Here is a 115,343-nt window from a genome sequence, read left to right on the forward strand (position 1 = left end):
AAGTATTATAAGATGTAAGAGAGCATAGGGAAAAACAATAATGGTACTTGCAAAATAGTGGGGATACAAGAAAGAACCTTTTTAGTATTTTTATTGAATTATTTACAAAAGCTACATTACGTAATATAATAAAACATATCATAGTTCAGCAATGGCAATTGTGTTTCTATGATAAGGGTCGTACCAAGTACGGCTCGTGGCGTTTGGGGATCGCCTGGCCCTCACGCAGGGTCTCTCCCCACCTTAACAAAGTAAATTATATACATAAAAGCAAAAGACCAAAGTGAATGCAACAACTAACTTTGGTCTTTTTATATATCTTTTTAGAAAGGGGAAAATTTATGAATAACATGGATTACCGGTTGGGACTAGATATTGGTACTAGCTCTATTGGTTGGGGATTAGTAGAAATGAAGTGGGATGAAGATGACGAACTTTATGATTTAGTGGGTATTCTTGATAAAGGGGTAAGAATGTTCGATCGTGCGGAGATTCCAAAGACTGGTGCCTCTTTAGCTCTTCCAAGAAGAATTGCTCGCTCTACACGTAGACGGTTAGGTAGAAAGTGTGACCGTAAGCAGAAAATCCGTCAATTGATCATAAAGAATGGATTAATATCAAAGGAACAAATGGAAAAACTCTATCCACTTGAACATGGCAGTATTGATGTCTGGGATTTAAGATTAGATGGATTAGAACGGCTATTAAGTGGAAAAGAGTGGACAAGGCTACTCATCCACTTATCACAAAAGCGTGGCTACAAGTCCAATCGAAAATCAGAGGAAAATAATAAAGAAACCGGAGTGGTTTTAAACAGTATTAAAGAGAATGAGATGAGGCTAAATATATACCGTACCGTGGGTGAAATGTGGATGAAGGATGAAGTATTCGCCTCACATGATAAAAGGAGAAACTCTGATGATTCATACTTATTCTCTATTTCCCGTTTTCAACTTGAACAAGAAATTCGAACATTATTTTCGTGTCAAAGAGAATTTGGGTCCACAATTGCTTCGATTGAACTAGAAGAAGATTACTTAAAGATATGGAACCATCAGCTTCCCTTTGCATCCAGTGATGATATTATTAAAAAAGTAGGACATTGTTCAATTTTTCATGAAGAAAAACGGATACCAAAAGCAACTTATACATTCCAATACTTTTCTGCATTAGATGCCTTAAATCGTGTACGTGTTGGAACAGAATATCGTAAACTTACTATTGACGAAAGAGATGAGGTACTTACTAAATTATTTAACCGAAAAGATTATTTTAACAAGAAAAGCTTGCCTGATATAAAGTATTCTGATGTAAGAAAGATGATTTCATTGAGCACAGAGGAAAAATTTAAAGGCCTTATTTATGATCCTAACGCAACGCTCAACCAAAATGAAAATCAAACCTTTCTGAACTTGAAAGATTATTATACTATCCATCAATGCCTATCTTGTTATGGTAAACAGACTGGTGTATCGTTTACCTTCGATGATTATGACATAGTTGCTCATGCTCTTACCATTTATAAGACGGATAATGATATTAGGAATTATCTATTAAGCAATCGCTTCAAAAATAAATTTACTACTGAATTAATAGATAGTTTTTTACATTTATCGTTTTCTAAATTTGGCCATCTCTCCTCGAAGGCAATAAAAATCTTGCTTCCTGAAATGACCAAAGGACTAACCTTTAAAGAAGCAGCAGATGTATTGGAAGTAGATACAACAGGATTAACGAAGAAGACTAAACAAAAGCTTTTACCTCCGATTCCCGATGAAATGGCAAATCCTATAGTCAAAAGAGCTTTATCACAAGCGAGAAAAGTAGTAAATGAAGTTATTAGGAAATACGGTTCACCATTATCAATTCATATAGAGTTAGCACGTGAATTATCTAAAAACCATGAGGAAAGAAAGAAAATTACAAAAGGCTATGATGAGAATCGTAATAAAAATAAGGCCGCTATTGCTTTCCTTTTGGAAAACGGTATCAAGCAGCCTACTGGGTTTGATATTACAAGGTATAAGCTTTGGGAGGAACAAAATCAAACTTGTGCCTACTCTATAAATAAGATTCCAATAGATGTATTTGTTAAAGAGCTTCAGAAGGATCGCTCTAGTGCGCCTTCGTTAGATGTCGATCATATTATTCCATATAGTCAGTCCTACATGGATGGATATCAGAATAAAGTACTAGTTTATAGTGACGAGAACCATAAAAAAGGAAATCGGCTCCCATATGAATATTTATCCACTATCCCTGGTCGTTGGGAAGCATTTGAGGAGTTTGTTGCGGTAACTTACAATACTAAAAATAACCAATTCAAAAAGAAACGAGATCTTTTGTTGAAAAAGGAGATTTCTGAAGAGGCACTTTTCGATTTAAAAGACCGACATTTAAATGACACAAGATATATTACTCGTTACTTTAAGAATTTTATTGAGCAAAATTTGTTATTTAAATCATCTATGGACAACCGTAAGAAAAAAGTTATAGCCGTGTCCGGGCAAATTACATCCTATTTACGTAAATGGTGGGGACTTAATAAAGACCGTAATGCAACATTCCTTCACCATGCTATGGATGCAATAGTAGTAGCATGTGCAGACGACCAAATGATTAAACGAATCAGTGACTATAATAAACAGAAAGAGAATGGATATAAAAAATTCCTAACTCGTTTTCCAGAGCCTTGGTATGGCTTCCGTGACGACATTTATACTATTTTAACGGAGCAACCAATCCCAGAAGAGTTGCTGAAAAAGATTCAGTTTAATTTGGATAAAGATTATCTCCTTGTATCGCGAGCACCACGCTATTCAATCACAGGGGAAGCGCATGAAATGACAGTAAGAAAAAAAGTCGGAGTAGATAAAAATGGTAAAATACTAACAACCAAACGGATTCACTTGCGAGACATTAAGTTTGATGCTAATGGAGATTTTGAAATGGTCGGAAAAGATACAGACTTAGCGACTTATAACACGATTAAAAATCATTACTTATCATTCAACAAAAATGTAAATGTAGCTTTTTCCGATGAAAATCTTCCTTTTAAACCAGTCAAGGAAGGGAAGGATCCTACCAAGGCAAATAAAATTAAAAAGATAACAGTAATGGACACCGCAAAATCGTATGTCCGGGAGATTAATGGCGGTATAACAGGTAATGGTTCATTAGTTCGTGTTGATATTTTTAAACGAGAAGAAAAATATATCATGATTCCAATTTATGTAGCAGATACTGTACTATCTCAATTGCCAAATAAATATGTAAAATCTGGCAAAGGATTTGAACATTGGCCAGAGTTAGATAGTCTTTGTGAATTCCAATTTAGCCTGTATCCATATGATATACTGTGTGTTGAAAGGGAGGCTTCTGTTGAGTTACTGCATTTTGTATCTGCGGATATTTCTGGTAACAAATTAGAATGTAAATTAATAAATTCACCATCTGATAAAACTGAGCATCGCTTTTCCATAGGGACAGCCAAGAAACTAGTGAAAATGAAGAGTGGTATACTTGGAGAACTATATATTGTTAAACAAGAAAAGAGACAAAGCTTTAACAGGAAAGAAAAAATAAAAATGCTGAATGAAAATTTTAATTAAACAACATGGGGTGGTAAAGAAAGATTTTCTTTACTGCTCTTTTTTTATTTTTTGTATTAAATTGGTATTTTTGGTAATTAATATAACAATAGATATGGGGAGGGTGAATTTGTGAGTTGGCGACATATCATAATATCTAATAACGGTAGACTATCGGTGAAAAGAAACCAGTTAGTTATTCAACAAAATGAAATGTATACAGTTCCTTTGCAAGACATAGCTTCAATTCTAATCGAAGCGGAAGCAACCACTATTACAACAAGATTATTGAGTGAATGTGCAAATCAAAAAGTTTCTATCATTTCTTGTGATGAAAAAAAGCTGCCAAACGGAATTTGGCTTAGCTTTAATCAACATTCAAGGCAACTTGCGGTTCTTCAAATGCAATTAGCATTATCAAAACCTTTTAAAAAAAGGATTTGGCAAGCGGTGGTGCAACAAAAAATTACTAATCAAGCATTATGTCTTGAATTTGTGAAGAAGGAAGGAATGAAAGACCTTAGGTCTATTGCAAAAACAGTAGAGTCGGGGGATAAAACTAATCGGGAGGCATACGCTGCGAAAAAATACTTTGAATATCTATTTGAAAAGGGGTTTACCCGCAGAGCTGACGACCCTATAAATAGGATGCTTAACTATGGTTATGCAATTATGAGGGGGGCAGTTGCCCGTGTGTTATCTGTTTATGGTTTTAATATGTGCCTCGGATTATTTCATGATAATCAATTAAATGCCTTTAATTTAGCTGATGATTTAATGGAGGTTTACAGACCGATGGTAGATTTGTATGTAAGTTATAATGTAACAGAATGTTGGGATATAAAAGTAAGAACGGGGTTAGTAAATCTGCTAAATCATGAAGTGTTAATCGCTGGGGAGCGATGTTCCATTACAACTTCCATAGATAGTATGGTCAAGAGTTTAGTTACTTCATTTCGGGAAAATGATTTAAAATATATGAAGCTACCAGAACTTTTGCCGTTAAAATTTTATCTCAATGAGTAAATGGATGAGAACAATTATTTTCTTTGATTTACCGGTGAAGACGAAATTACAACGGAAAAGTTATACTCAATTTAGGAACTTTCTTCTAGATGAGGGGTTTATGATGATGCAATATTCAGTATATTCTAGAATCTGTAATAATCATGAATCTGCAGAAAGATTAGTGGCTCGAATATCAAAAAATCTCCCGCAAACTGGCTCTATCCGCTCTCTAATTATAACTGAAAAACAATATGAGAGAATGACAATACTTTTAGGACAAAAGCTCCCTAATGAAATAAAGATTACAACTAATCAATTATCATTGTTTTGAATAAATTGTATCTTTTTTGGAGATTATAATTTAATTTGTATAATTTCTAAATTACTTGGAGAAACTAATTATATCAAGGGTTATTTTTTAGAAAAGTAAATAAATCAATAAAATATATCTGTTAATAACTTAGTTTTTTTACACAAAAAAGCCATTAATCCCTTGAGATTAAAGGCTTTTTTGCATACGTATCATAGCTCAGCAATGGCAGTTATGGAACTATGACACGAACACCCACAAAAAGGGTGTTTTGCCTTATCATAGCTCAGCAATGGCAGTTATGGAACTATGACTTATTTTGAAATGCCAACCAATGTAGTTGATCATAGCTCAGCAATGGCAGTTATGGAACTATGACGGGTTATGATGAGAATATGGTCGATGTTTTATCATAGCTCAGCAATGGCAGTTATGGAACTATGACTAGGTTATACGCTTACTGGTGACACAAGCGATCATAGCTCAGCAATGGCAGTTATGGAACTATGACAATATTTACAGAGATAAAATAATTAAAAGTATCATAGCTCAGCAATGGCAGTTATGGAACTATGACGTATTTTTCATTCACTAGCATTTTGTCAATATCATAGCTCAGCAATGGCAGTTATGGAACTATGACTTGAAAACGTAATGGAAGTTAAAGAAATTAATCATAGCTCAGCAATGGCAGTTATGGAACTATGACGACATTTGGTACGGCAAAAGGATTCTTAGAATCATAGCTCAGCAATGGCAGTTATGGAACTATGACGAATTATTCTGTCGATGCAAAAGGAAATGTATCATAGCTCAGCAATGGCAGTTATGGAACTATGACTCATTGTGAACTTACGGAAGAAAACAAAGCATCATAGCTCAGCAATGGCAGTTATGGAACTATGACATAAAATAATGAAGCTGTTTGTAGTAAATTATCATAGCTCAGCAATGGCAGTTATGGAACTATGACTGCTGAAACGGTCATGAAACATTATGTCAAATCATAGCTCAGCAATGGCAGTTATGGAACTATGACGGCTAATGTCATAATGTTAGACGCAAATCTATCATAGCTCAGCAATGGCAGTTATGGAACTATGACTTGTTCCGTGTTGCCTATCTAATTTTAAAAATCATAGCTCAGCAATGGCAGTTATGGAACTATGACTGGTATAGATGTGAACAGTAGTTATGCCAGATCATAGCTCAGCAATGGCAGTTATGGAACTATGACGTTAGGGGTAGTAGATGTAAATCATATTTTATCATAGCTCAGCAATGGCAGTTATGGAACTATGACGATTATTATGACTTATATAGCGTTTATTTTATCATAGCTCAGCAATGGCAGTTATGGAACTATGACCAAAACCCTTACTCTACGATTACAAGCGTAATCATAGCTCAGCAATGGCAGTTATGGAACTATGACTGCCCAATGATTGTACATCTAATATTCATCATCATAGCTCAGCAATGGCAGTTATGGAACTATGACTCATTCCCGCGGGAGAACGACCGAATAATTATCATAGCTCAGCAATGGCAGTTATGGAACTATGACTAGGTAGAACTCATGGAACGGTATTAACAAATCATAGCTCAGCAATGGCAGTTATGGAACTATGACAGATTATATTCATTAAATCTACTTTTTTAATATCATAGCTCAGCAATGGCAGTTATGGAACTATGACGAAACATTAGAAGAACAACTAGCGAAAGCTATCATAGCTCAGCAATGGCAGTTATGGAACTATGACTAATATTAAGGTCTTAAACTAAACCATACAATCATAGCTCAGCAATGGCAGTTATGGAACTATGACCACCTACACAGACAAATAGCAAACATTCTGTGATAAAATAATAGTAGCAAGTTGTATGTATTATAGAGAATTGGAGGGAATTAAAATGAATTGGCATGATGTTCAGGAAAAATATCCTGATCAATGGGTTGTTGTTGAAGCGTTAAAGGCATTTTCAGATGAAAAAAAAAGAACGATTGAAACAGTTTCGGTTATTGAAAACACATCTGACCAAGATTATGCATGGAAAGTATACAAAGAGCTTTCATTACAAAATCGAAATAGGGAACTTTACATGGTCCATACTTCTAATCCTTCCATTATAGTTTTAGAACAAAATTTCTATGGGGTACGAGCAAGACGATGAAATTTTATATTGAAGATCATTTGCCGTTTGTTACATTGACTGTCGAATAAATATAGGTAGGTGAAATACTATGGCTATCCGAAAAGAAGAACTTAATAAAATGTTTGATTCCTTAAGAAATGAGGATAAAAAAGCAGCTTATGATTTTATGCAATTTTTAATTGAACGTTCAAAAAAGAAACCTACACCATGGAAAAAAATAGATGAGTTAGAGCCAGATTGCGAGCCATTAACCGAAGATGAATTAGAACAAATGAATAGTAAAGAAGGCTATATTTCAGGGGAGGATGCAAAGCGTGAGTTCGGACTACAAATTGATTTACCATAAGTCCGCGGTTAAATTCATAGCTAAACAAGATAAAGCCTCCCAAGAAAGAATTGCTGCTGGATTGAAAGGTCTTCTGAATATCCCATCAGAAGGAGACATAAAAATCCTAAAAGGATATTCAGGATTATACAGACTAAGAATCGGAAATTATCGAATTATATTTGAAATAAATCATGATGAACAAGTTGTATATATTCAAGCAATAGGTAGTCGTGGAGATATTTACAAATAACATTTTATGGATTGATGTTTAAGTAACAAAAACCTTGCCAATATGTAATAATTTTACATGGGTATACCATGGTTAACTTTACCAAGCAACCTCCACAGCACTCTTATGTCCGCCTACAAAAACATCACCGATGAAAAATTCCGCTATTACATTTTAAAACAAAAATCAGACGTATATACCGCCATGCGCAGCTTTTTTCGAAAGGAAGATGCAAGTAAGGCATTTGCGTAAATCCCTGTTGAGGCAGGATTTTTTTTATTCCTTTCGAAAATAAGGTTTATAGCATAATTTTCTAACAACTGAAGAAAATACTCCTGTGACTATATAAGAAGGAGTAGATAATAATGGAACAAACACTTTATGAAAAAATTGGTGGAGAAGCTGCAATAGGAAAAGTAGTTGATTATTTTTACAATGAATTGGTCCTTAAGGATGATACTGTCAACCATTTTTTTGAAAATACTGATATGGATATGCAGCGTGAGCATCAAACAAAATTCATTAGCTTTGCGTTGGGCGGTCCGAATCAATATTCAGGTCAATCTATGTCCAAAGCACATGAAGGGATGAATTTGCAGCCAGAGCATTTTAATGCGATTGTAACACATTTGCATGATGCCCTTGCTCACTTCGGAGTCGAAGAAGAGGACATAGATCAAGCGTTAAGCAAGGTCGCCGCTCTAAGGGATGATATATTGTATCAATGAGCATATAGAATTATTTTTAACACACAATGGGCATCCAATAGTCGAAACTCGATTTGGACAACCCCTTGCGCTTTTTATTATTTCTACTTCTAAAAAGTATATTGAGGTTCAATTGATTTTTTTGGTATGCACTTGGGCTACCAAGTTTTCTTTTTTCATTAAGAGATAAAACAATTCGTAGGTAAAAAGTCATAGATATATACAAAAGTCATATGAAAAGTCATGAAAAAGTCATGAAAAAGCCATGATTTGTAAATATAAGGTTATTTTACGTTTATAATAAATTTATAAAATTGTTGGGGAAATAAGGTATAAAGGCAAAGGAAAGGGACTCTTTATAAATAGTGGAAAGGTTCAAGCTTGAAGGGGGGGTGTGAGAAATTTGCTAAGTATTGCAACAATAAAAGCGGAAAATGATGAAGCAGCATTTTTATTTGAAGTTTATGCAAGTTCAAGAATAGATGAAGTAGCTGCATGGGGTTGGGAGAAAGAGCAAATTCATCAGTTTTTACAAATGCAACATCTCTGTCAACAACGTTCCTACGAGCTGCAATATCCTCACATGGAAACCAAAATAATATTTTTTGAGAATGAAAAGGTAGGTCGTTTGTTGTTAGCAGATTTCAAAGACAAGCTAGTGCTAGTTGATATTACTTTGCTGTCAAACTATCAAAATAAAGGGATTGGTACAAAAGTTTTAACAGATTTATTGCAATATGCAGGCCAACAAAACAAAATAGTTCAGTTACATGTCTTTTCTAATAATGAAAAAGCAAAAAAATTATACGAACGATTAGGGTTTCAACAAGTTTCAATGAAGGATATGTATGTACAAATGGAATGGTCAGGTTATTGACAAGTTATCAAGATTCCTTCAAGTAAATAAAAAAAGGTTTACATCAAATTTTTTAAATCGTTTATTCACAAAAATATTATAGAGGTGATTTGTATGGGAGAAAGTTATGTAGGTGAAATTCGTATGTTTGGTGGAAATTACGCTCCAAGAGGATGGGCACTTTGCGATGGCTCGGTTCTTAATATTGCAGAAAATGAAATACTTTTTAGTTTAATAGGAACAACATATGGTGGGGATGGTGTAAATACTTTTAAATTACCCGATTTAAGGGGACGTATTCCAATTCATCGTAGTCAAACTCATCCATTAGGGCAATTAGGCGGTGTAGAAAAGGTTACATTAACAAGCGGTCAAATGCCAGTGCATACACATTCGGTAAATGCAGTTGCGGTTGAAGCTGATAATGAATCTCCAAAAAATATGCTTTGGGCAAAAAATAAGACTAGTGAGAGTACGACAGATTATAAAAACTATTCTAATGAAGCTCAAACGAAAGTTTCTATGAATGCTAGTGTTATTTCACACGAAGGTGGAGGGCAACCACATGACAACATGATGCCTTCATTAGCTATCTCTTTTATTATTTCGTTATCTGGGATTTATCCCACTCAGCCATAACAATTCTAAATTATAGTCAAAAAGGAGGATTTTAGATGGATCCATTTTTAGGAGAAATTCGTTTATTTGCGATAAATTTTGCACCAAAAGGTTGGCTGCCTTGTGAAGGTCAAATTTTACAGATTAATCAAAACCAAGCACTTTATTCATTATTAGGTGCTGTGTACGGCGGGGATGGTCGCACAACATTTGCCTTACCTGATTTACGTGGTCGTGTTCCTATCCATTTTAGTCTAACAAAACCACTAGGCACTTATAAGGGTGAGGAGGAGCATACATTGACTATTCCAGAAATTCCTATGCATACTCACACTGCATACGCTTCATCCACAACAGCTGACCAAAAATATCCTTTAAATAACGTATGGGCAAATGCAAACAACTTATATCACTCACCAACTGCGCTAGTGCAGATGAATCCGTCCGCGTTATCAAATGCTGGCGGTGGACAGGCGCATAATAATATGCAGCCATTTACAGTTTTAAATTTTCACATCGCTACAAGTGGAATTTTTCCATCAAGGAATTAAAAAGGAGCATTCCTGTTAGAAGGATTTTGGGGGACTTGAACAAAAAGAGCCCTCTTGGTATGATGCGGGGTGTCAAATCGTCGACGAAATGACCCCTAATTTGTTAACCAAGGAGGACTCCATAATGGATTTTAAACAAAACCAGAAAATAAATCAAGTCACTGAAAAAACACTCGTTGTAGGGATTGATATTGCCAAGCGCACACATTACGTTTGCTTTGTGGATGATCGAGGACGAGTGCTCCAAAAGTCATTCTCTGTTTCCCAATCGCATGATGGCTTTGAACATTTTTATCATCGAATTCTTACAGCAATGAAAGAGAACGGGAAAACTGAAGTCATTGTGGGTGTTGAGCCCACAGGACCCTATTGGCTCAATTTAGCCTATTTTCTTGATGAGCGAGGCATCCCCCTCGTTGTAGTAAATCCAATGCATGTGAAACGTTCAAAAGAGCTGGATGACAATTTACCAACCAAACATGACCGTAAGGATGCTTTAGTAATTGCGCGCCTTGTAAAAGATGGTCGATTCAGTTATCCACGAATTTTGAAAGAGATAGAAGCCGAGCTTCGCGTTGGTTCCACCTTTAGAAGCAAATTGACTGAGGAACTAGGTGCAGTCAAAAACAAAATGATTCGTTGGTTAGATCGCTATTTCCCTGAATTTACACAGGTGTTTCCGTCATTCGGAAAAATGGCTTTGGCTGCACTAAAATGTACTCCATTTCCAAGTGATCTTTATTTGAAACAGCCTGATGAATTACTTGAGGAATATCGCAAAGTTGAGGGGATGAAAGCTCCCCAAAGACCGAAAACAGTGCAACTTATTGATGTTGCGGCCAATTCTATTGGCATAACAGAAGGACTTGAGATGGCCCGTTTTGAAATTGCCACACTGGTCCGCCGTTATCACCAACTAGAACAGGAAATTCAAACACTTACAGAGCAATTAGTTGAACTTGTGAAAACGTCTGTAGAGTACGAATGGCTATCAACGGTTCCAGGACTTGGAGATATTACGATTGTAGACCTGTTAGCTGAAATCGGAAGTTTTTCACACTACGAGGATCCACGCCAATTAATCAAACTCGCGGGATTAACGTTACGTGAAAATTCCTCTGGCTTGCATAAGGGACAAAAACGCATCTCCAAACGGGGCAGAAGAAAGTTACGCGCCCTCTTGTTCCGGGTAATGATGCCGATGATTCGCCATAACGAGGCTTTCAGAAAGCTACATGAGTATTACACTAACCGTCAGGTTAATCCTTTACGCAAGAAGCAATCCATCGTGGTTTTATGCGGTAAGCTATTAAAAGTATTACATGGAATTAGTACGAAGCACAAAACGTTTGACGTACAGCGAATGATGAGGGATATTCCCAGTCTAGTGGAGGCTGCATAAGGCCCTATATCCCCTTTATTAAGACCTAGACAACAGGATGATACGGAGAAGCTGGCAATATATTCACCATTCGACTTAGAGTCCCTAAAGGAGCTTCGCTAGCCTCTGCCTTATGACTAGACCGAACGAAGGAATGTAGGCACTTAGATGCCCAGAGACATGGGAGGGTACGTCATCATAAGTTACGCAGAGATCCATTGTGCATCGCATAATTACCTATCACTACTTTCCACTATTATCCAGTAGTGACCGCGTAGCGTACCCATGTGTTGGAATAGTTTCACATAATATGAAAATAGTGTTAAGAGGCGTGTCGAAAAATATTTTTTTGACACCCCAACAACGGGTCAAACCGTTGATAAATCAATATTTATAGAGGGAGGATTAATAATTATGTCAGAAGCATATTTAGGTGAAATAAGAATATTTGCAGGTAATTTTCCTCCAAGAGGATGGGCATTTTGTAATGGTCAGCTCATGTCAATACAACAATTTCCTGCACTATTTTCAATTCTAAGTACACAATATGGTGGTGATGGAAGGACAACTTTTGCACTACCTAATTTAAGTGATAAGGCCCCAATGCATCAAGGTATAGGCCCAGGATTGACAGAACGAAAAGTGGGCAAGGCTGTTGGAAATGAGACAGTTACGCTTATCACATCACAGATGCCTATTCATTCGCATGCCCCAATGGCAATAAATAGCCCAGGATTATCTAATGATCCTAATAATGGGTATTGGGCTACCTCGGTTGGAGAAGGAAAACAGCTTATACCTAAGTATCCACTATTTAGCGGAAATAATGCAGATGTACAAATGAATGCACAGGCGATTAACCCAACTGGAGGCAGTCAGCCACATAATAACATGCAGCCATATTTGGCATTGAACTTTATTATTTGCATCGAATACGGGGAATTTCCTGCAAGAGATTAATATCTTTATAAGGAAAGGGTAATCATCTAATAGGGAGATGTTAAGCCTATGAATCTATTAAAGGAAAATAGGAAAAAAATAAAAAGGAATTTACAAAAAAAGGCTTATTATATGGCTCGTCTTGTAATCTTATTTATATTTGTTTTTGGAACATTTGCTCATGTTATTCCAAATACGATACATGCAGCTCCACCAAGTACAGGAACTAGTAATGGCACCTATGATTTTAGTGATGGATTTGGTGAAGCTGTTGGACCAGGTTTTATAAAACAGGGAGATAAATTTGTTGTTAGTGATATAGTACAACTTTATGATACTGCTTATGGAAAAGCCATATACAACCCAAGTCAAGTACCTTATGCAGAGGAAACCATTATTATTAAAGCTGAAAATGGGAGTGTATGTAAAACATTCACATTTAAAGACTTAGGTTTAAGTAGCAGTGTGGGTGCAGTTTATCTTGAAATTAAAGTGGTCTTAAAGAACATCAGTGGGGGTGAGATTGCGACACTCTCCAATTACGGAAATCCCTTTGAAACGACTTACCTGAATATTTTTAAGTTGAGTGAAATTCTTGGAAATGGAAGTGAATATAACTATAAAAATGTAGCATCAGTAAATATAACGTTTAAGTTTTCAAAAGTTCGTAATAGCGCTGCTGATGATTATTCTTATTGGCCAGAAAATTTAAATATCGAAAATATTACAATTGCAGATGTAAGTAATACGGTAAATACTGCCCCAACAGCAACGAATGTTGAGGTCGATGGTACACTTGAAGTTGGTAGCGTCTTAACAGGGAATTACGATTATGATGATGAAGATGATGACGAAGAAGGTACGTCAACGTATAAGTGGTATCGCTCGGATGATGGTAGTGGAACAGGAAAAACAGCAATAAGTGGAGCTACAGATAAAACATACACCTTAACATCAGCAGATAAGGGTAAATATATTAGTTTTGAAGTTACTCCAATAGCAAGCGGAGGCGATACAACGGGTACTCCAGAAGAAAGCCCTAAAGTGGGACCAATCGTAAATCCTAATATTGCTCCAACAGCAACGAATGTTGAGGTTGACGGTATTCATGAAGTAGGCAGCGTACTAACAGGGAAATACACGTATTATGATGAACATGATCCAGAAGGTACTTCGACTTTTAAGTGGTATCGTTCTAATGATGCTAGTGGAACAGGAAAAGCGGCCATAGTTGATGCAGAAAATAAAACATACACCCTTACATCAGATGATACAAATAAATTTATCAGTTTTGAAGTGACACCAATAGCAAGTGCAGGTGTAAATCCTGGGTCTTCAGTAGAAAGTCCTAAAGTGGGACCAATTATTCAACCAAATCGAGCACCAGTATTAAATAATACGAACCCTAGTCTACCTGCAACAGATGAAGATACGGAAACATCAGAAATTGTAGTTTCAAGCTTTCTAGATTCATCGGATCAAGATAGTGGTGCGCTAAAAGGAATTGCAGTGACTGGTGTTACAGGTAATGGCAAATGGCAATACTTTGATACGACATGGAAAGATATTTCTTCCGTTAGTGATTCGAGTGCATTGTTATTAAAAGATACGGATAAAATTAAGTACATCCCTGATTCGAAAAATGGAGAAACAGCAACTTTAACATTCCGTGCGTGGGATCAAACATATGGAAGTGTGTACTCAAAAGTAAATGCCACAACAAATGGAGGTTCAACGGCTTTTTCAACAGCTGTTGGCACAGCAAGCTTAACTGTTAATGATGTAAATGATGCACCGAAGCTAATTTCTGGACCATATACTTTTACGCCTGTTACTAAAAATGCGACAAGCGCTGAAGTTACTGTAGCTTCAATTGCAACGATGTCAGATGTTGATAACGGTGCGGCGTCAGGAATAGCAATTTATCATGCTACAGGAAATGGAACATGGGAATATTCACTGGATGGCACTACATGGCAAGCATTTGGAACAGTATCTGACTCAAGCTCTCTTTTACTCCGAGCAACAGATAAAGTTCGTTACAAATCTAGCAATCTAGGAGAAACAGCAAGCTTTTCCTTCCGTGGATGGGATCAAACATCAGGTACACAAGGAACAAAGGTGGATACAACTACAAATGGTGGAACGACAGCTTTTTCCGATAATACGCAAACAGCTTCAATAGAAGTTACGAAAAGTAATGAAGCAAATATTTTAAGTTTTAGCATTCCGGGCGAACTTAAACCAGCAACGATTGATGATGGAACAATTGTTGTATCGGTAGCTGGCGGTCAAAATGTAAGCAGTTTAGTCCCAACCTTCACAGTGTCAGACAATGCACAATTTGTAAAGGTTGGAACAATTGATCAAGTAAGCGGAACAACAGCAAATGATTTTAGTAGTCCAGTAACATATGTTGTAACAGCAGAAGATGGAACGACGAAAAATTGGATAGTAACTGTAACCCAAGCACCAAGCGATATATCACTGACTAATAACACAGTAGGAGAAAAGCTGCCTGCAGGAACTGAGGTAGGTATCTTAAGTGGAGCTGCCCAAGCTGGTGACACCCTTACTTATTCTATTCAATCAGGGGACAACGCAGCGTTTGAAATAGATAATAACCGTCTAATCACAAAAACTGCGCTGGACTATAATACAAATAAGCAATACATCTTAACCATTCGAGTAACGAATCAACATGGAGCGTATTTTGATAAAGATTTTACAATTGATGTATTGGATAAAACTCCACCTACAGCAAACGTAACGATGATATCAAATAATGGTCAAGATACTTCAAAAGCAAAAGTCGGCGACACTATTATGTTGGATATTGTAGCGAATGAGGATATAGCTGCACCAACTGTAAAAATTGCTGGAAATAACGCAGCTGTGACCCAAAAAGCTGATGCAAAAACATGGCAGGCAACGTATATCATGCAGACGGATGATACAGAAGGATTAATACCGTTTACATTAGACTTCAAAGATGTGAATAATAACCAAGCTGCACAAGTAACAGCAGTAACAACTGGAACAGCTGTAGTATTTGATAAAACAGCGCCGACAGCATCGACGGTAACGATACATTCTAATAATGCTGATCAAACAATAGCAAAAATCGGCGATACAATTACGTTGGATATAATAACAGATGAAGATATTCAACAACCAACTGTAACAATAGTCGGAAAACCGACTGCTATTTCTGACAAAGGTGATAGTGATGCCAAAACATGGCAAGCTAATTATACAGTCCAAAGTAGTGATTCAGGTGGTCCCGTTTCTTTCACAATTGATATTGCTGATTTAGCAGGAAACAAAACAACAACAATCACCTCTCCTACAGATGGTAGTTCAGTTACAGTACTATCTAGCAATGCTGATTTAGCCAACATAATCACTAGTAAAGGAAGTCTAACTCCTAATTTTGCACGAAATGAAATTAGTTATACTATGAGTGTTGGAAATGAAATAGAAGCTATAGATATAACGCCAACAGTGGCAGATCCATTAGCATCTGTACAGGTAAATGGTACACAGGTAACAAGCGGCGTTCCAGTTAATATCCCATTAGCTATGGGGCAAAACACAGTTACGATAGAAGTTATCGCACAAGATTTGACACCAAAGACATATACAATTGCGATTACCAGAATGTTATCCAATGATGCAAACTTAAGTAATTTGGTGTTGAGCCAAGGTACCTTAAATCCAACTTTCGACCCAAATGTAACAAATTATTCAGTTAATGTGGATACAGACGTTTCGGAATTGACTATTTCTGCAACTCCGAAACAACCAAGCGCTAGTGTTACAATGAATGGTAAGACAACGAACACGGATACCATTTCCCTTAGCTTTGGTCCTAACGAAGTTCCAATAGTAGTAACCGCACAAGATGGTCAAACAACCATGACTTACAATGTTACAATTAATCGTTTGAAATCAGGGAATGCAAATCTAGGTTCATTAGCTGTTGACAAAGGTACTTTAACACCAGCTTTTTCACCTAGTGTTGCTGCTTACCAAGTAAATGTTGATTATAATACACCACAAATTGCGGTAACAGCCCAAGCTGCAGATCAAGGTTCATCCTTAACCATGAACGGAAAAACAGTGTCTCCAACAATGGGCACCCAATCGATTACAACGCCGGATTCGATAGCTATTGTGACGACTGGAGATACAATCAAGGTATCGATGACAGAAACATTTAATTTAAAAGTTGGTGCTAATCCAATTCCAGTAATTGTAACTGCACAAGACGGTGGAACAAAAATCTATACAGTGACAGTAATCAGACAATCCGCACCATCAAGTGACGATGATAATGGCAGTGGTAATGGAGGAGGAAGCGGTGGCGGTGGTTCTTCATCAGGTTCAGGAAAAACTACTAATGAACCGACGAATGGACAGACAAGAACAGTAAATGTCAATCTTGGCAATGGAAATTCAATAATTGCTGAGGTAGAGGTTACTAGAACTACCACTGCAGACGGAAAACAGAGGGATACAATTGTTTTTGATCCTAAAAAGGCAGAGTCAGTCGTTGAAAGTGTACTTCAGAAAAGTCAATCTCATGTTCGAATTGTTATTGATGATTTACCAGACAATCCTGCTGATGAAGTAGCTGTTACCGTTCCGAAAGAATCACTCAATGAATTAGTGAATGGGAAGCTTTCTCTAGAAATCCAAACAGGGGACGTAAAAGTAACGATACCTCAGGAAGCTTTAACTGCCTTTAATCAATTAGGAATAGATCTTTACTTTAACATCGTTCCAATTCGTGATGAAAAAGAGAAAAAGAATGTAGGGGAACGGACCGTTAATGCAGCTGAGGTACGAAAGGTTGCAGGTAATAGTCAAGTTCAGGTACACGGCAAACCGATGACAATCGAAACGAACTTAAAGAACCACCCGACAAAGGTAGTCTTCCCGTTAAAACGTCTTCAATTGCCAAGTGATCCAAAAGAAAGAAAAGCATTATTAGATAGTCTAGCTATCTATATTGAACACAGTGATGGCGAAAAGAAAGTTCAGCAGGGAACAGTCATTTATGACGCACAAGGAAATCCTGAAGGACTTGAAATCGAGATTACTAAGTTTAGTACCTTCACGATTATTAGTATTGAACAAGAGGATGAATCAGTCCTTGAAAGCAACCTAAAGGATATCAAAGGACATTGGGCAGAAAAAGCAATTCGTCAATTAGTTTCAAAAGGTGCGGTGAATGGCTATCCAGATGGAACGTTTAAGCCAAACCAAACGGTGACGAGAGCAGAATTTGTAGCGATGGTTGTCAAGGCTTTAAACGTGAAGGAGGCAGGGGATGTTCAAACATTTACAGATCTTCAAAATCACTGGTCTAAACATGTCATTGAACAAGCGGCTGCAAACGGTATTGTGAATGGACTAAGCAAAGAACGATTTGGTCCAAATGAACAAATTACTCGTGAGCAAATGGCGGCGATGATTATCAATGCTGGGAAGCTTGGCATAGTTGATTCAAAATCAAACTTCCAAGATTATAGCGAGATTGCTAGTTGGGCGGAAAGCTCCGTCAACACAGCGGCTTATCATAAAATTGTTAACGGCCTGCCAAATCAAACCTTCAATCCAAAAGGAAAAGCAACAAGGGCTGAAGCAGCAACAGTGATTATGAATGTAGTAGACTTTAATTACTAATTAAAAAGCAAGGAACGCTATGTGCGCTCCTTGCTTTCTTCATTTAAAACATTCGCTAAATATTTTTCGCGTAATTCTCATTTGGTATTTTATTCAACATAACATAGAGGCTTACCGGATTCTCTCCGCTATTTTTGAACGCTAGTCTTTCCTCACTACCACAATGGACAACATCGTTTGCTGTAACAGCGGTTTCTTTTCCGTCAATAATAAAGGTGCCCTCACCTTCAAGAACGAGCAAATAGACCTCTGTACTTGGGTGCGTATGTTCAGGCAATTCTTGCCCTAGCATAAAGTTTAAAACAAAGACTGTGCTGTCACCTTTGTTAAAAATAATCCTCTTTGTAAATTTATCCTCACTATATTCTTTAAATGTTTGCAATGTTTGTTTTTCCATAATATTGAGGTCTCCTTTATCCATTTATAATATTTTTTCCGTAAAATATTTCATCCATTTCTATTTTGAGCTTCTTTTCAATCGATAGCTGTTCTTCTAAAGATAATGTTTCTTTCGCGCAGCCAAATAAGTAATTATCTAAATCAAATTGCTTCAGCTTACATTTAGTATGGAAAATATTTTCCTGATAGACGTTGACGTCAATCATATGATACAAGTCTTGTATTTCATCGGGTATATAATTTTGAATCGAGTTAATTTCATGGTCAATAAATAATTTGTGGCCGCTAATATCTCTTGTAAATCCACGCACACGATAGTCGATGGTCATGACGTCTGTTTCGAAAGAATGTATTAAATAGTTTAGGGCTTTTAGTGGCGAAATCTCTCCACAGGTTGAAACATCAACATCGGCGCGAAAGGTGCTGATTCCTTCATCTGGATGTGATTCTGGATATGTATGAACAGTGATATGGCTTTTATCGAGCTGGGCAATGACTGATCCTGGAATGGGCCCAGGTGATTCTTCAAAGGCTTCGATTGGAGATTCATCGACAGGCTCCTCGGATACTAATAGAACGACACTTGCCCCCTGTGGAACATAATCTTGCTTCGCAATATTTAATATATTGGCCCCAATAATTTCTGTAACATGGCTCAAAATTTTTGTAAGCCTCTCCGCATTGTATTGTTCATCAATATAATTTATATAAGCTTCACGCTCCTCTTTTGTTTTTGTATAGCAAATATCGTACATATTGAAGCTCAATGATTTTGTGAGATTATTAAAACCATGTAATTCAACAACTTGCTTAGGTGTAAGCTTCATTTTATAAAATCCCCTTTTTTCTTGTTCTTATTTTATGGTTGTTTAAATAGAACAATAATATACAGTTTTGCAGGGTGTTTTTGTGTACAGGTGTTCATTAATAATTTATAATGTGGTAAACAACACTAATGACTTAATTTAATATTATAGAAATTATTGAAAATACCTCTGAGGAGACTCTATATGAGTAGAAATACAGAAATTCGTACAACAATCATATTATTAATAGGAATAATTGTAGCTGTAGCTGCAGCATTTTTAAATCCGGTCTTCGATATCATTCTACCTGAAAAAGACTTTTTGATACATGTAATCTTAGAAATCATTAGTATCTCTGTTGCAATCGCAATAGCGATACAGTTATGGATGGTTTTTCCACATACGCTATCAAAACATCGTTTAATATTAGGTGCGCTATTTTTAACGGTTGGTTTATTTGATTTTTTTCATGTACTTGCATATAAAGAAATGCCTTATTCAGGCGGTATGTCTAGCCAAGATGAACACTGGTTTTGGTTGATTTCAAGACTAACATTGGCAATAGGGTCAGTTATTTTATTTAGTCAAAGTGATTCTCAAATGAAGAAGAACAGCCGTACCTATATTTTTCTCATTGTGGCTATTTATGTTGCTGTAGTCGCTTTTGTCATTTTCAATAGTTCCAATAATTTACCGATTTTAATAGATGCAAATGGTCAAACAACGCTAAAAATACTACTTGAATTCCTTATTATTAGCACATTTGTTGGGACAATCGCTATATTATTTAATCTATATCGGAAAACAAAGAATGAATCCCACTTAGTGCTGATTGTCGCTTTCAGCTTTACTTTATTATGTGAATTAGTTTTAACTTTGAATATAAATAGCAGTTTTCCACAGAGCGTGATTGGCCATCTTTTTAAAATATCAAGTTATTACTTTTGTATGAAAGGAATTTATGCTGCGGCAATTGAGGAACCATTTTCGAAGCAAAAAGAAGCGCAAATCGCACTGCAAGAAAGCGAAATTAAGCTGGAAGCATTTGTTAAGAAAATAAACTATCTTGCCTATCATGATGAGTTAACAGGATTACCGAATCGAAATTACCTTTTGAACTGTTTAGAGGAAAATATAAAAAAAATGGGGAGTTCAGGAGATAAATTCGCGCTTGTTTCGATTAACTTAAATCGCTTCAAAAATGTTAATGATACATTAGGAAATGAAATGGGCGATTTGTTTCTAAGGACGGCTGCAGAAAGATTAAAAGAATTTAAAACCAACAATGTGGTTGTATCGAGGATGGTTGCTGACGAATTCATCCTTTTTATTCCTAATAAGGAAAATATCGAAGAACTCATTCGCCTTGCATACTTAATCCATAAACGGATTGAAGAACCGATGATTGCAAAAGGTTTTAAATTTCATATTACCTCCTCAATCGGGATTACATTATTTAGCGAAAATATTGAAGATACGAGTCAAATTATTAAACAAGTGCAGCTAGCCATGCATGAAGCCAAGAAAAATGGTCAATCTGTGATGGTCTACCATCCTGATATGAATAAAGAGCTTTTTGATAATCTTCTTTTGGAAAATGATTTAAGGCAAGCACTAAATCGCAATGAATTAATTTTGCACTATCAGCCGCAAGTAAATATAGAAACTGGTGAAATTATTGGAGTAGAGGCGTTAATCCGCTGGAATCATCATAAAAAAGGAATGATTTCGCCTGGCAAGTTTATCCCGCTAGCTGAGGAAACAGGTTTAATTATCCCAATTGGCAATTGGGTGATTGAAGAGGCCTGCAAACAATTGAAAAGCTGGCTTGATAAAGGGCTCACTCCGTTTCGATTATCAGTGAATCTTTCCTTGCGACAGTTATTTCAAGAGGATTTAGTAGAGACTGTTACAAAAGCTTTACAAAAATCGAAAATTAAACCAGAGTTTTTAGAGCTTGAGGTAACTGAAAGTATGGCTGGAAATACCGATCGAGTCATCACGATTCTTCAAAGCCTTAAAAAGTTAGGTGTGCGCATATCTGTTGATGATTTTGGTACAGGTTATAGTTCATTAAGTTATCTTTATTCATTTCCGATTGATCAATTAAAAATAGACCGATCATTTATTATGAATTTATTTACAGAGGAAAATAATAAAGTAATTGTAAGTACGATTATTTCGATGGGGCAAAATCTTGGGTTAGAGCTAATAGCGGAGGGTGTTGAAACAATAGAACAAATTGAATTCCTTCGAGCAAACAGATGTGTTGGAGTTCAAGGATTCCTCATAAGTCGCCCATTGCCAGCAGTAGAGCTTGAAAATTTGCTATCCGAAAAAACAATATTATTAGATAGGTGTACTAGTTAAGTCAGCATATTGCTGGCTTTATTTGCTTTCAAATTTAAAAATTGTACATGATAAAAGCCGTTAGTTGAATAATATTATCGTAATAACAAAAAAGGGGAGATTTTATGTTTACACCATACAAACATGAAGCGCTGACAGATTTTTCTGTTGAAAAAAACCGTAAGGCATTTGAGGCAGCATTAGAAAAAGTAAACACATTAATGGGTAAGGATTATGACTTAGTTATTAACGGTGAAAGAATCTCAACTACAGAAAAAATCATTTCCATTAATCCCACAAATAAAGAAGAAGTTGTCGGCTTTGTTTCGAAAGCCGATCGAGAGTTAGCAGAGAAAGCGATGCAGGCAGCATCTGAAGCATTTAAAAGTTGGAAAAATTGGGGTGCTGAAGCAAGAGCTGGGATTTTGTTCCGTGCTGCTGCGATTACGCGCCGCCGCAAGCATGAATTTTCTGCATTATTAGTGAAGGAGGCGGGAAAGCCGTGGAAGGAAGCGGATGCTGATACGGCGGAAGCGATTGATTTCATGGAATATTACGCACGCCAAATGATTGAACTAGCGAAAGGCAAACCGGTATTAAGCCGCGAAGGTGAGCGCAACCAATACATTTATCAACCATCAGGTGTAACCATCGTTATTCCCCCTTGGAACTTCGCATTTGCAATCATGGCTGGTACGACTGTTGCACCAATCGTAACAGGAAATACGGTCCTCCTAAAGCCTGCTAGTAATTCACCTGTTGTTGCTTCATGGTTTGTTGAGGTTTTAGAACAAGCGGGATTGCCGAAAGGTGTTGTCAACTATATCCCTGGAAGCGGGTCTGAGGTTGGTGATTATTTAGTTGATCATCCGAAAACAGCGTTAATAACGTTCACAGGTTCCCGTGATGTAGGACTTCGTATTTTTCGCCGTGCTGCTGTCGTTCAGCTAGGTCAGAAGCATTTGAAACGGGTAATAGCCGAAATGGGTGGGAAAGATACTGTAGTCGTTGACAAGGATTGCGATCTTGAATTAGCGGCACAATCAATTTTTTCTTCTGCTTTCGGTTTTGCTGGTCAAAAATGTTCTGCAGGCTCCAGGGCGGTTGTTCATGAAGATATATATGACCAAGTATTAAATCGTGTCATTGAAATAACGGAGCAACAAGTAGTTGGTAACCCGGAAAATTATGAAACGTATATGGGACCTGTCATTGACCAAAATTCTTTTGACAAAATAATGGAATACATTGAAATTGGCAAAAAAGAAGGGCGAATTGTAAGTGGCGGCAAAGGCGATGCTTCAAAAGGATTTTTCATTGAGCCAACGATTATTGCTGACCTTGATCCAAAGAGTGTAATCCAACAAGAAGAAATTTTTGGGCCAGTCGTTGGCTTTTCTAAGTTCAAGACTTTTGATGAAGGCCTTGAAATAGCTAACAACACTGAATATGGACTAACAGGTGCGCTTATTTCCAATAATCGTGAGCATATTGAGCGTGCCAAACGTGAATTTCATGTAGGGAACCTCTATTTTAACCGCAATTGCACAGGTGCGATTGTCGGGTATCAGCCATTTGGTGGCTTTAATATGTCAGGTACAGATTCGAAAGCAGGTGGACCAGACTATTTAGCCCTTCATATGCAAGCGAAAACAATTAGTGAAATGCTGTAAAAACATAGAGAGGGTGTCCCCAAAATATAAAACTTTTGGGACACCCTCGTTTATTACTTCCTAGAACGACTAAATCCTAGTTGCTATGGTCAAACTTATGAATTAAATCTTGCAGCTCAACAGCTAATGATTTGAGATTTGTTGAAATAGTAGACATTTGCTTCAGAGCATCTACTTGTTCTCTTGTAGAATGGGCAATGCTTTGCGTGCTTTCTGCATTTGTCGCAGCGATTTGTGCAACTCCATCAACAGATGCGGTTACTTCTTCTGAGCTTGCTGACATTTGTTCAGCAATGGAAGACATCTCCTCAATTTGGATTGCAACGGTTTCTGATGCTACTACAATATTTCTAAAAGTTATACCTGTATTGTGGACAATTTCAATTCCATTCTCCACATCTTTTGCCCCTATTTTCATAGCTTCTACCGCTTTGTCTGTATCATTTTGAATTTCTCTAATTAATTCTGTAATTTCTTTTGCGGAAATTCTTGACTGTTCCGCTAATTTTCTTACTTCATCAGCGACAACAGCGAACCCTTTGCCATGTTCACCTGCTCTAGCTGCTTCAATTGCAGCGTTAAGGGCAAGTAAATTTGTTTGCTCTGATATCGTTGTAATAACTTGTAAAATTTCATCAATTTGTTGCGATTTATTTACTAATAGACTAATTGTTGAGGAAAGATTTTGAACAGAATTATTAATTAAATTCATTTGCTCAACAGCATCCTCAATTGATTTTTCGCCGTTTCTCGCTTCATTTACGGTTGCTTTTGATTGTTCTGAAACAACATTAGCTGACTCAGCGACCCTTTGAATGCCGACTGCCATTTCATCCATAGCTGTAGCACTTTCTTTTGAAGAAAGTGATTGTTGTTCTGTTCCTTTAGCTACTTCTTCCATCTTTTCGGTAATGTGGTCACTTGCCAGAATTGTTTGCTCAACATTTGTTGCAAGGTTTTTTGAGGTTTCAACAACATTGTTTGCTGTTAATTTTAAATTATTTAAAACCTCTACTAACTGCTGCTCGCGTTCAGCTTTTTCTTTTATTAGTTTACTTGTACTTCGTTTTTTCGCTACAATTTGAAGGATTGTTGCAGCACTTGTAAAGATTAAGTAAATGGCATGAATCATTAATAAGCCAAAGGAATAATCGCTTGTCCCGCAAAGAAGCTCAGGGGCTACGAAAAATCCAAGGAAATGTTGGACTGCAAAGATGATTGTACTAATGATGATGAGATTAACAGCTTCATAATAAGCGATAATGGCTAAAACCATAAAAATTGAAAAATGATACTCAACCATACCATTTCCACCAGCGATAATGGAAATACTACTAAATGTTAATGTGAGCATGTTTAATAGTGGCAAATGTTTTTGTAGTACAGGAACCTTTGCGTGAATGATAAAACTAATGGTTAATAAAATAATGGGAAGTAAAAATAAAATATTTAACAATAATACTAAATTAGCTGGGATTCCATTCATATTATTCAATACAAGATAATCTTCAAATATATTAAATGACCGATGGAGAACATGAGTAAGGATTGATAAAAGGACAATACCTAATGAAAAAAGCAGCATAAGTTGGTTTTTCTGCTTGTCAGCCATATTAAAACATCCTTCCTAATATTTTTTATGTGATGAAAGTATATCATAGATATAGTAATAGGATTTACAAGAATTAGCAATAATTTTGTACATTTCAGGGGGGTCAAATAGTTGTTTTTTTGTAATAAAAAGAAAATTGAAAAATTCAATCGATTCATGTAAAATTATTGATACACTTGGTTAAATTTGGTTTTGAATGGGGGGCCTTTATGACAATTCGAATCATTATTACGGATGACCATGCCATCGTTAGAACAGGTATAGAAATGATGGTGAACTTGCAGGAGGATATGGAGGTTATTGATACTGCGTGTGATGGGAGTGAAGCATTTCAAAAGGCAATTCAGTTGAAACCTGATATTGTGATTATGGATTTAAACATGGCGCCTGGGGAGAATGGTTTAATAGCAACGAAAAAATTAAAAGAAGCCAATCCTGATATTAAAGTATTAATTTTAACGATGCATGATGATCGGGAATACATATTCCGGGTTTTGCAGGCTGGTGCTTCAGGCTATATTTTAAAGAGTGCAGAGGATATGGATTTAATTAATGCTATTCGTACGGTACAAAGAGGAGAAGCATACCTTTATCCAAAGGCACAAAAGCTGTTAATTGAGGATTATATGGAACGAATTGCGAATGAGGGTGAAGATGATATTTTTCAGCAACTATCAATAAGAGAGCAAGAGGTTCTTGAATATATTGCGAAGGGGTATACAAATAAAGAAATCGCAGACATGCTGTACTTGTCAGTTAAAACTATCGAATCACATAAATCAAAAATCATGGAAAAATTACAATTAAGAACAAGGCCTGAGTTAGTTAGATATGCTCTGAAACAAGGCTTACTTGATTTTGAATAGTGGTGAGTCGAATGGGGTTGTTAAATAAATTCGAGATAAGAGCAATCATTAGTGTTTTTGTAGCGTTGCTTGTTTTCATTTTGACAAGGCTCTTGCATATGACGATTTCTTTCATATACGACCCTGCTTACTTTTTGATTTTTCATACCTTATTTGAGCTTTTTAGTATTTTTGTTTCCTACTCAATCTTTTTCTTTGGGTGGCTGACATTTCAGCATACCCGTTCCACTAAGGAATTGAATTTGAGTTTGATTTTTTTTGCTGTTGGGTCAATTGATTTACTACATACTTTAACATATAAAGGAATGCCCTTTTTCCAATCTGAACATACGATTGCAATTGCAACATGGTTTTGGATTACAGGTAGATTTATAGAAAGCATAGGATTAGGGTATTATCTCCTGAAAAATCATAGTGAAGGTATAGTTGAAAGACGAAAAAATATAAAAATAATTTTAACAATCGTTGTTGTATTACTGTTAATTTATGTGATTTTATCCTATGCACAAAATCTCCCTGTACTCCTCGAAGACGGGATTGGTGTAACGGGTACGAAAGTAATTTTAGAATATATTATAAGTATTATTCATTTTATTACTTTAATCATAATTACGAAGAAATATACAGTTGAGCGGAACCGAAACTATCTGACTATTTCTATTGGAATTATTTTTATTCTGATTGGGGAGCTAGTATTCACGCTATATCGCAATATATATGATGTCGATAATTTATTGGGCCATATATACAAAGTTTTAGGATATTTTTATTTGTTCAGAGGCATCTATTTGCCGCATTTCAAGGAAATTTTGGAAGGGAAAGAGAAAGCGGAACTTCAGAGGACTTTAGTTGAGGAGAGGTTACGGGAGCAAGAAAGTAAGGTAACCTCAAACATATTATTGGCTCAAGAAGAGGAACGAATGAGGGTTTCCCGACATCTTCATGATGGAGTAGGACAATTGCTGTATAGTGTTTTAGTATCGCTAAAAATGTTAAAACAATTAGGGTTAAATGAGAAAATCAATAGTCATATCGAAAATGTCGAAAAATTAACAAGTAATTCGATGGATGAAATTAAAACGATTGCTTTCGAACTTAGGCCTAGTTCACTTGATGACCTTGGGTTATTTTCTGCGATACGTGCCCATAATCAAAGATATGAAAAAACCTTTGGCATCAAAGTAGATTTGGACATTAACGGCAAGAAGCAAAGGTATTCTCGTGAAATAGAAACGGAGCTTTATCGTATATTTCAAGAAGCTTTAAACAATGCGGCGAAATATGCTGAAACAGATAAGATCATTGTAAGGATTATTAATAATGTTAATAGCGTTGAACTTCAAGTTATTGATGAGGGAAAAGGCTTTAAAGTTGAACAATATAAAAGGTCAAATGGTTCAAAAGGGATTGGCTTGTACAGCATGAAAGAACGTGCTGGCCTATTAAAAGGTACATTTGAAATTGAATCAGTCGAAGAAGTAGGTACAAAGATTAAAGTAGTTATACCGTTAAATTCCGATAATACTAATTAAAAAAACGATGAAAAAGGGTTATCCGAAACTGGATAGCCTTTTTTTGCTTTCAGGGATTTTCTCATTCTAGAATAGGGAATCTCCCGATAGATAATTTTTTGAAAAAAGTTAATAATTAACATGAATAAGTTTAATCATTAGCAAGGGGGGATGAGATGGAACAGTCGTTGTCTAACTTGGATGATATTGAAGATGGGGAACAACTAGAAACAAATCGGGAACTGGAATTAAAGTATCATACTTTAGAGAATTTGCTACGGAAACTAATGATTGATCAAGAACTTAAAAATAAAAATGTGTCGTGGGAACTATATCATGTTGTTGCCCAGACGTTATTTAGCATATTACTTGGGATTAGAATGACCATCAATGAGGACGTTGATGAAATATTAAAAAACTATTTAAAAAAGCTGGAAATATCAACTAGTGAAGTGTTAAATATAGTTAAAAGGCTATCTTCGGATCTTTATCCTCAGGTAATCGAGGAAATAGGGTTTGTAGCAGTATTAATAAGCTATATAAACTCCTTAAAAGAGGATGGTATAAATATAAAGTTGCAAATTAACGGAGAAAAAAAACAAGTTCACAGCGATAAGGACTTACTTTTTTATCGTATAGCCGAGGAAATAATCAGATTTGTCGTACATGAATTAAAAAAGGATCGTATGAAACTGATTCTTTCATTTGAAAATGGTACTGAAAATAAATTTTTGTTTTCTTTTCAATGTAGTCAAAATGAAATAGATCAGCAAACGATTGAAAATGGTTTAGAAATTACGAAGAAACGGTTAGAAGATGTGGATGGTTGGAGTTATATTCAAAGAAAAAAGGAAGAAATGGATAAGTGGTTGATTGAGATATACATTCCATAATAAAATTCAAAATCAGGTGGAGTCTTGGGACTCCACCTGATTTAAATGACTCACGAAATAGGTCTATAACGCATTAATGTGGTAAAAAGGCTAGTTGGAAGAAGAATAATACGGCGAAAATATATAACAACGGATGGACTTCACGCCATTTCCCTTTCACAATTTTCATTAATGGATGAGAAATAAAGCCTAAAGCAATCCCGGTAGCAATGCTTGATGTTAAAGGCATGCTCAAGATAATTAAAAAGGCTGGAAAGGCTTCATCTAGTTCATTCCATTTAATATTGGCGATGTTTCCCATCATTAAACTGCCAACAATGATTAATGCTGGTGCTGTAATCGCTGAAAGACCTGATACAGCTCCAACGAGTGGGCCGAAAAAAGCAGCTATAATAAACAACACTCCAACCGTTACTGATGTCAAACCAGTTCTTCCGCCAGCAGCAACCCCAGATGAGGATTCAATATAGGCACTAGTAGGGCTTGTCCCAAACATCGCCCCTGCTGTTGCAGCAACGGAATCAGCTAGTAAGGCTTGTCGCGCTCTTGGTAGTGTATTTCCTTTTATTAAACCAGCCTGCTCTGCAACCCCAATCATCGTTCCCGTTGTATCGAAAATGGTAACAAGCAAAAAGGAGAATACAACCGCATAAAGACCGTATTGAATGACATCAGAAATTGCAGTAAGAGGGTTTAAAATAATGATTCCTTCAGGTAATGCTGGCATTGATATTATTCCGTTTTCAAAGGAAAGCTGACCTGAAAAATAAGCGATGATTCCGGTACTAATCATTCCAAGGAATAGTGCCCCATTCACATTTAATGATAAAAGGATTAATGTTATCGCTAAACCAATTAATGCTAATAATGCTTGTGGTGAGTGCAAATCTCCAAGAGCTACAAGATTTGATGGGTGAGCTGTTATAATTCCTGTAAGCCTTAATCCAATAAAAGCAATGAATAGACCGATTCCAGCGGCGATACCTTGCTTTAGGTTTTCGGGAATCGCTTCAATTAATTTTTGTCGCAATGGTGTTAATGATAAGATGATAAAAAGTAAACCAGCCACAAAAACTGCTGCAAAAGCAGTTTGATAGGAGACTTCAGTATGTGTACCAACAACTGAGTATGCGAAATAGGCATTTAGGCCCATCCCAGGTGCAATGGCAATTGGATAATTGGCTGCTAAACCCATCCATAAAGTTCCGATAACAGTTGCGATAATCGTTGCCGTAAAGACTTGCTCAAAAGGCACCCCAGCATCTGATAAAATAATTGGATTGACAACAACAATATAGACCATCGTCAAAAAAGTAGTAATACCAGCAACGATTTCTGTTTTAATATTTGTTTGATTTTCTTTTAGTTTGAACAATTGTGTAACCTCCAAGATACGAACATTTAAACATACGTGATTAATAATATTCGTTTTTAATCAAAATCTCAACTTTTTTATTTTTTTAGTATAATGCTATTTTTCCCTTAAGACTTAAAATTAGAAATAAAGTTGAAAATAATATATGCTTTTCTTTATTGAACTGAAACGGGGGAAATGAATTGAAGGATAAAAAAGCATTATTGCTTCTATTTATAATTATGTTTTTAGTTATGGTTGGTTTTGGAATTATTATTCCAGTCCTTCCTTTCTTTGCTGAAGAAATTGGCGCGACACCAACGGAGTTAGGATTATTAATGGCTGTTTATTCCTTAATGCAGTTATTGTTTGCGCCGATGTGGGGACGAATTTCTGACCGCATCGGTAGAAAGCCTGTTTTACTAATTGGGATTTTCGGGCTTGCCCTGTCCTTTTTCTTATTTGCAATCTCAACGGAGCTATGGATGTTGTTTGCTGCAAGAATTATTGGCGGGATTTTGTCCTCAGCTAATATGCCAACATCAATGGCTTATGTTGCAGATATAACAACGCCAGAAGACCGGGGCAAAGGAATGGGAATCATCGGTGCTGCAGTTGGTCTAGGTTTTATTTTTGGGCCAGCTATTGGCGGCATATTTTCTAAAGTAAGTCTGAATACACCATTTTGGATTGCCGGTATTGTTTCTTTCGTTACATTTGTTTTTGTATTTATTTTTTTGAAGGAATCATTAGTTAAGGATAATGAAGAAAATGCGAGCCAAGGGGCAGGAACGCCATGGCAAACGGTTAGAGGAACGATGGGTATTCTTTATTTTCTATCGTTGTTTATTTCTTTTTCATTAGCAGGGCTAGAAGCAACATTTGCCTATTTCGCTGCCGCTCGCGCTGGAATTGATTCGGTAAACTTAGGTTATATTTTTATGATTATGGGTTTTGCCGGGGCCGCCGTACAAGGTGGCTTAGTTGGCCGCTTAATTAAAAAGCATGGTGAAGGAAAGGTCATCCAAGTCGGGATTATCGTTTCGGTAATTGGTTTTGCGTTAATTTTGCTAGTACATGACTTTTTCACAGCTGCACTCTTTTTGACGATTTTTGGAGTAGGAAACGGTGTTATTCGGCCAGCCGTCTCTTCTTTATTGACGAAAATAAATTCAGGGGGGTATGGTGGAGTAACAGGTGTACTTTCCTCCTTTGAATCATTGGGGCGGATACTAGGTCCGCCAATTGCAGGCGCATTGTATTCAATTTTGATTGATTTGCCATATATTACAGGGGCATTGATTTCTGTTGTCGCATTTATGCTATACCGAGTGTATGAACGCAAAGTTAAGGTTGGAGGCTCTCTTTGATTGAGAGCCTTCTGCTTTTTAATTCGGCCTAATTTGCACAGGCGTTCCAATCGGTACTATTCTTGAAAGCTCTTCTACATCATGATTGTACATGCGAATGCATCCTTTTGAAACGGCTTTACCGATTGAGCTTGGATTATTCGTACCATGAATGCCATAATGCTCCTTCGATAAACTCATCCACATTGTCCCAAATGGTCCTCCAGGGTTAGGTGCTTTATTAACGATAATATAGTCTCCAATTGGTGTAGCAGTTACCATTCTCCCAACAGCTATAGGGTATACCTTTATTAAACTACCATTCTTATATAAGGTTAACTTCCGCTTTGCGACTGAAATATAAATGTGATATGGCTGTGTTTCAATCGGTGGAAAGCCTGGAATTTCGATAAGCTGTCCGGGAAAAATAAAATTTGGGTTAATTGCTGGATTAGCTTGAATAATTTTGTGAAGTGAAACTCTGTAATCTTTGGCAATTGAACCCAAGGTTTCCCCTCGCTTTACAATATGTCTCATCAGTAAGTCCCCTTTTATTATTCTTTGTTCTACCTATTTGTCCATATAGTGAAAACATTAATTTTATGTTATCTTATTCATTAACAAATAGTACTGTTAACAAGGTCGTAACGTTTATTCAAGGGGTGAAACATTATGGGGGTTGATGTTCAAGCAAGCACATTAGGGACAATTACCGCATTAATTATCGCAATATTCCTAATAGTAAAAAGGGTTTCTCCACCTATTGCAATGATGGCGGGGGCGCTTAGCGGCGGCTTAGTAGGTGGATTGGCTTTTGGCGAAACCGTTGCTGTGATGATTGACGGTGCCAAGGGAATGTCTGGGATTGTACTTAGAGTTTTAACAGCAGGCGTTTTAGCAGGTGTTTTAATAGAGTCAGGAGCTGCAAAAACAATTGCAGAATCGATATTACATAAAATGGGGGAGAAAAAGGCGCTTCTAGCGATTACGATTGCAACTGCGATTTTAACAGGTGTTGGCGTATTTATCGGCGTAGCTGTCATTACGGTTGCACCAATTGCCTTGGCGATTGCAAAACGGGCGAATCTATCGAAATTTGCTGTCTTACTTGCAATCTCTGGCGGTGGGAAAGCGGGAAATATCATTTCACCCAATCCAAATACGATTGCGGCATCTGAGGCTTTTAGTGTTCCATTAACTTCAGTGATGGCAGCGGGGTTAATCCCAGCACTAATCGGCGTTCTCTGTACATATTTTATTGCTAGCAAACTTAAACAAACGGGAAGTGCAGTCGCCGATGCCGACTTGGATATTACCGAGGAAGGCAATTTGCCAAAACTAATGTCTTCCTTATCAGGGCCGATTGTAGCAATTATTCTATTATTATTGCAACCTGCTTTCGGAATATCAATTGACCCCTTAATAGCGTTGCCATTAGGCGGGATTGCCGGCGCATTTTTCATGAAAAAGCAAAGAGAATTAAATGTTTACATTACATCCGGTCTTGAAAAAATGTCTGGAATTGCTGTCTTGTTGCTTGGGACAGGGACGTTGGCGGGGTTAATCAAGCATTCAACTTTATCATCTGTAATCAGTCATTCTATTGAATCACTGGGTCTGCCAGCCGCCTTACTTGCACCAATTGCAGGGATTACAATGTCAGCGGCAACGGCATCAACTGCGGCAGCAACAGCAGTAGCAGGAAGTGCATTTGCACCAACAATCATGGACATCGGTGTTAGTGCTTTTGCAGGGGCAGCGATGGTTCACGCAGGGGCGATTGTGCTAGATCATATGCCTCATGGAACGTATTTTCATATTACCCGCCAAAGTGTCAATATGAATATGAGCGAAAGATTCAAGCTAATTCCATATGAAGCATTGATTGGCTTCGTTATTGCAGTTGTTTCTACTATTTTATTTGGAATGATATTAAGTTAAATGTAGAAATTGATATTTATGTAGTATGGGGCATCCAAAGGTTGAAATAATCAACTTATTGGTTAGCCTCATATCTTTTTAATTTACTTATAGTTTTACATGATGATATAATAATTCATCGATGATATTTCGCACACGAAATATTTACATACGAAATAAAAAGCGTAAGGCAGGGGTGTAAAATAAAAGAAATTCGGCGACTGATTAAAACGATTAATCAATATTATTTTGATTTATTTTCACATGAAATTAAAGGAACGGATTTAACGGTTCCACAGGTGCTTGTTCTGCGTTGCATGTCGCAAGAGCCACAAATGGTATCTTCGATAAGTGAAAAAGTTCTGCTTTCTAATAGCACTGTTTCAGGCATTATCGACCGCTTAGAGAAAAATGGCTATGTCAAAAGAGTGCGCGATCAAAACGATCGCAGAATTGTCTGGGTAACTGAAACAGATAAGCTCATTAAATTAAGGGAACAATCACCTGTACTAAATAAGGATTTTTCTGGATTTTTATTAGAAGATTTAGAATCAAATGAAATTGAACAGATTGTAGGCTCACTACAGTTATTGTCAGCACACATGCAAAAGAAACTAGAAAACTATAAAAATAACAGTTTTTAAGAAAATCATAGAATGGGTGGGAGTATGGAACGTAAAAAGTCATTAATAGTCATTCTTATATTAATCATCGGCTCTGGTATTGGAATAGGTGCTTATTATTGGTATCAAGGGGCACATTATGTCAAAACAGAGGATGCAAGAATTGCCGGTACTTTATACAAAGTTTCTCCACAAATTTCAGGGGAAATTGAAAATGTTTATGTTGAAGAAGGGGATGTTGTTCAAGAGAATCAAACATTGGCTGAACAAAATCCAGCAAACCTAGATCCAAGTATGATTAATAAGGCTATTATCAAATCACCAATCAATGGAACGGTTGTAAAAGTTTACTCTAAAAAGAAGGAAATTGCATCGCCTAGTCAGCCGCTTGCATTAGTAATGGATATGAATTCTTTGTATGTTTCCGCCAATATCGAGGAAACAGCTATTAATAAAATAAAAGAAGGCCAAGATGTTTTCGTTTCACTTGATTTATTAGGTGGGAAAAAATTAAAAGGGAAGGTTAGCAAAATTGGCAAGGCAACAAACTCAACATTTTCACTATTGCCAGCTATTAATACGAGCGGGAATTTCAATAAAGTTACCCAACGAATTCCGATTGAGGTCGTTATTTTTAAACCAGCTGATTTAGAACTTGTTCCTGGTACGAATGTAGTGTTGAAAATCGATATTAAATCATAAGGAGGGCCTACAATGAAACAAGAGTTAACGACTGAGTTGCCCCCTTCTGAGAATCAGCCTTCTTATTGGCTGCCATTAATCGCGATTATTATTGGAGCGTTTGTCGCGATATTAAATAATAGTTTAATAAATGTTGCACTTCCAAAGTTGATGAATGTTTTTGGGTCTACGCAAGATCGCATTCAATGGGTGTTGACAGGCTATATGCTTGCTTCTGGAATCATTATTCCGATTACCGGGTATGCAGGCGATCGGTTTGGTTATAAAAAGTTTTTCATTATTGCAATTTCTGTGTTTACAGGTGGCGCATTTCTCTGTGCCATTGCTTGGAGCGATATGTCACTTATAATTGCGAGAGTGATTTCAGGCTTGGGCGGCGGTGTTATTATGCCGTTGAGCATGGCAATCATTTATAAAATTGTGCCGAGAAATAAAATTGGGGCAGCGTTAGGATTATGGGGAATATCAGCAATGGTAGCTCCAGCTGTTGGGCCGACATTAAGCGGCTACCTAATTGAGTGGCTTAACTGGCGCTATCTTTTTATTATTAATATTCCAATCGGCCTTTTTGCGATTTTTATGGTTAGTATTTTATTAAAAGAAACGGAAGTGGATAAGACAAAGACATTTGATTTTATCGGCTTTTTATTAGTTGCTACATCAGCGGGGACATTACTATATGCTTTTAGTAATGGGAACTCTGTTGGTTGGACCTCTTTTGAAATCGTCTTTTTAATCTATATCTCTATTTCGACCTTGTTGTTACTCATTTGGTATGAGGGGAAAATTGCTAATCCAATCGTTGATTTAAGTCTTTTGAAAAACTTTCCGTTTACTCTCAGTGTCGTCACAGCGAGCCTTGTTACAGTTGGTCTTTTTGGTGGGATTTTTTTAATGCCAATTTTTCTGCAAAATATCCAACAAGTATCAGCGATTGATACGGGGCTGTTGTTAATGCCACAAGCGATTGCGATGGCGGTATTTATGCCTGTTGCAGGGAAGCTTTTTGATAAGATTGGTGTCATCCCCCTTGGACTGGGAGGCCTGACATTATTAAGTACTATGACATATGAGCTTCACAAATTAACGGTAGACACGCCGCATGATTGGATTATTACTGTGCTTGTCATTCGCGGAATTGGAATCAGTCTATGTATGATGCCGCTGTCAACAGCTGGGATGAATGCCGTTAGTCCACAGCAAGTTGGAAATGCGTCATCCCTTTCAAATTTAATACGGCAGGTTGCAGGCTCCTTGGCTATTGCAATCCTGACAATGATTATGCAGAAACGAGTGGCCTTCCACAGCGGTCATATTGCAGATACGATTTCATTATCGAATCCAGCCGTTTCAAGTTTGGGCAGTTCGCCGGTATTAAGCCTGGATACGATTGGCTCACTTATTCGACTAGAGGCCACAACTAGAGGGATTGCAGACGCATTTTGGGCTTCTTCTTTGCCGTTGTTTTTATGCATACCGCTCGTTTTATTTTTTATAAGGCCAAAGAAAAAGCCACAAGAAAATTAACCAATGAAAGGAGCTTTAGTTGAAATGAAAAATAAAGCATTGTATGCGGGAATTAGTCTTCTTTTACTATCTTCATTAGGTTTAACGGGATGCAGCTCTAATGTTATCACCGTTGCTAATGAAGATGTAACAGTCAATGTTAAAACAGCAGCAGCATTTGAAGGATATTTAAATAATGGCCCAATTTTTACTGGAACAGTCCAAGCAAATAAAGAAATTACAATTGACCCAAAGGTTTCGGGGAGAATTGCCAACATCCCAGTTGAAGTTGGGGCAACTATTACCAAAGGGGATGTTTTATTTACTTTAGAGGATGAGGATTTAAAAAATTCAACTCTTCAATCGGAGGCTGCTGTCGGAGTTGCGCAGTCTGGAATTGCCGCTGCGAAATCAGGCTATGAGTCAGGTGTTGTAGCTGCTGAAAACGGAGTGGAACAAGCTAGAACAACGGTTAATCAGCTGCAAAATAGCCTTGAAGACCTTGAGGCAAGTGCGAAAAAGGCAAGTCAAAGCTTAGTAGATGCTAAAAATAATTTTAACAGAACAAAAGAATTATTTGCGGCAGGGGCAGTGTCGAAAACACAAGTAGAACAAGCAGAGACAGCTCTTGTAGCTGCTGAGTCTGCTGTTACAAGCATCGAAGTGAATAAAAAAAATACTTTTGAAAAGCTGACAGCGGCAGAAACTACGTTGAAAAATGCCCAAAAACAATTGGGTATAGCAAGAAATAATCCGCAGGTGAAGGTCAGTGAAGAGCAATTGAAACAAGCGCAAGCAGCGGCAGCTATTGCTAATCACACTTTACGTGAGGCAACGGTCGTTTCACCGATTTCGGGAACAATTGGTGCTATTAATAGCGAAGCTGGTGAAATTGTCTCTTCACAAACACATGTGATGGTCATTGCTGATTTAAGTGAAGTTCGTATTTTGGTCTATGTACCTGCAGGTGAAGTTAATAATATAAATGTAGGAGATCCCGTTCAAGTGCGGACTGTTTCCACTACGATGACAACAGTTGGAACGGTCAATAACATTAGTCCGTTGGATCAAGATGGCAAGGGTTATCCGGTTGAAATAGTCGTTTCTAATCCGGAAGGAATTCTTAAACCAGGTATGATTAGCGAAGTGATGTTTGTTCATAAAGATGAAGGAAAAGGCGTTATTATCCCTAAAAGTGCTTTACTAGAAAAAAATAATAAACAGTATGTTTATAAAATCGAAGAAAACCACACCGTATTAACAGAGGTTACAGTCGGTGAAATGACAGATTCACAAGCGTTAATCAGTAGCGGTTTAACAGTAAAGGATAGAGTAGCAACAACAAAGATTAAAGTGCTTGCTGATCATGTGAAAATTGTAGAAGAATAATAGTAAAAAACCACTCCTGTCTTTTTTCGTAGAGTGGTTTTTTGCTATACTGATATTATTAAAGTTGGAATGGGGTAATAGAAATGAGTAATACTGACACGTTAGATAAACTCTCAACGAAATTTTATGAAGCTACAGTGCGTGCTTTTGAGTTATTAAATCAATCTATTAAAGTTCGGACTTTTTTTGTCGGGAGAACAACAGAGGATTCTTATACAACATTAAAGGTTTTTAGTAAAATAGATGGTTGCCAATTAACCGAAGGGAGGACAATCCCGCTTCAGGAGTCGTATTGTAACCTGATATTTAGTGGCAAGCGGGAGCCGCTAATGATTGAAGATACGTCAGTCCATCCGATTGTTTCAAAATTGGCTGCAACCTCTAGAGCTAACATCGGCTCTTATTTAGGGGTGCCAATTATATTAGAAGATCATACAATGTTTGGAACGTTATGTGCAGTTGACCCGTCCGCGCACAAGTTTACTAATGATGATATCGAGGTCATGCAGACGCTTGCAAACTTTATCAGCAATGCAATTGAACTAGGGGCTGCCTTTGAAAGAATTTTAATCGAAGAACAGCGGGTAAAAAAAGAGCTGAATTTTGCTAAAATAGTCCAAACGAGTGTATTATCTGAACCTGTTGATTTGGAAAATATTAATATTAGCGCCTACTATCAATCTTCTGATTCGTTGTCAGGTGATATGTACTCGTGGTTTGAAATAGCGCCTAATAAATACGGAATCATGCTTCTTGATGTGATGGGACATGGTGTTTCAGCGGCATTAATTAGCATGTCGATTCGTGCCGTGTTGCGTGGTTTTATAACAAACATTTCTGACCCAGTAGAAGTCATGAAGGAATTAAATCATCATATCTATTATTTATTTAACTCAAATGACCAGTCAACATATGCGACTGCTATATACATCGTTGTTGACACAAATTTAAAAACAATTGAATACGCAAACGCTGGTCATCCTTCTGGTCTTCTACTTTTAGATGGTGAAGCAATAACGAGAATGGAAGAAGGTTGCCTCATACTAGGGATTTTCCCAGAAATACAAGTAAATAAACAACAATTTATATATAAAGATCCTTCAACAGTATTACTGTATACAGATGGAATTATAGAATTAATCACTCCAGTTGTTAATGAAGGAATAAAGGAATTAGAAAATATATTGACTGCAAATCCAAATAATGGTGGGCTAATCGAAGAAATACAGAGGAAGTACGTCAATGGGAAAGCCCTGAAGGATGATGTTTGTTTGATTTCGATAAATGTAAAATAAATTGAGAAAAAGTCCCAAAAGGGGGACTTTTTCCAGTTAACTATTCTGATAATGTAATCGACACAGTTTCTTGTTTCTGATTAAATAGTAGTTTTTCAGCTGGCAGTTGGCTACCGTTGATCGAAATATTCATTATAGGATTTGCGTGGTGGATAACAAATGTCCATTGTTCCCAGCTTGGTTTATAAGTTGAAATGAGATTTTTGATTGAAATTTCCATGTTATTTTCGGAATAATGACAGCTGATTTCTTTTAGTAAATAAGCGTCATCTTGATAAGCAAATGTTTCCCCATCGTCATCATATAACGTGTATGTACTTTCACCTTTGTCGTGAGGATAGAGGTGAATTTGCATATTCGTTTCAGGTACCATCGTTGATTGCTTGATTGCACCATGGGCAATCATCGTGCCTCTTTTTATATAAATCGGCAATGTTTCAAGAGGTGCTTCTACTAAGATATGCTTTCTTCCTGAAGTAATTTCGTCAGTCCAGTAGTTGACCCAATTACCTTCTGGTAAATAAACAACACGATTGTTTGTGTCTGGTTTCATAATTGGAGCGATAAGAACATTTTCACCAATTAAAAATTGATCGAACAGGTTACTGACATTTGGGTCATCTGGATATTCCAAGAACAATGGCCGCATTACTGGTATTCCTGTTTTGCTTGCTTCCATAAATAGCGTATAGAAGTGAGGGAGCCATTGGTAACGCAAATCAATGTATTTTTTTATGATTTGTTCGTATTTTTCTCCAAAAGCCCATGGCTCTTGATCAACTGAATCTAGGGCATTATGGTTGCGGAAAAAAGGTGTAAAAGCACCAACCTGCATCCATCGTGTTAATAACTGGCCATTCGCATCGTGAGCGAAACCACCAACATCTGGCCCGCAAAATGGGATTCCGGATACACCAAGATTCATACACATCGGCAATGACATCTCTAGGTGCTCCCAAAAGCTGCGATTATCCCCAGTCCAAACGGCTGCGTATCTTTGGATGCCACTAAAGCCTGCGCGGGTTAAGAGGAAAGGACGCTTTCCTTGCAATTGTTTTACGAGACTATCATAAGTTGCTTTCCCCATTAACAAACCATAAATATTATGAAGCTCTTCATGTGTTTTTAAGTCACTGTCATTATCATGAATGACTTCGAGATCCATCGTTTTTGTTTCGTTAAAGACTGCGGGTTCGTTCATATCATTCCAGATGCCTTCGATGCCTAACTCCGTATAAAATGAATGCTTTTCACCCCACCATTTTCTTGTTTCAGTTTTTGTAAAATCAGGAAAGGCACTCACACCTGGCCATACTTCACCCAAATAAAGCTCGCCTTCTAAATATTTGCAAAAATGGTCTTTGAGGGCCCCCTCTCTGTAAATAGGATAGGACGGGTCTTTTTTTACCCCGGGATCGACAATTGGCACTGCATGGATGCCAGCTGCTTTTAAGTCTTCTACCAGTTTTTTTGGATTTGGAAAAGCGCTGTAATCAAATGTAAAAACACGAAATCCATCCATATAATGAATATCAAAGTAAATCGCATCAATTGGAATTTGTTTCTCGATAAATGTATCTGCCAGTTTTCGGACTTCGTGCTCGGATTTGTAGCTATATTTTGATTGGTGATAGCCTAACGCCCATTTAGGCGGCAGTGGCATCCTTCCAGTCAAGTCTGTATATTGTTCAATCACATTTTTTGGCGTCGGTCCGGCTAAAACATAATAGTCAAGTTGACCGCCTTCAGCAGAAAATGAATAAGCATTTTTATTTTCGTATGATTGTAAGTCAAATGTCGTTTTCCATGTATTATCAAAAAAAATACCATGGGCTTTGCCATTCCTTACTGTCATGAAATAAGGAATGGATTGGTATAATGCATCTGTTTCGGGATTGTGGGGTAAAAAAACATCAGAATTCCACATCGTCATTTTTTCCCCACGTTTATCGAGGAACCCTGTTTTTTCACCAAATCCATAAAAGTGGTCATCATCGTCCATTGCTTTAAAACAAACGACTTGATTTGCACTTGTGTATCCCATCCCTAATACGGTTGTTTCCGCTAGGAGGGTTGACCCGTTTTCATCTTTTATCTGAATACGTAATGGTGATTTTTGCAGTTCAACCGTTAGTTTTGAAGAAGCTATTACGATTTTGTTTTGATGCTCCTCAGTGATGATGTTTACATTTTCTCGATTTTTAACTAAAGCCACACTGCTTTTTAAAGAAGGTTTTGAATTAGGATTCATAATAATTCTAACAATATCTTCACTAAAGAAAAGAATACTAACAAAACCATTTTCACATGTAAAATGATAAATTTGGTTAGATTGTTCGAATGAGCAGATTGCTCCAATATCATGAAAAGTTACCTTACGCTTGTATTCTTTTGAATTAGGGTGTATAGCAAAGCTTGAATCTTGTAACATAGTGATAACCCCCAATAAGATAATGATTACCTATGGAGTATTTTACCATAACTTGCAATTGGGGCGCTGGCTTTTCTGGTGGTAGGTGACTGACCCTGCTTATGGTCAGTTGTGATCGTGTTAATATTATCCAAATTTTAACAGAATTTTGTTGTTAATATTGCTACAATTATCATAGTTGCATATTGTGAGGGCGGTTGGTTGTTGTTCTTCTTTCCGTTTTAGGAAAGGAGGTGATAACCATGGAAACATTTCTTGAAATTCTTCGAGAAGTTCTGAAAGGGATTATGCGCGAAATTAGTGCCTACTTCTTTCGGAAAAACTTTCTAGAATACAAGAAAACCACCTCACGCCGTAGGAAGCAAAGGGGTGGTTCTCCAAAATAAACCAAATATTTAACAACCACCACCCTGACGGTAGCAGCTATTAGAGAAGTGTATCCAGCACTTCTCTTTTTTATTATAGCATCATTATACATGAAATTATTCCTAATTCAAAGTTTTTAATAAGGTAGCAAAGGATAATAGGAATTTTTGTATTAATAATTCAGTTTTGCATTAGGGGCATTGAAATACTTTGGAGCCGTATTAATTAATATCGAAACAAAAATGGCACTTAAAACAAACGCTGGCAGCATGAAAGTACCGTTATACACTAGCGAGTAAAGCGCTGCTGGTGTTCCTTCTGGTGCATATTCCGCAAAAAAGACAATCCCAGCGATTACATGGGCAGCATAGCGCAAAGCACTTCCTAATAATGTTCCTAAAATGACATAAGTGATGACTTTGCTTTTAGAACGTTCGTTAATAGCTTGTTGAATTTGTTTCATGAACACACCTGCTAGACCGACAACTGTAAAAGCAATGAAGTAATCTAAAAGTCCTTGGACAGGATGAGCAATATAGGCTTGCCCAGTTACTACTTGAAGTCCACCAAGCAATAATCCTGAAAGTAATCCACCTTTCAAGCCCCATCTAAAGGCAATTAAAAAAACCGGCACCATTGCAATTGAGATTGAACCGCCCTGTGGCCAAATTTTAAGTCCTACCATATGCGCCAATAAATCGAAAACATATGCTAAGGCTGAAAATAAAGCAACTTCAACTAAAAACAATGTTTTGCTTCTATTCATGATGAAAAAATACCTCCTTGGTGAAATAAATTAAAAAAGGCTACCCATTGGGTAGCCAGTTCGAAGCGCAATAAGTATGATGACATTTAACATTAAATGCTTCATTCCTACGCTGGCATTACCCAGATCAGGTTTGAGGGTCGATACAGACTAGTATCCTCTCAGCCAAGTTCCCTTAGCTCCCCTTATTTAATAAGTTTACTATAGCATTAGTTTAATTGTTTGTAAATCAATCGAGCTTAAAGGAAATGCCTTTTGCTTTATCATAAAATAACGAAAACAATATAATGTTTGTGTTACAATCAATTTAAAAAAGTATATTTCGGCAGAAAATATAGTAGGAGTTGATTTTATGAAAGCAATTATAGGATTATTCATAATCACAGCAATGATGATAACAGCAGGGTGTTCGGGGGGGAATCAATCCGACACTTCATCACAAAAGCCTGCCATTACAAGTATTGATGAAAGTGCTTATACGAATGTTGATGTAAACGAAGCGGCAAAGCTTATCGAACAAGGAATTACGATTGTTGATGTCCGTACTCCTGAGGAGTATAACGCAGGCCATATTCCGAACGCACTTTTAATCCCGTTGCAGGAACTTGAAGCACGTATAGATGAATTCTCAGCGGACGAGCAATATTTAATCGTTTGTCGTTCCGGAAATCGCTCAGCTCAAGCAAGTGAAATTTTAACGAAAAATGGCATGAAGCATATTTATAATATGACCGGCGGGATGATTGAGTGGACAGGGGAAGTTGTAACAGGGTAGAGTGCAGGGGGTATCCACCAGAAAATTCATAAAGTAGATTTTGTACGATTTTTCGATTAAACTTATTATTGAGAAATAAAATTGAAAAGGAGTTTACAATGATTTCATTAAAATCAAAAAGAGAAATAGAACTAATGCATGAAGCCGGGAAAATATTAGCTAAATGTCATCTTGAAATTGCTAAAATGTTAAAACCAGGTGTGACAACACATGAAATAGATTGTTTTGTTGAAGAGTTTCTAGAAAAGCATGGGGCAACACCTGAGCAAAAAGGCTATCAAGGCTACCAATTTGCAACATGTGCTTCGGTCAATGATGAAATTTGCCATGGTTTCCCGCGCAAGGAGCCGTTAAAAAGTGGCGATATCGTAACGATTGATATGGTTGTTAATCTTAATGGGGCTCTTGCTGATTCTGCTTGGACTTATCAAGTTGGTGAGGCTACTCAAGAAACAACGAAGCTTTTAGATGTTACGAAAAAGGCACTATACCTTGGGATTGAGCAAGCTGTTGTTGGCAACCGCGTTGGTGATATTGGCCACGCAATCCAAACGTTTGTGGAAGCGGAAGGATTTTCAGTTGTTCGTGAATTTACGGGCCATGGCATTGGCCCGACGATTCATGAAGATCCAATGGTTTTACATTACGGCGAAAAAGGCAAAGGTTTAAGGCTTAAAGAGGGCATGGTTATTACGATTGAGCCGATGGTGAATGTCGGTGAATGGAAAAGTAAAATGGATGATAATAAATGGACGGCGCGTACAATCGATGGCAAATTATCTGCACAATATGAGCATACAATTGCGATTACAAAAGATGGCCCAATCATCCTAACGGATCAAGAGAACATGTAAGAAAAGGCGGGGAAAATCCCGCCTTTTCTTATGAATTAAATTGTCCATTACATTATCAAGTAGATTATTGTTGAAGATTACCTAACTTTATTTAGAATTATAAATACATAGTACAGAGTATACATCATAATTTTGTAACATTAATGGGGGAAAAGCGATGCGTTCACGAACAAAAAAAGCCACTACAGCCATCTGTTTATCATTATCGCTATCATTCATAATAGGCTGTAAGGCAGAGCAAATACAGACGACAGAAGAAATAAAGACTGTGAAAGTAGAAACTGTAAAAAGGGAAACAGGGGCAGAGTATTCAAGACTGTCAGGTACACTTGCAGCTAAAGAAGAAACATTCCTTTCATTTGAAGTTGGCGGAGTGATTGCTTCGCTTCGCTTTGACGAGGGACAATTTGTAAAAGCAGGCGATGTGCTGGCAATAATGGATGGGCGTGATTACGAGCTTCAGCTAGAAAAAGCAAACGCTGCTATTCAATCAGCAAACGCTAGTTTAGGAGCGGCACAAGCTAGTTTAGAAGAGGCGGTAAATGGGGCACGCAGGCAGGAAAGAATACAGGCGAAGCTAGCGGTAGACAGGGCGGAGGAAGTCTATAAAAATGCCAATGCTGATTATGAACGGATGAAAAGGTTGTTCGAATCAGGTGCGATTTCTGAGCAAGCGCTTGAAGGGGCTAAGGTAAACTACATAAACGCTGAAACAAGCTATGAAAATGCAAAACAAGCGTACTCTCTTATTGAGGAAGGAGTTCGTCCGGAAAAAGAAAAGCAAATAAAAGCAGCCGTAAACCAAGCGGAAGCAGGCCTTCGGAATGCCGAGGTAACGAAACAACAAGCTGAGTTGGCATTGGAAAAAACAACTTTAAAAGCACCGTTTTCAGGTGTTATCGTAGCAAAACTAGCATCAAACGGGCAGTTAGTTAGCCCTGGTGTCCCTATTTATAAAGTAGCACAAATTGACACTTTAAAAATGCTGCTTCCCGTCCCAGATTACCAAATTGGAGACTGGAATGTTGGGAAAGAGGTCAATCTTGAATTATATGGTGAGAGGAAGCAAGGAAAAGTTGTCAATGTTTTTCCAGCAACAAATGAGAAAACAGGAACGATTAGTGTGGAAGTAGAGATTCCAAACAATGACCACAAGTGGTTCCCTGGTCAAGTTGTCAAAGCGGAAGCTGTGTTGAGTGAAAAGTTGGGGATTTTTATACCAGTTGAAGCAGTTATAAGTACAGGTACAAATAGCAATCCATCTGTATTTTTATTGAAGGATGGCAAAGTGGTTAAAACGGAAGTAACTATAGGGACGTTACTTGATAATAAGTTGGAAATCACTTCAGGTCTTGCTGAAAATGACAAAATAATTATAAAAGGCGCTGACCGTTTATTTGATGGCGATGAAGTGGTAGTTGAAACAGATGAAGGGACGAAAAAACAATGATAGCCTATACAATTAAAAAGCAAAAAATAACATTGCTGTTTTTTGTAATGGTTGTTATCATTGGTTTTTTGAGTTTTTTCCAGCTTCCAAAACAAGAAATGCCAGACATTGTTGTGAATGTGGCAATGGTAACAACCACTTACCCTGGTGCATCACCTGAAAAAGTTGAGCACAATGTAACGAATATTATTGAAGAAAAAATTAATGAAATCGAAGATCTTAAATCAATTGAATCAACTTCTGTGCTCGGTCGTTCTGTTATTATAGTTGAGGCCAATGCAGATGTAGACCCAAAACAGAAATGGGATGAGCTCCGCAAAAAGGTGAAAGATGCTGAAAAAGATTTGCCAGAGGATGTTATCCTCCCTGTCATTAATGATGACCTAAACCGTTCGTTTATCCAATCTTTCAATATTACGGCACCAACGACAGATGATCTTTATAGTTTGCGAGACAAAATGGAGGATTGGAAACAAAAGCTTAAGGCCATCCCAAATGTGGCTGAAGTACAAATCGAAGGTATTCCTGAAAAAGAGGTACGAATTGAAATCGACTTTGAGAGATTAGCTGCCTACCAATTATCATGGACGCAAGTAGTCAATGCTATTAAGCAAGAAAACGAGAAAATTCCATTAGGAAACCTAGATATTGGTGAACGGACTTATCAATTAAAACTGCCGGAAAAATATCCTGTTCATGATTTGGAAAATGTCATCATTACAAGGACTTCCCAGGGGTTTCCTGTCTATCTTCGCGACATTGGCACTGTTCAATTAGCAACTGAAAAAGCTGAGTATTTTGCTTATCATAATGGTGTGCCAGCGATTTCGATTAATATAAATGGCGAGATTGGCAGCGATGTACCCGCCATCCAACAAGAAATTGATAAAGTGGTCAATCGGCTTTCAAAGGATTTACCAGAATGGGCTGAGGTCCATTCAATTTTTTCACAAAATGAAAGAGTGAAAGAATTATTCGGTGAACTTGGCAGGGAAATGTTCATTGCCATTGCTGCGGTATTATTTGTCTGTACCTTAGGCTTAAATTTGTCATCATCGATTGTTGTTGCCTTGGCTATTCCGATTTCTCTTGCATTAGGATTAATGTTTTTGCCATCATTAAATATTACCTTAAATCAAATGACATTAGTTGGTTTAATTATTGTGCTTGGAATTTTAGTAGATGATGCTGTTGTTGTCAATGATAATATTGAACGACGTTTATCGTCGCTTGGGGAGCCGCCAGAAAAAGCAGCGGTTGAAGGTGCAAAAGAAGTTTCTATTTCGATTATAACGGCGACATTTGCAACCATTGCTTCATTTGCACCATTATTATTTTTACAAGGAAATGTCGGCTTCTTTATTCGGCCCGTTCCGACCATCATTTCGCTGACGATGCTCGCTTCGATGGTGATGTCATTAACAATCGTGCCGATATATAGACGCTGGCGTGAGACGCGAAATCTGCTAAAAAATAAAATCAAAGAATCTACAGAAAAACGGTATGCAGGTTTACTTGGAAAACCTTTACTCCGTTTGACGAATTGGTATTCGAAACGATTGATGCCAAGAATTTTAAACCACCCGAAAATGACGAGTATCATTGGCGTGGTCATTGGTTCATTTGCTTACTTTTTAATACCATTGATTCCAATTGATCTTTTTCCAACTGATAACCGCCCAGAATTACTTGTTGATATTAGGATGCCAACTGGTCATAACATTAAGGCAACAAATCAAATGGTCGATGATGTAACTGAGTTTCTCCTCAACAAAGATGAGGTTAAAACGGTTGCTTCCTATGCAGGTGGTAGCGCCCCGAAAATGTTTATGGGTGATACAAGTGCTGGTGAAGGGATTGAGGTTGGTCAACTTGTTGTCATTCTAGATGAAGCGAAAAGGATGCCGAAGGATATTGAGCTTGAGTGGACAGAAGACTTTAAAAAACAATTTCTAGGTGTCATGATTACACCGAAAATTCTTGTAACAGGTCCACCAGTAGGAAAACCAGTTGAAGTGCAAGTATTTGGTGAAGATAGTAACGAACTACGCAAAATTTCAGAGCAAATCAAGGAGCAAATTGCAGCTTTAAGTGGAACGTATAATATTATCGATTCATTTGGGATTGACCGTTATGCCCTTGATTTTCAAGTGAATAAAGAGCTAATGGACGAAAAGCTTGTGACATATAATGATTTATCGAAAACGTTGCGCCTTGTTGGAGAAGGGATTACCGTTTCTGAATTTGATGATGGTAAAGACTTAATTGATATTCAGCTTTATGCAAGTAATCATAAGGATGAGCCGCAAGCAATTTTTGATAAATTATATGTGCCCAATTTAGCAGGGCAGCAAGTGCCATTAACAGAGCTTGTAGAAATTAAACCATCCTTTGAGGCACGGGCGATTGTTCATCAAGACTTGGCACGGGTTGTTTTTATTTACAGTGATCTTCGCAACCGTACAGCAACAGAGGTTATGAAAGAGCTAAAGCCGAAGTTGGAAAAAATGAATTTGCCAGAAGGTTATAGCTGGAAAATTGGCGGAGAAACATCAGAGCAAACGGATATTTTTATTGATATGGGTAAGCTTTCAATAGCTGTATTATTTATTATCATTATTTTAATTGCGATGCAGTTTTACTCATTGTCATTGCCGCTGTTAGTTATGAGCACAGTTTATTTGGCTTTTGCCGGAAGCTTAATTGGCTTGTTTATTACACAAACACCGCTCGGATTTATGACGATGATGGGGGCCATCTCCCTTTCAGGGATTGTAGTCCGAAATGGAATCGTTCTGATTGAATTTATTGAACATGCACGGCGTGAAGGAATGCCGTTAAAGGAAGCTGTTATTGGAGCTGGGGAAGCACGTTTACGCCCAATTTTGTTGACATCATCAACAGCAGTAGCAGGCTTAACACCTTTAGCAATCTCACATGACCCATTATTTTCGCCAATGGCGATGACGATCATCTCTGGTCTGATTTTTTCCACAGTATTAACGCTTGTGCTTGTGCCATCTTTATATACGGTATTGGCCAATTATAAAGAGAAAAGAGCTTTAAAGAGGACCATGAAACAAAATCATGGTGCGATGCCAGTTGATGGTGCCTAAGGAGGCAAAAAGAAAAGGGGCGTTCCAAATCGATGTTTCGACTTTTGGATGGCCCCTTTTTTTGCTTACGCTGCACCAAATAATCCTTTTAACCAATTTAAAAATGAAATAAGACCGTCAATAATATTTCTCATAATCCCTTTTGTCCGTTCATCTTGCATAAATTCCTTCAGGCGGTCTTTGACATAGACTAAGTCATTTTTCACTTGGTTCCAATCAATGTCCATATTTTTCATTTTGTTAAATAAATCAATTAAGCCTTGTTTCTCAGAACCTGTAAGCTGAATGCCAAGCTCTGCTGCAACGCGGTCGATTAGAGCGGATACTTGATCATCTGTTATATTTGGATTTTTGGCGATTTCATCCTTAATTCTCGCAAACAATGCTGTTGCTTGATCGGCACCAATTCGCTCACCTAACTGAGCTGTTCTTACCATTTCTTCGTTGGCAATCTGTTTTTGTTCTTCAGGAATAACCTTTTCGCCAGAGACTTCATATGCTTTCAAAATGCCTGTTAGTCCAGCTGTTCCCGAAACTTCAAACGGCGCCGTTACATATATATCAGCATCTTTAACACCAGCTGTGATTAATGAGTTCGCAAACATATCCTTTGTGACCCATGAAATGTTATGTGTTTCCACATTTAAACCAGAGCCCGCTTCTTTCAAAGTAATTTTTGCCGACGAAAGAGCTTTTGAGCCAATTTGCGCTTTACTTATATATTTCCCTAAGTATTGATGTTCTTCGGCATTGCTGACGGTGACAATTGTATCACCTTCTTTAGCACCCATTTCCTGTTTAATCGCCTCTTGTTGGTCCGCGGTTAAGCTTTCGCCAAGTGTAATAATAACATCACCAGGCTGTGCATCAGCATAACTTATCTCTGAAGGCAGTACGAAACTAAATAATAGTAGCAACCATCCGATGATGATTTGTTTTTTCATCTAGAAAAAAATCCTCCTTTATTTTACGCGAAAATTTCTGTCCATTCATCTTTATGGGAAAGCATTTTTTGGGCAATTTCTTTAGCGCCCTCTAAGCTATGGCTCGCTGCCCAGCCGCACTGGATTTCATTACAGGCAGGAACTTCTGTTGCTGCTAAAACATCATGTAATGTTTTTTCTAAAACTTCAAGAATTTCTTCATAATTAGAGTGGTTGATGACTTGTAAGTAAAAGCCAGTTTGGCAGCCCATTGGTCCGATATCAAGAACACAATCAAGGTGATTACGAATAAATTCGGCCATCATATGTTCTAAAGAGTGAAGTGACGGCATTTCCATATGCTCTTTGTTAGGCTGGCAAAAACGAATATCGTATTTGTATACTTTATCGCCATTTGCTCCCTCTGTTGTTCCAACCAAACGGACATATGGTGCTTTTACTTTTGTGTGGTCAAGGTTGAAGCTTTCTACATTCATTTTTTTCATAAAAAATTACCTCCTATCGTTTCCTAAAGTGTATGGACAATCCATTATATTATAGAGAGCAAGTATGTATGCGGATATGAATCCAACGCATTCCCTATTATAGCATGTTTTGCCCCTTAATTAGCAATTTACATATACTCAATATTACATAAATGCCTCCATTTTTTAGGTGATAACATGTTTTTTGCCAGCGGCAAGGCATAGATTATAGTGGAAGGGATGGGATTTTTTTATGAAAACAAATAGGCCATTAATTATTGCCCACCGTGGTGCATCTGGGGAGGCTCCAGAAAATACGCTGGCAGCGTTTCAATTAGCAGTAAAAAAGGGGTGTGATGCTATTGAATTAGATATTCACTTAACTAAAGATGGGAAGTTAGCGGTTATTCATGATGACAACATAAATAGGACGACAAATGGTGTAGGGTTGGTAAGAGAAATGACCGCTACCGAGTTAAAAAAATACGATGCTGGTAGCTGGTTTGACCGAAAATTTAAAGGTGAGAGGATTCCGTTATTGGAGGAAGTCTTTGAGATTGTACCAAGAGAAATCATAATAAATATAGAAATTAAAAATACTCCATTTTATTATGATGGCATCGAAGAAAAGCTTCACGACTTTTTAGTTAAAAGAAACCGAATGAACCAAGTGTTTGTTTCATCTTTTGATTATTTATGTCTATATCGCTTAAAAAAGCTAAATAATGATATAAAAATTGGGTTGTTGTATTATGAGGATTTCAATGATTATCTAGGTTGGGCTAATCATTTTGGTCTTCCAGTAGATGTATTACAGCCTCATTTTCAATCGATTCGGGAACATGATGTTCGCATTGCCATTGAAAATGGGTTGAAGATCATTCCGTGGACTGTAAATTCAAAAAGTAATATGGAAAAAATGATTTGTTACGGTGTAAGCGGGATTGTTACGAACTATCCAGGGAGGTTGAAGGCATTATTGGATGGAAAATGAATGCCCTCAACCTAGAAAACTTAATGAGAAGCTTCGAGTTTTTCGGTTTGCTTTTCGTGGTTCATCCCCGGCGGTGTTTTTTTAATAAAGACGCCAGCTGTAATGAGTACGCCTGTTATTGTAATTGCACCACCAATAAACTGGGAAGATGTTACTGTTTCGCCAAGAAAAGTGGTCGCAAAGATTGATGCAAAAATGGGCATAAGGTTTAAGAATGGCGATGCTTTTCCAGGACCTAAATCGGCAACAGCTTTGTTCCAACTTAAAAATGCTACTACAGATGCGAAAATTCCAATGTATAAAAACCCGGCGATACTTTTTGCGGAAATTACGATTGGTTTACCAATGATCCATTCGTAGGCTGCAAATGGTGCAAGGATAAAAACCCCGATTATGATTGTTACTAAGAAGACACCAGCTGCTGGAAATTTAGCAGCATTTTTCTTGACGATAACGGAGTAAATAGACCATGATATAATCGCTATAATCATCCAGAGTTCACCCTTATTAATTGTAAAGGTTAAAAGGGTTTCAATTGAGCCGCGGCTAACAATCCAAATGACGCCGAAAATAGAAAAAACAATCCCAATTATATGCCTTTTTTGGACTTTTTCTTTTAAAAATAAAAAGGAAAGCAGCATGATGATTGCTGGTGTTGTTGCATTCATAAGAACAGCATTAATCGATGTAGTGTAGTGAACGGCAATATACAAAAGCGTATTAAAGCCTACAATTCCTGTTAAAGACATCCAAAATAATGTTTTCCATTCCTTCATCCAAAGATTTTTGTTAGCAAGCAATTCACTTTTAGCAAAAGGCAATAAAAATAAAAAAGCGACAACCCAGCGAATGAAAGCTAAAGTAAAAGGTGGCACAGTTTCGGCAAAGCCTCTCCCAATTACAAAATTTCCACCCCATAGTAACGTTGCAATGACTAATAAAAAATACGGTGACTTCCAGTTCATCTTCCCTCACCCCTTAAAACTTAGTATAACATTTTCATCAGAGGGGTGGGGTTCATTGTTATATTGTGGTTTTGTAAAAAAAATTGTTACAAAATAGCAAATTTGAAGGGAAATGGTGGGTGAAAATCTAACTATATTATATAGGTTAAATTAACCAATTGTAATAAGGGACATGTTATGTGACGAGGCCTTTACAAAATAACATTCGGCAAAGGGAGGATTTATACATGAGCTGGAAAGAACAGTATGAAAGATGGGCTAATTTTGAAAACTTGGAACAGGAGCTTAAACAAATTTTACAGGATAAAAAAACTGATGAAAAATGGCTAGAGGATAGCTTTTATAAAAATTTAGAGTTTGGAACGGGCGGTATGCGCGGGGAAATTGGCCCTGGAACGAACCGCATGAATGTATATACAATCCGGAAAGCAGCAGAAGGTCTAGCACGATATATAGAAGCGAATGGGGAGGAAGCAAAAGCTCGCGGTGTCGTAATTGCTTATGATTGCCGCCATAAATCACCTGAGTTTGCAATGGAGGCTGCAAAAACATTAGGTTGCCACGGTATTCAGACGTATGTTTTTGACGAACTGCGGCCAACACCGGAGCTATCTTTTGCAGTCCGCTATTTGCATGCTTACGCTGGAATCGTGATTACTGCGAGTCATAATCCGCCAGAATATAACGGCTTCAAAGTCTATGGCCCAGATGGCTGCCAATTGCCTCCGAAAGCGGCCGATCAAGTCATTGAAAAAGTAAATGAAGTTGACAATGAATTAACGATAGAAGTAGCTACTGAGGAATTATTAAAGGAAAAGGGGCTATTACATATAATCGGTGAAAATATTGATAAAGTCTATATTGAGCGGGTCAAAACGATTTCACTGAATCCAAAGTTGTTTGCAGAAAATAATGTGAAGGTTGTTTTTACACCATTACATGGTACAGCGAATAAGCCGGTGCGGGCAGGACTTGAAGCATTAGGCTTTAAAAATGTCACAATTGTAAAAGAACAAGAGCTTCCTGATGCGAATTTCTCAACAGTGAAATCACCAAATCCGGAAGAACATGCAGCCTTTGAATTAGCGATTCGTGAAGGGACTAAGGTTGATGCAGATTTATTAATCGGCACTGACCCAGACGCTGACCGCCTAGGCATCGCTGTTAAAAATAGTGCTGGCGACTATGAAATTTTAACGGGCAATCAAACAGGGGGAATCCTGCTTCATTATTTATTATCGGAGAAAAAGGAGCAGGGAATTTTACCTGCTAATGGCGTCGTTTTAAAAACAATTGTAACATCTGAGTTTGGGCGCGCCATTGCTGATGATTTTGGGCTTGATACAATTGATACGTTAACTGGCTTCAAATTTATCGGCGAAAAAATTAAAGAATATGAGGAAAGTGGAGAGTATGTATTTCAATTTGGCTATGAAGAAAGCTATGGATACCTAATCGGCGACTTCGCAAGGGATAAAGATGCTGTGCAGGCAGCGATTTTAGCTGTTGAGGTTGCAGCCTTCTATAAAAAACAAGGAAAAACTTTATATGATGCACTTCTTGACCTGTATGCCAAGTATGGCTATTATCGTGAAGGATTAAAATCATTAACATTAAAAGGAAAAGAAGGAGCAGAGCAAATCGAAGAACTTCTTGCGGAGTTCCGTAAAAATCCACCTATTAAGATGGGCAATTTACAAGTCGTGCAAATGGAGGATTATTTACGTAGCGAGAAACAAGTCGTCGGAGCTGGTAGCGTAGAAACAATCAACTTGCCAAAATCAAACGTACTAAAGTATTTCCTTGAGGATGGCTCATGGTTTTGTTTGCGACCATCTGGAACAGAGCCGAAAGTTAAATTTTACTTTGGTGTAAAAGGTGTCTCATTAGAGGACAGCGAAGAAAAATTAACGAATATTAGCGCTGATTTAATGAACCAAATTGATCAATTACTTGTTGCAAAATAATAAGGAGAAGCTAAAAGCCCACAATGTTGTGCATTGTGGGCTTTCATCTGCAAGCCATCTTCGTTTTTGTCCGAAAGTCGGTGTTTATTGTCCAACTTCATGTATTTATTGTCTGTAAAAAATTTTATTGTCCGGAAACCAGCATTTATTGTCCGATTGCCGTATATTTCCAATTGAAACGCCGTAAGACAGGGTATTCTTATTAGTGGTGCTTAATCGTATACGTCCCATCTTCGGTTTTTATCGAAATATGATTTGGCTGTACATGTGTATGGAGCTTATTTGTTAATGGTATTTCATACGTTTCATACGGAATTTCCCTGTACTGGGCGTTATCTGTCCCGATTCTTCCTTTTCCATGCAGCTGTAGAACATAGGGAGAGACATAACCATCTATCGTTTTTGGTCTTTCATGAAGATTAGCTCCGCTTAGTGTCAGCGCCGTTTCATCAATATCACGATTTACTTCTTTTGTTATATGGACTAATTTTCCATTCAACTTGTTCAATGCATCCTGTAGTTGAAGATCATCTTCTGTTGGTTTTCTTTCCATTTTATTTAAATATAGCCCCTTCCTAACTATTTCCTTGCATATATATATAAAGTCTAATCATACTATTACTAGCCATAAATGGTAGAAGACGCTGGTTGTGTTGATAATGCATGGTCCACATACGTAAGCAATTGATAGGCCTTGTTCTCGATGATTGAATAATCTCGACTGAAATTACAGGCATGCAAAAATTGCTCGATTTTTTTTGATAGAAAATCATCTTTCGTACGGACCATTAAAATCAACAAATTATCCCACTCTCCGCGATTCATATAAAACAATGCTTTATCATAATCAACAGCAGTCATTCTCATTCCCCTTTCGAAGAATTGAATTTAGTTTATGACAAAAACAAAGTTTTACACTTTAGTTTGTACAGTAAATAATTACAGTAATGTATACAAAGGTGGGGTTATCAATGGGAGCAATTGAACGTGAAGGATATGTATTTCATATAGAATTTAGTCAAATTACAAAAACAGCAGCAATCCATGTAACAAAAGAAGGCGATTTTGTTACAGAATTAACCTTCCCTTTTGAAGGAAATGAACCAACACAGGAGCATATAGACAATAAAATAGAGGATTATTTAAATTTAAATATGAAGGAATGGTGATGAAATATTTTTCACCTTTCCTCATTGTTCTTCGCCCTCTTCAATTTTCTTGTCTTCATCTATCCTACTTAAAAACGGGATTGCTTTACTATTCATCACAAACCATATAAGAATTGGACCTAAAACATTAAAAGCAAAAACGCCAATCACAATAGTCCAAATAAATGGTGTTGTATTCAAAACATTCACATAGAACCATGAATGATAAAAATCCATCGATAATCGCCCTTCCCGATCTTATTTTCCCGTTCAGCAATAATCTGTAATTTTACCTCCCTATTTTCTCCTTTCGCACAATATTTAATCCAGACATTGAATAAAACACGATTGTAAAGGAAAGAAAATAATAGGAAGGTGTGAAGGGGTACCGTATATGGAAAATAGAATGAAAGAGAAGCTCCAAAAACAACTTGTAGAAAATATTGATAAAAATATCGCAACAATAAACGATATCCTTGGTGAAAATACAGATTTGGCACAAAAGGATTTTGTATTTCATGCTCAAACTGATATTAAAATGGTTTGTTTTTATATTGATGGTTTAACGAATACACAAGAAATTGAAGGAGTGCTTAATTCCTTCTTTTTTAAGGCTCCAGAACTAATTGTAAATAGTAATGTTGGTCCAATAAAACAAGATATTGCTAAAAAAATAACAGAAAATCTAATTACCCACCCTTCTGCAATAATCATAAAAACAGTAAAAGAAGTTATAAATGAAATTTTAATGGGTAATACTATATTTTTTATTGAATGCTGTAAAGAAGCAATTATGATTTCTTCAAAAGGCTGGGATACGCGTTCGGTAGAAGAGCCTGCAACAGAACAAGTTGTAAGAGGACCAAGGGACGGATTCACTGAAAATGTAAGATCAAATACCGCATTAGTTCGCCGCCGTATCCGTGATCCATTATTCCGAATAGAAAGTATGAAAATTGGTACAAAATCTAAAACAGATATTAATATCGCTTATTTAAAAGGGACTGTGAAAGAGGATATTCTTCAAGAGGTTAAAAGTAGACTGAAAAAAATAAAAATTGATGCCGTATTAGAAAGCGGCTACATCGAAGAACTTATTGAAGATGCTCCACTTTCACCCTTTCCCACTGTTCAAAGTACAGAACGTCCTGATAAGGTGGCAGCAGCTCTTCTTGAGGGTAGGATTGCCATTTTTGTTGATAATACGCCATTTGTCTTAATTGTGCCTTCTTATTTTTGGCAGTTTTTGCAAGCTAGTGATGATTATTATTCAAGATTTTATACAGGTACTTTTTACAGGGTGATCCGCTATATTGCGTTTGTTTTAAGCCTAACCTTACCGTCTATATATGTCATGCTTGTAAGCTTTCATCAAGAAATGATACCTACCCCATTGGCGCTGACGATTGCTTCCGGTCGTGAGATTGTTCCATATCCAGTGCTTTTAGAAGCAATCATTATGGAGATTGCATTTGAACTTATGCGTGAAGCGGGTTTACGGATGCCAAAGCCTGTTGGGCAGGCTGTTAGTATTGTTGGGTCTTTAATCATTGGGCAAGCAGCTGTACAGGCTGGGCTTGTGTCACCTTTTATGGTTATTGTTGTTGCCTTAACGGGCATTGCTTCTTTTGCAATTCCAAACTATTCGGCATCATTTTCAATCCGGGTCATCCGTTTTCCGTTGTTGATTGCATCAGGAACCATGGGTTTATTAGGTTTTGCTGCTACTTTCTTCATACTGGCTATTCATGCGATTTCCATTCGCTCTTTTGGGGAGCCGTATTTAGCACCGGCAACACCATTTAAACCATCAGATCAAAAAGATGCTATCTTCCGCTTTCCTTGGTGGAAAATGATTAGCCAGCCTGATTTAGCTGAGGGACAGGAAGACCGTGCAAAGGAAGAGCAAAAACCCCTGCCACCAAAAATTCAACAAGATAAGGCAAACAAAAAAGCGATGAAAGACGATAGCGTGAAGCAAGCAGAACAACAAAATGTAATTGAACAGAGTCGAGCACAATCCAAAAAAAGGTTTAGAAAACCGAAGAAACTGAAAGGAGAGAGCAACGAATGACAAAATATGTATTACTACCATTTGTTCTTGTTGTCATCTTCCTTTCAGGCTGTTCAGGTAAAAGAGAAATTAACGAATTAGCACTTGTAATGGCCGTTGGTATAGATAAAGTCGAAAATCAAAAAGAAGGGGAATCTAATCAATATGAGGTAACGGTTGAGGTTGCTCGTCCAGCTGATGCAAGGGGACAAACAGGGGCTCCAGCTGGGAATACCGGAGACCCTGTTTGGTCAGCATCAGCTCGAGGTAAAACAATATTTGAGGCGATCCGACACTTAGCTAGTTTCTCTACAAGAAAAGTGTTTTGGGCGCATAATTTTATTATCGTTGTAAACGAAGATGTGGCAAGAGATGGAATAAAAGATATTATTGATTTTTTTACAAGGAATCCAGAACTGCGGATGCGGACTTGGATTGCCATTACACCTGACAAAGCAAAGGATATCATTTCAACAATGACAGGATTGGAGGTCATTCCTGGGGAGGCTCTTGACAAACTTTATCGTTACACAGATATATCTGGGGCCGCCCCGAAAACGGAACTACTTGATGTTCAAGCGGCGTACCTTAGTGAAACAACACAGCCAATCATCGCGAGAATGCGGCTTATTGAGCGAGGCGTTTCAAATAAAAAACAAGGTCAAGCTGGTGCAATAAAGCAAGTAGAGTTGGAAGGAGCAGGCGTTTTTAAGGGTGACAAGCTCATTGGAACGTTGGACAGGGAGGAGGCAAAGGCAGCCGTTTTATTTATTGAAAAGGTAAAATCGCAAATCGTTGTTCTAACGTGCCCAAAGAATTCAGAGGAATTTATTACGGGAGAAATAGTTCATGACAGGTTCAATGTAGCGCCATCATATGTAAATGGTAAACCTGCTTTTATGGTTGACTTCAATGTATTTGTGAATGTAGTCGAAGCGGGCTGTCCGTTCTCCATTGCAAACCAGGAAGATGTAAGAACGCTTGAAAAAGGAATGGAGAATGAAATAAAGGGAAATATCGAAAAATTACTAAAAAAAGCACAACACGAGTATAATTCGGATTTCCTTGAGTTGGGGCAACGATTCAATAATAAGTTCCCTAGAGAGTGGAAGGACATTAAGAAAACATGGGATTCAACTTTTGCTGATGCAACGATAATAGTAAATGTTGATGCAAAAGTGAAAGGCGGAGTTTTATTATACACTCCAACCCGTTCCGGAAAATAATGAGGGATGAACGATGAGAGTTCAAATCACAAATGGAATGTTAATGGGATTAATCATTAACATGGTATACGCAAAAGCGATTGGTCTTACGCAGGGAAGTATGGCACGTGAAGTGGGGCGTGATATATGGCTTTCAACGATAATTTCGAGTGTAATCGCTGCTGTTTTTATCGTATTCATTGTTTTAATTATGCAGCGGATGCCTGAAGGCGATTTAATAGACCAAGGTAAGAAACTAATTGGCGTTTGGTTTGAAAAACTATTAGGGATTATCTTTTTTGTCTTTTTTCTAAGTTCGATTGGCCCAATTATGGCAACGTTTGTTTATCATTTAAAAGATTATTTTTTACCTGATGCACATACAAGTATTTTTATTGTTGTTGCTATAGTAGTAGGCTGCTATGCTATTTATTTTGGTATTGAAGTCATTTCCCGTATGGCGCTTGTCGGCGTTTTTTCTATTTTAAGCTTAAATATTTTATTGTTACTTGGCTCATTGGAAAAGTTTGATATACGTGAGCTATTGCCGGTATTTGAGTCAGGAGTTGTGAATACTGCTGTGGCTGGTCGCCATTTGCTCGCTGATTGGACGATGGTGTTTATGATGGTAGCGCTTATTTTGCCAAATGTGAAAGGGATGAAGGTTTGGAAACGATCCAATTTGGCTGGTGTTCTATATGGGGCAGGATTTATTTTGATGTGGCCGATTGTTGAAACGGGTGTCTTGTCGGCGCATGTTGCTGGTGAGTATGTTGTATCATGCATGCAAATGGCAAGAAGCGCCCAAATTGGCCTATATATCCATCGTTATGAAATGATAATGGTTGCATTTTTTGCAATTTCCACTTTAATACAAATTATGATGAGCCTATATTGTTCATCCATTTCCTTACAAAAAGTGTTCGGGATGAAAAGCTATCGCCCCTTGATAATACCAGTAGGGCTTTTATTTGGAGGCTTCGGCTATTGGATTGTATTTGATCATGCCCGTGCGATGCGCTTTATTGAAAATGAGTGGATTGGCATTTCGTTATCAATAGCAATTTGTGTACCGTTATTTATTTGGTTGATTGGATTGGCTTTGAAGGAGCGGTTGTAATCGCTCTTTTTTTCTTGTTAATCGTACTACAAATTCCCTTTATGGGCGAATATTTTAAAAGAAAAAAAGAGGGTTTCCCCTCAAGCCAACTTCTTTATGGTGCTGGATCTAAATAATAAAAAATTATTATTATTAATATGAAATATAGGAATTGGCGGAATAATTTATTTATTGTACTTTTTCTAAGATTCTTTATCAAATCAACCACTTGTAAAATGATAAATGTTAGCCAAAGTAAAAAACGTAGAAAGTATGGAACTACTGATAAAGAACCTACTAAGAAAATAATTAAACCTAGTATATAAGCGTAAAGTAATCCTAAGCCTATATATATGATATTGCCTAAATTTTTTTTCATAATGCTATTCCTTAATTAAAATTCTTTGGTATATCCATGAGAAAATTTTGTTCTGATGATTTATATTTGTATGTGCTGTATAATTACGATTTCCAAAATATACAAATCTTTGATTGAAATTAATTGGATATAAGCTACTTTCTTTCTTTATTTGTTTCGTTGATGGAATTCCTAATGCGCTTCCGCCGGTAACCCAGTCATCTCCAAAAGCATACCCTAATCCTAATTCCCCACCTGGTGTTTCATCTTCAATTCCATTTTCATCATTTTCTAAATTTGGATAACTTTTTCCCGTCTTTTCATTAAACAATTGTCTAAATGTATTAAAAACTTCCTGAGATGTTATAGTGGAATTATTAACTTTTATTTCTTCTAAAAAAGGAGTCCCTGAGTAATATGAATCAGTAATTATTCCACCTACACCATAATAATTAGTGTCCTTTTGATTTAGACTATATGTCAATCCTTGCCTTTTACATAAACTGCTATTTTCATTGTACCATAAGTAGCTATCATCTCGATCTAAGTCAGAAAGAACGGTTCCACATGGACCTGGGTTTGTTTTGGCGTTTGATCCCCAATGTGGCGTAGAAACAGTTATTAATTTTTTTACTTTAGGATCTGTATCATCCATTAAATTCTCTATATAATATCTAGAAACAAGGCCACCAGCGCTATGTCCTACTAAGTTAAATTGAGCTCTTTGTTTACCAGATTCATATAAAGTAAAATCGACACCAGAGTTTTTACTAGAAAAATGATTTTCTAAATTATTTAAATAACCTTCAAGTTCTTGGCCTGCATAAGAAATATGCCAGTTTCCCTCCCAGTTAAATGCAAATAACTGTTTATTTCTTTTGTAGCCTTTATTTTCCAAATAATTTGCAAGCTCTCCCTCTTTGACTTTTCTAATAAACTGTAAGTCAATTTCTCGATAATCAAGTGTAGTACCTTTTGTATATTTTTTTCCTGTAAATGTTTTATCACTAGAGATATCAATCTGAAACTCACCTCTGGTATCCTTAGAATCAGTTAACGCAGACCAATGGGCGCCATTCCAGACAAAAGTTTCAGCACCCCACCCAGATCCAGTATTTGAGAGAATCCCATGAATCAATACAATCGGTGCTTTGAAAGGAATCTTGGGTTTATCATCAATTCCATCATGATCTCCATCATCATCCGTATCTTTCTTATTAGGTTTTGATGCGAAAGTCCATGCATTAATGGATGACGGTATTGTGCTTGTACTAGACGCTAATAAGGTATTGTTTTTCATATTTATATTTCTAGATGTAGAAGTTTCATTATCAATGAATTTTTTCAAACTATTTATAACACTTTCAGGGAGTTCTATAGATATTTCCTCTTCCAACTCTTCAATATCAGGTATTCCATCTTCATCGGAATCAGTTAGGTCACCTTCTTGTGGCTGTTTAAGTAATTTTGAAATTGTTCCATCAGCTAATCTAATTCAAAAACCGTCATTTGTGGCACCGGATATTCTTTCTATAATCTTCTCTAAACTAATTGAGAAATTAGTGTTAATATCAGCGAAAATACCATCTGTTAGCCGATAAACGTCATCATAGAACGCCTGATAACGTGCAGGAGCGATAACAGATGTAATGATTCCATCATTTTTTAAATTATTTACTGCATCTTCCATTGAATTAACATCAGGAAAACGTGTTTCTTCTTTATAGTAAACATCAGTAAGAAGAACGATAAATTTTGAAACATTACTTCTAAAGCCTGATCTACGTGCTTCTTCTAATGCGTCAACTGCCGATTCTGCTGCATCACCGCCACCACTTGCATAGATTTTACTAATTGCTGCTTTAAAATCTTCAGGTGTTGTAAACCATCCTATGCTTTTTGTTGAATTTATACCATCTGCAGTAATATCCTTATATTCAACCAAGCCAAGTCGTACATCAACCTTGTTATTGTCTAATTTATTAACAAAATCGATAATGTTATTTTTAACATTTGAGATATAAGAGCTCATAGAGCCTGTTGAATCTATTACAAAAACAATATCAGCTTGTCCTTTTTCAATATTACTAGCTTGATTAAGCATTACCCAGTCATACAGTAATTTTGTTACATCCATAACAAAATAAATGCTAAAATGATTAATAGTTGTCGATATTTTATTATTGTCCTTATCTACCATTGTTTCCAAAGGTATAAGTTTACTACTTTCATCATCAAACCAAAAAATATTCAAATTTTCAATATTTGTATTTTCAAGTGTCTCGTCACTTATTGTAAACGATAACGTTGCTTCCTTAAAATCTGTGTCTAAACTAATATCAATTGGTTTTCCAATGATTCCTCTAATATCTTTTAGTAAAGGATTATCTGATTCATCTGTAATAGTAATATCATTATTGATGTCACCATGTCCTAATATGGTTAAATTAGGAATAGCCTCATTTTCTTCGAAAAGATGTGTTAATTTTTTAGGAGAAATATCTTGAGAAATATTTTCCTCTCCATCGTTAATTCCATTGTTATCTGAATCAGCACTAAGAGGATTAAAGCCCATTTTTATTTCACTTCCATCAAGAAGACCATCGTTATCTGTATCAGGCATTAGTGGATTCGTTTTGTAGATATTAACCTCTTCATAATCAGTTAATCCATCATTATCAGTATCTGGATTAGTAGGATCAGTCCCAAGATTAATTTCCTGTGAATTAGTTAATAAATCGCTATCGAAATCTTCTTCTCCGTCAAGTATTCCATTTTCATCAGTATCTTGTTTTGTAGGATCTGTATCCAGTGACAACACTTCAATACCATCGGATAATCCATCATTATCAGTATCTGGGTTATATGGATCTGTACCGAAATTTTTTTCAGCTTTATCAATAAGTAAATCACCATCACTATCACTATCTGACATTGGATTTAAAACCTTTATAATATATTCTTCACTTTCTGAAACATGGCGTCGGTTTTCACTTGAAGGTTTTGGCCATAAGACTTTGACTTTAACTTTATGATTTCCGGGTTGACTAATTTTAGCAGTGAAATTGAATTCAACTTGATCATTAGGTTTTAAATTTCCAAATGTATAATGATTTAGTTCGATGTTATCAATTAATAATGTAGCTACTAACCCTTTATTGCCAGAGTAGGAAGGGACATTCTGATATGTAACATTGATGTCAAATTGTTGATCTATTAGAATACTTTTGGGTAGGTCTACTGTAGTAATCGGGTTATTGATTGCTTCCTTTGAGTCCCCTTTTGCAGATGTTGAAAGTGGTTGGAATACTGTTGTAAAAAGTAATAAAATTATGAATAGTAGTTTACTTTTTTTAAAGTTTCTCAATTTAATCACTCCCTTAATCTAAAAACTTTTCTCTAAAGTTCTCAATAAAATATTTTATTTCTTGTGCTTTTAAATTATCGTTATCAGAGTCTGTGGAGTTTAATTGAGCATTATCCATTGAATTTAAGGTTAAATGGATTGTGTCTTTTGTTGTTGTAAAATTTTGTGATTGATTATTTATCTCACTATTTAGTTGAACTTTTTCTTTGGTTCCATCCGAATTATTTGATAAATCGCTAAAATCATTGGAAAGGTCATTCATGATTTTCTTTTTCAGAGTTCGCCATTCTTTTAGTAATAAATCTTTTTCCGCAGTATTGTTTTCCTCATTAAGTGTTTCAACCTTAAGCCATACTTTGTCACTTGTTTTCGAGAGCAAAAGTAATGCTTCGTTTACTGAATAAGTATCCAAGTCTGAGATGTTAGTTAACTCTTTGTTTGTCCCTGATGATTCATCAAAATTGAAATTTGCACTAACAATAGAGGTCAAAAATAAAATAAGTGCAAAAATCAATGAAGAGAAGAAAAATATGTTTTTCATCTTACTCACTCCTATAAATTTATAAATAGCCCAATGTATCAATTAACAAATGTGCCCTCCTTCTAATTGTGAATTATTGGGATATATGTAAATTTTAGCGGTTTGTTACTTTAAAATAAATAAAAATGTAAAATTATTGAAAATATGCAACAAATTAAAAATATGTTATAAATAAATTTCTTCAAAAAAGTAAAATAAAAAGCGAGAAGTTAATAAAACACTTTGCTCTTTTTTTGTTATCTTTTTCATTAAATATAGGAATTCAACATAAATTTACAGAAAGGGTGTGTTAGCTTTATTAACTTAAAGGGGAGATAAGGATGGCAAGAAATGAGCATCAGGCATTACAATACGCCATTGATGAAATAACAGAAATTGCAAAAGGATTTGGGTTGGATTTTTATCCGATGCGCTATGAAATTTGCCCTGCTGAGATAATATATACTTTTGGTTCTTATGGTATGCCAACACGGTTTTCCCATTGGAGCTTCGGAAAGCAATTTCACAAAATGAAGCTGCATTATGATTTAGGATTAAGTAAAATTTATGAGCTAGTCATTAACTCAGATCCATGCTATGCCTTTTTATTAAATACAAACAGTTTAATTCAAAATAAATTAATCGTTGCCCATGTGTTAGCCCACTGTGATTTCTTTAAAAACAATGTCCGTTTTAGCAATACGAAGCGTGATATGGTTGAAAGTATGGCGGCCACAGCTGACCGAATAAAAAAATATGAGCACGATTATGGGAAGCTTGAGGTTGAGAAATTTTTGGATGCTATATTGGCAATACAGGAGCATATTGACCCATCATTGTTAAGAGCAAAGCTCTCTTGGTCCATTGAAGATACATTTGTTGACGAAATAGAAGAGGAGCAGATGCCGCGAACTCCATATGACGATTTGTGGCGTTTAGAAGAACGTAATAAAAAGGATGATAGCCCGAAAAAGAAAGGAAAAAGGTTCCCACCGCAGCCTGAAAAGGATCTTCTCTTATTTATTGAACAATACAGCCGTGAGCTTGAAGAGTGGCAGCGCGATATTTTAACAATGATGCGCGAGGAAATGCTTTATTTCTGGCCGCAATTAGAAACGAAAATCATGAACGAAGGCTGGGCTTCGTACTGGCATGCCCGGATCATTCGTGAGTTAGACCTAACATCAGATGAAGCGATTGAATTTGCGAAGTTAAACGCAGGTGTTGTCCAGCCATCGCGGACATCAATTAATCCATATTATTTAGGCCTGAAAATTTATGAGGATATTGAGGAACGATACAATAATCCAACGGAAGAAATGAAGGATTTAGGTGTTGTAGCGGGTTCAGGTAGGGAAAAAATATTTGAAGTGCGCGAAGTGGAATCCGATATTTCCTTCATTCGAAACTATTTAACAAAAGATTTAGTCAATCGTGAAGATATGTATTTGTTCCAAAAGCAAGGCAAGGATTATAAAATCGTGGATAAAGAATGGGAGAATGTCCGCGACCAACTTGTCAATATGCGTGTCAATGGTGGCTTTCCATATATAACGGTCAACAATGGCGATTATATGAAAAACGGTGAGTTGTATTTAAAGCATTGGTATGAAGGTATTGAACTTGATTTGAAATATTTAGAAAAAGTGATGCCCTATATTTATCAGCTATGGGGCCGTCCTGTTCATATGGAAACAGTTGTAGAGAGTAAGGGTGCGTTATTTACGTATGATGGGAAAGCGATGCATCGGAAGTATATATAAAAGTATGGAGGGGCTGCTGAGGGATTGGCAGCTTTTTTCTTATGCAGAAAATAATAAAATGTTAGATATTTTGTAAATATATTTTTGGGAGAAGACTATCTATTTCATATGACAAAATAAAATCCCTATAATATTCCTTGAAGGTAATGCTTGTGATATGATTGGTTTAAGTCATAATAAAATTATTAACGGTGGTGATTGTATGGGGCAAATTCAGTCTTCAGATGAACTAATGGAGTACATTCAAAAAATGAATCGGGACAATTCCGTTTTACAATTTTCTATCCGCGGTAAAGGAAAATTTACACTCGTGTTACAAGAAGAAGATGAACAATCAATAAAAGCCGATGTTGAAGCTAACCATTCTCTTGAACAAATGATAAATGAAAGTCGGATACAATATAAGGAAGGATTAGGGATGTCGACTTCAGAAGTTTTAAAATCACTTTCTGTGAAGGACTTCATGTAATGTGTGAACGAAATATTGTATGGCTACCTATTGTAATAGAGAAATTAAAGGGATATAGAAGTATAAGATTTACCCCAGAAGAAACTTTTGATTTTATTGCGCATTTTATCCTAGAAACGGAAGATTTATTAACAAATAAAGTAATTGGAAAAGCCTATACCGAGGAATTTGGAAAGTATAAAGGGATTTCAAGGATTGTCATAAAAAAATTTCGAGTTTATTTTGAACAAATTGAAAATGATATAGTAATTGTTGCAATTTTATTTCCAGGTGAAAAATAAATTTATTGAGAACTTAATACATTTGTTTTAAACTGCACTCAATTGTACTTAATTTGATGTGTAGTTTTTTATTTTATATTTTGATTAAGTGAAAACAGAGTCATTTCAAATAGAAGATCCTTGATAAAACGAAGGCTGGGCATCGTACTGGCATGCCCGGATCATTCGTGAGTTAGACCTAACATCAGATGAAGCGATTGAATTTGCGAAGTTAAACGCAGGTGTTGTCCAGCCATCGCGGACATCCATTAACCCATATTATTTAGGCCTGAAAATTTATGAGGATATTGAGGAACGATACAATAATCCAACGGAAGAAATGAAGGATGTAGGTGTTGTACCGGGATCAGGGCGAGAAAAAATTTTCGAAGTGCGCGAGGTCGAATCAGATATCTCCTTCATTCGAAACTATTTAACAAAAGATTTAGTCAATCGTGAAGATATGTATTTGTTCCAAAAACAAGGCAAGGATTATAAAATCGTGGACAAAGAATGGGAGAATGTCCGCGACCAACTTGTCAATATGCGTGTCAATGGTGGCTTTCCATATATAACGGTCAATAATGGCGATTATATGAAAAACGGGGAGTTGTATTTAAAACATTGGTATGAAGGGATTGAACTTGATTTGAAATATTTAGAAAAAGTGATGCCCTATATTTATCAGCTATGGGGCCGTCCTGTGCATATGGAAACGGTTGTAGAGAGTAAGGGTGCGTTATTTACGTATGATGGGAAAGCGATGCATCGGAAGTATATATAGAAAATTACGGGAGCTGCTGAGGGGATTGGCAGCTTTTTTGGGGATAAGGTGAAGAGGTTTTGCGTTTCACACTTGATCCACATCGTCTTTCTAGTGCCCGGAATTTCAATTTTTGGGAGCTAACGGTCACTACTCTGCCTAGCTAGTGACCGCAAACTTGTTTTAGTGGGTCAAACGGTCACTACTTCGCTTCACTAGTGACCGATATATAACTTTTGTGTGGAATACGGGCTCTATACCGCTTCACGAGTAATAGGTTCCTTGCCAGCTCTCTACTTCCTCGGTATTTCACAACCATTCTCGTCACAGGCTGGGCCACCCATAGCACTTGCTTCATTTTCACGGCGGTTTTGACCAGTTACCATATTGTCTTCCATTTCATACGGCCCATCTTGTTCCATAACTTGTTGTAAAGCCTGCACGAATACTTCCGTTGGCTGTGCACCTGTGAGGGCGTATTTCCTATTAATGAGGAAAAAAGGAACGCTCCGAATTTCAAGTGTAGCTGCTTCTTGTTCATCTGCGCGAACTTCCTCACTCATACTGTCATTTGCCAGCATGGCTGCAACTTTATTACGATTCAATCCAACTTCCCCAGCTAAATCAATTAAAGTTGAGTGATCACCAATATGCTTGGATTCCGTAAAATAAGCACGCAGTATTCGTTCCGCCATTTCGTTCATCAACCCATAGGATTTTGCCAACATAGTAAGACGGTGTGCATTAAACGTATTAGTTAAAATTAGCGTGTCAAATTGATAGTCCAACCCAACCTCTGTCGCCATTTGCTCTATATTGCGGCAGTTAGCTTTTGCTTGCTCAATCGAAATTCCATATTTTTCAGCTAGTTTTTCGTAAATATTTTTGCCAACATCGCGTTCCATTGTAGAATCTAACTCAAAACAACGATAAACTATTTTTACAGGCTGATCAATCTTCTGAAGTGCGTCCTCCAGACGCCTTTTTCCAATATAGCAAAATGGTCAAGCAAAATCAGTCCACATTTCGATTAACATAAAAAAACCCCCTCTGTTTTTTAAATAGTATAATACTAAGAGTCTATCCAGTCTAATCGGCCGCTTATAAGGAAGATCTAACTTAATTCTTTACTTTATTCTCATCGTTGTTTCATTATCAAAAAAATGAGCTTTATTCATGTCAAAGCCTACTTCCAACGTTTGACCGTGTTTAACATCTGTTCTAGAGTCTATTCTTGCTACTAAATTTTGTTCATTAACTGTAGCATAAATAATCGTTTCGGCTCCCATTAATTCAACTACGTCCACGTTAACATGCAAGGTTGTGTCTGGTGATGATTGAATAAACACCGGCTCATCATGTATATCCTCGGGGCGGATTCCTAAAGTTAATTTTTTATTTTCATAGCCTTGATTACGTAACACCTTTAATCTTCCTTCAGGTATTTTTAATGAAAGATTACTGTCACTCATTACAAAACAATCTTCTTTCAACTCGCCATTATAAAAGTTCATTGCTGGAGACCCGATAAACCCACCTACAACTATATTTTCCGGGTTATCATAAATTTCCTTTGGAGCGCCAATTTGATGAATGACTCCATCTTTCATCACAACGATTCTAGTTGCCATTGTCATTGCTTCAGTTTGGTCATGGGTGACATAAATTGTCGTTGTGTTTAGGCGTTGATGAAGCTTAATAATTTCTGAACGCATTTGAACGCGCAATTTTGCATCTAAATTTGATAATGGCTCGTCCATTAGGAAAACTTTCGCATCGCGTACGATTGCCCGACCTAAGGCAACACGCTGCCGTTGCCCACCTGATAATGCTTTCGGCTTTCGAGTTAAATACTGATCAAGCCCTAAAATTTGTGCTGCCTCCTTCACACGTCTATCAATTTCCTGCTTGTCAAATTTCCGTAGCTTCAAAGCGAATGCCATATTATTATAGACATTCATATGAGGGTAAAGGGCATAGTTTTGGAACACCATGGCAATATCCCGATCTTTTGGTGCAACATCATTGACACGATCATTATCTATGTAAAAATCCCCTTTTGAAATATCCTCAAGACCTGCGATCATCCTGAGTGTCGTCGATTTTCCACATCCAGATGGACCTACGAAAACAATAAACTCCCGATCTTTAATATATAGGTTAAAATCTGCGACGGCAGTTACATTATTATCATATTTGGAGGAATGTGTGTGATGAGTTATTTTGAAAATATTGAGCATGTAAAATATGAAGGTTCGGATTCAAAAAATCCTTTTGCATTTAAATATTATAATCCAGAAGAAAAAATTGGTGGAAAATCTATGGAAGAGCTTTGCCGTTTTGCAATTTCCTATTGGCATACGTTTACAGGTGAAGGCACGGACCCATTTGGACAAGGCACCATGGTTAGAACATATGGAAAATATTCAGGCATGGATTTATCAAAAGCCCGGGTAGAAGCATCTTTTGAATTTTTTGAAAAAATGAATGTCCCTTATTTTTGTTTCCATGATGCAGATATTGCTCCTGAAACAGATTCTCTAAAGGAAACTTTAAAAAATATCGATGAAATTATCGCGTTAATCAAGGAGCATTTAAAAACAAGCAAAACGAAGCTACTTTGGAATACAGCAAATATGTTTTCCCACCCACGTTGGTTGCACGGGGCAGCGACATCACCGAATTAAATACAGACGTGAAACTTGAGATTGATAATTTGGCACGGTTTTTCCATATGGCCGTTGATTACGCAAAAGAAATTGGTTTTACAGGCCAGTTTCTAATTGAGCCAAAGCCGAAAGAACCGACAAAACACCAATATGATTTTGATGTGGCAACAGGTATTGCTTTCTTAAAAACATATGACCTTGATAAACATTTTAAATTTAATATCGAAGCAAACCATGCGACATTAGCTGGACACACATTCGAGCATGAGCTGCGGGTTGCACGCATCAATGGCATGCTTGGGTCAGTCGATGCCAACCAAGGTGACCCACTGCTTGGGTGGGATACAGATGAATTTCCAACTGATTTATATTCAACGACGCTAGCGATGTATGAAATTTTAAAAAATAATGGTCTTGGCACCGGGGGTTTAAATTTTGATGCCAAAGTAAGAAGAGGTTCCTTTGAGCCAGAATATTTATTCCACGCCCATATTGCAGGGATGGACAGTTTTGCCGTGGGGGCAAAGGTCGCTAGTAGATTAATTGAAGATAAAATTTTAGATGATTTTGTGGCAAAACGGTACAGTAGCTACACCGAAGGCATCGGGAAAGATATTTTCGAAGGAAAAGCAGATTTCCATACACTGGAGGACTACGCAATAAAGCTTGATAAAATTGAGAATAAATCAGGCAGACAGGAGAATTTAAAAGCTATTCTCAATCAATATTTAATAGATACCTATCGTGGGTAATTAAAGTACTGATTGCAAACTGTAGGAGGAGCGCAATTACTATGGAATGAAGAAAAAGGTAGAATTCTTGAACTAATGACTTGCGATAATTTTACGTTTGGGCAGCCGCTAAGGGGGCAGGAAATTAAGATTCTAAACGAAGTTGAATATGTCTATCTTCGCGTTGAAGTAAAAACACATATTTATCAATATTTTTATTCGTTAGATGGCGCTGACTGGCATTTGCTGCCGATTACATTTGAATCATATAAGTTATCAGATGATTATATCCAAGGTGGAGGCTTTTTTACTGGAGCGTTTGTGGGGATGCAGTGTCAAGACACATTGGGCAGCCATTTACATGCTGATTTTGATTATTTTATTTATAAACCAAATGAAAGTAATTAATTTCTTTTCCGGGAATCAAATATGGTTTTTGATTCCCAGTTTTTGTTCAAACATTTTCTTTAAGTAGGTTCTACATGGACATGAACATTGAAAACAGCATGCTCTTTTTTTAAATTAACCTCAACTTCCGTACAAATATCATGGGCATTTTTAAGCGGCAAATTTGCGTTGACAAGGATTACAATATCAACAACAGTGTTGTTTCCATATTTTCTAGCTCTAATTTCTTTTACATCCTTTACACCTGATATATGTACAATTGAATCTTTGTAGTCCTCAATCAGTTTTTCATCAAAGCCATCGGTCAAGCTATGAGCTGTATCAATAAAAATATCCCAAGCGGTTTTACAAATAAGAAAACCTACAATAATTGCCGCAAGCGAATCAAGCCATGGCAGATTGAATTGTGAGCCAATGATACCTACAGCAGCCCCAATGCTCACCCAAGCATCCGATAAATTATCCTTTGCAGCAGCCATAACGGCTTGGCTATTTATTTTCTTAGCTAATTTATTATTGTAAAGATAGACGAAGTACATGATGACGGCACAAAAAATTCCAGTCCAAGCAGATAGGAGGTCTGGAGCTTCTTCCCTTCCATCGAACACCGATGTTACTGCTGCAAATAATACTTGAAGGCCAACAGACATCATAATAAATGAAGCAACCATTGAGGCTACTGTTTCCGATTTCCAATGACCGTATGGATGATCTTTATCAGCTGGTTTTTGGGAGATTTTTAAGCCGATGAGAACAGCAATGGAGGCAATGATATCTGTACTATTATTAAAACCGTCTGCTTTTAAAGCTTCCGAGTGAGTTATGAAACCAATAACTAGCTTCATGGCGGCAAGGATAATATAAGCAATAATACTAATTATAGCGCCGCGTTCACCTAGTTTTAAGTCATTATATCTTTCTTGTTTAAGCTGTTCCATAATAAACCTCCAATAAACATTCAATTTCAATAGTACTTCTTTTGTCTATGTTTAACAATCCTATCGTAATAGATGGACAAAATTCATTTAATAGGTGTATTATATCTTTAAAATATTAATATTATTTTGGTTAGGTGCAATTAAGTTTGCTTAATAGGGAAGTTCGGTGAAAATCCGGCACGGTCCCGCCACTGTAAATGCTTAGAGTCACACATGGAAGCCACTATTGAAGAATGGGAAGGCTGTGCGATTCGTTTTGAGGCATGAGTCAGGAGACCTACCTAATCAAGGAACACCCAAAAACCCCTACGAGGAATAGGGAGGTGTAGTGAACGGATAAAATGTTACTTTTATTGTATTTTATTTTGTTGCTAAAAACCACCTCCCAAAATAGGGCGAGGTGGTTTTTTGTACGTCAAAAAAGAGTATTTGCAATGTGACGCTCTCGGGTGAAAAAGATAGGAGGAGAAAAATTGGGGAAGTTTTTAAGAATGTCGGTTCTAGCAATCGTGTTGTTTGCACAATTGCTAACTGGGGTAAATGTGGGGGTTTCGGCGGAGGCAACGAACGATGAAGTTAATAATATAACAGCTTTATCGTTGTTAACTGCTGCGGAAAAAGTGGAGATTGAAGAATCTTCGTGGGGTCCAATGATAACAGCGATTAATGGATTGAAAGCTGCTCCACCTTATTTTTGGGCCTTTTATGTAAATAATGATGAGGCATCTGTAGGCGCAGGAGATTATATACCAGAAGTTGGAGACCAGCTCTCGTTTCGATATACATCATGGGAAGATACTTCAAACACATATACGACCGAAGAAACTATAAAAGTTGTAGGGCTATCATCTAATTCAACTGCTTTATCACTTCTGCAAGAAGCGGAAACCATAGAGGTAGAGGAATCACAATGGGGCCCCATGATTAAAGCAATCAATGGCCTCAGAGAAGCAGGCACATACTACTGGGCCTTTTATGTGAATGGAGCGGAGGCATCTGTAGGAGCGCATTCCTATAAACCAAAAGCTGGTGATGCACTGACCTTTAAATATACATCATGGGCGGGAGAGCCAGATAAGGTACAGCCAAGTAGTAAAATTACAATCGCTGCCTTACCTATTGGGGAACCCCCTTTAAATGAGGGGACTAAGCCGAATATTCAGTGTAACCAATTACCGGAAGGGACACCTATAGAAAAAGCCGTTAAATGGGTTCAATGCAATAACAATACTCCAACTTTGGAAGAAGTATTAGCATTTAGACAAATAGGGCAGCCTGTTCCTAAATCCTATATAGAAAACATTGAAAAAAGTGTTAATGCTACTAGTGGTAACTTTACTAGTGTCACCGACCTTGAAAAAGCTGCGCTTGGTCTAATACTTAGTGATAAAGACCCTACTAATTTCAATGGAATTAATGTAATAGAAAAGATCTATAACAATAAAAATTTGACCATGCAGGGAATAAATGGAGTTATATATGGGTTAATCACGTTAGACAGTAAAAACTTCCCTGTCCCAAGTAATGCTGAATGGACTAGGGAAAAATTAATTAAACACATTATAAACAATCAATTAAGTAGTGGCGGATGGGCATTAAATGGTTCAACAGCAGACATTGATATAACTGCAATGACCCTAAGTAGTTTAGCTAAATATCAAAATCAACAAAATGTAAAAGCAACCATTGATAAAGCAATCCAATTTCTAAAGAATTCACAGCAACAAAGTGGTGGGTTTTTATCTATAAATGGACAAGAAAATAGTCAAAGTTCTGCCCAAGTAATTATTGCCTTATCTACTCTCGGGATTAACCCAGAAGGATTTACAAAGCAAAATAGCAATGTTCATAGTGCCTTGCTTTTGTTTCAAAATAATGATGGTGGATTTTCAAACCTTAATGGTAGAAACTCAGAATTAGTTTCTACTGGTCAGGGATTGCTTGCTCTTATTTCCTATGAGAGATTCGAAAAAGGAAAAAGCTCAGTATATGATTTATCTGCTTTACCTCCTTTAGTTGTAGGGGAAAGGGGAGGAAATGGTAGTGGTGGTTCATTTCCAACACCACCTGGTGATGGAAAAAAACAAACAATTACAATTACAGTCAGAAGCCATCAGTCTACTATTCTATCGACAAGTACAATGGAAGTAAGTTCTGGAACAACTGCTTTAAGTGCCCTACTAGATGCACTTGGAAGTAGAGTTGAAACAAGTGGTTATGGATCAACAGCCTATGTAATTGCGATTGATGCTTTAGCTGAGTTTCAACATGGGCCAACAAGCGGCTGGAAGTATTCAGTAAATGGTTATTTTCCTAGTAGTAGCGCAGGGTCATACAGTTTAAATAATGGTGACAGCCTAGAATGGGTTTATGTTCTAAAGGATGATGAGGCAGCGAAAGAAAAAGCGGCAATGAGTGGAAACGTTCAAAACACCAGACCAGAGGCTGTAAGTATTGCTGTTTTTGATTCATTAGAAAGTATAAAAGCCAATTCGCAAAAGTTAAATGTAATTCTTAATAAAGAACAAAAAATGTTAGCTGGGGAAGCACAAAAATTAAAAGAAGCCTTACAAGCAAATATTGTTAAACTCGAAAAAAGTGTTATTCCAACTGAGGAAACAGTTATTACTGGTCCAACAGTTGATGAAGCTAAAATTATTATTCCAAAAGAAGCTTTAAAAGAGCAAAAAACGATTAAAATAGAAGAACTTGATGCATCTGCAAATAAAGATAGTCAAGTAAAATCTCCGATTTATCAATTTTTTCCAAATGGTATAAAATTTGAAAAGCCAGTCTATATTTCTATTACTATACCGATTGAGAATGATGATTTAGATTATTTTGTGATGGCATGGTTTGATGAAGAAGAAAAACAATGGCTACCAATTCCTACGGTTATTGATGCAAAAACAGGTATCGTTACGGGCATGGTTGATCACTTTACTAAATTTGCGGTAATTTCCAAGTCAGCTGAAAATAAACTTGATATAACTGCTGAAATGAATCAGTTAATCCGCTATCTTCAAGAGGATCAAACACAATCAGAGTGGGAAGACTTCGGATTAGCCCGATTGAATCTAGCTGACAAAAAGGCTGTTATAGCGGGGATTATTAAAAAGTTAACAGAAGCGAACGGAGATTTTCGGAAAATTACTGACTACGAACGCTATGCATTAACTGTCCATGCATTAGACGGTAATCCAACGAGCATAGGCGGCTATGATTTAATTGAAAAAATCTATAATAATGAACGAATGACATTGCAAGGAACGAACGGTTTGATTTTTGCCCTTATTGCATTAGATAGCGGCCATTATCAAGTGCCAAGTAATGCCAAGTGGAATCGAGAAAAAATCTTAGCAGAAATATTGACAAATCAAAATAAAGATGGTGGATTTTCACTTGTGAACGGTGAGGCTTCTGATGTTGATATTACAGCAATGGCGATAAGTAGCTTGGCAAATTATAAAGAAATGGAAAATGTGTCAAGTGCGATTGATAAAGCAATCAATTGGTTAAGCAGTGTACAACAAGGAAGTGGCGGTTTTATTGCCGATGGGGCGGAAAATAGTGAAAGTGCCGCTCAGGTTATCATTGCTTTAACCTCTGTTGGAATTGATCCACAAGGAAGTTTATTTACGAAGGCAAAAGGAAACGTCATTTCAAACCTCCTGTCATACCAAACAAAAGATGGGGGCTTTGCCAATCTTAAAAATGAAGCATCAAACCAAATTGCTTCAGAACAAGCTTTATTGGCATTGATTGCATTGGATCGCTTCAATAATAGTATGGGTTCTATTTATCTATTTACGAACGAGGAAAAAGCGAAAGAAGCCGTGAAAAGTATTCCAGTTTTTGCTGATGAAAAACAAATATCGTCTTATGCCCTCCAATCTATTTATGAGGCTTTTGATAAAGAGATCATGTACGGCGTTGAAAAAGAGCCGTTAAAGTTTGCGCCACTAGAGCCGCTAACACGCGCCCAGTTCACCGCTATTTTAGTAAAGCTATTGGAAGGCGAAGCATATGAACAAAACAATATTATTTTTGAAGATGTAAAACCAGGTCAGTGGTATTACAGTGTTGTGATGAGAGGGCATCAACTTGGAATTATAAGCGGGACATCAGCAACAACATTTAATCCAAATGAGGCGATTACTAGAGAACAAGTTGCAGTAATCCTTGCTAGAGCTTTCCAACTAGTACAAAAACAAGAGGCGTCCAAAACAATCATTTACAAAGATATTGCAAACTTAAGTCAATATAATCAAGTAGCAATTGAAGCGCTGTATGACCATAACCTTATGAAAGGCTATGAAGGTGGTTTATTTAAACCAAACGATTTGGTAACAAGAGAAATGGGAGCAGTGCTTGCAGTCCGTATTGCAGAAAAATTTTAACTATAATAAAAGAGAGTGCCTCCACAATATTGTATTTAGTGGAGGCGGCCCTCTTTTCTGTTGATGAAGGAGGTTTTTGAATTGAATCATATTATAAGATTACTAATTATACTTGTAGTAACAGCAAGTTTTCTTGTTGGCTGTGCTGCAAAAGAGGTCACTAACGAACAGAATAATAAAATTGAAAACGAAATGCAGCAAGATTTGCAAGAACAATTGCCGATATCTGAAAAATCTGCTGATAATGAAGATAGTGGTCAATATGTAAAGGAGGAAACTGGAGAAATAGCTGAAACAACAGAGAAAGCAGTCAGCAAAGATCACAATGAACCTACCACTTCCAAACAGGAGGCTAATGCAGCAAATCAACCAAAAGTGAATCATAATGAAACTACATCAAATGAACCTAAATCAATTGAAAGTAATAAACTTGAAGAAAAAGAAGCTGACCAATCATTAGGTCAGGAGCAATCCGCAGCTATAAATTCAGCTACATTATCAGGCACTGAGCAAAAAATAGAAGAGCAAAAACGAAGTGAAAAGCAAGAAAATGTGGTTTCGATTTTTATTAAAGGTGATGAACAAGCTGGTGTTATTTTGAAATCAACAAAGGTTGCTTTTGAAGCAGGTGATACAGTTTTAGAGCTACTTAAGAAGGTTGCGAAACAAAATCGTATCCAGATGGAGTATAGAGGAAGCGGCGCCACAGCTTATATCGAGGGAATAAATAATTTATACGAGTTTGACAAAGGTCCAAAAAGCGGCTGGATGTACAGCATTAATGGTGTTTATATGAAAAAAGGTGCTGGATTGGCTAAGGTAGAGCAAGGAGATAAAATTGAATGGATTTATACGCTAGACCTTGGAAAAGATATCGGAGCAAATGTGAATGAATAATTTTCAGGGCTTCAATGCTTTACACCCTGCTGTGTGCTTTATATATTATATGGGGCTATTCTCTTTAAGCATGCTATTTGTACATCCCTATTTCTTAGTTGTTGCTTTACTTTCAGCCTTGCTTTTAAACTTTTTTCATAATCGGGCTAAAGAGCTAAGAAAAGGAATGCGCTTTTATATATTTATTGGAATGGCTATCTTTATTATTAACCCACTCTTCTCTCATCGTGGTGCTACAATTTTATTTTATTTATTTGATCAACCAATTACGTTGGAAAGTATGATGTTTGGTTTTTTAATGATGCTATCAATTTTAACAATTTTAATAGCGTTTGCATCTTTTAATTTTATTCTTTCAGAAGATAAGTTCATTTTTTTATTTTCGTCAATTGCCCCGAAAACGGCTTTACTCATTATGATGACATTTCGATTCGTACCGCTGTTGAAAAGAAGATTAACGGAGATTACCAATGTCCAAAAAACAAGAGGAATTAGTGTAATGTCAGGAACAATTAAGCAAAGGGCGAAAGCTGGAGTGAGCCTAATTCATATTTTAATGACGTGGTCACTGGAAGAGGCGTTGCAAACAGCTGATTCGATGACTGCAAGAGGTTACGGCTTAGGAAAGCGGAGTTCTTTTTATACTTATCGCTTTTATAAGCGGGATATTTGTTTTCTCATTTGGTTTAGCATACTTTTCGTTGTATTAGTTGTGTTTGGGGTATTGGGCATGGGGAAGCTTGACATTTATCCGCAGCTGGAATCTCTAAAACTTACATTAGGTGAAAGTTATCTATTTTGCCTTTTTTTATTATTTTTGTTTACCCCTCATTTTATCGAAGGGAGAGAATATTTTAGATGGCGTTTATTGAAATAAAAAACTTTTCCTTTATATATGCTGGTGAGGATAAGGCATTATTAAAAGATATATCGCTTGCAATAGATGAGGGCGAAATAATTTTACTTTGTGGTCCTACAGGTTGTGGGAAAACAACATTGTTAAAGCAACTGAAAAAAGAAATTGCACCGCTTGGAATGAGAAGTGGCGTTATCTTTTATGATAAAGTGGAGCTTGATCTTGTTTCTCTGCCTACATCGGCAAAAGAAATCGGCATTGTTTTTCAAGATCCCGAAAATCAAATTGTCACAAGTACAGTCTGGCATGAACTAGCCTTTTCACTAGAGAATTTCGGCTATTCCGCTAATGAAATTCGCAAAAGGGTAGCAGAAATGGCTTCATTTTTTGGACTTGAAAATTGGTTGAATTTATCCATTCATGAACTTTCTGGAGGGCAGCAGCAACTGGTCAATTTAGCTTCGATCTTGCTTTTGCAGCCCCGGTTATTACTACTAGATGAGCCGACAGCACAGCTTGATCCAATCGCGGCTCGGGAATTTTTACAAATGATTCATCGCATTAATCAAGAATTTAATATAACAATTGTAATTGTCGAACATCGTTTGGAAGAAGTGTTCCCAATCGTTGATTGTGTTGTATTATTAGAAAATGGCGAAATAAAGTTGAATGATACACCGCAAAAAGTTATTCAGCAAATTGACAAAACGGATGTATATTTTCAGTATTTGCCTGAAATTACTAAGCTGTTTCTATTCATGAATGAGAGCTTTGATGTAAGGACATCTGTTCCGATAACCGTAAGAGAAGGGAAAAGATTCCTTACAGATAGCTTGGAAAGAAAACTAGCAGAGAGGGAGCAGTTCATTGCGCAGAAAGAAAATGATGCTGACCCTATTCTCGAATGTAAAGATGTTTTCTTTCAATATGATTGTGGTGAAAAGCTTGTATTGGAAGGTGTAACCTATTCAATGCGCAAAGGAATGTTTTCAGCGATTATTGGCGGAAACGGAGCAGGCAAGTCTACATTATTAAAAGTATTGGCAGGGGTAGAAAACCCTAGAAGAGGTAAGGTTTTACTAGCTGGAAAACCATTAATAAAATTGAAAATAGAAGAACGGTATCAGGAAATTGGCTATTTATCACAAAATCCACTGGCATTATTTACGCAAGATACTGTAAAGGAAGAATTACAGTTGGCAGTTGAACTGGCTAATATGCCGGAGAATAGTCATCAGGCATTAGAGGAAAGGATTGAATTTTTTTCATTGCAAAAATTGCTGGACAAACATCCGTATGATTTAAGCGGCGGGGAGCGGCAAAAGCTCGCTTTAGCATGCATACTTTTAAAAAATCCGCAGATTTTACTCATTGATGAGCCGACAAAAGGACTTGATCCAAGCTTTAAACAAGATGTTGGCACATTATTAAAAGAATTACAATTAAAAGGCATCTCCATTTTGATGGTTACACATGATATTGAGTTTGCAGCAAAATATGCTGATTATTGTTCTCTATTATTTGCAGGCAGCATAGTTGCTGAGGGAACAGCAAAAGAGATGTTTAGTCATAATTATTTTTATACAACGGCAATAAATAGACTAGTGCGAAGCTATCTTCCTCAAGCACTAAATTATGAGGATGTGTTAAAAGTATGGGACGGGGTAAGTTGTTATTAATTTTTTCGCTACTATTATTTGGCATGTTATTGTACGGTACGGCATTTCAAGAGGGAGACCATTATTTTCTACTTAGTTTTGCTATGTTGTTTGTAGCTATGTTTCCTTTTTTTATTCGTTTTGAACGGAAAAAAATGGATGCAAGAGGTATTGTGCTCATTGCCATTTTGGCAGCTTTTGCTGCTGTAAGCCGTGTGCCATTTGCCGTATTGCCAAGTGTTCAGCCTACTACATTTATCGTGATTATGACAGCGCTTGTGTTTGGGGCTGAATCAGGATGTCTGGTTGGTGCTATTGCTGCTTTAGTGTCTAATCTCTTTTTAGGACAAGGACCGTGGACACCATGGCAAATGTTTGCTTGGGGAATGGTTGGACTATCGGCTGGTCTTTTAAAAGAATGGCTATGGTCACGGAAAAAACTATATTTATTGCTATTTGGGTTTATATGGGGTTTTTTGTTTGGCTGGATTATGAATCTTTGGTATATCATTGGGTTTATGGAGAATATAAGTTGGAGTGTTATCTTAACAGCCATTGCCTCAAGCTTCTATTTTGATTTGGCCCATGCTTTATCAAATCTATTTTTCTTATCTATTTTTGCGACAAGGTGGAAAACAATCCTAGAGCGTTTTAAAGTAAAATATGGTCTGCTGAAGGGGGGCGCTAATTCCGTATGGCTGAAGTAGCACTGGGAAGCACATAGGGTAGTTTGCCCACCCGTATCGCAGACAAGTATACAGATCATACTATTTATTTAAACTAAGGATTGTTCTCTTTTTCGCAACGCTTCAGGTATATAGACACAGTATGGTTCACTTTCTAGGTAATCTCCCGTTACTGCAAATGCCCTTGAACGGGAGCCGCCACAGGCAAAACGGAATTCACACACACCACATTTTCCTTTATATAAATCTGGATTACGCAATTCTTTCAAAACAGGTGACTCACGGTAAATTTCTTTTAAAGGTGTTTCACGAACATTGCCAACTTTGATTGGCAATAATCCGCTTGGATATACATCGCCAACATGCGACACAAAAATAAAGCCATTTCCATCATTTACACCCTTAGGTGCACGTTTTATGCCGTCAACAAGTGAAGCGGCATCTGTTGTGATGCTATCTTCATAATGAATTTCGCCTTTTGATATTTTTTGTTCTTTCATTTTTTGTTGAATAACAACACGGCGATAATGTTGGGCGGCCGTTGTTTTAATATCATATGGTGCCGTTTTGCTTAATTCATAGAGCCATAAAAATACTTTTTCATGTTGGGCAGGTGTAAGACAGTCGTCCAATTGCCCCCGCCCCGTCGGTACAAGTAAGAAAATATACCACATCACAGCTTTTAAATCCTTCACACGCTCAGCCATTTCTTCAAGATGATCATAGTTGTATCGGGAAATAACTGTATTGATTTGCAGCGGCATCTCCAATTCATTTAAATATTTAATTTTTTCTAATGTAAGCTGAAAAGAACCAGGTGTTCCACGGAAGTGGTCGTGAATCTCAGGTGTTGGACCGTCAAGGCTGAACCCCCAGCGGGAAAGACCAACAGCTTTTGCTTTCTCCATTTTTTCCTTCGTAACATTATCTGTGGCACTAGGGACCATCGATACGCGTATCCCTTTCTTAACTGCATAATCAGCAAGCTCCAATAAATCTTCTCGCATCATACAGTCTCCGCCAGTAAATACAAGCATCGGATTGTCCATTTCATAAATTTCGTCAATCAGTCTCAAGCCTTCTTCATGGGTTAACTCATTTGGGTCTGGTGTTGTTTGGGCATCGGCCCTGCAGTGCACACATTTCAATTGGCAGGCTCTTGTAACCTCCCAAATCACGATAAATGGATTAACATTGTAGTCAATTATTTTTCCATGGCCTATTCGATGTGGGTGTCCCTGTTTTTTCATCCATATCACCTGTCCTATTCTTTCTGGGAATACATTTATTATAGAATTATGGCAGTCATAGTGAGTAGGAGATGTGTTACAAATTATTTACAAAATTATTTGAAAAGTTATTATCCTTTACTATAAAATTTTGACAATTCCATTTATTATTTTACTTCTACGAATCAAAGGAGTATAATTAAGTTAACCTAGTAATGGGGGGAGCAAATTGAGAACTGATGCTAGTCTATTAGAGTTTTTTGAAGAATGGCTATTACATCAAGAGAAATCTCCTAACACAATTAACACTTATAAGGGTGCTATTCAAAAATTAAGCCATTGGTTAAATGAAAATAAGCGTCATTTAGAAACGCTTACTCATAATGATATCCAAAATTATATGAATGAGCTTGAAGCAGAAGGGAAAAGCGCGGCAACAATTGATAAAGTTTATGCTACAATTCGTGTTTTTGCCCAATTTTTAGATCATCCTGATATCGTTGCCAATATTAAACGTAAAGAAAAAGAAAAGAATATTTATCAAACTGTTCCAGAATTTCTAAAGGAAGATGAAAAAATTAAACTATTAAAAGACGTTCAAAAAGATAGGGACGTGCGCAATACCGCAATCGTTTACATGCTTTTATATACAGGAATTAGATTATCTGAACTATGTAATTTAAATTGCAATGATATTGATATAAGTGAATCAAATGGAACTGTGACGGTTACAAATCCGCATGGCAACAAAAAAAGAACCATTCCGATTCCAAAAGATGCTCTAAAGATTTTGCAAAATTATGTAGAAACTTTACCGGAAAATTATAATGGCCCGCTGTTTATTTCAAAACAAAATAACAGACTAACGACCAGGTCCATTCAATATATGTTAGAAAAATATGAGATTAACCCACATAAACTACGCCATACTTTTTGCAGGGATTTAATTGAAAAAGGGTTGGATATTGTTGATGTTGCCCAGTTGGCTGGACATAATGATATTAATATAACAAAAAGATATATTATTAAAGGTGCATAATATAGTTTTTTAGGATACACACGGATGATTTGTCTAGGCAGCTTCAACATGCTAGTTGGGGCTGCTTTTCTAATTGTATTATTTTTGTTAAAAAGCTATGATAAAAATAATGTCATAAAATGGGGTGAAACAATTGGATATTCGCCATTTAGAGTATTTTGCTGAAATTGCCAAGCATTTAAGCTTTACAAAAGCAGCTTCATCGCTGCATGTTTCGCAGCCATCACTAAGTAAAGCGATTCAAAATTTAGAAGGGGAGCTAGGAGTGCCGTTATTTTATCGTTCGCCAAAACAATTAGAGCTTACAGATGCAGGGAAAGCCGTGTTAATTAATGCGAAAAATGTTTTGGAAGCTTTTAATAACTTAACCTCTGAGCTGACTGATATTGCTGAGTTGAAAAAAGGTGAAATTAGAATTGGCATCCCACCGATTATGGGGGCTGCTTTTTTTTCAACATTGATTAGTCAGTACAAAGAAATCTATCCTTTAGTAGAGATTCATCTTTCAGAAGTAGGTTCGAAGGTCATTAAAGATGGGGTAGAAAATGGCTCACTAGATATTGGTTTAATTTGTAATGTCCCGATTAAAAATGATAGCTTCGATGTTATCAAACTATTAAAAGATCCGTTAATGGTTATTGTTCATAAAGATCATCCATTAGCAAACGATAAGGTCATCGACTTTACACAATTAGAAAAGGAACCATTCATTTTATACCGAAAAGATTTTTCTTTACATGATCAAATTCTCGATGTTTGTGCAAAACACGAATTTTCACCAAATATTGTTTGTGAAACATCGCAAAAGGATTTTATTATTGAGATGGTTGGCGCTAAATTAGGCATTGCTTTATTACCTAGTAAAATTTGCAAGGAGATTAATAAAAATATTGTCGCCATTCCTTTTGAACAACCTGAAATCAATTTAGAGCTTGGGATGATTTGGAAGGGGAATAAATACCAATCCTTTGCGGTGCGTGAATTTATCGAGATGGCGAAAAGATTTTCTGCCGCTGAAAATTAAAATGACATGAGGATTCGAGATGACCCTCATGTCATTTAGTAGCTTTGCAGCTCTTATTATTGGATTTTTACTGGAAACTTAGTTTTTGCTTCAGCGCGGCGGCGATGTAAAATTGGCTCTGTATAACCACTTGGTTGATCATAGCCTTTAAAAATTAAATCACATGCAGCTTGGAAGCCAACAGAATTATCATAATCTGGTGCCATTGGGCGATAAGCGGAATCACCAGCATTTTGTTCGTCAACGACTTTTGCCATGCGTTTTAATGTTTCTTCAACTTGTTCTTTAGTACAAATGCCATGATGTAACCAGTTTGCTACATGTTGGCTGGAAATACGTAGAGTTGCTCTGTCTTCCATTAGACCAACATCGTTAATGTCTGGTACTTTCGAACAACCAACACCTTGTTCTACCCAACGAATTACGTAGCCTAGAATACCTTGACAGTTGTTATCAAGCTCCTTTTGGATTTCTTCTTGTGACCAGCTTGGATTGTGCTCGATTGGCAATTGTAAAATATCATCACGTAAATCTGTAATATTTTTTGCAATTTCATTTTGAACATCAATAACATTTACTTCATGGTAATGTAGCGCATGCAATGTTGCTGCAGTAGGTGATGGTACCCATGCTGTATTGCCGCCAGCTTTTAGGTGGCCAATTTTTTGTTTCAACATTTCAGCCATTAAGTCAGGCATTGCCCACATTCCTTTACCGATTTGGGCATGACCTTGTAAGCCGCAAGTTAAACCAACATTTACATTTGATTTTTCATAAGATGTAAGCCATGTTGATGATTTCATTTCACCTTTGCGAATCATTGGGCCCGCTTCCATTGATGTATGAATTTCATCACCAGTACGATCTAAGAAGCCAGTGTTAATAAATACAACGCGGTCTTTAACGGCATGAATACAATTTTTCAAGTTTAACGATGTACGGCGTTCTTCATCCATAACACCGATTTTAACTGTATTGCGTGCTAATTGAAGCATATCTTCAACACGTCCAAATAGCTTGTTTGCAAAGGCAACTTCTTTTGAACCGTGCATTTTCGGTTTAACAACATAGATAGAGCCTTTTTGTGAGTTTTTATGTTTTGTTTTTCCTAAAACATCACGTGATGAAATTAAACAACTAATAGCAGCATCTAAAATTCCTTCAGGTACTTCATTGCCATCTTGGTCTAGCACAGCATTGCTTGTCATTAAATGACCAACATTACGTACGAACATTAATGAACGGCCAGAAAGAGTAAGCGTGTCACCAGTTACTGTTGTGTAAGTGCGATCTTCGTTTAGAACACGCGTCATTGTTTTACTTCCTTTTGCAAAAGTAGCGGCAATATCACCTTTAATTAGACCTAACCAGTTGCGGTATACCCCAACTTTATCTTCAGCATCGACAGCAGCAATTGAATCTTCAAAGTCCATAATTGTTGTGACAGCTGATTCCATTACAATATCTTTGACTCCAGCGGGGTCTGTTTTGCCGATTGGATGATTTCGATCAATTTGGATTTCAAAATGAAGTCCATTATTACGGAATAAAACAACAGCTGGATTTTCAACATCACCTTGATAACCGACTAGTTTAGCAGAATCTTGAAGCTGTGCATTTTCCCCATTTGCTAGTGAAACAGATAATTGATTGTTAACAATTTTGTATTCAGTTGCATCACGATGAGATCCAGTTGTTAATGGAATCGTTTGATCAAGGAAATCTCTGCCATATTGAATAACGAGCTCACCACGAACAGGGTTATAAGCGCCGCTTTTTGTTGCTCCGTTTTCTTCACTAATTGCATCTGTTCCATATAAGGCGTCATAAAGGCTACCCCAACGTGCATTCGCAGCATTGATTGCATAGCGTGCATTATCAACAGGCACAACAAGCTGTGGACCACCTTGAAGTGCAATGGCATCGTCTACATTTTGTGTGTTAATTGCGAAATCTTCCACTTCAGTTTCAAGATAACCAATGTCTTGTAAAAATGCTTTATAGTTTTCAAAATTAAAAGAGCCTTTATTTTCTAAATGCCAAGAATTAATTCTTCTTTGAAGTTCATCACGATGTTCTAATAATGCTTTATTCTCAGGTGCTAAGTCCTTAATAAGCGATTCTAGTCCTGCCCAAAATTGTTCAACAGTCACCGCTGTCTCTGGAAGGGCTTCGTTATTGATAAAATCTTGAAGGATCGAAGCTACCTGTAAATTGCCGATTTTTACGTAATTAGTCATTCTGCATTTTCCTCCTTAAATTATAAAGATAGTTCTCTCCTGAACAATGAATGAAAATTTATAATATTATCTCTATTTTTATTGTTATTTTATATTATAAAAGTTTTCTTGTCAGCTTGAAAATATATATTTCGAATAATAGGTATGCAATTAAGTTATAAGGATAGAAGAACATATAGTTATTGTCTAAAAAGTGCTGCGATTCATATCGTACAAAAGCAAAAAGGCTGCCTATTGTAGCAGCCCCAATTATATTAAAATCTTAAAGTTCACTTTGCATTTTCGGATTTTCGCGCGTGGACATCCAGTTCTTAATATCTGTTAAAATGGCAAACACTAAAAAGGAATTAATAATCCATACTGATATGAATTGAGGGGTTGTACCTAGTTTCATCACACTGTAATCTTTCAATTCCATGATAATAAAAGCCTCAAGAAAAATTAATCCTAGACCAAGCAGTAGAGAAGTCCCAGCACGATACAAATTCAATTACTTCCTTTCCGTTCTTTTTCTTATTAAATGTTTTCTGAATATTATAAGTTTACCATAAATCTTTAATTAGGACAAACAAGGGCGGAAGAAGGATATGAAAAAGTAAGCCTCTTTTGTTTTAGAAATTATTTTTAGTCCAAACCTTTGCTTTGTCTTGAATGTCTGGGAATTTTTCTTCCAATTCATTTGCTGGAAGTGGATGCCCGAAATAATAACCTTGAACTTCATGACAATTATTTTTTTGGAGAAAATCAACCTGCGTTTTCTCTTCAACACCTTCAGCGATGACATCAAGATTTAAATTGAAGGCCATGCTGAGTATGGTTGAAACGATTGCTGCATTTTCCTCATTTGTAGTGATATCTTTAATAAAGGAACGGTCAATTTTCAAGCGATCAATCGGCAGCATTCTTAAATAATTGAGTGAGCTATAACCGGTGCCAAAATCATCAACACTAATTTGCACGCCCAATTTTTTTAATTGATCAAGTGTTTTGATGGCTTGGTTTAGAACGACGGTCATGCTCTCTGTTATTTCAAGTTCAAGCAGATTTGGCTCAAGACCTGTCTCTTTTAAGATGTTTTCAACGATTTTTACAAGATTTGTTTGTAAAAATTGCTTTGTTGATAAATTAACAGAGACAACAATTGGAGGGATGCCGTCTTTTATCCACTTAGCTAGCTGTTCACAAGCTGTTCGTAGTACAAATTCACCAATCGGAATAATAAGCCCTGTTTCTTCAGCAATTGAAATGAATTTTCCAGGTGCAATAATGCCTTTTTCAGGATGAACCCATCTAACAAGTGCTTCCAAGCCGCTTATTTGTCCTGTTTGGATATTGACCTTTGGTTGGTAGTAGACAGTAAATTCATTTCGATCGAGCGCTTTTCTTAAATCATTCTCAAAAATAAGCTGTTCATATGTTGAGTCTTTTTCAAGCGGTGTATAGATTGCATAATTATTTCTGCCTAACTCTTTGACTCTATGCATCGCAGTGTCAGCGTGCTTGATAAGTGTTTCAGAATCCTGGCCATCTGTAGGATATAAAGCAATACCGATACTACAAGTGACGTGAACTTCATAGCCTGAAATAGTAATTGGCCGATTGATTGTTCTCGTAATTTTTTCAGCGAGCATAGCGGCGTCATTTCCATCATTAATTTTTGGCAATAAGATGATAAATTCATCGCCGCCAATTCGACCAACAGTATGATCGGGATCAACACAGCTTTCAATTAGCCGCGCGACATACTTTAGCAGTAAATCGCCAAAATCATGTCCTAGTGAATCATTAATAATTTTGAAACGATCCAAATCCAGAAACATAACAGCTAACATATATGAGTTTTCGTGATTTTTTATTGAATTTAAAGCTCTATCCAAGCTTGATTTAAAATATCGGTAATTTGGCAAATCTGTTAAATAATCATGAAAGGCCGACTGCCTTAGCGACTCATAAGCGTATACGCGATCCAATGCAATCGATATTTGATTGGCGAATACAGCAAATGTGCTATCCTCTTTTATATTTTCTTTAAAAAAATTTTTTTGAAAGCTTCCGATATTTAATGTCCCCATTACTTTGTCATTAATCATTAATGGCAACGATATCGTTGCCTTAATTCCTTGCCTTAAAGGAACCTGTTCACAATCGTATATATTCGTAGATGGTAAATCATTACGTATTACAGGTTTTTGTGTGTTGGCTACGATTTGAAATGGTGTGTCTTTAAGAGGAATCTCACTTATCATTATATTGTCATTATCTGTAATATAGTGAATAGTAACAATATCTTTATTATCATCGAATAATGAGATTGATAATCTGTCAGGATTTAAAAAAGCTTTGATTTCTTTTAAAATAATACTGATTACATCATAATGACTTAAATTTTGTTTTAAAACTGATTGCGAAATATTTCCTAGTGTTTTTAATTGCTTAATTTTTTCTGAAAGCCTTGTCGTTGCTCGCAAAACTTCTTTTTTTAAGTTTTCTTCATTTTGCTCAATCGTTGCTGCCATTTGGTTAAAGACTGTTGATAATGATTTGATCTCAACTGTGCCTTCTACATTAACCTGTATATGGCGTTTTCCTTCGCTCATCGCCCTTGCCGCATTCATTAATTCCTTAAGCGGCAATGTCAATTTTTTGCTGACAATCACTGAAATAATCATGGAGCCTGCTGAAACTAATAACATAATAAGAAGAGTATAAGTATATAATCTATTTTGCTTTGATTGTAAGGCATCCTTTTTTAGGGCAATCTCAATTTCTCCCAAGTATGAGTTGAAATATAATAAAGGAACCTTTTCAATAAATAAATCTTTGTTTGTGAAAGTCTCTCCTTTTTGATTGACGACTTTTCCAGATTGATCCCTAACAATAACGTATTGAATGTTCGGTTGATCTAGCAGCGAATAGGCAAGTGGAGAGATACTGCTGTAATCTTGATTTAGCATTGAAAGGGCAATGGCCGAACGTAACGTAGTTGCTGCTGTAATTCCTTCACTCCTTAACCCTTCTTCTAAATTGTCAGCTGCGTGATAAAGATAAATTGAGCCAAGTGCAATTATACAAATTAGGATCAGAGTGTTCATGGTTAGCCATATGCGAAATGTAATGCTATTTCTCTTTGCTAACATTTCCTATTTCCTCCATTTTCGAAGCCGTTCTTGTGTGTATTTTTTAAATTATTTAATTCGCCACTATATGTCAAGTACACCATTATTATACATTATATTCTTAAATAAACATTTTAAAAAGTCGAAAAAGCAAATTAAAGCTATTAATTTTTTCTCCTTTTTCATAAATTGTTCATTTTTTTTAAGGCCAATGTAGATAGTTTTGGAAAGTGCAAACTGCAGAATTGATATATTTATATAATTAATACTAGCATAAAATGAAAGGGAGTCATATAATAGTTTTATTATTTTTTATATTGAAAGACGAGGTATTATAATGGAAGAAGAACAAAAAATGAAAGGTTTCTTGTATGGCTTTTTTGCCTATTTAATATGGGGAGTACTCCCGTTATACTGGAAGGCATTAGATGGAATACCCGCTGAAGAAATATTAGCACACCGTGTATTTTGGTCCTTTATATTAATGGTTTTTATTATCGTTTTCTTTAAAAAGTGGGACTCTTTTTTAGAAGAGTTAAAAATAATGATCTCAAATAAATTGTTATTACTATCTGTCGTCCTATCAGGTGTTCTTATTAGCGGGAATTGGCTTATTTATATTTGGGCAGTTAATCATGACCATGTCCTTGAAGCTAGTCTTGGTTATTATATTAATCCATTAATAAGTGTCTTGTTGGGCATTATCGTTCTAGAAAACGCATTTTATCGCCTTTTCGTCTATTTGGCTCGCATTAATAATCTATTCTTTATCAAATGTGAAACAAATTCGAATCTTCTCGTCTAAACATTATTAAAACAAAAAAGAGCCAAGCATTTGCTTTTGTTTAGATAATTAATAATTTTCTAAATTTTAAAAGCAAAGATTGGCTCTATTATTTTATTAGCTTCTTGACATGGACGCTGCCAGTTGTTTTTGATGTTTTTTTTCTAATTTTAATTCGATCCGATCTAATTCTTTTTCGTCGCGCATTAATTCCATTTTATTCTCTTTTACTAACTCTTCAAACGACAATATTCTTTTTTTCATTACATAATCCTCCAATCAGTTTTTTTATAATAATCCTTTTTCTATATTTATTATTATGACTTTAGTATAAGTTTACTCTATTTCGACAATATATGATATTTATCACATTTTCAACTATTTATGACATAAGTTCACAATATGTTAACAATTTTCTGAAAAATCATCCGAATAGTGAAAATACTTGAGATTAAATGAGTTGTATGATAAATTATTTTTAAGAAAATGACTAAAAGACTAAAATGGTCAACAGGTGGTGCTGTAGTGGATAAAAGAGAAAAAATTAGACAGGCAGCAACGAAATCTTTTGCGATGTTTGGTTTCAAAGGGACAACTGTCGATCAGATTGCAAAGATTGCTGGTGTTGGAAAGGGAACAATCTATACTTATTTTGAAAATAAGGAATTAATTTTACATGAAATTATTCGTAATTTAATTCAAGAAATGAAAAAGGTTGCTGAAAAATCAATTCAGCCGGAAAGAACGACGTTCGCGAATTTGCATGAGGTCCTTTATGCCATTCTTCTTTATCGAAAAGAGCACGAATTAATGATCAAACTTTCCCAAGAGGTAAAGGAATATGGGACTGAGGCTGCTAAAGAAGCACTTATGGAAATTGAAAAGGAGTTAATTTTTTATATTCAAAGCTTTATCGAAAAAGCCATCCAAAATCAAAAATTTAAGAAATGCGATCCGAAAATCACGGCATTTGTCATGTATAAATTGTACGTTTCTTTAGTTGTCGATTGGAATGACAAACATGAGGTGCTAACGAATGACGAAGTTTTTGATTTGTTTAGGCTCTATTTAATGGAAGGTTTAATGATCCAATAGAAAGAAGGATGGATTGAGATGAAAAATTTACGGGTGATTGTTTTTCTTGTCATGTCTATATTAATTGCTGGCGGAGCAACCCTTATTTATACAAGCCAAGCGTCTGGTGGGAATTCACCAGTCAATAAGCCAACAGCCTATATTGAAGCAACAAATGTAAATGCCAGCTTCAAAATTGCTGGGAGAATCACCGAGGTGTTAGTGGATGAAGGAGACCATGTTAAAAAAGGGCAAGTTTTGGCACGGTTAGAAAGTAAAGAATTGGAAAACAAAGTAGCGCAGGCAGAGGCTGCCATTTTATTGGCAGATGGCAAAATAGCCGAGGCTAGCGGTGCTAAAATGGCAGCAGCCGCTAAAGAACAACAGGGTAGTGAAGCTGTCACAATAACTGAACAATCAATTGCAAGCCAAATCGAGCAAGCAGAGGCGGGGATTAAGGCTGCAGAGGCAAATGTGCAGGCCGTAAATGCAAAAGTGAATGCAGCAAAAGAATTGTATGATATCGCAACAACGAATTATGAACGCGCCACAGCTTTGCTAGCAGCAGGTGCCACAGCGCAAGTTCAGGTTGATGAAGCAAAAGCTAAAATGGAGCAAGCAAAGGCTGAATACCTTGCTTCTAAAGAACAGGAAAAAGCTGCGATAGCACAAGTAGAGCAGGCTAAAGCAACTATGAACAACGCGATTGCCAATCGCGGAAAAGTAGGTGTCAGTAAGAAAGATGTGGAGGTCGCAAGTGCATCAGTTTCCCAAGCAGAAGGAGCGATTCAATCAGCAAAAGGAGGAAAAAACCAAGCAGAGGCTGCATTAGCTGAAGCGAAAACATATTTAGGTTATACAGAATTAGTCGCTCCCTCTGACGGAGTCATTGTGACGAAATCAGCAGAAATGGGTGAGTTAGTCAATTCTGGTTTTCCTATTTTTACAATTGAAACAAATGGTCCGAAAACAGCTCATTTTTATCTTGATGAAACGGAAGTTGTCGATTTAAATAAGGGGGATAAAGTGATTGTCGAATTAGTAGCGGCGAAGCAAAAAATAGAAGGCATAATTAAAATGGTTTCCCCTGCCGGTGATTTTGCTGTGAAAAAAGCAACGCAAAATATCGGGGATACGGATGTCCGTTCTTTTGCCATTAAGGTTGAATTGCCAAACCTCCCTAGTGGTGTCCAAACTGGTATGACGGTTAAATTGCTAGGTAAAGGTGAAGCCAAATGAAAATAGGGCAAATCATAAATGAAGAGTGGGGCAATATATTTAAAGATAAGCGCCTATTTGCCGTTCTTTTCATTATCCCGATTATGTATACTGCAATGTTTGGCTATCTTTATTCTAATCACCGCGTAAAAGAAATGGCTACAGTTATTTTAGATGAAGATGGGAGTCCGTTAAGCCGTCAAATTATCAAGGCTTTTGATGAAACAGAAACATTTAATATTACTAAACAAGTCGGAACGGAAGCAGATATTCAGCCATTACTTGAATCAGGAAAGGCAAAGGTTGCCATCGTCATTCCAGGTGACCTATACAAAAAGGTTTTGCGCGGTGAAGAAGCGCCGATTATGACGATCATTGACGGCAGCAATATGCTTATCTCTAACGCAGCAACAAAGGCGGTGAACGAGGTTATAACAAATTTTAGCTTCGGCGCTTCATCGGAAAAGTTGGCTCAAAACCATTTTAATGCTGAACAAATAAAGTTGACACTCCAAGCGATGCCGTTTAGAACAAGGGTGTTGTATAATGGAACTTTTAATTATGCGGATTTCCTTGTTTATGGTCTAATTGGTGTGGCATTGCAGCAGGTTTTATTGTTGGGCTTATCATTAACCGTAACCCGTGATAAGGAAAGGGGCGAATGGGGGAGATTTCAAGAATGGCGTGAACATCCTTGGAAAATTGCATATGCGAAAACAGCGCCTTACTTTTTAATCGGTATTTTTGACATCATTACAACATTTTTAGTGGCGATTTACGGCTTCAATTTGCCGATGCGTGGCAGCATTATTCCTATAACCTTTTTATCAGTAGCGTTTACATTTGCTTTATTAGGAATCGGTTATGTTGCAAGCTTGTTTTCGGCTAATCAAGTTGGGGCTACGCAAATTACGATGTTAATCGCTGTTCCATCGTTTTTGTTATCTGGCTTTACATGGCCATTTGAAGCAATGCCAAAATTCTTAAGTTTTGTTGGGCATCTTTTACCATTAACTTATTTTCTAGATGGGGTAAGAAATATCTTCATTAAAGGTGTCGGGTTCGATTTAATTTGGAGTGATTGTGTTGTTTTGTTATTGATGGGTCTTGTGACATTTTTAATAGCTTTCATTGCTTCAAGCTTAAACAAATACTGGGAGAGGGAAACACGCCACGATTCACACATAATCAATGAGCATGAAGGCATACATTTGAATTAGTGGAAGGAGTAGAAGGCTGACATAATAGTTGGCCTTTTTCTGTGGAAATAATAATCCATAATAAGGAAATACTAATGAAATAGAAAATAAAAGGGGGTTCATCTTAATGAAATATCGGGTTGAAAAGGACACGTTAGGTGAAGTGGAAGTAGAAATAGATAAGCTTTGGGGTGCACAAACAGAGCGCAGTAGACGAAATTTTCCGATTGGCAAAGAAAAGATGCCACTTGAGGTTATTAAGGCATTTGCGGTTTTGAAAAGAAGCGCAGCTATTGTCAATGGCGAGCTTGGAAAGCTAGAAAAAGATAAAGTAGAAGCGATTGTTGAGAGTGCAGATGAAATTATCGCTGAAAAGTTGGATGAACATTTCCCGCTAGTTGTTTGGCAGACTGGCAGTGGGACGCAGTCAAATATGAATGTTAATGAAGTCATTGCTCATGTAGGCAATGAGAAATTGGCGGCGAAAAAATCTCCAATAAAGCTTCATCCAAATGATGACGTCAATAAATCACAAAGCTCCAATGATACATTTCCGACAGCGATGCATGTTTCCGCTGTTTTAATGATTGAGCAGCAGCTTTTGCCTGCGGTTAAAAAGTTGAAGGAAACATTAAAGAAAAAAAGTGAACAATTTGTCGATATAATCAAGATTGGGCGGACACATCTCCAAGATGCCACACCATTGACATTGGGGCAGGAAGTTTCTGGCTGGCAGCGCATGCTAGAGAAAAACGAAAGCATGCTTGAAAGTAGCTTAGATTATGTCAGGGAGTTGGCCATTGGTGGTACCGCTGTTGGAACGGGGATTAATGCCCATCCACAATTTGGCGAAAAAGTAGCGGCGGAAATCTCTACTTATACAGGGAGCAAATTCATTTCTGCACCAAATAAATTTCATGCCTTAACGAGCCATGATGAATTAGTTCATGTCCACGGGGCTTTAAAGGCGTTGGCGGCTGATTTAATGAAGATTGCCAATGATGTTCGCTGGCTTGCAAGTGGGCCTAGATGTGGTATTGGGGAATTAACAATCCCCGCAAATGAACCGGGAAGTTCCATTATGCCTGGGAAAGTGAATCCAACACAAAGTGAAGCGTTGACAATGATTGCCTGCCAAGTCATGGGGAATGATGCCGCCATCGGCTTTGCAGCGAGTCAAGGAAATTTTGAACTGAATGTTTTTAAGCCAGTAATCATTTATAATTTTCTGCAATCAGTGAGGTTATTAGCTGATGGCATTGAATCTTTCCATGACCGTTGTGTTGTAGGCATTGAGGCAAATAAAGATGTTATTGAACATTATTTGCATGATTCATTAATGCTTGTCACAGCATTGAATCCATATATTGGTTATGAGAAGGCCGCAGAAATAGCGAAAAAAGCATTTAAAGAAAACACTACTTTAAAAAATGCCGCTGTAAAATTAGCTTATTTAACTGCCGAACAGTTTGATGAATATATTAATCCAGCGGAGATGATTCATCCGAGGGAATAATTAAACGGCCCCAAGCGATTTGCTTGGGGCCAAGCCATTTATATTAAGTTGAATTAAAATTGACCGTGTGTTCCAGACATTTGTTGTTGTGCCATTGATACTAGGCGCTTCGTAATTTCTCCACCAACAGATCCGTTAGCGCGAGAAGTAGTGTCAGCACCAAGATTAACACCGAATTCTTGAGCGATTTCAATTTTCATTTGATCAAGTGCTTGGGCAACACCAGGAACTAATAATTGGTTACTGTTATTACTATTGTTATTTGCCATTATTATTCACTCCTTAAGAATTTTCTGTGTTGTAAATGGTAGGGTTAGTTGGATTTAAACCAACAGTGTGTGTTAACTGCCTTAATGGCTAACCCTGCGATATTATTCGAAGTTTGTGTGTTGCTTTTGATTTTGTTGCTTCGTTGTATTCTTAAGTTAACCAATTATTTTTTATTTATTAATGGTAATATTTTGAAGATTTTATTTTTGCCAGAGATTTTATGTTGTAGATGTTTAATGACATACACATACTTGTATTAGGTGAATTTCTTTCATAAAGGAGTAAATTAATATTATGTATATATGTCCCTTATGTAATCAACTTGGGCAACAATATTACAAATGTCCAAATTGCCAAAAGGAAATGGAAGATAACGGAAGGTTAATGGATTATTTTGATGACTATAGCGCTTATTTAGATATAGAGGGGATGAAGCTTTTTAATGGCTATCCTAGTGATCAAAAAAATCATCAATGTCCCCATGTTTTTTATTGTTTTAATTGTTCCGAGGAAATAGTTTATTTAATAAACGAGATAGAATATTAATTCGCATTTTTTTTATGAGAATACAGTATTTTATTTCATTCGTTGAAAAAATATTATATAATAATAGTACGTTGTGGGGTAATTTCTAGCATGATTAAAGGTGGTGAGCACGATGGAATATCCTCAAGATATGAAAAACCGCTTAAAACGTATTGAAGGACAAGTTCGTGGAATTCTAAGGATGATGGAAGAAGATAAGGAATGCAGGGAAGTAATAACGCAGTTATCAGCAGTCCGTTCTGCTGTTGACCGGACAATTGGTTATGTTGTTGCCAAAAATTTAGAGCATTGTATCCGAGCCCAAGCGGAAAAAGGGGAAAGTGCGGAAGATGTTATCAATGAAGCTGTACAAATGATTGTGAAAAGTAGATAGTATAAAAAAACTCTCAGCCAAATGTGGCTGGGAGTTTTTTGAAACTAAACTTTAAGTGAACTATTCAAGATTTAGTGGAGGCTCTTCTTCCACTAAATTTCTTGCTTCATCAATGGGTTTTGAAGTTTTTCCGTGTATGACTGTCCCGCCGGCCAAACCTTCGTTGATCATCCGATCTACATCCATAAAATAGCGGTCACGCCCTTCAAATTTGGAATCTTTGTTTTGTGAACTCATCGTCATCCCTCCTTTTCCCCTTAATTTGTGCATAACAATTTCATCTATTCATGTTTTTATATTCAAGAAAAATTTCTACTAAATGATTGAGACCATTTCTGTAAATTTCCAGTTCATCAAATTTCATCGGTTTAGAATTTACATCAAAAATAAAAAACTCCCCATTGATTGTTTTTCCAACATCCATTGAGAACTCTTTTACGCAATCATCACCGAACGCTCTCTCCAATGCCTTTCCTGTACGTGCGGTTAAATCGCGGATGTGCTCAAAATCCTCTGCTGTAGAAATTTCTTCAACTCCGATGATATTTCCCCCTTTTAAAACATGGGTCGTAATGCCGTTTACTTTGCTTTGTCTAATGCCAATTCCGGAAACAAGCCAATTGTTGTTAACATTATGAGCTAAAACACGGTAGTCATAGCTTCGTTCATCACGTTTCATAATTTCTGTCTTTTTCTGCAATATATACTCTCTTTTTAATAATAAAGGATTGATCTTCTTTTCCCAGATGTTTTGGAAAAATGTCGACCCATATATACCGTTATGCCCTTTAATGTGATAGGAATCATCTTCATACTTTGAAAGCACATAGATTCCATTTCCTTTGCTCCCATCATTCGGTTTCAAATAAAGTGAAAGATAGTTGTTTAAATGCCTTTCAAGTTGTTCTTTTGATTGGATTAATTGTGTAAAAGGAAGATGTTTCCTAAGTTTCAAATCCTCTGAAAGGGCTGTATAGATATCCCATTTTTTAAAAAAGTAACTATTAAATATTGGGATGCCTTTTTCTTTACACCAAGCAGAAAAGGCATGAAATTGTTCTGTATTTTCCGATTTTCTGTAGGGGATGCGATTATAAATAACAAGAGGAATCCCATTATAATCGGTAAATACCCAGCCTTTTTTTCTTTTATTAAAAATATAGCCGCCTTTTAAGTGGTTTTCCCGAAATGACAATGTGATCGGAAAGATAATTGCTGTACCACCTTTTTCTGCTAATTTTAATGAAAGATCTTTAAATAACTTAAAGTTTCCTGTTAATGCCGAATGTTTCCCTTCTGTTGTTAAAATACCAATGATAAATTGTTCATTTTCAAGACTTTTATTCTTTTTCATGGAAAAGCACCTCAGGCTCTAAAATAGCCCTTTTTGTTAAATAAATCGCAAATGACATTGGCAGTGCCCTTGATAATTGATCATATTCCTTTAATTTAGGGTGCTTAAAAATAGAACGGCCTGGTTTAGAATTCGCTTCAAAAACCCAAATTTGCCCATTCTTATCAATACCTAAATCAAAACCAATCTCGCCAAGAGTTCCGTTAATTTCTTTTTCTAATATTTCACTCATCGTTAAGACAGCTTGCTCCAACTTTTCAGCCCCATCAGCGGGAATCGGAACTAATTTTTTAATTTCTTCAATTGTTTTTACAATCCCTCCGCTTCCTAAATGAGTTGTAACACTGCCAACACCAGCAACTTTAGCGGCAATGGCGCTCATTTTCCAAACACCAGCATCATCTTTATTCGTATGAATTCGGAAATCGAACGGTTTATTATCAACTTTAATAAGGGCAATCCCTTGTTGGGCAATATACCCTTTAAGGTTTTCGTTGTTGAACTGTGTTTGTAAGAGTGATTCCAAAGACTTAAACTTTCGTAAGTGATTTTTATCATTCTTGCGAAAGCGACAATACAAAGCCTCTCCATCGCTGTCAGCTGCTTTAATGATTTGGTGAATGCCTAAGCCAAGGCTACCATTCATCGGTTTAATATAAATGTTGTGATATTTGTCAAGAAGCTCGCGAATAGAGTTTAAAGTTGGAATCGCGATTGTTTCAGGTAAATAAAGAGTAACTTCAGGATGGGCGCTAAAAATCTCATGTATTTCCCATTTATTGAAAAAGCCGGGATTAAACCAAGGAATTAAATATTCGTTTTGCAATTTATTTTTTATATTTTTTAAAATACTGTGATTTTCAGTTTTACGGTTCGGTAAGCGGTCGTAGACAACGTTTGGAAAAGGGACTTCAATTTGCTTCCAGCCGTCCATACTATGGAAAAAGCCCTTAATTCTACCTGTTTCCCAATTAATATGGTTGGCCCCGAAGACGAATGTAAAAGCACCGACCGTTTTTTCTGTTGAGAGTAATTTAGCAAAAAATAGTGATCGATCACCGATAGGTCTTATCGTGGTGCCGGTAAAACCAGCTGTAAAAATGCCAATTAGTGGACCGAGATGAAGAACACCATCATTGGCAATCACATGAATTTTACTTTCGTAAGGAATTCCGAGCTGTTTCCAAAGTGATTCTGTAATATAAATCGTTTGTGGCTCCTTGGAGCGCTTTATTTCGCAATTGCAAATTTCCGTGCCTAAAGAAATAGTTTTAAAATGGTTAAATGGAGTGTATAAAGATTCTGGGACCCACACATATTCTTTTGATGAATTGGAATGCTTTTTTAAGGAGAATAATTCCATTTAAATCAGCTCCTTCCTTTGAAGTGCAATTTGTTTACAATAATCAATAGGGGCGCTATAGAGAAATTCTTCAATTCCAGGATTTGTTTGCAAAATTGTTTTATGCCCTGGCTTGGAATTTGTGTCAAGAATCCAAGTTGATCCATCTTTAGCAAAACCAATATCGATTCCCAGTTCAAATAAAGGCCGCTCGAAGCTTGCTTCAAGCGCAGTGGGAAGATGGGTTGTAATTGTATTTAAATCATCAAGAAGCAGCTCTCGTTGAGCTTTGTCGAACGACTTTGATTGTAGCCATTCTTCGAATGAATAGGCTGTACCGCCGCCGTGAAGATTTGAAATACAATGTCCTTTTTGGCCTTTGCGAATGCCGCGTCCAAGCTCATGCCAATCATTGTCTTTCTTTTTTTGCAGTAAAATGCGAATATCAAATGGTCTCATTTCTTCATCTAAAAGCGGTAAATATTCTTGGACTAAATACGAATGGCTTCTTACTAGCTGTTTTAACCAATGGCTAAGCCGCTCCTTTTTTGAAAATACTTTATGGATTAAATTTTTATTTCGATGGGTTTGCAGCTCAATTTGCTTTCCTTTCATCATAAGCAAGATAATGCCTCGGCCTTGTGAGCCATTTTCTGGTTTCAGCAAAATTTTTTTATGTTTATTTAATGCCTTAAAAATATCCTCAGAATTTTCCACTTTTCTTGTGATGGGGATATAATATTTAAGCAAAGAATGTGAAGAAAGAGTATTGTAAAGTTTCCATTTGTTTGGCAAGCCATGACCGATAAAAAAAAGATCCTTTCTATTTTTTAACCAATTTACAATTGGTGAGTATTTTTTTATTATCTCTTCCGATGAATAAAAGCAACGGTCATATATAAACGTAGGAATGGGAAAAACGGCTCTATCCCAAGCGTTTGTTGTTGGATTAAATTTAGTACCATGAACATATTCTGTATTTGGGTCAATGTCACCAGGAGAGAAACAAAAAACTTCCATTCCCTGTGACGCTGCTCTTTTTGCGATTTCTATAAAATAACCTTGCTCCGTTTTTTTGTTTAATGTTAAAAATCCAAAGGATAGCATCATTAATTCCTCCTTATTTTTTCCAACTCGAAAGATGAAAACAGTAATTCAGTATTGCTTTAGCGGAAGGCCTTATTTTTGGAGAAAAGCCTTCGGGGTCTTGATTTTTTGAAGGCTTTGTATTGACCTCGATAATCCAAGGCTTTCCATCTTGATCAACAGCAAGGTCTACTCCAAGCTCACCATAAATACCTTCCGCGTTCTGGTCTATAATACTAGAAGCTTCAATGGCAATCTCTTTCAGCAATCGTTCAATTTGGATAATCGTTTTTTTGTCAAAATGATTGTTTAGTGCTTTATTAATTTTAAAGAGCTCTCCTCCTCTCGCAATATTTGAAACAAATTCATTTTTAGAGGAAACTCGCGCGACAATCGAAGTGACTATCCATTCCGTATCACTTTTGCGGTGGCAAAGGAGCCGAAAATCAAGGGGTCGTTCCTCCTCGTACAATAAAAGCTCTAGGCCTTGCTGAATAATGTACCGCTGTTTTTGCAAGCGATGTTTGACTGCATCATATAAAAGGGGAATCGATGAATATTGTTTTGCAATTTCACTAGAAAAAGTTGAATAATCTAAGAAAATACTTTCTTCCTCTGTCTCTATTTTAAAAATATTTTTTCCAAGGCTGCCATGAACGGGTTTCAAGAATAAAAGAATATGTTTGTTCATCATTTCTTCGATTGTTTTTCTGCCATTTACTAGTTTTGTTTCAGGTAAATACGGTAATAAATGCTCATAGCTAGAAAGAACTTCATACACATGCCACTTATTTAAAAAGCGCTCATTGAAATAAGGAATATTGGTCTTATTCAATTCCTGAAAAAAAGCTTGAGCTTTTTCTGAGCGTTCCTTTAAGCGGGAATGGATGCGATTATGGACAACATGAGGGATAGGTAATTTTTCTTTTATCCAGTTTTTATTGGCCGTGCTATACATAAATCCGTTTACACTATCGTTTTGAAAGCTATCATAGTGAAAGACGTAAACAAAAATATGCAGTTCACTTCCATACTTTTGCAATTCCTCAATAAACGTATGAATCGTGCCGAAAGTTTGATGATGAATATAATCCGTAACGATTCCAACAAAAGGTCCGATTTCCCATATACCTTCAGTAGGGTCAATCTTTATTTGGATGTTAAATGGGTCTTTCGGGAGAAGGAGGTCATCAAGTATGGAGACAGGACAATAAATACTGGAATTTTCTATTGCATTTGCAACATGGATTATACAATCTACAACACGTTTTCCCGTTTTTAGCGTTATTTTTTGACCGTTCGTCGTATTTGTTTGCTTCTGTAATTCAGAACTAATTATAATAGTAGAAGATGATTCTGCTTCTTTTTGGTCTTTCGGGAGAATCTGAACTTTAAAAATATTTTTCATAAGGGAACCCTCACATTGCCCATGGGCGTTATGATAAGAGTATCATATGAGAATCGAAGCGTTAGTGTGAGGAATTCGATAAGGAAGGTTGTTATTTAATGAATTTTGTAGGAATGCTTTTGTTTATGGCGATAATCGGAGCGGTCATCGGAGGTGTGACGAACCATCTTGCTATTAAAATGCTGTTTAGGCCGCTTAAACCTATTTATATATGGGGTAAACGCTTGCCGTTTACCCCGGGACTTATTCCGAAACGGCGTCAGGATTTAGCTGTTCAGCTTGGGCGCACGGTCGTTGATCACTTGTTAACTGCCGAAGGGATTCGCAATAAATTTAAAGAGCCACAATTTTTAAATGACTTGGAAGCATGGGCGCAAACAGAGGTTTCAAGAGCTTTGGAAAGTAAAAAAACGCTGTCTGAGTGGTTGGAGGATGTTGGTGTAAGTGGGGTGGAAGAAAGATTAGCGGAAAAATTAAATGCGTTTATTGAAGTGAAATATGAAGAACTAGTCGGGCAAGCTAGGGAAAAAACATTAAGTGAAGCGTTGCCGGAAGGGTTGCTTGTAAAGATTGATTCGAAAATCCCTGAGTTTTCTGCTTACATTTTAAACAAAGGAATTGCTTACTTTGAAAGTAACGAGGGCAGGACCCGCTTAAGCATGATGGTTCAAGATTTCCTCGAAAACCTCGGCTCTTTAGGCAATATGGTACAAATGTTCATTAGCAATGATACGATTGTAAATTCTGTGCAGCCTGAGCTTATTAAATTTCTTAGCCATAAAGGGACAGAAAATATGTTGACACAATTATTGGACCAAGAATGGGATAAGGTGAAAGGCTGGAAGGTTGACATGCTGGAAGAAAAAGTGGGCCGTGATCAGTTTTTGGAATTTTTGAAGAGAAATCTTAATGAACAAATTCCTTATAAAAAATGGCTTCATTCTTCTGTCGAACAAGTAACAGCTTTGTATAAGAAAATGATTCTAGAAATATGGGTGCCGAAAGTTGTTAAAGCAGCCGGTGATTTTGTAGATAATCGCATCGAAGAAGTAATGAAAAGGCTCCATCTCGCTGAAATTGTTCGTAAACAGGTAGAAGCTTTCCCGGTTGAGCGTCTAGAAGTCATCGTTCTTTCAATTTCAAAAAGAGAATTTAAAATGATTACTTATTTAGGCGCTTTGCTTGGCGGATTAATTGGAATTGTGCAAGGATTAATCGTATATTTTGTTGGTTAGGAATATATTTGTTATGATAATAACAACTTTAAGGAGGGACCACGAATGACAAATGTTTATGATGTAGCGTACAGTTTAGAAAAGGCAATTAGGGAAAGTGATGATTTTAAAAGATTAAAACAGCTTGTTAATAGCATCAATAGTAATGAAGCTTCTAAGCGTCTATTTGATAGCTTTCGTGAAACACAGTTTGAATTGCAGCAAAAGCAAATGATGGGCGATGATATATCTGAAGAAGACGTACAAAAAGCACAACAACAATTCACATTAATTCAACAACATGAAGGAATCTCGCAATTAATGCAGGCAGAAGAGCGCATGAGCATGATTATTAATGATATAAACAGGACTATTATGAAGCCATTGGAGGAATTGTACGGGGTACCGGAAGGATTAAAATAATAAGCATGATTTAGTTGGCTGACACAAAATGTCAGCCTTTTTTAGTTCTATCACATTTTTATTGTTCATACGTTTATCATAAAGTGATACTTGTATTAGATGGAACAAGGGGGAAGCTATTATGATGTATCGGTTACTGGCGATTAATATTGACGGAACATTATTGAAATCGAATGGGAAATTATCTCGTGAGACAAGGCAAGCGATTGATTATGTCCAAGACAAAGGTGTTTACGTTACATTAGTTACAAGTCGGAATTTCCCTTCTGCAAAAAAAATTGCCAAAGCATTAAAATTGGAAAGTTATTTAATTACCCATAGCGGTGCTTTTATTTCAGATAATATTGAGGAGCCATTTTTCGAGGGAAGGATTTCTGAAGAAAAAACATTTAATATTGTTCAAGTTCTAGAAAATTATAAATGCTCGATTAGGTTATTACATGAGCGCTATTCAATTGGAAACCGGATTAAACAAAAAGGAAATTTAATGGGGAAGGTGATAGCGAACTCTAATGACCCATTATTTTATCCGATTCAATTCGTCCAAAGTTTAAGTGATCAATTAGTCGATTTTCCTCTCGCCGTACCAAAAATTGAAGTGTACTTTTCCAATAAAGACAAAATGCTTGAAGTGAAGGAGATTGTAAACAAATCTTTCCCTGAAGTGAATGTTGTTGTTACCCATGATTTATCGTTTGAAATTGTTGCAGGGTCTGTCTCGAAGGGACAGAGCATTAAACGCCTCGGCGACCATCTTGGCATTTCAATGGAAAAAACCGTTGTGATCGCTGACTCAATCAGCGATATTCCAATGCTCAAAGAAGCAGGCTTAGGAGTAGCGATGTGGAATTCCCCATTTGAAGTGAAAAAAGCAGCCGATTGGGTCACAAGGTCTAATGATCATAACGGAGTAGCGTTTATGATTAGAGAGCATTTTCGAAAGCAGCAAAGAATTGAATTTTTGCGGAAAATAACAAAATCATAGAATTGTGTGCGAAAGCGTAATGGTGTTTAGTCATCATTATGCTTTTTTGTTATTCCCGTTTGACCAGCACCCTATTGTTAAGTACACTTTAAACAGTGTGACAAGATTATAGATAGACATCAATGAAGTAGGTGAGAAATTTGAACATACAAGTAACAGGCATAGACCCTAAAAACGAACGTAATCTTCAACATATTGCTAATTTATTTTATGAAGAATGTAGCTTAACTACTAATAACTTGGAAAATCCGGATCTTATCATAAACTTTGAAATAAATAATTCGAGGCCAATCATTATATCAGCACAACTCTTTGACGTAAAAACGAATAAACAATATGAAACGCAATATGAAAAAAAGAGCGAATCCCATCCCGGAACAAAGGGATGGGAGAAAGAAGTGCGGCAGGCGATTGCATACGCTTTTTTAACAGTGTTACAAGTGTTGACGGGAATCACACAAAAATGGGGGATTCTAACAGGAATTCGGCCAATAAAACTGCTTCATAACAAATTGAATCAAGGTGTCCTAAAGGAAGAAGCGCATGCTTTATTAAAAGCAAATTACATGATTCATCAAGATAAAATCAATCTTATGCAAACGATTGTTGATAAGCAGTTAAGAGCTGTACCTGATTTATTTTCCCTCCAAAATGAAGTGAGCATTTATATTGGCATTCCTTTTTGCCCGACTAAATGTGCTTATTGTACATTCCCAGCATATGCTATTAATGGCCGACAAGGCTCTGTAGACTCTTTCTTAGGCGGTCTTCATTATGAAATAAGGGAAATTGGTAAGTGGCTTAAAGAACAGGGCATTCCTATTACAACCATTTATTTTGGAGGCGGTACACCTACGAGCATTACCGCAGATGAAATGGATATGCTTTATGAGGGAATGTATCAATCGTTCCCGAATATGGATAAGGTTCGCGAAATAACAGTGGAGGCGGGGCGTCCTGACACGATTACTATTGATAAATTAAAGATTCTAAAAAAGTGGAACATCGACAGAATCAGCATTAACCCACAGTCTTATATTCAGGAAACATTAAAAGCAATCGGCCGGCACCATACAGTGGAAGAGACGATTAAAAAATTCATGCTTGCTCGGGAAATGGGGATGACCAATATTAATATGGACCTCATTATCGGTCTCCCTGGAGAAGGTCTAGAAGAATTTGAGCACACGCTACATGAGACGGCGAAGCTAATGCCGGAATCTCTTACCATTCATACATTATCATTTAAACGAGCATCAGAAATGACGCAAAATAAAGAAAAATATAAAGTGGCAGACCGTGATGAAATTCAAAAAATGATGAATAGAGCGTCTGAATGGACAAAAATAAACGGCTATACACCCTATTATCTATACCGTCAAAAAAATATTCTTGGTAACTTAGAAAATATCGGCTACTCTTTGCTGGGGCATGAAAGCTTGTATAATATTTTAATAATGGAAGAACAGCAAACAATCATTGGCCTTGGCTGTGGAGCGGCTAGTAAATTAGTAGACCCGAAAACGAAAAAGATTACAAGGTTTGCCAATCCAAAAGATCCAAAAACATATAATGATAACTATGAATATTATACAAACAAAAAAATCAAATTATTGTCGGAACAATTTTCCTGAATTGTGAATATTTCATGATTAATAAACAAATAAAAAGGAATTGTTATCTTTTTACTGAATAAAGACAAGTAGCTAAAAATCTAGCAATAAAATTTTTGATGAAGGAGTGTTCCTAATGTCCCAATCTGTGTTGTTAACTATCGAAGGGAGCATTGCAACGCTGCAATTGAACCGTCCCGATTGTATGAATGCGATGGATGTAGATATGATTAATGAACTTCTTGAAAAATTGAAGGAGGTAGCAATTAGTGATGCTAGTATTCTAATCCTTTGTGGAAACGGGAATGCTTTTTCAGCAGGTGGAGACATTAAGACAATGCTTTGGAATGCAGATGAAGATGAATTTGACCGTGTAATGAATACGATTAACGAAATGATTATGACTTTGTATGCTTTGCCAAAATTGGTCATTAGTGCTATTCATGGACCAGCAGCAGGTCTTGGCTTTAGTTTTGCATTAGCAGCAGACTATGTTATTGCTGATAAAAACGCAAAGGTTGCCATGAATTTTATTAATATCGGATTAATCCCAGATGGCGGGGGACATTTCTTCTTGAAAAAACGTTTAGGAGATCTTAAGGCATTGCAAGTAATCTGGGAAGGAAAGGCTTACTCTCCAACAGAAGCTTTAGAGTTGGGATTAGTAGATGAAGTTTCCGAATGTGAAGCAATTGAGGCCGCTTATAATAAGGCAAATGAATGGCTCCAAAAACCAACGGAAGCGATGATTAAGTCGAAAAAAATTATCGCTGATAGCAGTCGCCATAATCTATTAGAAATTTTAAAAATGGAAAAGATAGGTCAAATTAGGATGCGTGAAACGGATGACCATAAAGAAGGAATGAACGCTTTTCTTGAGAAAAGAACGCCGGTGTTTACGGGAAGATAAGGAGACAGTGGGACAGATAGATGATCCTTCTGTCTCCTTTTTCCTTACTCCTTTTTAAATTGTTGGTTATTATTTGATTGAAAAGCATGCTCTACTAGTTCTTTTTGCTGCCCGGGGTTCCTTTTTCCTTGTACACTTGCTGCGGCCACACCTTTTTTACTTGGATTTGCTTTAAATTTCGCCATTTACAAAATCACCTCCACATTCTTATATTTTCCGAAAAAGATTTTTATATGAGTTTTACGAATATGCGTTCGATATGTTAAAATAAAAGTAATATATTTTTGGAAAGACGTGGTTTTGATGGATGCAATTAAATTTATACATACTGCTGACCTTCATTTAGACAGCCCTTTTAAAGGGTTAAATCATTTGCCAACCCCTATTTTTAAAAAATTAAAAGAAAGCACGTTTGTTTCATTTAATCGAATAATCGAGCTTGCTATTAGCGAACACATTGATTTTGTATTAGTAGCGGGTGATTTATTCGATAATCATATTCGTAGTTTAAAGGCACAAATTAGCCTGCGAAAAGGGTTTGAAAGGCTGGAGGAAGCTGGAATATGCGTATATGTTATTCATGGCAACCACGACCATTTAGGGGGTAGTTGGGCAGAGCTAACATGGCCGGAAAATGTCTATTTTTTTTCAGAAAATGTGGAGGTCACCCCTTTTCAAAAAAAAGGTAAAACATTGGCGTATATTCATGGCTTCAGTTATGAAAAACGTGCTGTCACTGAAAATATGGTTAAATATTATCATAAAAAAGAAGACGATTTATTTCATATCGGGATGCTACACGGGAATTTAGAAGGAAAGGACGAGCATGACCCATATGCCCCTTTTACAATCAATCAGCTGTTAGAAAAAAATTTCGATTATTGGGCACTTGGGCATATACATAAACGGCAAATTCTCCATGAAAATCCAACTATTATTTACCCGGGAAATATTCAAGGGAGACATCGGAAAGAATTTGGTGATAAAGGCTGCTTTGTTGTCGAATTAACGAAACTTGAAACAAAACAGCGATTTGTTCCTTGTGCCCCGATTGTCTGGGAAACGGAAAATATTACAATTGATTCGTTGGTAACTGTCGATGAATTAATTATTGCGATAAAAACATGTAAAGAACGATATCGAAATCTTCGTCAAGGAGCGATTGTAACAATTAATTTGCTTGGAAGCGGCCTGCTTCATGAAGAGCTAAATGATAGCCAGTTCATAAATGATTTATGTGACATTGTTAATGAAGGCGAAGAGTTAGCAGAAAACTTCGTTTGGGTGGCTTCATGTCAAAATAATACAGCGATACCATATAATCGAAATCTATTAAAAAGTGAAGCCCATTTTATTAGCGATTTATTGCAGCAGGTTGATGATTATAATGACGATTTTTTTGAAGAAGCTTTAGGGATGTTGCTCAAAAACCATAAGGTCAACCCATTTTTACAAAATGTGAAGGAAGACCGTAGGGAAATTCTCGTTAAAGCTGAAAGGCTTCTTTTACATGAATTGTTGAAGGGGTAGGGGTATCAGAATGAAAATACGAACGATTCATATTTACGGTTTCGGACAATTTGAAAATAAAATGTTTCAATTGCAGCCAACAAAATCGCTTCATGTTTTATTCGGACATAATGAAGCAGGAAAATCAACAATTACGGCTTTTATCCTTGCGATTTTTTTTGGGTTTCCCGCAAGGAATCAAACTGAAAATCGTTATGAACCGAAAACAGGTGCCAAATATGGTGGCAAGGTGACGGTAGAAACTGCTGATAAAGTTATCACAATCGAGCGGGTAAAAGGACGATCAACAGGAGAACTTTTAATTTTTAACGAGGATGGCACCGTCTGTGAGGAGGATGAACGAGAAGCATTATTTAAAGGGCTTGATCGTGCGCTTTATCAGTCTATTTTTTCGTTTGGTTTTAAAGGGCTGCAGGCAATTGAAAACGTGACGTCAACTGAATTGAGCCATTATTTATTTACGGCAGGAACGACTGGTGGCCAAGCTCTATTTGAGATGGAGAAAAAATTAACAAAAAAACTAGATGAGCTCTATAAACCATCTGGACGTAAACCATTATTAAATGAAAAATTAGCGGAATTAGAGTGCGTTCGCAATGAATTAAAAAAATGGGAAGGTAAAGTCGAACTTTACAATAAGTATGTTCAGGAACAAGAACGTTTAAAAGTTCGTTTAAATGAAATGGGGGAAAAAATAACTCAGCTCCAATCATTAGTAAAAGAATATGAAAAAAAACAAATGCTTGAGCCTCATATTACAGAGCGCAAAAAGTGGCAAATTCAACTTAGCCAGATAAGCGATTTTGAGCCTTTTCCTGTAAATGGGCTTGAGCGTCTAGCGCAACTTCAAACAGAAATGCGTCCCTTAAAAGGACAGGCACTTTCGCTTTCGCAAAAAATATCTGATTTACAAAAAGAAATGGATGCAACCAACTATAAAGAAGATTCTATTGCACAGGAAGTAAAAGTCCGATCTTTAAAGGAGAAGCAAAAAGTTTATGAAATGCAAGAAATAGAAAAAGAAAAAATCAGCTTATCGTTAACATATGAACAGGAAGAAATTAACGTCATTATTGGGAAGCTTGGCAGCGGCTATAATGAGGAGATTATAAACGAAATTGATATAAGTCTTACAATTAAGGAACAGCTAAAAAATTTAATAACTAAAGTGGAGCGTTTAAACAATCAACAAACGTTTTTAGATGAGCAATTTAATAAAGCAAAAGCGGAACTTGAACAAGCAGAAGCAGCTTTGCAAAAATTGAAAAAGGAGAAGCAAAAAAATAAAAAGCCAATGCTTGCAGTCATCCTCTCTCTTCTCGCAACATTTGCTGGGGGAATCATACTTTGGGTTTTAAGTGAGAGTATTTATCCGCTCGTTATTTCAGTTATTATTTTATTAGGGTTATCTTTATATAAGTTCACTTTTAAAAATGCCAAAAATCAGCAAATCGAAAAAGAGCAAGTACTTTTAAAACAAAAGGAAAAAATCTTTGATGATATTGTAAAGCAATATGAAAGCTGGGAGCAGGAATTTCATCAAGCCGAACAGGAACTGGCGGCTTTTTGTTGTAAGCATAAATTTCCAAATGAATTGCCAGCAACGCTATTAATGAGTGCCTTTGAATGGCTTGAAGAACTAAAAAAACGAATTCGTACAAAAAGTCATTTATTATTGGAGCGGGAGCGGCTGGAAAAAGAGGTAACAATATTTACAGCCGACGTTAAGGAACTGATTGAGATTTTTAATTTGCAGACAGAGTTTTCGTTGTTGGCACTAGACAAAATCATTGACATAATCGAGAAAGAAAAAGAAAAAAAATATAGAGTTTATCAGCTGAATGAGAAGGGAAAGGAATATCACGATGAATTGACAGCGCTTGAACAGCAGATGCAATATTTAGAAACGGAAATAAAAGTTTTATTTTCTAGCGCCAATGTGGAAGATGAGGATTCATTTAGACAAAAAGGGAAGGCAAATGAGGAATATTCTGCCGTAAAGGCAAAGCTGCAAGCGATTGAAAGCTATTTACAATCGGTACTAAAAGCGGGTGAGGAACGCTATATTGATGAGATTGCAAATGAGAATATACATTACGAGCAAATCATTGATAAAACAACAGAAGCAATAACAAATGCTGATTCAGAAAGAAAACAGCTGCAAGTTAGGCTTGCTGATATAAGCGTTGAAATAAAAAATTTAGAAGAAGGAACTGCATATTCAGACCTTGTGCACCGTTATGAAGTATTGAAGGATGAATTTCAAAGGGAAGCAGGCGAATGGGCAGTTTACAAGGTTGCCAAAGACTTGATTGATCGAACAAAAGATTATTATCGGATGGTGCGGCTGCCACAAGTTATTCAGACCGCACAAACTTATTTTTCATTTTTAACGTTCGATAAGTATCCACTTCTTAATGCACCGACCGAAGACAGCGGCTTTATCGTAGAGCGTCATGATGGCATTCGTTTTACACCAAATGAATTAAGTCAGGCGACAACGGAACAGCTTTATTTATCGCTGCGATTAAGCTTAGCTAGGAATTTTCGTTCAATAACACCTTTGCCAATTATAATTGATGATAGTTTTGTCAATTTCGATAAGGAAAGAACGAAGCGTGCACTAGAGCTTATTCGGGAAATAGCGAAGGATCATCAAATATTATTTTTTACATGCCACCAACATATCGTAGAGCTTTTTGATGAAGCCGAAATGATTAAACTAGAAGGAAGCAGGGGATGATTCCCTGCTTCCTACTTTACTTCCTCCGTATTTTCATAGCGGCTATCAAGAAAATCGACAAAATGGATAAGATAGCCTTCGATTGTTTGTGGATTACGAACACAAGATCCCCATTCAGGCAAGCCATGGTGACAAAGGATGCAATGGTGCATATGGTGAATATCCTCCAATGAAATCATAATATTCTCCGATTCAATAATTTTAGAGAGCAATAAAACGCCATACGGAATATGCCCAACCATTACACCAAGCTCATCCATCATAATGCCAGTCGCTTTTCTGTTTTCTAACGATGAATGGTCGGCTGTAGGGAATAAAAATTTAAAATCCTCAAACGTTTTTCCAGCATGATGATACTCAAGCAGTTTTCCAATATCATGGAAAAGAATACTAACGATTAATAAATCATAATTTGCCACTTGGCCTTTATGCTTAGCCATCCCGTAAAACATTGAATAAAGATGGTCAATCGTATCTTTCCATACAAATGAACGGGAATTTGAGCCAGGGTTGTCGGTTTGTAAATCAGCCCATAATTCATCTTTAAGTGCTTTTTCAACGCGATGAATGAGTTTGAAAACAGCCTGAAACGGGTTATCCTCAAATTTTACGATATAGCGGGCAATACGCATCAGTCCAACGGTATGCTTCAATAAGCCGCCTAAATAATTATGGTGATGTCCTTTGGCCGCAGGCCTGATTCGAAACTGGTCCCAAAAGCGGTCCATAGCCTTAATGGCGATTTCTTTAAAAGGTGATTGAAGCTCATATAGATAGCTGAACAGTTCAATAGTTAAATCTTCAATATTTTGTTTCGTTGAGGCAATAAGGGAAAACGGATTAATATTTTCCTTGCACGGCTGTATTTTGTGTATTGAGATTGATTTATGGCCTCTATAATCCTCGACTTTTCCACTTACTTGAAACAAATTATATTCTTCAAGCATTGGTGTATAGCGAGCCAATGCACCGTCATTGTCCCACATTTTCGCATTGATTGCGCCATTACTGTTGCTGAATTTAAATTTTAAATATTGTTTATCAGTTTTTGTTTTTTCAACTGTATATTCAGTCAAAAGGAGCTGCGCATTTACATCATTGCCTTTAACTTCAGTTTCAATATTAAAATCACTTTTCCCTTCCTCCCAGACAGGAGGTGGATACTTATTCAAAATGGTTGCTCGTTCTTCCTCAGTACTATTGATTCGAACGGGGACAAAATCATAAAAATATGTTTTTCTGTTTTCCATTTACTTCCTCCGTGTTTATCGACTCGTTATTTGTATTATAACCTAAATGGGCTCGGTTTTGTGTGAAATTACTATAGTTTCGCGTCAATCATCGCAGATGTTTTACGCATAATTTCCCAGCGCCATCATATTTTTTAATAAAGCCTGTCTACTGAAAAAATTGGATTTTACTTTAAAAAAGGGGTGAACACAATGTTAACATTGCCATGGTGGATTTATCTTGTGTTAGCAGGAATCATTTTTAGTGCCTTTATGATGGTGAAAACGGCGAAGGAAGAGCAGGATGTAGATATGGAGTTTATCGAAAAAGAAGGCGAAATTTATATACAAAGAATGGAAGAGGAAAGAGCACGGCGGAAGGAGCAGATGCAAAACTAGAAATGTGTTTGCGGCCAGTTTTTAACCAGTAGGCTAAAATGTGGCCGCATTCCCGCTTATTTTTCCCCATTAATAAAATCAAAAGTACCTTTTAAATCTGCATCCTTAACTTTAATATTTGCTTCTTTTAATTCATTTTTAATTTTTTCTTGGACAACAGTTGGGTCCTCTTGAGCTTTTTCTTGAGCTAGTTCTTTTCGTATTTCATCCTTCATTTCATCGAAAGGTTTTAAAGCTTTTTTGTCAGTTAGTTTGATGATGTGATAGCCAAAGTCCGTTTTTACAAGGTCACTAACTTCCCCAATGTTCAGTGCGTAGGCCGCATCTTCGAAAGGTTTCATCATAAATCCCGTTCCAAAGTAGCCTAAATCTCCACCTTTTGCAGCGGAGCCAGGGTCTTCAGAATATTCTTTTGCTAGTTTCGCAAAATCTTCCTCGTGTTTAACTTTTTGTAAAACGTCTTTCGCTGTTTTCTCATCTTTAATTAAAATATGACTTGCTTTTATTTCAGGTTTCATTTCATCATATTTCTTTTTCATCTCATCCTCAGGAATTTCGAAATAGTTAACAAGTGCTTTATCTTGAATGAGCTGAAGACGAAGGGTGTCTTTGAAGGCTTTTTCATCTTGGACCCCATTTGATGCAAGGAACATTTGGAATTGATCTCCATATTGTTCTTTCAGTTTTGCAAGTTCGGCATCTACTTCTTTGTCCGTAACAGGATACTTTTCACCGAGCACTTTTTCTAATGCTAGTTTGTATAGAACATTCCGACCGTATTGTTGTTTTAGTTCATTATATAACTCATCCTGTGTAATATTTCCAGCCTTCGTTTCGGCAATTACATTAGAGCTACCAGTATTTCCACTACATGCAGCTAGTCCAAAAATTGTTACGGCCGCTGTTGCTGAGAGAATCCACTTTTTCATCTTTGACACTCCTCGTATTTTCAAAATTTAACCTATGACATGACATACTATATCATATTTTTTATGTTATATAAAAATTATATTTTCGTATCGGTATAAATAAGGACAGTGGCCCATTCGTTTATTTTATTTATTGCATAATATGGGATAAAGCCTACGAGGGAGGTGTTCGTTATGTCTGAACAGGTTGGCTATGGTGGCTATGGTGGGGGATTTACATTAATCATTATTTTATTCATATTATTAATCATTGTAGGTGCATCTTGGTATTGGTAAGAAACGAGGAGAATACTATGAAAAAACAAGGGGCTAGTAATCGGCCTCTTGTTCTAATATACGAAAAGAATTTCAATATAAGTGGAAATAAGCAGAATAGTTATTAGTACATTTATTGTTCGAAAAACCTTTGGTTGACGTTCTTCGGGAATCTCTTTTCGTAGACACATTTGGTTTGTCATTGAATTAATTATATATAAAAAGAAAACCGCAAATGTAATGAACGGGAATACCATTTTATTGAGATTCCTCCTTTACAAAATATAGTAGCTTAAAAGATTTACATTTGTACATGTAAATAACAATACCAAAAAAAAGAAGAAAAAGATAGTTTATAACGATAAAGGGACTGTCACCAAATTTATCCGACATATTGGAGACAGCCCTTACTATTTGTTATGAACTAATATATCAAATGAGTTTCTCGTATGTTCAATCATGCTCTTTTTAGGAGCTTTAATTAAAATCATTAAATAAATAATGTCTGATACTGATAAGCCGATATTTATGGCAGCTATAATTGAAAAATAATGCATAAATTGCGGATAAATAATGCTACAAAAAATTAAAGGACAAGTAATAAATACAGTTGGCGCTAGAATTGATGCTATTTTTATATTCCTAGGCAGCTGATGATTATATTGAATCGTGAAAATTGGCAAAAACCGCGAATTGAAATAAAATCTGACCTTTATTCTTTGTCCAGTTAACCAAGCGGGAATTGCATGGCAAACAAGATGTATAGGAATTAACAATAGTAAACAAATTAAAAATAATAGCATGTAATCATCGTTTAAATGTGTGCTTTCATTTATAATACTTAGTGGAACATACATCATGATGAAAGCAGGCAGCATAACGAACATTGAAACAACGATAAGTCGCTGATTGCCGAGATCACGAGATAGATTAATTGTTTTCCAACAATTCATTTACATTTACACCTCAAAAAAGGAATGATATGTACCCCGATGGATACTCAACTACTGTATTATGAATTGCTGTAAAAATCAATACTTGCATTGTAAAAAAAATTGTTAAATTAAAATCGTAAAGGATGTTGTTGGGAAATGGGAGAGATAAAGAAACGGTTGAAAAAAATAGAATATCATCAAAGGTTATTACTAGAGATGATTCAGACTCAAAATTTCCCGGTATACAGATTGATAGTAAAAAATGATTTATCAGAAGAGGAAGTTGAGGAGTTATTTAAACTATGCGATGACCTTACGATTCAGTATGAACAACAGAAAGAGGAGGGCTTTGTTTACTTTATGCCACTCCTCACACAGTTTATTAACTTGGTTAATAAAAAGTTAGATCCAGAAGAGACTATTCATGCATTTCTGGAACAGAAAATGTATGTTACTTTGATGGAAGTCTTAAAAAAGACTTTAACAATTGCTCAAAAATAGTTTTAGGTTTTGACAGGTTCTTTGTCGATTTCCTGTTCTTCATATACATTCTCTTTTTTTGTTAACCGACCATTTTCTTCAACAAATTCTTGATTAAGGTTTTCGAAGGAACGTTCAAAAATTTGCATGAAATCATCACCATAAATATTTCGCACGATACACATGAATTCAACCATTTCCGGGAATTTCCCGTAAAGTTCACGAAGTGGTAAAGCTGCTTTGTACGCATCGTATCCAGAAGCGTCATAGGCCTCCATTGACTTTAATAAAATTTGTTCGCCTTCTTCTGTTAATTCTACATATGTGTTTCGCTTGTCATCCTCTTTTTTTGAAAATTCCAACAAGCCTCTTTCTTCTAATTTCTTAGAAAAGTTGAAAGCTGTTGAGACGTGCATGACACCGAATTTTGCAATTTCTGAAATAGATGCCCCCTTTAAATGGTACGCAATCCAAAGGATGTGGTGCTCATTTATGTTAAGGTCAAAAGGCTTAATCCATTGTTGCCAATCCTTTTCAACCGACTTCCATAGAGCTTTACTTAGTTGGGCGATTTTTTGGCTGAATAAAATGGCTTCTTTCATCGAATATTGAATGTCTTCACGTTTCATTTAAAATCACCTACTTTCCTGAAATGATTATTCTAGAAATCTAATTTTATTATTCTATTATGCCAATAATTGAAAAAAAGATAAAGAGAATTTTTTGTTTAAATTCAGAAAATTGGTTAAACTTTTATAAATTTATTCCAAAAATTGAAAAAAGACAAGGTATTATGGCTACCCTTGTCCGATAAATTTTTTATTTAAGTTTAAAGTTTTTAAGCCTTCTTCATATTTTCGAGTTTTTGAATTGATTCTTCGATGCTTTTTAATTCATCCAAAATATTTGTCTTTTGTGGTTCAAT

At 36.6% G+C, this 115,343-nt stretch carries 101 protein-coding genes, 3 pseudogenes, 1 CRISPR repeat array and 2 riboswitches (1 of these 107 running past the window's edge); of the genes and pseudogenes, 67 read left to right on the plus strand and 37 right to left on the minus strand.

The window, feature by feature from the left end:
- The first annotated feature begins 341 nt into the window (after nucleotides 1-341).
- The 14 genes and pseudogenes from cas9 to GX497_14305 all read left to right on the plus strand — a co-directional run bounded on the left by cas9 (nucleotide 342) and on the right by GX497_14305 (nucleotide 18,368).
- Nucleotides 342-3,611 carry a type II CRISPR RNA-guided endonuclease Cas9 gene (gene cas9, locus GX497_14240; GenBank protein HHY74353.1) on the plus strand — a complete coding sequence of 1,090 codons (3,270 nt, stop codon included), beginning with the start codon at nucleotides 342-344 and terminating at the stop codon, nucleotides 3,609-3,611.
- A gap of 111 nt (nucleotides 3,612-3,722) precedes the next feature.
- On the plus strand, nucleotides 3,723-4,616 hold the full coding sequence (gene cas1 / locus GX497_14245) for a type II CRISPR-associated endonuclease Cas1 (GenBank protein ID HHY74354.1): 894 nt from the start codon (nucleotides 3,723-3,725) through the stop codon (nucleotides 4,614-4,616).
- A gap of 4 nt (nucleotides 4,617-4,620) precedes the next feature.
- A complete protein-coding gene (gene cas2, locus GX497_14250) occupies nucleotides 4,621-4,929 on the plus strand; it encodes a CRISPR-associated endonuclease Cas2 (protein HHY74355.1) in 309 nt (102 codons plus the stop codon).
- 187 nt (nucleotides 4,930-5,116) lie between these two features.
- Nucleotides 5,117-6,740: a CRISPR direct-repeat array (repeat unit 36 nt; unit sequence ATCATAGCTCAGCAATGGCAGTTATGGAACTATGAC).
- Nucleotides 6,741-6,825: 85 nt separating this feature from the next.
- On the plus strand, nucleotides 6,826-7,086 hold the full coding sequence (locus GX497_14255; GenBank protein ID HHY74356.1) for a hypothetical protein: 261 nt from the start codon (nucleotides 6,826-6,828) through the stop codon (nucleotides 7,084-7,086).
- Between the two features lie 70 nt (nucleotides 7,087-7,156).
- Nucleotides 7,157-7,414, plus strand: coding sequence for a hypothetical protein (locus GX497_14260; protein ID HHY74357.1), 258 nt, complete (start codon nucleotides 7,157-7,159; stop codon nucleotides 7,412-7,414).
- Nucleotides 7,383-7,646, plus strand: a complete 264-nt coding sequence (locus GX497_14265; GenBank protein ID HHY74358.1) for a type II toxin-antitoxin system RelE/ParE family toxin — start codon at nucleotides 7,383-7,385, stop codon at nucleotides 7,644-7,646. Before GX497_14260 ends, GX497_14265 begins: the two co-directional genes overlap by 32 nt.
- Before the next feature lie 87 nt (nucleotides 7,647-7,733).
- Nucleotides 7,734-7,877, plus strand: a pseudogene (locus tag GX497_14270) (sporulation protein YhbH).
- A 113-nt stretch (nucleotides 7,878-7,990) separates the two neighbouring features.
- A complete protein-coding gene (locus GX497_14275) occupies nucleotides 7,991-8,353 on the plus strand; it encodes a group 1 truncated hemoglobin (protein HHY74359.1) in 363 nt (120 codons plus the stop codon).
- A gap of 373 nt (nucleotides 8,354-8,726) precedes the next feature.
- Entirely contained in the window at nucleotides 8,727-9,209 is a 483-nt protein-coding gene (locus GX497_14280) for a GNAT family N-acetyltransferase (GenBank protein HHY74360.1), read from the plus strand.
- A gap of 93 nt (nucleotides 9,210-9,302) precedes the next feature.
- A complete protein-coding gene (locus GX497_14285) occupies nucleotides 9,303-9,827 on the plus strand; it encodes a phage tail protein (GenBank protein ID HHY74361.1) in 525 nt (174 codons plus the stop codon).
- A 35-nt stretch (nucleotides 9,828-9,862) separates the two neighbouring features.
- The gene (locus tag GX497_14290) at nucleotides 9,863-10,357 is read left to right on the plus strand and encodes a phage tail protein (GenBank protein HHY74362.1); all 495 of its coding nucleotides are present in this window, start codon (nucleotides 9,863-9,865) and stop codon (nucleotides 10,355-10,357) included.
- Between the two features lie 124 nt (nucleotides 10,358-10,481).
- Nucleotides 10,482-11,759 (plus strand): IS110 family transposase, encoded by a 1,278-nt coding sequence (locus tag GX497_14295; GenBank protein HHY74363.1) that lies wholly within the window; start codon nucleotides 10,482-10,484, stop codon nucleotides 11,757-11,759.
- 393 nt (nucleotides 11,760-12,152) lie between these two features.
- Nucleotides 12,153-12,698 carry a phage tail protein gene (locus GX497_14300; GenBank protein HHY74364.1) on the plus strand — a complete coding sequence of 182 codons (546 nt, stop codon included), beginning with the start codon at nucleotides 12,153-12,155 and terminating at the stop codon, nucleotides 12,696-12,698.
- Nucleotides 12,699-12,746: 48 nt separating this feature from the next.
- Nucleotides 12,747-18,368: a hypothetical protein gene (locus GX497_14305; protein HHY74365.1), complete on the plus strand. Its 5,622-nt coding sequence runs from the start codon at nucleotides 12,747-12,749 to the stop codon at nucleotides 18,366-18,368.
- A 55-nt stretch (nucleotides 18,369-18,423) separates the two neighbouring features.
- On the opposite strand, the gene GX497_14310 is transcribed toward GX497_14305, so the two are convergent.
- Nucleotides 18,424-18,765: a cupin domain-containing protein gene (locus GX497_14310; GenBank protein HHY74366.1), complete on the minus strand. Its 342-nt coding sequence runs from the start codon at nucleotides 18,763-18,765 to the stop codon at nucleotides 18,424-18,426.
- Nucleotides 18,766-18,781: 16 nt separating this feature from the next.
- Nucleotides 18,782-19,594, minus strand: a complete 813-nt coding sequence (gene speD, locus GX497_14315) for an adenosylmethionine decarboxylase (GenBank protein ID HHY74367.1) — start codon at nucleotides 19,592-19,594, stop codon at nucleotides 18,782-18,784.
- A gap of 183 nt (nucleotides 19,595-19,777) precedes the next feature.
- Between speD and GX497_14320 the strand changes: the two genes are divergently transcribed.
- Together GX497_14320 and pruA are read left to right on the plus strand one after the other, a co-directional pair.
- The gene (locus GX497_14320; GenBank protein HHY74368.1) at nucleotides 19,778-21,943 is read left to right on the plus strand and encodes an EAL domain-containing protein; all 2,166 of its coding nucleotides are present in this window, start codon (nucleotides 19,778-19,780) and stop codon (nucleotides 21,941-21,943) included.
- A gap of 104 nt (nucleotides 21,944-22,047) precedes the next feature.
- Nucleotides 22,048-23,595 (plus strand): L-glutamate gamma-semialdehyde dehydrogenase, encoded by a 1,548-nt coding sequence (gene pruA, locus GX497_14325; protein HHY74369.1) that lies wholly within the window; start codon nucleotides 22,048-22,050, stop codon nucleotides 23,593-23,595.
- 76 nt (nucleotides 23,596-23,671) lie between these two features.
- On the opposite strand, the gene GX497_14330 is transcribed toward pruA, so the two are convergent.
- Nucleotides 23,672-25,207 carry a methyl-accepting chemotaxis protein gene (locus tag GX497_14330; protein ID HHY74370.1) on the minus strand — a complete coding sequence of 512 codons (1,536 nt, stop codon included), beginning with the start codon at nucleotides 25,205-25,207 and terminating at the stop codon, nucleotides 23,672-23,674.
- Between the two features lie 209 nt (nucleotides 25,208-25,416).
- On the opposite strand from GX497_14330, the gene GX497_14335 reads away from it, so the two are divergent.
- The 3 genes from GX497_14335 to GX497_14345 all read left to right on the plus strand — a co-directional run bounded on the left by GX497_14335 (nucleotide 25,417) and on the right by GX497_14345 (nucleotide 28,477).
- Entirely contained in the window at nucleotides 25,417-26,073 is a 657-nt protein-coding gene (locus GX497_14335; GenBank protein ID HHY74371.1) for a response regulator transcription factor, read from the plus strand.
- Between the two features lie 11 nt (nucleotides 26,074-26,084).
- Complete coding sequence (locus GX497_14340; GenBank protein ID HHY74372.1) at nucleotides 26,085-27,605, plus strand: two-component sensor histidine kinase; 1,521 nt, start codon at nucleotides 26,085-26,087, stop codon at nucleotides 27,603-27,605.
- A 155-nt stretch (nucleotides 27,606-27,760) separates the two neighbouring features.
- The gene (locus GX497_14345; GenBank protein ID HHY74373.1) at nucleotides 27,761-28,477 is read left to right on the plus strand and encodes a hypothetical protein; all 717 of its coding nucleotides are present in this window, start codon (nucleotides 27,761-27,763) and stop codon (nucleotides 28,475-28,477) included.
- 73 nt (nucleotides 28,478-28,550) lie between these two features.
- Here the strand turns inward: GX497_14345 and GX497_14350 are convergent, their stop codons facing one another.
- Nucleotides 28,551-29,852, minus strand: coding sequence for an NCS2 family permease (locus GX497_14350; protein ID HHY74374.1), 1,302 nt, complete (start codon nucleotides 29,850-29,852; stop codon nucleotides 28,551-28,553).
- Between the two features lie 182 nt (nucleotides 29,853-30,034).
- Between GX497_14350 and GX497_14355 the strand changes: the two genes are divergently transcribed.
- A complete protein-coding gene (locus tag GX497_14355) occupies nucleotides 30,035-31,201 on the plus strand; it encodes a TCR/Tet family MFS transporter (GenBank protein ID HHY74375.1) in 1,167 nt (388 codons plus the stop codon).
- An 18-nt stretch (nucleotides 31,202-31,219) separates the two neighbouring features.
- On the opposite strand, the gene GX497_14360 is transcribed toward GX497_14355, so the two are convergent.
- Nucleotides 31,220-31,717 (minus strand): L,D-transpeptidase family protein, encoded by a 498-nt coding sequence (locus GX497_14360; GenBank protein HHY74376.1) that lies wholly within the window; start codon nucleotides 31,715-31,717, stop codon nucleotides 31,220-31,222.
- A gap of 135 nt (nucleotides 31,718-31,852) precedes the next feature.
- Here GX497_14360 and GX497_14365 point away from each other — a divergent pair, with 135 nt between their 5' ends.
- The 6 genes from GX497_14365 to GX497_14390 all read left to right on the plus strand — a co-directional run bounded on the left by GX497_14365 (nucleotide 31,853) and on the right by GX497_14390 (nucleotide 38,615).
- On the plus strand, nucleotides 31,853-33,121 hold the full coding sequence (locus GX497_14365; protein HHY74377.1) for a GntP family permease: 1,269 nt from the start codon (nucleotides 31,853-31,855) through the stop codon (nucleotides 33,119-33,121).
- A 296-nt stretch (nucleotides 33,122-33,417) separates the two neighbouring features.
- Nucleotides 33,418-33,744, plus strand: coding sequence for a MarR family transcriptional regulator (locus GX497_14370; protein ID HHY74378.1), 327 nt, complete (start codon nucleotides 33,418-33,420; stop codon nucleotides 33,742-33,744).
- Nucleotides 33,745-33,768: 24 nt separating this feature from the next.
- Nucleotides 33,769-34,425: an HlyD family efflux transporter periplasmic adaptor subunit gene (locus GX497_14375; protein HHY74379.1), complete on the plus strand. Its 657-nt coding sequence runs from the start codon at nucleotides 33,769-33,771 to the stop codon at nucleotides 34,423-34,425.
- Between the two features lie 12 nt (nucleotides 34,426-34,437).
- On the plus strand, nucleotides 34,438-35,952 hold the full coding sequence (locus GX497_14380; GenBank protein HHY74380.1) for a DHA2 family efflux MFS transporter permease subunit: 1,515 nt from the start codon (nucleotides 34,438-34,440) through the stop codon (nucleotides 35,950-35,952).
- Nucleotides 35,953-35,976: 24 nt separating this feature from the next.
- On the plus strand, nucleotides 35,977-37,320 hold the full coding sequence (locus GX497_14385) for an efflux RND transporter periplasmic adaptor subunit (protein HHY74381.1): 1,344 nt from the start codon (nucleotides 35,977-35,979) through the stop codon (nucleotides 37,318-37,320).
- Nucleotides 37,321-37,403: 83 nt separating this feature from the next.
- Entirely contained in the window at nucleotides 37,404-38,615 is a 1,212-nt protein-coding gene (locus tag GX497_14390) for a SpoIIE family protein phosphatase (protein ID HHY74382.1), read from the plus strand.
- Nucleotides 38,616-38,655: 40 nt separating this feature from the next.
- Here GX497_14390 and GX497_14395 read toward each other — a convergent pair whose 3' ends face one another.
- Nucleotides 38,656-41,046 carry a DUF4968 domain-containing protein gene (locus GX497_14395; GenBank protein ID HHY74383.1) on the minus strand — a complete coding sequence of 797 codons (2,391 nt, stop codon included), beginning with the start codon at nucleotides 41,044-41,046 and terminating at the stop codon, nucleotides 38,656-38,658.
- Nucleotides 41,047-41,288: 242 nt separating this feature from the next.
- Between GX497_14395 and GX497_14400 the strand changes: the two genes are divergently transcribed.
- A complete protein-coding gene (locus tag GX497_14400; GenBank protein HHY74384.1) occupies nucleotides 41,289-41,432 on the plus strand; it encodes a hypothetical protein in 144 nt (47 codons plus the stop codon).
- 152 nt (nucleotides 41,433-41,584) lie between these two features.
- Here the strand turns inward: GX497_14400 and thiT are convergent, their stop codons facing one another.
- Nucleotides 41,585-42,178: an energy-coupled thiamine transporter ThiT gene (gene thiT, locus GX497_14405; protein ID HHY74385.1), complete on the minus strand. Its 594-nt coding sequence runs from the start codon at nucleotides 42,176-42,178 to the stop codon at nucleotides 41,585-41,587.
- 87 nt (nucleotides 42,179-42,265) lie between these two features.
- A riboswitch (TPP riboswitch) is annotated at nucleotides 42,266-42,374 on the minus strand.
- A gap of 156 nt (nucleotides 42,375-42,530) precedes the next feature.
- Between thiT and GX497_14410 the strand changes: the two genes are divergently transcribed.
- The 4 genes from GX497_14410 (at nucleotide 42,531) to GX497_14425 (ending at nucleotide 48,373) form a co-directional block, all read left to right on the plus strand.
- Nucleotides 42,531-42,953, plus strand: a complete 423-nt coding sequence (locus tag GX497_14410; protein HHY74386.1) for a rhodanese-like domain-containing protein — start codon at nucleotides 42,531-42,533, stop codon at nucleotides 42,951-42,953.
- Nucleotides 42,954-43,051: 98 nt separating this feature from the next.
- Complete coding sequence (gene map / locus GX497_14415) at nucleotides 43,052-43,807, plus strand: type I methionyl aminopeptidase (protein HHY74387.1); 756 nt, start codon at nucleotides 43,052-43,054, stop codon at nucleotides 43,805-43,807.
- 157 nt (nucleotides 43,808-43,964) lie between these two features.
- Nucleotides 43,965-45,257 carry an efflux RND transporter periplasmic adaptor subunit gene (locus GX497_14420; protein ID HHY74388.1) on the plus strand — a complete coding sequence of 431 codons (1,293 nt, stop codon included), beginning with the start codon at nucleotides 43,965-43,967 and terminating at the stop codon, nucleotides 45,255-45,257.
- Complete coding sequence (locus GX497_14425; protein HHY74389.1) at nucleotides 45,254-48,373, plus strand: efflux RND transporter permease subunit; 3,120 nt, start codon at nucleotides 45,254-45,256, stop codon at nucleotides 48,371-48,373. Before GX497_14420 ends, GX497_14425 begins: the two co-directional genes overlap by 4 nt.
- A 65-nt stretch (nucleotides 48,374-48,438) precedes the next feature.
- On the opposite strand, the gene GX497_14430 is transcribed toward GX497_14425, so the two are convergent.
- Complete coding sequence (locus GX497_14430) at nucleotides 48,439-49,317, minus strand: DUF1002 domain-containing protein (protein HHY74390.1); 879 nt, start codon at nucleotides 49,315-49,317, stop codon at nucleotides 48,439-48,441.
- A gap of 23 nt (nucleotides 49,318-49,340) precedes the next feature.
- Nucleotides 49,341-49,802, minus strand: coding sequence for an S-ribosylhomocysteine lyase (locus tag GX497_14435; protein ID HHY74391.1), 462 nt, complete (start codon nucleotides 49,800-49,802; stop codon nucleotides 49,341-49,343).
- Nucleotides 49,803-50,034: 232 nt separating this feature from the next.
- Between GX497_14435 and GX497_14440 the strand changes: the two genes are divergently transcribed.
- On the plus strand, nucleotides 50,035-50,775 hold the full coding sequence (locus GX497_14440; protein HHY74392.1) for a glycerophosphodiester phosphodiesterase: 741 nt from the start codon (nucleotides 50,035-50,037) through the stop codon (nucleotides 50,773-50,775).
- 20 nt (nucleotides 50,776-50,795) lie between these two features.
- On the opposite strand, the gene GX497_14445 is transcribed toward GX497_14440, so the two are convergent.
- Nucleotides 50,796-51,740, minus strand: a complete 945-nt coding sequence (locus GX497_14445) for an EamA family transporter (GenBank protein ID HHY74393.1) — start codon at nucleotides 51,738-51,740, stop codon at nucleotides 50,796-50,798.
- Nucleotides 51,741-51,967: 227 nt separating this feature from the next.
- Between GX497_14445 and GX497_14450 the strand changes: the two genes are divergently transcribed.
- Entirely contained in the window at nucleotides 51,968-53,707 is a 1,740-nt protein-coding gene (locus GX497_14450) for a phospho-sugar mutase (GenBank protein ID HHY74394.1), read from the plus strand.
- 202 nt (nucleotides 53,708-53,909) lie between these two features.
- On the opposite strand, the gene GX497_14455 is transcribed toward GX497_14450, so the two are convergent.
- Together GX497_14455 and GX497_14460 are read right to left on the minus strand one after the other, a co-directional pair.
- A complete protein-coding gene (locus tag GX497_14455; protein ID HHY74395.1) occupies nucleotides 53,910-54,260 on the minus strand; it encodes a hypothetical protein in 351 nt (116 codons plus the stop codon).
- A 68-nt stretch (nucleotides 54,261-54,328) separates the two neighbouring features.
- Nucleotides 54,329-54,568 carry a hypothetical protein gene (locus GX497_14460; protein ID HHY74396.1) on the minus strand — a complete coding sequence of 80 codons (240 nt, stop codon included), beginning with the start codon at nucleotides 54,566-54,568 and terminating at the stop codon, nucleotides 54,329-54,331.
- A gap of 110 nt (nucleotides 54,569-54,678) precedes the next feature.
- Between GX497_14460 and GX497_14465 the strand changes: the two genes are divergently transcribed.
- Entirely contained in the window at nucleotides 54,679-54,876 is a 198-nt protein-coding gene (locus GX497_14465; protein HHY74397.1) for a YbxH family protein, read from the plus strand.
- Between the two features lie 21 nt (nucleotides 54,877-54,897).
- Here the strand turns inward: GX497_14465 and GX497_14470 are convergent, their stop codons facing one another.
- Complete coding sequence (locus GX497_14470; protein ID HHY74398.1) at nucleotides 54,898-55,092, minus strand: hypothetical protein; 195 nt, start codon at nucleotides 55,090-55,092, stop codon at nucleotides 54,898-54,900.
- Between the two features lie 157 nt (nucleotides 55,093-55,249).
- Between GX497_14470 and GX497_14475 the strand changes: the two genes are divergently transcribed.
- The 3 genes from GX497_14475 to GX497_14485 are packed head-to-tail and all read left to right on the plus strand — an operon-like array spanning nucleotide 55,250 to nucleotide 59,233.
- Nucleotides 55,250-56,929: a spore germination protein gene (locus GX497_14475; GenBank protein ID HHY74399.1), complete on the plus strand. Its 1,680-nt coding sequence runs from the start codon at nucleotides 55,250-55,252 to the stop codon at nucleotides 56,927-56,929.
- Nucleotides 56,926-58,134 carry a Ger(x)C family spore germination protein gene (locus GX497_14480; GenBank protein HHY74400.1) on the plus strand — a complete coding sequence of 403 codons (1,209 nt, stop codon included), beginning with the start codon at nucleotides 56,926-56,928 and terminating at the stop codon, nucleotides 58,132-58,134. Before GX497_14475 ends, GX497_14480 begins: the two co-directional genes overlap by 4 nt.
- Before the next feature lie 13 nt (nucleotides 58,135-58,147).
- Nucleotides 58,148-59,233 carry a GerAB/ArcD/ProY family transporter gene (locus tag GX497_14485; protein ID HHY74401.1) on the plus strand — a complete coding sequence of 362 codons (1,086 nt, stop codon included), beginning with the start codon at nucleotides 58,148-58,150 and terminating at the stop codon, nucleotides 59,231-59,233.
- A gap of 362 nt (nucleotides 59,234-59,595) precedes the next feature.
- Here GX497_14485 and GX497_14490 read toward each other — a convergent pair whose 3' ends face one another.
- From GX497_14490 to GX497_14500, 3 genes are all read right to left on the minus strand, one after another.
- Nucleotides 59,596-60,966: an alpha/beta hydrolase gene (locus tag GX497_14490; protein ID HHY74402.1), complete on the minus strand. Its 1,371-nt coding sequence runs from the start codon at nucleotides 60,964-60,966 to the stop codon at nucleotides 59,596-59,598.
- Between the two features lie 99 nt (nucleotides 60,967-61,065).
- Complete coding sequence (locus tag GX497_14495) at nucleotides 61,066-62,937, minus strand: VWA domain-containing protein (GenBank protein HHY74403.1); 1,872 nt, start codon at nucleotides 62,935-62,937, stop codon at nucleotides 61,066-61,068.
- Nucleotides 62,938-62,950: 13 nt separating this feature from the next.
- Entirely contained in the window at nucleotides 62,951-63,478 is a 528-nt protein-coding gene (locus tag GX497_14500; GenBank protein HHY74404.1) for a hypothetical protein, read from the minus strand.
- 320 nt (nucleotides 63,479-63,798) lie between these two features.
- Here GX497_14500 and GX497_14505 point away from each other — a divergent pair, with 320 nt between their 5' ends.
- From GX497_14505 to GX497_14520, 4 genes and pseudogenes are all read left to right on the plus strand, one after another.
- Nucleotides 63,799-65,220: a SpoVR family protein gene (locus GX497_14505; GenBank protein ID HHY74405.1), complete on the plus strand. Its 1,422-nt coding sequence runs from the start codon at nucleotides 63,799-63,801 to the stop codon at nucleotides 65,218-65,220.
- Between the two features lie 202 nt (nucleotides 65,221-65,422).
- On the plus strand, nucleotides 65,423-65,689 hold the full coding sequence (locus tag GX497_14510) for a hypothetical protein (protein HHY74406.1): 267 nt from the start codon (nucleotides 65,423-65,425) through the stop codon (nucleotides 65,687-65,689).
- Entirely contained in the window at nucleotides 65,689-65,970 is a 282-nt protein-coding gene (locus GX497_14515) for a type II toxin-antitoxin system RelE/ParE family toxin (GenBank protein ID HHY74407.1), read from the plus strand. Before GX497_14510 ends, GX497_14515 begins: the two co-directional genes overlap by 1 nt.
- A gap of 127 nt (nucleotides 65,971-66,097) precedes the next feature.
- Nucleotides 66,098-66,733 (plus strand): annotated as a pseudogene (locus GX497_14520) (stage V sporulation protein R).
- 272 nt (nucleotides 66,734-67,005) lie between these two features.
- On the opposite strand, the gene GX497_14525 reads toward GX497_14520, so the two are convergent.
- Together GX497_14525 and ugpC are read right to left on the minus strand one after the other, a co-directional pair.
- Nucleotides 67,006-67,704 (minus strand): DsbA family oxidoreductase, encoded by a 699-nt coding sequence (locus GX497_14525; protein HHY74408.1) that lies wholly within the window; start codon nucleotides 67,702-67,704, stop codon nucleotides 67,006-67,008.
- 135 nt (nucleotides 67,705-67,839) lie between these two features.
- Nucleotides 67,840-68,952 (minus strand): sn-glycerol-3-phosphate ABC transporter ATP-binding protein UgpC, encoded by a 1,113-nt coding sequence (gene ugpC, locus GX497_14530; protein ID HHY74409.1) that lies wholly within the window; start codon nucleotides 68,950-68,952, stop codon nucleotides 67,840-67,842.
- Between ugpC and GX497_14535 the strand changes: the two are divergent.
- Together GX497_14535 and GX497_14540 are read left to right on the plus strand one after the other, a co-directional pair.
- Nucleotides 68,926-70,133 (plus strand): annotated as a pseudogene (locus GX497_14535) (xylose isomerase). The gene ugpC and the pseudogene GX497_14535 sit on opposite strands and share 27 nt — an antisense overlap.
- 75 nt (nucleotides 70,134-70,208) lie before the next feature.
- Nucleotides 70,209-70,520, plus strand: coding sequence for a hypothetical protein (locus GX497_14540; GenBank protein HHY74410.1), 312 nt, complete (start codon nucleotides 70,209-70,211; stop codon nucleotides 70,518-70,520).
- Nucleotides 70,521-70,579: 59 nt separating this feature from the next.
- Here the strand turns inward: GX497_14540 and GX497_14545 are convergent, their stop codons facing one another.
- Nucleotides 70,580-71,458: a cation transporter gene (locus GX497_14545; protein ID HHY74411.1), complete on the minus strand. Its 879-nt coding sequence runs from the start codon at nucleotides 71,456-71,458 to the stop codon at nucleotides 70,580-70,582.
- A gap of 115 nt (nucleotides 71,459-71,573) precedes the next feature.
- Nucleotides 71,574-71,758: riboswitch (cobalamin riboswitch) on the plus strand.
- Nucleotides 71,759-71,931: 173 nt separating this feature from the next.
- Between GX497_14545 and GX497_14550 the strand changes: the two genes are divergently transcribed.
- The 5 genes from GX497_14550 (at nucleotide 71,932) to GX497_14570 (ending at nucleotide 79,976) form a co-directional block, all read left to right on the plus strand.
- A complete protein-coding gene (locus GX497_14550; GenBank protein HHY74412.1) occupies nucleotides 71,932-75,858 on the plus strand; it encodes a DUF4430 domain-containing protein in 3,927 nt (1,308 codons plus the stop codon).
- 81 nt (nucleotides 75,859-75,939) lie between these two features.
- A complete protein-coding gene (locus tag GX497_14555) occupies nucleotides 75,940-76,755 on the plus strand; it encodes a DUF4430 domain-containing protein (protein HHY74413.1) in 816 nt (271 codons plus the stop codon).
- The gene (locus GX497_14560; protein ID HHY74414.1) at nucleotides 76,748-77,632 is read left to right on the plus strand and encodes an energy-coupling factor transporter transmembrane protein EcfT; all 885 of its coding nucleotides are present in this window, start codon (nucleotides 76,748-76,750) and stop codon (nucleotides 77,630-77,632) included. The genes GX497_14555 and GX497_14560 overlap by 8 nt, the downstream gene beginning before the upstream one ends.
- Nucleotides 77,614-79,290, plus strand: coding sequence for an ATP-binding cassette domain-containing protein (locus GX497_14565; protein ID HHY74415.1), 1,677 nt, complete (start codon nucleotides 77,614-77,616; stop codon nucleotides 79,288-79,290). Before GX497_14560 ends, GX497_14565 begins: the two co-directional genes overlap by 19 nt.
- Entirely contained in the window at nucleotides 79,266-79,976 is a 711-nt protein-coding gene (locus GX497_14570) for an ECF transporter S component (protein ID HHY74416.1), read from the plus strand. The genes GX497_14565 and GX497_14570 overlap by 25 nt, the downstream gene beginning before the upstream one ends.
- 68 nt (nucleotides 79,977-80,044) lie before the next feature.
- Here GX497_14570 and GX497_14575 read toward each other — a convergent pair whose 3' ends face one another.
- Nucleotides 80,045-81,205 (minus strand): radical SAM/SPASM domain-containing protein, encoded by a 1,161-nt coding sequence (locus GX497_14575; protein HHY74417.1) that lies wholly within the window; start codon nucleotides 81,203-81,205, stop codon nucleotides 80,045-80,047.
- 208 nt (nucleotides 81,206-81,413) lie between these two features.
- Between GX497_14575 and GX497_14580 the strand changes: the two genes are divergently transcribed.
- On the plus strand, nucleotides 81,414-82,223 hold the full coding sequence (locus tag GX497_14580) for a tyrosine-type recombinase/integrase (protein HHY74418.1): 810 nt from the start codon (nucleotides 81,414-81,416) through the stop codon (nucleotides 82,221-82,223).
- 133 nt (nucleotides 82,224-82,356) lie between these two features.
- Nucleotides 82,357-83,247, plus strand: coding sequence for a LysR family transcriptional regulator (locus GX497_14585; protein ID HHY74419.1), 891 nt, complete (start codon nucleotides 82,357-82,359; stop codon nucleotides 83,245-83,247).
- A gap of 56 nt (nucleotides 83,248-83,303) precedes the next feature.
- Here the strand turns inward: GX497_14585 and GX497_14590 are convergent, their stop codons facing one another.
- The 3 genes from GX497_14590 to GX497_14600 form a co-directional block, all read right to left on the minus strand.
- Nucleotides 83,304-85,487 carry a malate synthase G gene (locus GX497_14590; GenBank protein HHY74420.1) on the minus strand — a complete coding sequence of 728 codons (2,184 nt, stop codon included), beginning with the start codon at nucleotides 85,485-85,487 and terminating at the stop codon, nucleotides 83,304-83,306.
- A gap of 262 nt (nucleotides 85,488-85,749) precedes the next feature.
- Nucleotides 85,750-85,977, minus strand: a complete 228-nt coding sequence (locus tag GX497_14595; protein ID HHY74421.1) for a hypothetical protein — start codon at nucleotides 85,975-85,977, stop codon at nucleotides 85,750-85,752.
- A gap of 121 nt (nucleotides 85,978-86,098) precedes the next feature.
- A complete protein-coding gene (locus GX497_14600) occupies nucleotides 86,099-88,624 on the minus strand; it encodes an EAL domain-containing protein (protein HHY74422.1) in 2,526 nt (841 codons plus the stop codon).
- A gap of 316 nt (nucleotides 88,625-88,940) precedes the next feature.
- Here GX497_14600 and GX497_14605 point away from each other — a divergent pair, with 316 nt between their 5' ends.
- Nucleotides 88,941-89,408 (plus strand): EamA family transporter, encoded by a 468-nt coding sequence (locus GX497_14605; protein HHY74423.1) that lies wholly within the window; start codon nucleotides 88,941-88,943, stop codon nucleotides 89,406-89,408.
- A gap of 96 nt (nucleotides 89,409-89,504) precedes the next feature.
- On the opposite strand, the gene GX497_14610 is transcribed toward GX497_14605, so the two are convergent.
- A complete protein-coding gene (locus GX497_14610; protein HHY74424.1) occupies nucleotides 89,505-89,651 on the minus strand; it encodes an FbpB family small basic protein in 147 nt (48 codons plus the stop codon).
- Between the two features lie 222 nt (nucleotides 89,652-89,873).
- Between GX497_14610 and GX497_14615 the strand changes: the two genes are divergently transcribed.
- The 4 genes from GX497_14615 (at nucleotide 89,874) to fumC (ending at nucleotide 94,394) form a co-directional block, all read left to right on the plus strand.
- Entirely contained in the window at nucleotides 89,874-90,482 is a 609-nt protein-coding gene (locus tag GX497_14615; protein HHY74425.1) for a TetR/AcrR family transcriptional regulator, read from the plus strand.
- Nucleotides 90,483-90,500: 18 nt separating this feature from the next.
- Nucleotides 90,501-91,700: a biotin/lipoyl-binding protein gene (locus GX497_14620; protein HHY74426.1), complete on the plus strand. Its 1,200-nt coding sequence runs from the start codon at nucleotides 90,501-90,503 to the stop codon at nucleotides 91,698-91,700.
- Nucleotides 91,697-92,899: an ABC transporter permease gene (locus tag GX497_14625; GenBank protein ID HHY74427.1), complete on the plus strand. Its 1,203-nt coding sequence runs from the start codon at nucleotides 91,697-91,699 to the stop codon at nucleotides 92,897-92,899. Before GX497_14620 ends, GX497_14625 begins: the two co-directional genes overlap by 4 nt.
- Before the next feature lie 106 nt (nucleotides 92,900-93,005).
- The gene (gene fumC / locus GX497_14630; GenBank protein ID HHY74428.1) at nucleotides 93,006-94,394 is read left to right on the plus strand and encodes a class II fumarate hydratase; all 1,389 of its coding nucleotides are present in this window, start codon (nucleotides 93,006-93,008) and stop codon (nucleotides 94,392-94,394) included.
- A gap of 53 nt (nucleotides 94,395-94,447) precedes the next feature.
- On the opposite strand, the gene GX497_14635 is transcribed toward fumC, so the two are convergent.
- Nucleotides 94,448-94,663: an alpha/beta-type small acid-soluble spore protein gene (locus GX497_14635; GenBank protein HHY74429.1), complete on the minus strand. Its 216-nt coding sequence runs from the start codon at nucleotides 94,661-94,663 to the stop codon at nucleotides 94,448-94,450.
- 295 nt (nucleotides 94,664-94,958) lie between these two features.
- Between GX497_14635 and GX497_14640 the strand changes: the two genes are divergently transcribed.
- A complete protein-coding gene (locus GX497_14640; GenBank protein ID HHY74430.1) occupies nucleotides 94,959-95,210 on the plus strand; it encodes a hypothetical protein in 252 nt (83 codons plus the stop codon).
- Between the two features lie 112 nt (nucleotides 95,211-95,322).
- Nucleotides 95,323-95,583 (plus strand): metal-sensitive transcriptional regulator, encoded by a 261-nt coding sequence (locus GX497_14645; GenBank protein ID HHY74431.1) that lies wholly within the window; start codon nucleotides 95,323-95,325, stop codon nucleotides 95,581-95,583.
- A gap of 60 nt (nucleotides 95,584-95,643) precedes the next feature.
- Here GX497_14645 and GX497_14650 read toward each other — a convergent pair whose 3' ends face one another.
- From GX497_14650 to GX497_14670, 5 genes are read right to left on the minus strand one after another with little or no spacing between them, the layout of a single operon-like run.
- Nucleotides 95,644-95,820 carry a hypothetical protein gene (locus GX497_14650; GenBank protein ID HHY74432.1) on the minus strand — a complete coding sequence of 59 codons (177 nt, stop codon included), beginning with the start codon at nucleotides 95,818-95,820 and terminating at the stop codon, nucleotides 95,644-95,646.
- Nucleotides 95,821-95,860: 40 nt separating this feature from the next.
- The gene (locus tag GX497_14655; protein ID HHY74433.1) at nucleotides 95,861-96,937 is read right to left on the minus strand and encodes a hypothetical protein; all 1,077 of its coding nucleotides are present in this window, start codon (nucleotides 96,935-96,937) and stop codon (nucleotides 95,861-95,863) included.
- Nucleotides 96,924-98,300: a YheC/YheD family protein gene (locus GX497_14660; GenBank protein ID HHY74434.1), complete on the minus strand. Its 1,377-nt coding sequence runs from the start codon at nucleotides 98,298-98,300 to the stop codon at nucleotides 96,924-96,926. The genes GX497_14655 and GX497_14660 overlap by 14 nt, the downstream gene beginning before the upstream one ends.
- Nucleotides 98,301-99,386, minus strand: coding sequence for a YheC/YheD family protein (locus GX497_14665; protein HHY74435.1), 1,086 nt, complete (start codon nucleotides 99,384-99,386; stop codon nucleotides 98,301-98,303).
- Nucleotides 99,387-99,399: 13 nt separating this feature from the next.
- Nucleotides 99,400-100,773 (minus strand): YheC/YheD family protein, encoded by a 1,374-nt coding sequence (locus tag GX497_14670; GenBank protein HHY74436.1) that lies wholly within the window; start codon nucleotides 100,771-100,773, stop codon nucleotides 99,400-99,402.
- 98 nt (nucleotides 100,774-100,871) lie between these two features.
- On the opposite strand from GX497_14670, the gene GX497_14675 reads away from it, so the two are divergent.
- From GX497_14675 to GX497_14695, 5 genes are all read left to right on the plus strand, one after another.
- Nucleotides 100,872-102,008, plus strand: a complete 1,137-nt coding sequence (locus tag GX497_14675; GenBank protein HHY74437.1) for a DUF445 domain-containing protein — start codon at nucleotides 100,872-100,874, stop codon at nucleotides 102,006-102,008.
- Between the two features lie 45 nt (nucleotides 102,009-102,053).
- Nucleotides 102,054-102,410: a YlbF family regulator gene (locus GX497_14680; GenBank protein ID HHY74438.1), complete on the plus strand. Its 357-nt coding sequence runs from the start codon at nucleotides 102,054-102,056 to the stop codon at nucleotides 102,408-102,410.
- Between the two features lie 121 nt (nucleotides 102,411-102,531).
- Nucleotides 102,532-103,395 (plus strand): HAD family phosphatase, encoded by an 864-nt coding sequence (locus GX497_14685; GenBank protein HHY74439.1) that lies wholly within the window; start codon nucleotides 102,532-102,534, stop codon nucleotides 103,393-103,395.
- A gap of 140 nt (nucleotides 103,396-103,535) precedes the next feature.
- Nucleotides 103,536-105,029, plus strand: coding sequence for a coproporphyrinogen III oxidase (locus GX497_14690; GenBank protein HHY74440.1), 1,494 nt, complete (start codon nucleotides 103,536-103,538; stop codon nucleotides 105,027-105,029).
- 115 nt (nucleotides 105,030-105,144) lie between these two features.
- Nucleotides 105,145-105,918 carry an enoyl-CoA hydratase gene (locus GX497_14695; protein HHY74441.1) on the plus strand — a complete coding sequence of 258 codons (774 nt, stop codon included), beginning with the start codon at nucleotides 105,145-105,147 and terminating at the stop codon, nucleotides 105,916-105,918.
- A 44-nt stretch (nucleotides 105,919-105,962) separates the two neighbouring features.
- On the opposite strand, the gene GX497_14700 is transcribed toward GX497_14695, so the two are convergent.
- Nucleotides 105,963-106,103 (minus strand): YuzL family protein, encoded by a 141-nt coding sequence (locus tag GX497_14700; protein HHY74442.1) that lies wholly within the window; start codon nucleotides 106,101-106,103, stop codon nucleotides 105,963-105,965.
- 118 nt (nucleotides 106,104-106,221) lie between these two features.
- On the opposite strand from GX497_14700, the gene GX497_14705 reads away from it, so the two are divergent.
- Together GX497_14705 and GX497_14710 are read left to right on the plus strand one after the other, a co-directional pair.
- The gene (locus GX497_14705; GenBank protein HHY74443.1) at nucleotides 106,222-107,448 is read left to right on the plus strand and encodes a DNA repair exonuclease; all 1,227 of its coding nucleotides are present in this window, start codon (nucleotides 106,222-106,224) and stop codon (nucleotides 107,446-107,448) included.
- Between the two features lie 10 nt (nucleotides 107,449-107,458).
- On the plus strand, nucleotides 107,459-110,191 hold the full coding sequence (locus GX497_14710; protein ID HHY74444.1) for an AAA family ATPase: 2,733 nt from the start codon (nucleotides 107,459-107,461) through the stop codon (nucleotides 110,189-110,191).
- Between the two features lie 11 nt (nucleotides 110,192-110,202).
- On the opposite strand, the gene GX497_14715 is transcribed toward GX497_14710, so the two are convergent.
- Nucleotides 110,203-111,441, minus strand: coding sequence for a hydrolase (locus GX497_14715; protein ID HHY74445.1), 1,239 nt, complete (start codon nucleotides 111,439-111,441; stop codon nucleotides 110,203-110,205).
- A 192-nt stretch (nucleotides 111,442-111,633) separates the two neighbouring features.
- On the opposite strand from GX497_14715, the gene GX497_14720 reads away from it, so the two are divergent.
- The gene (locus GX497_14720) at nucleotides 111,634-111,819 is read left to right on the plus strand and encodes a SigE-dependent sporulation protein (protein ID HHY74446.1); all 186 of its coding nucleotides are present in this window, start codon (nucleotides 111,634-111,636) and stop codon (nucleotides 111,817-111,819) included.
- Between the two features lie 56 nt (nucleotides 111,820-111,875).
- Here the strand turns inward: GX497_14720 and prsA are convergent, their stop codons facing one another.
- On the minus strand, nucleotides 111,876-112,748 hold the full coding sequence (gene prsA, locus GX497_14725) for a peptidylprolyl isomerase PrsA (GenBank protein HHY74447.1): 873 nt from the start codon (nucleotides 112,746-112,748) through the stop codon (nucleotides 111,876-111,878).
- Nucleotides 112,749-112,922: 174 nt separating this feature from the next.
- Here prsA and GX497_14730 point away from each other — a divergent pair, with 174 nt between their 5' ends.
- On the plus strand, nucleotides 112,923-113,024 hold the full coding sequence (locus GX497_14730) for a YjcZ family sporulation protein (protein HHY74448.1): 102 nt from the start codon (nucleotides 112,923-112,925) through the stop codon (nucleotides 113,022-113,024).
- Between the two features lie 53 nt (nucleotides 113,025-113,077).
- Here GX497_14730 and GX497_14735 read toward each other — a convergent pair whose 3' ends face one another.
- Both GX497_14735 and GX497_14740 read right to left on the minus strand, forming a co-directional pair.
- Nucleotides 113,078-113,260 carry a hypothetical protein gene (locus GX497_14735; GenBank protein HHY74449.1) on the minus strand — a complete coding sequence of 61 codons (183 nt, stop codon included), beginning with the start codon at nucleotides 113,258-113,260 and terminating at the stop codon, nucleotides 113,078-113,080.
- Nucleotides 113,261-113,413: 153 nt separating this feature from the next.
- Nucleotides 113,414-113,956, minus strand: coding sequence for a DUF3267 domain-containing protein (locus GX497_14740; GenBank protein ID HHY74450.1), 543 nt, complete (start codon nucleotides 113,954-113,956; stop codon nucleotides 113,414-113,416).
- Nucleotides 113,957-114,094: 138 nt separating this feature from the next.
- Here GX497_14740 and GX497_14745 point away from each other — a divergent pair, with 138 nt between their 5' ends.
- Nucleotides 114,095-114,439, plus strand: a complete 345-nt coding sequence (locus GX497_14745) for a DUF1878 family protein (GenBank protein HHY74451.1) — start codon at nucleotides 114,095-114,097, stop codon at nucleotides 114,437-114,439.
- A 2-nt stretch (nucleotides 114,440-114,441) separates the two neighbouring features.
- Here the strand turns inward: GX497_14745 and GX497_14750 are convergent, their stop codons facing one another.
- Together GX497_14750 and GX497_14755 are read right to left on the minus strand one after the other, a co-directional pair.
- Entirely contained in the window at nucleotides 114,442-115,047 is a 606-nt protein-coding gene (locus GX497_14750) for an HTH-type transcriptional regulator Hpr (protein HHY74452.1), read from the minus strand.
- A 209-nt stretch (nucleotides 115,048-115,256) separates the two neighbouring features.
- Nucleotides 115,257-115,343: the 3' end of a YtxH domain-containing protein gene (locus GX497_14755; protein ID HHY74453.1), read on the minus strand. Its footprint extends 270 nt past the window's final position; only the last 87 of its 357 coding nucleotides appear in the window; the start codon falls outside the window, past its right edge — the gene reads right to left on this strand; its stop codon occupies nucleotides 115,257-115,259.

The sequence above is a fragment of the Bacillus sp. (in: firmicutes) genome (assembly GCA_012842745.1).
GTDB lineage: Bacteria > Bacillota > Bacilli > Bacillales > Bacillaceae_J > Schinkia.

Coding starts and splice junctions, on each gene's coding strand:
- cas9 (HHY74353.1), top strand. CDS start 342: ATGAATAACATGGATTACCGGTTGGGACTAGATATTGGTACTAGCTCT.
- cas2 (HHY74355.1), top strand. CDS start 4,621: ATGAGAACAATTATTTTCTTTGATTTACCGGTGAAGACGAAATTACAA.
- GX497_14255 (HHY74356.1), top strand. CDS start 6,826: ATGAATTGGCATGATGTTCAGGAAAAATATCCTGATCAATGGGTTGTT.
- GX497_14260 (HHY74357.1), top strand. CDS start 7,157: ATGGCTATCCGAAAAGAAGAACTTAATAAAATGTTTGATTCCTTAAGA.
- GX497_14275 (HHY74359.1), top strand. CDS start 7,991: ATGGAACAAACACTTTATGAAAAAATTGGTGGAGAAGCTGCAATAGGA.
- GX497_14285 (HHY74361.1), top strand. CDS start 9,303: ATGGGAGAAAGTTATGTAGGTGAAATTCGTATGTTTGGTGGAAATTAC.
- GX497_14290 (HHY74362.1), top strand. CDS start 9,863: ATGGATCCATTTTTAGGAGAAATTCGTTTATTTGCGATAAATTTTGCA.
- GX497_14295 (HHY74363.1), top strand. CDS start 10,482: ATGGATTTTAAACAAAACCAGAAAATAAATCAAGTCACTGAAAAAACA.
- GX497_14300 (HHY74364.1), top strand. CDS start 12,153: ATGTCAGAAGCATATTTAGGTGAAATAAGAATATTTGCAGGTAATTTT.
- GX497_14305 (HHY74365.1), top strand. CDS start 12,747: ATGAATCTATTAAAGGAAAATAGGAAAAAAATAAAAAGGAATTTACAA.
- GX497_14310 (HHY74366.1), bottom strand. CDS start 18,765: ATGGAAAAACAAACATTGCAAACATTTAAAGAATATAGTGAGGATAAA.
- speD (HHY74367.1), bottom strand. CDS start 19,594: ATGAAGCTTACACCTAAGCAAGTTGTTGAATTACATGGTTTTAATAAT.
- GX497_14320 (HHY74368.1), top strand. CDS start 19,778: ATGAGTAGAAATACAGAAATTCGTACAACAATCATATTATTAATAGGA.
- pruA (HHY74369.1), top strand. CDS start 22,048: ATGTTTACACCATACAAACATGAAGCGCTGACAGATTTTTCTGTTGAA.
- GX497_14330 (HHY74370.1), bottom strand. CDS start 25,207: ATGGCTGACAAGCAGAAAAACCAACTTATGCTGCTTTTTTCATTAGGT.
- GX497_14335 (HHY74371.1), top strand. CDS start 25,417: ATGACAATTCGAATCATTATTACGGATGACCATGCCATCGTTAGAACA.
- GX497_14340 (HHY74372.1), top strand. CDS start 26,085: ATGGGGTTGTTAAATAAATTCGAGATAAGAGCAATCATTAGTGTTTTT.
- GX497_14345 (HHY74373.1), top strand. CDS start 27,761: ATGGAACAGTCGTTGTCTAACTTGGATGATATTGAAGATGGGGAACAA.
- GX497_14360 (HHY74376.1), bottom strand. CDS start 31,717: ATGAGACATATTGTAAAGCGAGGGGAAACCTTGGGTTCAATTGCCAAA.
- GX497_14365 (HHY74377.1), top strand. CDS start 31,853: ATGGGGGTTGATGTTCAAGCAAGCACATTAGGGACAATTACCGCATTA.
- GX497_14370 (HHY74378.1), top strand. CDS start 33,418: ATGTCGCAAGAGCCACAAATGGTATCTTCGATAAGTGAAAAAGTTCTG.
- GX497_14375 (HHY74379.1), top strand. CDS start 33,769: ATGGAACGTAAAAAGTCATTAATAGTCATTCTTATATTAATCATCGGC.
- GX497_14380 (HHY74380.1), top strand. CDS start 34,438: ATGAAACAAGAGTTAACGACTGAGTTGCCCCCTTCTGAGAATCAGCCT.
- GX497_14385 (HHY74381.1), top strand. CDS start 35,977: ATGAAAAATAAAGCATTGTATGCGGGAATTAGTCTTCTTTTACTATCT.
- GX497_14390 (HHY74382.1), top strand. CDS start 37,404: ATGAGTAATACTGACACGTTAGATAAACTCTCAACGAAATTTTATGAA.
- GX497_14395 (HHY74383.1), bottom strand. CDS start 41,046: ATGTTACAAGATTCAAGCTTTGCTATACACCCTAATTCAAAAGAATAC.
- GX497_14400 (HHY74384.1), top strand. CDS start 41,289: ATGGAAACATTTCTTGAAATTCTTCGAGAAGTTCTGAAAGGGATTATG.
- thiT (HHY74385.1), bottom strand. CDS start 42,178: ATGAATAGAAGCAAAACATTGTTTTTAGTTGAAGTTGCTTTATTTTCA.
- GX497_14410 (HHY74386.1), top strand. CDS start 42,531: ATGAAAGCAATTATAGGATTATTCATAATCACAGCAATGATGATAACA.
- map (HHY74387.1), top strand. CDS start 43,052: ATGATTTCATTAAAATCAAAAAGAGAAATAGAACTAATGCATGAAGCC.
- GX497_14420 (HHY74388.1), top strand. CDS start 43,965: ATGCGTTCACGAACAAAAAAAGCCACTACAGCCATCTGTTTATCATTA.
- GX497_14425 (HHY74389.1), top strand. CDS start 45,254: ATGATAGCCTATACAATTAAAAAGCAAAAAATAACATTGCTGTTTTTT.
- GX497_14430 (HHY74390.1), bottom strand. CDS start 49,317: ATGAAAAAACAAATCATCATCGGATGGTTGCTACTATTATTTAGTTTC.
- GX497_14435 (HHY74391.1), bottom strand. CDS start 49,802: ATGAAAAAAATGAATGTAGAAAGCTTCAACCTTGACCACACAAAAGTA.
- GX497_14440 (HHY74392.1), top strand. CDS start 50,035: ATGAAAACAAATAGGCCATTAATTATTGCCCACCGTGGTGCATCTGGG.
- GX497_14445 (HHY74393.1), bottom strand. CDS start 51,740: ATGAACTGGAAGTCACCGTATTTTTTATTAGTCATTGCAACGTTACTA.
- GX497_14450 (HHY74394.1), top strand. CDS start 51,968: ATGAGCTGGAAAGAACAGTATGAAAGATGGGCTAATTTTGAAAACTTG.
- GX497_14455 (HHY74395.1), bottom strand. CDS start 54,260: ATGGAAAGAAAACCAACAGAAGATGATCTTCAACTACAGGATGCATTG.
- GX497_14460 (HHY74396.1), bottom strand. CDS start 54,568: ATGACTGCTGTTGATTATGATAAAGCATTGTTTTATATGAATCGCGGA.
- GX497_14465 (HHY74397.1), top strand. CDS start 54,679: ATGGGAGCAATTGAACGTGAAGGATATGTATTTCATATAGAATTTAGT.
- GX497_14470 (HHY74398.1), bottom strand. CDS start 55,092: ATGGATTTTTATCATTCATGGTTCTATGTGAATGTTTTGAATACAACA.
- GX497_14475 (HHY74399.1), top strand. CDS start 55,250: ATGGAAAATAGAATGAAAGAGAAGCTCCAAAAACAACTTGTAGAAAAT.
- GX497_14480 (HHY74400.1), top strand. CDS start 56,926: ATGACAAAATATGTATTACTACCATTTGTTCTTGTTGTCATCTTCCTT.
- GX497_14485 (HHY74401.1), top strand. CDS start 58,148: ATGAGAGTTCAAATCACAAATGGAATGTTAATGGGATTAATCATTAAC.
- GX497_14500 (HHY74404.1), bottom strand. CDS start 63,478: ATGAAAAACATATTTTTCTTCTCTTCATTGATTTTTGCACTTATTTTA.
- GX497_14505 (HHY74405.1), top strand. CDS start 63,799: ATGGCAAGAAATGAGCATCAGGCATTACAATACGCCATTGATGAAATA.
- GX497_14510 (HHY74406.1), top strand. CDS start 65,423: ATGGGGCAAATTCAGTCTTCAGATGAACTAATGGAGTACATTCAAAAA.
- GX497_14515 (HHY74407.1), top strand. CDS start 65,689: ATGTGTGAACGAAATATTGTATGGCTACCTATTGTAATAGAGAAATTA.
- ugpC (HHY74409.1), bottom strand. CDS start 68,952: ATGCTCAATATTTTCAAAATAACTCATCACACACATTCCTCCAAATAT.
- GX497_14540 (HHY74410.1), top strand. CDS start 70,209: ATGACTTGCGATAATTTTACGTTTGGGCAGCCGCTAAGGGGGCAGGAA.
- GX497_14545 (HHY74411.1), bottom strand. CDS start 71,458: ATGGAACAGCTTAAACAAGAAAGATATAATGACTTAAAACTAGGTGAA.
- GX497_14560 (HHY74414.1), top strand. CDS start 76,748: ATGAATAATTTTCAGGGCTTCAATGCTTTACACCCTGCTGTGTGCTTT.
- GX497_14565 (HHY74415.1), top strand. CDS start 77,614: ATGGCGTTTATTGAAATAAAAAACTTTTCCTTTATATATGCTGGTGAG.
- GX497_14570 (HHY74416.1), top strand. CDS start 79,266: ATGGGACGGGGTAAGTTGTTATTAATTTTTTCGCTACTATTATTTGGC.
- GX497_14575 (HHY74417.1), bottom strand. CDS start 81,205: ATGAAAAAACAGGGACACCCACATCGAATAGGCCATGGAAAAATAATT.
- GX497_14590 (HHY74420.1), bottom strand. CDS start 85,487: ATGACTAATTACGTAAAAATCGGCAATTTACAGGTAGCTTCGATCCTT.
- GX497_14600 (HHY74422.1), bottom strand. CDS start 88,624: ATGTTAGCAAAGAGAAATAGCATTACATTTCGCATATGGCTAACCATG.
- GX497_14605 (HHY74423.1), top strand. CDS start 88,941: ATGGAAGAAGAACAAAAAATGAAAGGTTTCTTGTATGGCTTTTTTGCC.
- GX497_14610 (HHY74424.1), bottom strand. CDS start 89,651: ATGAAAAAAAGAATATTGTCGTTTGAAGAGTTAGTAAAAGAGAATAAA.
- GX497_14615 (HHY74425.1), top strand. CDS start 89,874: ATGACTAAAAGACTAAAATGGTCAACAGGTGGTGCTGTAGTGGATAAA.
- GX497_14620 (HHY74426.1), top strand. CDS start 90,501: ATGAAAAATTTACGGGTGATTGTTTTTCTTGTCATGTCTATATTAATT.
- GX497_14625 (HHY74427.1), top strand. CDS start 91,697: ATGAAAATAGGGCAAATCATAAATGAAGAGTGGGGCAATATATTTAAA.
- fumC (HHY74428.1), top strand. CDS start 93,006: ATGAAATATCGGGTTGAAAAGGACACGTTAGGTGAAGTGGAAGTAGAA.
- GX497_14635 (HHY74429.1), bottom strand. CDS start 94,663: ATGGCAAATAACAATAGTAATAACAGTAACCAATTATTAGTTCCTGGT.
- GX497_14640 (HHY74430.1), top strand. CDS start 94,959: ATGTATATATGTCCCTTATGTAATCAACTTGGGCAACAATATTACAAA.
- GX497_14645 (HHY74431.1), top strand. CDS start 95,323: ATGGAATATCCTCAAGATATGAAAAACCGCTTAAAACGTATTGAAGGA.
- GX497_14650 (HHY74432.1), bottom strand. CDS start 95,820: ATGAGTTCACAAAACAAAGATTCCAAATTTGAAGGGCGTGACCGCTAT.
- GX497_14655 (HHY74433.1), bottom strand. CDS start 96,937: ATGAAAAAGAATAAAAGTCTTGAAAATGAACAATTTATCATTGGTATT.
- GX497_14660 (HHY74434.1), bottom strand. CDS start 98,300: ATGGAATTATTCTCCTTAAAAAAGCATTCCAATTCATCAAAAGAATAT.
- GX497_14665 (HHY74435.1), bottom strand. CDS start 99,386: ATGCTATCCTTTGGATTTTTAACATTAAACAAAAAAACGGAGCAAGGT.
- GX497_14670 (HHY74436.1), bottom strand. CDS start 100,773: ATGAAAAATATTTTTAAAGTTCAGATTCTCCCGAAAGACCAAAAAGAA.
- GX497_14675 (HHY74437.1), top strand. CDS start 100,872: ATGAATTTTGTAGGAATGCTTTTGTTTATGGCGATAATCGGAGCGGTC.
- GX497_14680 (HHY74438.1), top strand. CDS start 102,054: ATGACAAATGTTTATGATGTAGCGTACAGTTTAGAAAAGGCAATTAGG.
- GX497_14685 (HHY74439.1), top strand. CDS start 102,532: ATGATGTATCGGTTACTGGCGATTAATATTGACGGAACATTATTGAAA.
- GX497_14695 (HHY74441.1), top strand. CDS start 105,145: ATGTCCCAATCTGTGTTGTTAACTATCGAAGGGAGCATTGCAACGCTG.
- GX497_14700 (HHY74442.1), bottom strand. CDS start 106,103: ATGGCGAAATTTAAAGCAAATCCAAGTAAAAAAGGTGTGGCCGCAGCA.
- GX497_14705 (HHY74443.1), top strand. CDS start 106,222: ATGGATGCAATTAAATTTATACATACTGCTGACCTTCATTTAGACAGC.
- GX497_14710 (HHY74444.1), top strand. CDS start 107,459: ATGAAAATACGAACGATTCATATTTACGGTTTCGGACAATTTGAAAAT.
- GX497_14715 (HHY74445.1), bottom strand. CDS start 111,441: ATGGAAAACAGAAAAACATATTTTTATGATTTTGTCCCCGTTCGAATC.
- GX497_14720 (HHY74446.1), top strand. CDS start 111,634: ATGTTAACATTGCCATGGTGGATTTATCTTGTGTTAGCAGGAATCATT.
- prsA (HHY74447.1), bottom strand. CDS start 112,748: ATGAAAAAGTGGATTCTCTCAGCAACAGCGGCCGTAACAATTTTTGGA.
- GX497_14730 (HHY74448.1), top strand. CDS start 112,923: ATGTCTGAACAGGTTGGCTATGGTGGCTATGGTGGGGGATTTACATTA.
- GX497_14735 (HHY74449.1), bottom strand. CDS start 113,260: ATGGTATTCCCGTTCATTACATTTGCGGTTTTCTTTTTATATATAATT.
- GX497_14740 (HHY74450.1), bottom strand. CDS start 113,956: ATGAATTGTTGGAAAACAATTAATCTATCTCGTGATCTCGGCAATCAG.
- GX497_14745 (HHY74451.1), top strand. CDS start 114,095: ATGGGAGAGATAAAGAAACGGTTGAAAAAAATAGAATATCATCAAAGG.
- GX497_14750 (HHY74452.1), bottom strand. CDS start 115,047: ATGAAACGTGAAGACATTCAATATTCGATGAAAGAAGCCATTTTATTC.